The sequence below is a fragment of the Corynebacterium callunae genome (assembly GCF_046592015.1).
Taxonomy (GTDB): domain Bacteria; phylum Actinomycetota; class Actinomycetes; order Mycobacteriales; family Mycobacteriaceae; genus Corynebacterium; species Corynebacterium callunae_A.
In genome coordinates this window covers 171,198-286,540 of sequence record NZ_JAWVOB010000002.1, presented here as the reverse complement: position 1 = coordinate 286,540, position 115,343 = coordinate 171,198, and the positions used below count along the sequence as shown (strand labels likewise).

The 115,343-nt window shown below is 54.4% G+C and carries 106 protein-coding genes (2 of these 106 cut by a window edge); 42 read left to right on the top strand and 64 right to left on the bottom strand.

The window, feature by feature from the left end:
• The 4 genes from SFC07_RS04420 to SFC07_RS04405 form a co-directional block, all read right to left on the bottom strand.
• Positions 1–1,391, bottom strand: partial view of a potassium transporter Kup gene (locus tag SFC07_RS04420; protein ID WP_411207012.1) — the 5' portion only. The gene continues 544 nt to the left of window position 1, outside the view; 1,391 of the gene's 1,935 nt are visible here — the first part of the coding sequence; the start codon lies at positions 1,389–1,391; the stop codon falls past the left edge of the window.
• A gap of 111 nt (positions 1,392–1,502) precedes the next feature.
• Positions 1,503–2,732, bottom strand: a complete 1,230-nt coding sequence (locus SFC07_RS04415; RefSeq protein ID WP_411207011.1) for a 5-(carboxyamino)imidazole ribonucleotide synthase — start codon at positions 2,730–2,732, stop codon at positions 1,503–1,505.
• Between the two features lie 68 nt (positions 2,733–2,800).
• Entirely contained in the window at positions 2,801–3,292 is a 492-nt protein-coding gene (locus SFC07_RS04410; RefSeq protein WP_411207010.1) for a hypothetical protein, read from the bottom strand.
• Positions 3,293–3,302: 10 nt separating this feature from the next.
• Positions 3,303–4,124: a biotin--[acetyl-CoA-carboxylase] ligase gene (locus tag SFC07_RS04405; protein WP_411207009.1), complete on the bottom strand. Its 822-nt coding sequence runs from the start codon at positions 4,122–4,124 to the stop codon at positions 3,303–3,305.
• Between the two features lie 270 nt (positions 4,125–4,394).
• Here SFC07_RS04405 and SFC07_RS04400 point away from each other — a divergent pair, with 270 nt between their 5' ends.
• The 5 genes from SFC07_RS04400 (at position 4,395) to SFC07_RS04380 (ending at position 9,469) form a co-directional block, all read left to right on the top strand.
• Positions 4,395–6,026, top strand: a complete 1,632-nt coding sequence (locus SFC07_RS04400) for an acyl-CoA carboxylase subunit beta (RefSeq protein WP_411207008.1) — start codon at positions 4,395–4,397, stop codon at positions 6,024–6,026.
• 400 nt (positions 6,027–6,426) lie between these two features.
• Positions 6,427–8,040, top strand: coding sequence for an acyl-CoA carboxylase subunit beta (locus SFC07_RS04395; RefSeq protein ID WP_411207007.1), 1,614 nt, complete (start codon positions 6,427–6,429; stop codon positions 8,038–8,040).
• Between the two features lie 57 nt (positions 8,041–8,097).
• Positions 8,098–8,337 carry an acyl-CoA carboxylase subunit epsilon gene (locus tag SFC07_RS04390; RefSeq protein WP_411207006.1) on the top strand — a complete coding sequence of 80 codons (240 nt, stop codon included), beginning with the start codon at positions 8,098–8,100 and terminating at the stop codon, positions 8,335–8,337.
• Between the two features lie 87 nt (positions 8,338–8,424).
• Positions 8,425–9,036 (top strand): Maf family protein, encoded by a 612-nt coding sequence (locus tag SFC07_RS04385; protein ID WP_411207005.1) that lies wholly within the window; start codon positions 8,425–8,427, stop codon positions 9,034–9,036.
• A gap of 16 nt (positions 9,037–9,052) precedes the next feature.
• Entirely contained in the window at positions 9,053–9,469 is a 417-nt protein-coding gene (locus SFC07_RS04380; RefSeq protein ID WP_411207004.1) for a DUF3151 domain-containing protein, read from the top strand.
• 73 nt (positions 9,470–9,542) lie between these two features.
• Here SFC07_RS04380 and SFC07_RS04375 read toward each other — a convergent pair whose 3' ends face one another.
• On the bottom strand, positions 9,543–10,604 hold the full coding sequence (locus SFC07_RS04375) for a Cj0069 family protein (RefSeq protein ID WP_411207040.1): 1,062 nt from the start codon (positions 10,602–10,604) through the stop codon (positions 9,543–9,545).
• Positions 10,605–10,897: 293 nt separating this feature from the next.
• Between SFC07_RS04375 and SFC07_RS04370 the strand changes: the two genes are divergently transcribed.
• From SFC07_RS04370 to SFC07_RS04355, 4 genes are all read left to right on the top strand, one after another.
• On the top strand, positions 10,898–11,794 hold the full coding sequence (locus SFC07_RS04370) for a sulfurtransferase (RefSeq protein WP_411207003.1): 897 nt from the start codon (positions 10,898–10,900) through the stop codon (positions 11,792–11,794).
• 224 nt (positions 11,795–12,018) lie between these two features.
• Positions 12,019–13,794: an acetyl/propionyl/methylcrotonyl-CoA carboxylase subunit alpha gene (locus SFC07_RS04365; RefSeq protein ID WP_411207002.1), complete on the top strand. Its 1,776-nt coding sequence runs from the start codon at positions 12,019–12,021 to the stop codon at positions 13,792–13,794.
• Between the two features lie 65 nt (positions 13,795–13,859).
• Entirely contained in the window at positions 13,860–14,243 is a 384-nt protein-coding gene (locus SFC07_RS04360) for a hypothetical protein (RefSeq protein ID WP_411207001.1), read from the top strand.
• 135 nt (positions 14,244–14,378) lie between these two features.
• Positions 14,379–15,467 carry a GTP-binding protein gene (locus tag SFC07_RS04355; protein WP_411207000.1) on the top strand — a complete coding sequence of 363 codons (1,089 nt, stop codon included), beginning with the start codon at positions 14,379–14,381 and terminating at the stop codon, positions 15,465–15,467.
• Positions 15,468–15,476: 9 nt separating this feature from the next.
• On the opposite strand, the gene SFC07_RS04350 is transcribed toward SFC07_RS04355, so the two are convergent.
• From SFC07_RS04350 to SFC07_RS04335, 4 genes are all read right to left on the bottom strand, one after another.
• The gene (locus tag SFC07_RS04350; RefSeq protein WP_411206999.1) at positions 15,477–16,439 is read right to left on the bottom strand and encodes a thioredoxin; all 963 of its coding nucleotides are present in this window, start codon (positions 16,437–16,439) and stop codon (positions 15,477–15,479) included.
• 83 nt (positions 16,440–16,522) lie between these two features.
• A complete protein-coding gene (locus SFC07_RS04345; protein WP_411206998.1) occupies positions 16,523–19,945 on the bottom strand; it encodes a pyruvate carboxylase in 3,423 nt (1,140 codons plus the stop codon).
• Positions 19,946–20,405: 460 nt separating this feature from the next.
• Complete coding sequence (locus SFC07_RS04340; protein WP_411206997.1) at positions 20,406–21,815, bottom strand: NAD(P)H-quinone dehydrogenase; 1,410 nt, start codon at positions 21,813–21,815, stop codon at positions 20,406–20,408.
• 138 nt (positions 21,816–21,953) lie between these two features.
• Positions 21,954–23,138 carry a M20 family metallopeptidase gene (locus SFC07_RS04335; RefSeq protein WP_411207039.1) on the bottom strand — a complete coding sequence of 395 codons (1,185 nt, stop codon included), beginning with the start codon at positions 23,136–23,138 and terminating at the stop codon, positions 21,954–21,956.
• Positions 23,139–23,245: 107 nt separating this feature from the next.
• Between SFC07_RS04335 and SFC07_RS04330 the strand changes: the two genes are divergently transcribed.
• Positions 23,246–24,838 carry a phospho-sugar mutase gene (locus tag SFC07_RS04330; RefSeq protein WP_411206996.1) on the top strand — a complete coding sequence of 531 codons (1,593 nt, stop codon included), beginning with the start codon at positions 23,246–23,248 and terminating at the stop codon, positions 24,836–24,838.
• On the opposite strand, the gene SFC07_RS04325 is transcribed toward SFC07_RS04330, so the two are convergent.
• Positions 24,835–25,257, bottom strand: a complete 423-nt coding sequence (locus SFC07_RS04325) for a helix-turn-helix domain-containing protein (protein ID WP_411206995.1) — start codon at positions 25,255–25,257, stop codon at positions 24,835–24,837. The genes SFC07_RS04330 and SFC07_RS04325 overlap by 4 nt on opposite strands.
• A gap of 80 nt (positions 25,258–25,337) precedes the next feature.
• Positions 25,338–25,973 carry a uracil phosphoribosyltransferase gene (upp, locus tag SFC07_RS04320; protein WP_411206994.1) on the bottom strand — a complete coding sequence of 212 codons (636 nt, stop codon included), beginning with the start codon at positions 25,971–25,973 and terminating at the stop codon, positions 25,338–25,340.
• A gap of 98 nt (positions 25,974–26,071) precedes the next feature.
• Here upp and SFC07_RS04315 point away from each other — a divergent pair, with 98 nt between their 5' ends.
• The 3 genes from SFC07_RS04315 (at position 26,072) to SFC07_RS04305 (ending at position 28,492) form a co-directional block, all read left to right on the top strand.
• On the top strand, positions 26,072–26,335 hold the full coding sequence (locus tag SFC07_RS04315; protein ID WP_411206993.1) for a hypothetical protein: 264 nt from the start codon (positions 26,072–26,074) through the stop codon (positions 26,333–26,335).
• On the top strand, positions 26,332–27,165 hold the full coding sequence (locus SFC07_RS04310) for a C40 family peptidase (RefSeq protein WP_411206992.1): 834 nt from the start codon (positions 26,332–26,334) through the stop codon (positions 27,163–27,165). Before SFC07_RS04315 ends, SFC07_RS04310 begins: the two co-directional genes overlap by 4 nt.
• A 97-nt stretch (positions 27,166–27,262) precedes the next feature.
• Complete coding sequence (locus SFC07_RS04305; protein ID WP_411206991.1) at positions 27,263–28,492, top strand: hypothetical protein; 1,230 nt, start codon at positions 27,263–27,265, stop codon at positions 28,490–28,492.
• A gap of 94 nt (positions 28,493–28,586) precedes the next feature.
• On the opposite strand, the gene solA is transcribed toward SFC07_RS04305, so the two are convergent.
• Both solA and SFC07_RS04295 read right to left on the bottom strand, forming a co-directional pair.
• On the bottom strand, positions 28,587–29,756 hold the full coding sequence (gene solA, locus SFC07_RS04300; protein WP_411206990.1) for an N-methyl-L-tryptophan oxidase: 1,170 nt from the start codon (positions 29,754–29,756) through the stop codon (positions 28,587–28,589).
• Between the two features lie 33 nt (positions 29,757–29,789).
• Complete coding sequence (locus tag SFC07_RS04295) at positions 29,790–30,971, bottom strand: tyramine oxidase subunit B (protein ID WP_411207038.1); 1,182 nt, start codon at positions 30,969–30,971, stop codon at positions 29,790–29,792.
• 253 nt (positions 30,972–31,224) lie between these two features.
• Here SFC07_RS04295 and SFC07_RS04290 point away from each other — a divergent pair, with 253 nt between their 5' ends.
• Positions 31,225–32,688, top strand: coding sequence for an APC family permease (locus tag SFC07_RS04290; protein ID WP_411206989.1), 1,464 nt, complete (start codon positions 31,225–31,227; stop codon positions 32,686–32,688).
• Positions 32,689–32,941: 253 nt separating this feature from the next.
• Positions 32,942–34,297: a D-alanyl-D-alanine carboxypeptidase family protein gene (locus SFC07_RS04285; protein WP_411206988.1), complete on the top strand. Its 1,356-nt coding sequence runs from the start codon at positions 32,942–32,944 to the stop codon at positions 34,295–34,297.
• On the opposite strand, the gene SFC07_RS04280 is transcribed toward SFC07_RS04285, so the two are convergent.
• The 7 genes from SFC07_RS04280 to SFC07_RS04250 form a co-directional block, all read right to left on the bottom strand.
• On the bottom strand, positions 34,294–35,205 hold the full coding sequence (locus tag SFC07_RS04280) for an RDD family protein (protein ID WP_411206987.1): 912 nt from the start codon (positions 35,203–35,205) through the stop codon (positions 34,294–34,296). The genes SFC07_RS04285 and SFC07_RS04280 overlap by 4 nt on opposite strands.
• A gap of 70 nt (positions 35,206–35,275) precedes the next feature.
• Positions 35,276–36,361, bottom strand: a complete 1,086-nt coding sequence (locus SFC07_RS04275) for a YhjD/YihY/BrkB family envelope integrity protein (protein WP_411206986.1) — start codon at positions 36,359–36,361, stop codon at positions 35,276–35,278.
• A 126-nt stretch (positions 36,362–36,487) separates the two neighbouring features.
• On the bottom strand, positions 36,488–37,528 hold the full coding sequence (trpS, locus tag SFC07_RS04270) for a tryptophan--tRNA ligase (RefSeq protein ID WP_411206985.1): 1,041 nt from the start codon (positions 37,526–37,528) through the stop codon (positions 36,488–36,490).
• A gap of 179 nt (positions 37,529–37,707) precedes the next feature.
• Complete coding sequence (locus SFC07_RS04265; protein WP_411206984.1) at positions 37,708–37,899, bottom strand: hypothetical protein; 192 nt, start codon at positions 37,897–37,899, stop codon at positions 37,708–37,710.
• A gap of 175 nt (positions 37,900–38,074) precedes the next feature.
• Positions 38,075–38,734: a trimeric intracellular cation channel family protein gene (locus SFC07_RS04260; RefSeq protein ID WP_411206983.1), complete on the bottom strand. Its 660-nt coding sequence runs from the start codon at positions 38,732–38,734 to the stop codon at positions 38,075–38,077.
• Positions 38,735–39,652, bottom strand: a complete 918-nt coding sequence (locus SFC07_RS04255) for an exodeoxyribonuclease III (protein ID WP_411206982.1) — start codon at positions 39,650–39,652, stop codon at positions 38,735–38,737.
• 85 nt (positions 39,653–39,737) lie between these two features.
• A complete protein-coding gene (locus SFC07_RS04250; protein WP_411206981.1) occupies positions 39,738–41,000 on the bottom strand; it encodes an MFS transporter in 1,263 nt (420 codons plus the stop codon).
• Positions 41,001–41,183: 183 nt separating this feature from the next.
• On the opposite strand from SFC07_RS04250, the gene SFC07_RS04245 reads away from it, so the two are divergent.
• The 7 genes from SFC07_RS04245 (at position 41,184) to SFC07_RS04215 (ending at position 49,135) form a co-directional block, all read left to right on the top strand.
• On the top strand, positions 41,184–42,233 hold the full coding sequence (locus SFC07_RS04245; protein WP_411206980.1) for an iron-siderophore ABC transporter substrate-binding protein: 1,050 nt from the start codon (positions 41,184–41,186) through the stop codon (positions 42,231–42,233).
• Positions 42,234–42,240: 7 nt separating this feature from the next.
• Positions 42,241–43,284, top strand: a complete 1,044-nt coding sequence (locus tag SFC07_RS04240) for a FecCD family ABC transporter permease (protein ID WP_411206979.1) — start codon at positions 42,241–42,243, stop codon at positions 43,282–43,284.
• Positions 43,281–44,324 carry a FecCD family ABC transporter permease gene (locus SFC07_RS04235; protein ID WP_411206978.1) on the top strand — a complete coding sequence of 348 codons (1,044 nt, stop codon included), beginning with the start codon at positions 43,281–43,283 and terminating at the stop codon, positions 44,322–44,324. Before SFC07_RS04240 ends, SFC07_RS04235 begins: the two co-directional genes overlap by 4 nt.
• The gene (locus SFC07_RS04230; RefSeq protein WP_411206977.1) at positions 44,321–45,133 is read left to right on the top strand and encodes an ABC transporter ATP-binding protein; all 813 of its coding nucleotides are present in this window, start codon (positions 44,321–44,323) and stop codon (positions 45,131–45,133) included. Before SFC07_RS04235 ends, SFC07_RS04230 begins: the two co-directional genes overlap by 4 nt.
• A gap of 2 nt (positions 45,134–45,135) precedes the next feature.
• A complete protein-coding gene (locus SFC07_RS04225; protein WP_411206976.1) occupies positions 45,136–46,047 on the top strand; it encodes a siderophore-interacting protein in 912 nt (303 codons plus the stop codon).
• A gap of 83 nt (positions 46,048–46,130) precedes the next feature.
• Positions 46,131–48,347 carry an NADP-dependent isocitrate dehydrogenase gene (locus SFC07_RS04220; protein WP_411206975.1) on the top strand — a complete coding sequence of 739 codons (2,217 nt, stop codon included), beginning with the start codon at positions 46,131–46,133 and terminating at the stop codon, positions 48,345–48,347.
• Between the two features lie 80 nt (positions 48,348–48,427).
• Positions 48,428–49,135, top strand: coding sequence for a hypothetical protein (locus tag SFC07_RS04215; protein ID WP_411206974.1), 708 nt, complete (start codon positions 48,428–48,430; stop codon positions 49,133–49,135).
• A 43-nt stretch (positions 49,136–49,178) separates the two neighbouring features.
• Here the strand turns inward: SFC07_RS04215 and SFC07_RS04210 are convergent, their stop codons facing one another.
• Both SFC07_RS04210 and SFC07_RS04205 read right to left on the bottom strand, forming a co-directional pair.
• Positions 49,179–49,379 (bottom strand): YbdD/YjiX family protein, encoded by a 201-nt coding sequence (locus SFC07_RS04210; protein ID WP_411206973.1) that lies wholly within the window; start codon positions 49,377–49,379, stop codon positions 49,179–49,181.
• 24 nt (positions 49,380–49,403) lie between these two features.
• Positions 49,404–51,587, bottom strand: coding sequence for a carbon starvation CstA family protein (locus SFC07_RS04205; protein ID WP_411207037.1), 2,184 nt, complete (start codon positions 51,585–51,587; stop codon positions 49,404–49,406).
• A gap of 428 nt (positions 51,588–52,015) precedes the next feature.
• On the opposite strand from SFC07_RS04205, the gene SFC07_RS04200 reads away from it, so the two are divergent.
• The 3 genes from SFC07_RS04200 (at position 52,016) to SFC07_RS04190 (ending at position 55,744) form a co-directional block, all read left to right on the top strand.
• Complete coding sequence (locus SFC07_RS04200; protein WP_411206972.1) at positions 52,016–53,329, top strand: O-acetylhomoserine/O-acetylserine sulfhydrylase; 1,314 nt, start codon at positions 52,016–52,018, stop codon at positions 53,327–53,329.
• 187 nt (positions 53,330–53,516) lie between these two features.
• On the top strand, positions 53,517–54,650 hold the full coding sequence (locus SFC07_RS04195) for a homoserine O-acetyltransferase (RefSeq protein WP_411206971.1): 1,134 nt from the start codon (positions 53,517–53,519) through the stop codon (positions 54,648–54,650).
• A gap of 89 nt (positions 54,651–54,739) precedes the next feature.
• Complete coding sequence (locus SFC07_RS04190) at positions 54,740–55,744, top strand: DUF3500 domain-containing protein (RefSeq protein ID WP_411206970.1); 1,005 nt, start codon at positions 54,740–54,742, stop codon at positions 55,742–55,744.
• A 42-nt stretch (positions 55,745–55,786) separates the two neighbouring features.
• Here SFC07_RS04190 and SFC07_RS04185 read toward each other — a convergent pair whose 3' ends face one another.
• Complete coding sequence (locus SFC07_RS04185) at positions 55,787–56,143, bottom strand: DUF3017 domain-containing protein (protein ID WP_411206969.1); 357 nt, start codon at positions 56,141–56,143, stop codon at positions 55,787–55,789.
• Positions 56,144–56,155: 12 nt separating this feature from the next.
• The gene (locus tag SFC07_RS04180; RefSeq protein WP_411206968.1) at positions 56,156–57,010 is read right to left on the bottom strand and encodes a bifunctional methylenetetrahydrofolate dehydrogenase/methenyltetrahydrofolate cyclohydrolase; all 855 of its coding nucleotides are present in this window, start codon (positions 57,008–57,010) and stop codon (positions 56,156–56,158) included.
• 45 nt (positions 57,011–57,055) lie between these two features.
• Here SFC07_RS04180 and SFC07_RS04175 point away from each other — a divergent pair, with 45 nt between their 5' ends.
• Positions 57,056–57,529, top strand: coding sequence for a tRNA (cytidine(34)-2'-O)-methyltransferase (locus SFC07_RS04175; RefSeq protein WP_411206967.1), 474 nt, complete (start codon positions 57,056–57,058; stop codon positions 57,527–57,529).
• Positions 57,530–57,548: 19 nt separating this feature from the next.
• Here SFC07_RS04175 and SFC07_RS04170 read toward each other — a convergent pair whose 3' ends face one another.
• A complete protein-coding gene (locus SFC07_RS04170) occupies positions 57,549–58,049 on the bottom strand; it encodes a nucleoside deaminase (RefSeq protein ID WP_411206966.1) in 501 nt (166 codons plus the stop codon).
• 13 nt (positions 58,050–58,062) lie between these two features.
• Positions 58,063–58,839, bottom strand: coding sequence for an NAD-dependent deacylase (locus SFC07_RS04165; RefSeq protein ID WP_411206965.1), 777 nt, complete (start codon positions 58,837–58,839; stop codon positions 58,063–58,065).
• Positions 58,840–59,065: 226 nt separating this feature from the next.
• On the opposite strand from SFC07_RS04165, the gene SFC07_RS04160 reads away from it, so the two are divergent.
• Entirely contained in the window at positions 59,066–59,860 is a 795-nt protein-coding gene (locus SFC07_RS04160) for a metal-dependent hydrolase (protein ID WP_411206964.1), read from the top strand.
• A gap of 24 nt (positions 59,861–59,884) precedes the next feature.
• Here SFC07_RS04160 and SFC07_RS04155 read toward each other — a convergent pair whose 3' ends face one another.
• From SFC07_RS04155 to SFC07_RS04140, 4 genes are all read right to left on the bottom strand, one after another.
• Positions 59,885–60,556, bottom strand: a complete 672-nt coding sequence (locus tag SFC07_RS04155) for a metal-dependent transcriptional regulator (protein ID WP_411206963.1) — start codon at positions 60,554–60,556, stop codon at positions 59,885–59,887.
• 10 nt (positions 60,557–60,566) lie between these two features.
• Entirely contained in the window at positions 60,567–61,955 is a 1,389-nt protein-coding gene (locus tag SFC07_RS04150) for a PH domain-containing protein (RefSeq protein ID WP_411206962.1), read from the bottom strand.
• Positions 61,952–62,401 (bottom strand): PH domain-containing protein, encoded by a 450-nt coding sequence (locus tag SFC07_RS04145; RefSeq protein ID WP_411207036.1) that lies wholly within the window; start codon positions 62,399–62,401, stop codon positions 61,952–61,954. The genes SFC07_RS04150 and SFC07_RS04145 overlap by 4 nt, the downstream gene beginning before the upstream one ends.
• 83 nt (positions 62,402–62,484) lie before the next feature.
• Positions 62,485–65,661, bottom strand: coding sequence for an error-prone DNA polymerase (locus SFC07_RS04140; RefSeq protein WP_411206961.1), 3,177 nt, complete (start codon positions 65,659–65,661; stop codon positions 62,485–62,487).
• Positions 65,662–65,824: 163 nt separating this feature from the next.
• On the opposite strand from SFC07_RS04140, the gene SFC07_RS04135 reads away from it, so the two are divergent.
• From SFC07_RS04135 to SFC07_RS04115, 5 genes are all read left to right on the top strand, one after another.
• Positions 65,825–66,724 carry a MetQ/NlpA family ABC transporter substrate-binding protein gene (locus SFC07_RS04135; RefSeq protein WP_411206960.1) on the top strand — a complete coding sequence of 300 codons (900 nt, stop codon included), beginning with the start codon at positions 65,825–65,827 and terminating at the stop codon, positions 66,722–66,724.
• Between the two features lie 189 nt (positions 66,725–66,913).
• Positions 66,914–67,957 carry a methionine ABC transporter ATP-binding protein gene (locus SFC07_RS04130; RefSeq protein ID WP_411207035.1) on the top strand — a complete coding sequence of 348 codons (1,044 nt, stop codon included), beginning with the start codon at positions 66,914–66,916 and terminating at the stop codon, positions 67,955–67,957.
• On the top strand, positions 67,954–68,631 hold the full coding sequence (locus tag SFC07_RS04125) for a methionine ABC transporter permease (protein ID WP_411206959.1): 678 nt from the start codon (positions 67,954–67,956) through the stop codon (positions 68,629–68,631). The genes SFC07_RS04130 and SFC07_RS04125 overlap by 4 nt, the downstream gene beginning before the upstream one ends.
• A 166-nt stretch (positions 68,632–68,797) precedes the next feature.
• Positions 68,798–69,475 (top strand): ABC transporter ATP-binding protein, encoded by a 678-nt coding sequence (locus SFC07_RS04120; RefSeq protein ID WP_411207034.1) that lies wholly within the window; start codon positions 68,798–68,800, stop codon positions 69,473–69,475.
• On the top strand, positions 69,472–71,946 hold the full coding sequence (locus tag SFC07_RS04115; protein WP_411206958.1) for an FtsX-like permease family protein: 2,475 nt from the start codon (positions 69,472–69,474) through the stop codon (positions 71,944–71,946). The genes SFC07_RS04120 and SFC07_RS04115 overlap by 4 nt, the downstream gene beginning before the upstream one ends.
• Here SFC07_RS04115 and SFC07_RS04110 read toward each other — a convergent pair.
• A complete protein-coding gene (locus SFC07_RS04110) occupies positions 71,933–72,796 on the bottom strand; it encodes a sucrase ferredoxin (RefSeq protein ID WP_411206957.1) in 864 nt (287 codons plus the stop codon). The genes SFC07_RS04115 and SFC07_RS04110 overlap by 14 nt on opposite strands.
• Positions 72,797–73,023: 227 nt before the next feature.
• Here SFC07_RS04110 and SFC07_RS04105 point away from each other — a divergent pair, with 227 nt between their 5' ends.
• Complete coding sequence (locus SFC07_RS04105) at positions 73,024–73,662, top strand: hypothetical protein (RefSeq protein WP_411206956.1); 639 nt, start codon at positions 73,024–73,026, stop codon at positions 73,660–73,662.
• A gap of 226 nt (positions 73,663–73,888) precedes the next feature.
• Here the strand turns inward: SFC07_RS04105 and SFC07_RS04100 are convergent, their stop codons facing one another.
• A complete protein-coding gene (locus tag SFC07_RS04100; protein ID WP_411207033.1) occupies positions 73,889–75,490 on the bottom strand; it encodes a Y-family DNA polymerase in 1,602 nt (533 codons plus the stop codon).
• 8 nt (positions 75,491–75,498) lie between these two features.
• Positions 75,499–76,272, bottom strand: coding sequence for a hypothetical protein (locus SFC07_RS04095; protein ID WP_411206955.1), 774 nt, complete (start codon positions 76,270–76,272; stop codon positions 75,499–75,501).
• A gap of 95 nt (positions 76,273–76,367) precedes the next feature.
• On the opposite strand from SFC07_RS04095, the gene SFC07_RS04090 reads away from it, so the two are divergent.
• The gene (locus tag SFC07_RS04090) at positions 76,368–76,799 is read left to right on the top strand and encodes a hypothetical protein (protein WP_411206954.1); all 432 of its coding nucleotides are present in this window, start codon (positions 76,368–76,370) and stop codon (positions 76,797–76,799) included.
• Positions 76,800–76,846: 47 nt separating this feature from the next.
• On the opposite strand, the gene SFC07_RS04085 is transcribed toward SFC07_RS04090, so the two are convergent.
• The 3 genes from SFC07_RS04085 to SFC07_RS04075 are packed head-to-tail and all read right to left on the bottom strand — an operon-like array spanning position 76,847 to position 79,105.
• Complete coding sequence (locus tag SFC07_RS04085) at positions 76,847–77,155, bottom strand: hypothetical protein (RefSeq protein WP_411206953.1); 309 nt, start codon at positions 77,153–77,155, stop codon at positions 76,847–76,849.
• The gene (locus tag SFC07_RS04080) at positions 77,155–77,847 is read right to left on the bottom strand and encodes a response regulator (RefSeq protein ID WP_411206952.1); all 693 of its coding nucleotides are present in this window, start codon (positions 77,845–77,847) and stop codon (positions 77,155–77,157) included. The genes SFC07_RS04085 and SFC07_RS04080 overlap by 1 nt, the downstream gene beginning before the upstream one ends.
• Positions 77,848–77,896: 49 nt before the next feature.
• Positions 77,897–79,105: a PspC domain-containing protein gene (locus SFC07_RS04075; protein ID WP_411206951.1), complete on the bottom strand. Its 1,209-nt coding sequence runs from the start codon at positions 79,103–79,105 to the stop codon at positions 77,897–77,899.
• A 158-nt stretch (positions 79,106–79,263) separates the two neighbouring features.
• Between SFC07_RS04075 and SFC07_RS04070 the strand changes: the two genes are divergently transcribed.
• Positions 79,264–80,451: a PspC domain-containing protein gene (locus tag SFC07_RS04070; protein WP_411206950.1), complete on the top strand. Its 1,188-nt coding sequence runs from the start codon at positions 79,264–79,266 to the stop codon at positions 80,449–80,451.
• 7 nt (positions 80,452–80,458) lie between these two features.
• Here SFC07_RS04070 and SFC07_RS04065 read toward each other — a convergent pair whose 3' ends face one another.
• From SFC07_RS04065 to SFC07_RS04055, 3 genes are all read right to left on the bottom strand, one after another.
• Positions 80,459–80,953: an imm68 putative immunity domain-containing protein gene (locus SFC07_RS04065; protein WP_411206949.1), complete on the bottom strand. Its 495-nt coding sequence runs from the start codon at positions 80,951–80,953 to the stop codon at positions 80,459–80,461.
• Positions 80,954–81,216: 263 nt separating this feature from the next.
• Positions 81,217–82,788, bottom strand: a complete 1,572-nt coding sequence (gene guaA / locus SFC07_RS04060; RefSeq protein WP_411206948.1) for a glutamine-hydrolyzing GMP synthase — start codon at positions 82,786–82,788, stop codon at positions 81,217–81,219.
• Positions 82,789–82,905: 117 nt separating this feature from the next.
• Complete coding sequence (locus tag SFC07_RS04055) at positions 82,906–84,300, bottom strand: GntP family permease (RefSeq protein ID WP_411206947.1); 1,395 nt, start codon at positions 84,298–84,300, stop codon at positions 82,906–82,908.
• Positions 84,301–84,350: 50 nt separating this feature from the next.
• Here SFC07_RS04055 and SFC07_RS04050 point away from each other — a divergent pair, with 50 nt between their 5' ends.
• Positions 84,351–84,494: a hypothetical protein gene (locus SFC07_RS04050; RefSeq protein ID WP_411206946.1), complete on the top strand. Its 144-nt coding sequence runs from the start codon at positions 84,351–84,353 to the stop codon at positions 84,492–84,494.
• Here SFC07_RS04050 and SFC07_RS04045 read toward each other — a convergent pair.
• Positions 84,491–85,660, bottom strand: coding sequence for a GuaB3 family IMP dehydrogenase-related protein (locus SFC07_RS04045; RefSeq protein WP_411206945.1), 1,170 nt, complete (start codon positions 85,658–85,660; stop codon positions 84,491–84,493). The two genes, SFC07_RS04050 and SFC07_RS04045, sit on opposite strands and share 4 nt — an antisense overlap.
• 140 nt (positions 85,661–85,800) lie before the next feature.
• Positions 85,801–87,321: an IMP dehydrogenase gene (gene guaB, locus SFC07_RS04040; RefSeq protein ID WP_411206944.1), complete on the bottom strand. Its 1,521-nt coding sequence runs from the start codon at positions 87,319–87,321 to the stop codon at positions 85,801–85,803.
• A gap of 178 nt (positions 87,322–87,499) precedes the next feature.
• On the opposite strand from guaB, the gene SFC07_RS04035 reads away from it, so the two are divergent.
• Positions 87,500–87,871: a DUF5319 domain-containing protein gene (locus SFC07_RS04035; protein WP_411206943.1), complete on the top strand. Its 372-nt coding sequence runs from the start codon at positions 87,500–87,502 to the stop codon at positions 87,869–87,871.
• Between the two features lie 79 nt (positions 87,872–87,950).
• Here SFC07_RS04035 and SFC07_RS04030 read toward each other — a convergent pair whose 3' ends face one another.
• Complete coding sequence (locus tag SFC07_RS04030) at positions 87,951–88,898, bottom strand: hypothetical protein (protein ID WP_411206942.1); 948 nt, start codon at positions 88,896–88,898, stop codon at positions 87,951–87,953.
• Positions 88,899–88,900: 2 nt separating this feature from the next.
• Positions 88,901–89,464, bottom strand: a complete 564-nt coding sequence (locus SFC07_RS04025; protein ID WP_411206941.1) for a sigma-70 family RNA polymerase sigma factor — start codon at positions 89,462–89,464, stop codon at positions 88,901–88,903.
• A 405-nt stretch (positions 89,465–89,869) separates the two neighbouring features.
• Here SFC07_RS04025 and SFC07_RS04020 point away from each other — a divergent pair, with 405 nt between their 5' ends.
• A complete protein-coding gene (locus SFC07_RS04020) occupies positions 89,870–90,169 on the top strand; it encodes a WhiB family transcriptional regulator (protein WP_411206940.1) in 300 nt (99 codons plus the stop codon).
• 125 nt (positions 90,170–90,294) lie between these two features.
• On the opposite strand, the gene groL is transcribed toward SFC07_RS04020, so the two are convergent.
• The 11 genes from groL to alr form a co-directional block, all read right to left on the bottom strand.
• Complete coding sequence (groL, locus tag SFC07_RS04015; protein ID WP_411206939.1) at positions 90,295–91,905, bottom strand: chaperonin GroEL; 1,611 nt, start codon at positions 91,903–91,905, stop codon at positions 90,295–90,297.
• 10 nt (positions 91,906–91,915) lie between these two features.
• A complete protein-coding gene (groES, locus tag SFC07_RS04010) occupies positions 91,916–92,215 on the bottom strand; it encodes a co-chaperone GroES (protein ID WP_015650462.1) in 300 nt (99 codons plus the stop codon).
• Positions 92,216–92,451: 236 nt separating this feature from the next.
• Positions 92,452–92,877 carry a hypothetical protein gene (locus SFC07_RS04005; protein WP_411206938.1) on the bottom strand — a complete coding sequence of 142 codons (426 nt, stop codon included), beginning with the start codon at positions 92,875–92,877 and terminating at the stop codon, positions 92,452–92,454.
• 53 nt (positions 92,878–92,930) lie between these two features.
• Positions 92,931–94,670, bottom strand: a complete 1,740-nt coding sequence (locus SFC07_RS04000) for a bifunctional ADP-dependent NAD(P)H-hydrate dehydratase/NAD(P)H-hydrate epimerase (RefSeq protein ID WP_411206937.1) — start codon at positions 94,668–94,670, stop codon at positions 92,931–92,933.
• 18 nt (positions 94,671–94,688) lie between these two features.
• Positions 94,689–95,723 (bottom strand): tRNA (adenosine(37)-N6)-threonylcarbamoyltransferase complex transferase subunit TsaD, encoded by a 1,035-nt coding sequence (gene tsaD / locus SFC07_RS03995; RefSeq protein ID WP_411206936.1) that lies wholly within the window; start codon positions 95,721–95,723, stop codon positions 94,689–94,691.
• Positions 95,724–95,726: 3 nt separating this feature from the next.
• Positions 95,727–96,266, bottom strand: a complete 540-nt coding sequence (gene rimI, locus SFC07_RS03990) for a ribosomal protein S18-alanine N-acetyltransferase (protein ID WP_411206935.1) — start codon at positions 96,264–96,266, stop codon at positions 95,727–95,729.
• Positions 96,263–96,940: a tRNA (adenosine(37)-N6)-threonylcarbamoyltransferase complex dimerization subunit type 1 TsaB gene (gene tsaB, locus SFC07_RS03985; protein ID WP_411206934.1), complete on the bottom strand. Its 678-nt coding sequence runs from the start codon at positions 96,938–96,940 to the stop codon at positions 96,263–96,265. Before tsaB ends, rimI begins: the two co-directional genes overlap by 4 nt.
• A 6-nt stretch (positions 96,941–96,946) precedes the next feature.
• A complete protein-coding gene (locus SFC07_RS03980; RefSeq protein WP_411206933.1) occupies positions 96,947–98,191 on the bottom strand; it encodes an alpha/beta fold hydrolase in 1,245 nt (414 codons plus the stop codon).
• Positions 98,192–98,268: 77 nt separating this feature from the next.
• Positions 98,269–99,870 carry an aspartate:alanine exchanger family transporter gene (locus SFC07_RS03975; protein ID WP_411206932.1) on the bottom strand — a complete coding sequence of 534 codons (1,602 nt, stop codon included), beginning with the start codon at positions 99,868–99,870 and terminating at the stop codon, positions 98,269–98,271.
• Positions 99,871–100,018: 148 nt separating this feature from the next.
• A complete protein-coding gene (gene tsaE, locus SFC07_RS03970) occupies positions 100,019–100,522 on the bottom strand; it encodes a tRNA (adenosine(37)-N6)-threonylcarbamoyltransferase complex ATPase subunit type 1 TsaE (RefSeq protein ID WP_411206931.1) in 504 nt (167 codons plus the stop codon).
• Positions 100,512–101,621: an alanine racemase gene (gene alr, locus SFC07_RS03965; RefSeq protein WP_411206930.1), complete on the bottom strand. Its 1,110-nt coding sequence runs from the start codon at positions 101,619–101,621 to the stop codon at positions 100,512–100,514. Before alr ends, tsaE begins: the two co-directional genes overlap by 11 nt.
• Positions 101,622–101,757: 136 nt before the next feature.
• Here alr and SFC07_RS03960 point away from each other — a divergent pair, with 136 nt between their 5' ends.
• Entirely contained in the window at positions 101,758–102,618 is an 861-nt protein-coding gene (locus SFC07_RS03960) for a dienelactone hydrolase family protein (protein WP_411206928.1), read from the top strand.
• A 10-nt stretch (positions 102,619–102,628) separates the two neighbouring features.
• On the opposite strand, the gene SFC07_RS03955 is transcribed toward SFC07_RS03960, so the two are convergent.
• The 10 genes from SFC07_RS03955 to eccCa all read right to left on the bottom strand — a co-directional run bounded on the left by SFC07_RS03955 (position 102,629) and on the right by eccCa (position 112,631).
• Positions 102,629–102,847, bottom strand: coding sequence for a hypothetical protein (locus tag SFC07_RS03955; protein WP_411206927.1), 219 nt, complete (start codon positions 102,845–102,847; stop codon positions 102,629–102,631).
• Between the two features lie 3 nt (positions 102,848–102,850).
• Positions 102,851–104,356: a hypothetical protein gene (locus tag SFC07_RS03950; RefSeq protein WP_411206926.1), complete on the bottom strand. Its 1,506-nt coding sequence runs from the start codon at positions 104,354–104,356 to the stop codon at positions 102,851–102,853.
• Positions 104,353–104,658, bottom strand: coding sequence for a hypothetical protein (locus SFC07_RS03945; protein WP_411206925.1), 306 nt, complete (start codon positions 104,656–104,658; stop codon positions 104,353–104,355). Before SFC07_RS03945 ends, SFC07_RS03950 begins: the two co-directional genes overlap by 4 nt.
• 92 nt (positions 104,659–104,750) lie before the next feature.
• Entirely contained in the window at positions 104,751–106,094 is a 1,344-nt protein-coding gene (gene glmM / locus SFC07_RS03940) for a phosphoglucosamine mutase (RefSeq protein ID WP_411206924.1), read from the bottom strand.
• Positions 106,095–106,241: 147 nt separating this feature from the next.
• Positions 106,242–106,790: a 30S ribosomal protein S9 gene (rpsI, locus tag SFC07_RS03935; protein WP_411206923.1), complete on the bottom strand. Its 549-nt coding sequence runs from the start codon at positions 106,788–106,790 to the stop codon at positions 106,242–106,244.
• Positions 106,790–107,233: a 50S ribosomal protein L13 gene (gene rplM, locus SFC07_RS03930; protein WP_411206922.1), complete on the bottom strand. Its 444-nt coding sequence runs from the start codon at positions 107,231–107,233 to the stop codon at positions 106,790–106,792. The genes rpsI and rplM overlap by 1 nt, the downstream gene beginning before the upstream one ends.
• A 309-nt stretch (positions 107,234–107,542) precedes the next feature.
• Positions 107,543–107,833, bottom strand: coding sequence for a WXG100 family type VII secretion target (locus tag SFC07_RS03925; protein ID WP_411206921.1), 291 nt, complete (start codon positions 107,831–107,833; stop codon positions 107,543–107,545).
• A 24-nt stretch (positions 107,834–107,857) separates the two neighbouring features.
• Positions 107,858–108,184, bottom strand: coding sequence for a WXG100 family type VII secretion target (locus SFC07_RS03920; RefSeq protein WP_411206920.1), 327 nt, complete (start codon positions 108,182–108,184; stop codon positions 107,858–107,860).
• A gap of 143 nt (positions 108,185–108,327) precedes the next feature.
• Positions 108,328–109,257, bottom strand: coding sequence for a type VII secretion-associated protein (locus tag SFC07_RS03915; protein ID WP_411206919.1), 930 nt, complete (start codon positions 109,255–109,257; stop codon positions 108,328–108,330).
• Positions 109,254–112,631, bottom strand: coding sequence for a type VII secretion protein EccCa (gene eccCa, locus SFC07_RS03910; RefSeq protein ID WP_411207032.1), 3,378 nt, complete (start codon positions 112,629–112,631; stop codon positions 109,254–109,256). Before eccCa ends, SFC07_RS03915 begins: the two co-directional genes overlap by 4 nt.
• Positions 112,632–112,965: 334 nt before the next feature.
• On the opposite strand from eccCa, the gene SFC07_RS03905 reads away from it, so the two are divergent.
• From SFC07_RS03905 to mycP, 3 genes are all read left to right on the top strand, one after another.
• Positions 112,966–113,139, top strand: coding sequence for a hypothetical protein (locus SFC07_RS03905; RefSeq protein ID WP_411206918.1), 174 nt, complete (start codon positions 112,966–112,968; stop codon positions 113,137–113,139).
• A gap of 225 nt (positions 113,140–113,364) precedes the next feature.
• A complete protein-coding gene (eccD, locus tag SFC07_RS03900; RefSeq protein WP_411206917.1) occupies positions 113,365–114,753 on the top strand; it encodes a type VII secretion integral membrane protein EccD in 1,389 nt (462 codons plus the stop codon).
• Positions 114,754–114,757: 4 nt separating this feature from the next.
• On the top strand, positions 114,758–115,343 hold the 5' portion of the coding sequence (gene mycP, locus SFC07_RS03895; protein ID WP_411206916.1) for a type VII secretion-associated serine protease mycosin. The gene runs 620 nt beyond the window's last position; only the first 586 of its 1,206 coding nucleotides appear in the window; its start codon is at positions 114,758–114,760; its stop codon lies off the right edge, out of view.

Genomic DNA, 115,343 nt, shown 5'->3' with positions numbered 1-115,343 from the left:
TCCATAGCAATGCGCTTGGTCTTCACCTGAGTGTTGCCCCAACGCCAGGTGCGCATAAGCACGATGAGCACAGCGGCAATAAACAGTGGCAACCAACCACCAGCGAAAATCTTGGTGGTATTGGAGGCAAAGAGCAGCACTTCTGGGATGGAAATAGCCAGGATAAAGAGGGCCAGCTTCCACCAGCTCCACTTCCAGATGGTGTGGGCGTAGATGACAAAAAGCAGGCTGACCAGAACCAAGGTGCCGGTTACGGCAAGGCCATAGGCATTGGCCAGGTTGGCGGAAGATTGGAAGATAAATACCAAGGCCATCACGCTGACAAAGAGAATGCCATTTACTACTGGCATGTAGATCTGGCCCTCTTCACGCGGTGAAGTATGACGCACCAACATGCGAGGCATGATGTTAAGGATCAGTGCCTGGCGGGTCATGGAGTATGCACCGGAAATCACAGCTTGGGAAGCAATGATGGTGGCGATCGTAGCCAAGATAACCAGCGGCATCTGTAGTGCTGGTGGTGCCAGGTAGAACATGGGGTTAGCTACGGCTGCTGGGTTTTCAATCACCAAAGCGCCTTGGCCGAGGTAAGTGATAATCAGCGCGGGCATCACCACAAAGAACCAGGCCATGCGGACGGGACGTGCACCAAAGTGGCCCATATCTGCATACAATGCCTCGGCACCGGTAACAGTCAGCACCACCGCACCGAGCAAAATGAAGGCTTCAAAAGGATCGGTAGCAATCAGACGCAAGGCCCACACTGGGGACAAACTATTAAGAATGTCGGGGTGAGCAATGATTTGGGGAATACCCAAGGCTGCCAAGGTGCCAAACCACAGCAACATGATGGGGCCAAAGGCGCGGCCTACTTTTTCGGTGCCCAAAGGCTGGACTGCGAAGATCAGGAGCAGGACGGCAACAGAGATTGGAAGAACCAGGGGTTCAAAGCTAGGGGAAATAACCGCGAGGCCTTCGGTGGCGCTGAGCACGGAAATTGCTGGGGTGATAACTACGTCGCCATAAAAAAGGGCGGCACCCAGCATGCCAAAAACGGCAATCAAAGCGCCAAGGCGAGTTTTTTCGTCGTATTTTTCTTTGAGGAGGGCAACAAGAGCCAAAATACCGCCCTGGCCCTGGTTGTCGGCACGGGTGACCAAGAGAACGTATTTGATTGTGACGATGAGGGTGATCGTCCACAGCACCATGGAGATAATGCCGTAGACATTGTCCGGGGTAACTTCTACCTCATTGTGTTCCATGCTGAATGCAGTGTGCAAAGCATAGAGCGGGCTGGTTCCGATATCACCAAAAACCACGCCCAAGGCGCCAAGAGCAAGCATAAACTTGCCCGATTTTGGAGCAGCAGAATCGAGCTGCGAATTTTTCATTTGCATAATTTTGCGCCTGTCCGAACTAAAAGTCCACCGAAGCTAGAAAAAACCGCAAATGCCCTGGTCACCGCCCCATACGGGGCGGTCAGGGAGGCGTCGAAAAGCGCCTTAATTCCAGCTAGCGTGCACCAAATAGTGGGCTGCTGCGAGCGCGTCTGCACGTACCTGTGCTACATCCTGGCCGACCATGTTGACGTGGCCAATTTTGCGGCCCGGGCGGTGGCCCTTGCCGTAGAGGTGAATCTTGGCCTCGGGGTAACGGCGCCAGACCTCCTGCATACGCTGTGCCATTGGCTGCTCGGGATCGGTGTCCGCGCCCAGCACATTAGCCATCACGGTTACGGGCGCCAAAGTCTCAGTGGAACCCAGCGGATAATCCAGCACGGCACGCAGGTGCTGCTCAAACTGGCTGGTCACGCAGCCATCCTGGGTCCAGTGGCCGGTGTTGTGCGGGCGCATAGCCAGCTCATTAACGGAAATCTCAGGCTGCCCATTAGCATCTAGGGTCTCAAAAAGCTCCACCGCCAACACGCCGGTTACGCCCAGCTCAGAGGCAATGCGCTCAGCCAGCGCGCGGGTGGCTTCCTGCAGCTCAGCGGAAAGATTTGGGGCCGGCGCCACTGCCTCCGCGCACACGCCATTGCGCTGCACGGACTCCACCACGGGCCACGCCTGCGTCACGCCTGAAGGCGTGCGGGCCACCATGGCGGACAGCTCGCGGACCAGGGCGACCTTCTTCTCCGCCATCAACGCCGTGCCAGCACCAAGGAGCTTTTCGACGAGCTGTGCTAGCTCGTCCTTGGTCGCTGGGAACCACACGCCCTTGCCGTCATATCCACCACGACGGGCTTTGAGGCACACCTGACCATCAACGGCATCAAAAAAGCCCACAGCATCCTCGACATTTCCAATTGCAATAAATGGAGGAACTGGGGCTCCAAGCTCGCGCAGACGCTTGCGCATAACCAGCTTGTCCTGGGCATTTACCAGGGCATCAGGACCTGGCTGCACATTGACACCCTCGGAAATAAGCTGACGCAAATGCTCGGTTGGAACGTGCTCATGATCAAAGGTCATCACATCAGCGCCGGCAATGGCGCGACGCAAATCATCAATATTGGTGTAATCACCAAGCACCACATCGGCTGCTACCTGAGCGGCCGAGGAATCCGGTGCACCTGCCAATACGCGCAGGGACTGGCCCAGCTCAATGGCTGCAGTTTGCATCATGCGGGCGAGCTGGCCATCGCCAATAACAGCAACAACGGGCATGCCCGGCGCGTGGGCTGCGAAGTTTCCCTCAGGGGCGGACGAGTTTCCAGAGTCTTTTTCAGTCACATTGTGCAACTATAGTTTCCCCAACTCAGGATTCCCTAGTCTTGCCCAGTAACACCGCCCCGGGCTGTCTAGTAGTACTGCAGATCCTTTAACACTGCCTCCACCTTTTTGGCGCGGGGCAATTTATTAATCACATAGGGGCGCGGATGCCCACCCACAGCCAGAACCAAATTATTGCGTTTGCGTTGAATGCGATTGATATAGCTCAAAGGAATGGAATCGTATTTAGTGCGCAGGCCTTCGCGACGCACCAATAATTTACGATCCGTCACAATCACCCGAAAGCGGCTTTGACGCAAGAGCGGGAGCCCAAAACGCCAAGCGCTAAGTGCTACCCAAATTCCTAGCAATAGATCGCGGGTGCCGTCAGGAAAACTTGCGGCGGGAGTGGTGCCGTCAATTCCGGGGAGTTGATCCAAAAATCCAATGCCCATCCAGCAGACACCGGTAATGGCAATAAATTCCAAGAGCGGGAAAAACATTCCGGATAATGGTGCAGTGAGATCAACGTGAATGTGATCGCCTGCTCCAATATGTCTTTCCAACGCTTTCCCCTGCATGGAGTTCATGTTACTGCAGGCGCAGGTGGGTGACCTCACCGGCATTGAGGGTGTGCTCGGTGCCTTGATTATCACGCACGATCAACTGCCCACCCGCAGCGATCCCGGTGGCGACACCCAAAAGTTCACGATCACCAGGCAAAATAACGCGAACATCTTGGCCCAGACTGGAGCATACAGCCCTATAATCATCCAGCCAGGCGCTATTTCCCTTGGAATCTCCCGCAGAGTTTCCTCCGGCCCATTCCAGCAAACGCCCATACAAATTGTTGAGCATTCTTATGAGAAATTCATTCCTATCAATATCCTTGCCCTCTAAAGCCAAAGAGGTTGCATGCGGAACTGGGAGTTCCTCCTGCTGCAGGCTGATATTGGTACCGATGCCAATAACCACTGCGGGATCAGTATCTAGGGATGCTGCCTCCACCAAAATTCCGCAGAGTTTTTTGCCGTGGATAAGCACATCATTGGGCCACTTCAAGCCCGCGCCTTCCACTCCAAAAGATTCCAAGGTGTCCATCATGGCCAGCCCAGAGGCCAGCGGAATGGTGCCTAAAGAATCTAGGCTATCTTTACCAGGGCGAAACAGTACCGAGAAAATCACCTGCGCTCCCTGCGGTGCAGTCCATGGCCTACCCAACCGTCCGCGTCCGCTGTCTTGGCGTTCCACGGTGGCAATAGTCCAATCCGGGGCGCCGATTTCCGCTGCTTTAATAAGGTCGGCATTGGTGGAACCAGTTGCTTCCTGATAATTCAACTGGTTATAGGGGCCATTATCCACCAAGGCGGTCTGCAAAATAGCGGGATCAAGTGGTTTCCGGGAAGTGTTCATAACCGATAATCTAGTCGCCCACCACTCGAACGTGTGGTGGATTCCCGCGTTGCTGGGCTTTTCTAGGCATGTCTAGGCACGGAGCAAGGTTTTGAAATCAATCCAGCGCAATTTTTCTTATTTTTTAAGGCTTTTTAGTGATGCTCACGACACGCCCGGAAAGTTTCATTCTCAAAAACTATCCCTTAGCTGCACTAATAACATATGTGAGATAAATCACGAAGAAATGAGTGTAGACGATACCCCCGTCAGACACTAGGATTCCAAAACATGACCATTTCCTCACCTTTGATTGACGTCGCCAATATGCCAGACATCAACACCACTGCCGGCAAAATTGCCGATCTTAAAGCGCGCCGCGCTGAAGCCCAGGTTCCCATGGGCGAGAAGGCAGTGGAGAAGGTCCACGCCGCTGGACGCCTCACCGCCCGCGAGCGTCTTGATTACCTCCTCGACGAAGGCTCCTTCGTTGAATACGATCAGCTAGCCCGCCACCGCACCACCGCTTTTGGCCTCGGCTCCAAGCGCCCCGTCACCGACGGCATCGTCACCGGCTGGGGCACCATTGATGGCCGCGAAGTCTGCATCTTCTCCCAGGACGGCACCGTTTTCGGTGGCGCCCTCGGCGAGGTGTACGGCGAAAAGATGATCAAGATCATGGAAATGGCTATCGACACCGGCCGTCCACTGATCGGTCTCTACGAAGGGGCTGGCGCTCGTATCCAAGATGGTGCAGTATCCCTGGACTACATCTCCCAGACCTTCTACCAAAACATCCAGGCTTCTGGCGTTATCCCACAGATCTCCGTGATCATGGGCGCCTGCGCAGGTGGCAACGCCTACGGCCCAGCCCTGACCGACTTTGTGGTCATGGTGGACAAGACCTCCAAGATGTTCGTTACCGGCCCAGACGTCATCAAGACCGTCACCGGCGAGGAAATTACCCAGGAAGAGCTCGGCGGCGCCACCACCCACATGGTCACCGCAGGTAACTCCCACTACACTGCAGCTACCGATGAGGAAGCTTTGGACTGGGTTCAGGATCTGATCTCCTTCCTGCCTTCCAACAACCGTGGCTTCGCTCCAGAAGAGGACTTCGACGAGGAAGAGGGCAGCATCGAGGACAACCTCACCCCTGATGACCTCAAGCTCGATGAAATCATCCCTGATTCCGCCACCGTTCCTTATGACGTGCGCGATGTTATTCAGTGCATCACCGATGACGGTGAGTACCTGGAAATCCAGGCTGACCGCGCCGAAAACGTAGTTATCGCTTTTGGTCGCATCGAAGGCCAGTCCGTCGGTTTTGTGGCCAACCAGCCCACCCAGTTCGCTGGCTGCTTGGACATCGATTCCTCCGAGAAGGCAGCTCGCTTTGTTCGCACCTGCGATGCCTTCAACATCCCAATCGTCATGCTGGTTGACGTCCCCGGCTTCCTGCCTGGCGCTGGCCAAGAATACGGCGGCATCCTGCGTCGTGGCGCCAAGCTGCTCTACGCCTACGGCGAAGCAACCGTGCCAAAGATTACCGTCACCATGCGTAAGGCTTATGGCGGAGCATACTGCGTGATGGGCTCCAAGGGCCTTGGCTCTGATATATGCCTCGCATGGCCAACCGCGCAGATCGCCGTCATGGGTGCTGCTGGCGCTGTTGGATTCATCTACCGCAAGGAGCTCATGGCAGCTGACGCCAAGGGCCTTGATGTTCAGGCACTGGCTAAGTCCTTCGAGCGCGAGTACGAAGACCACATGCTCAACCCATACCTGGCAGCTGAGCGTGGCCTCATTGACGCTGTTATCTTGCCTAGCGAGACCCGCGGCCAGATTGCCCGCAACCTGCGTCTACTCAAGCACAAGAATGTCACCCGTCCTGCACGCAAGCACGGCAACATGCCTTTGTAAAAAATAATTGTGCCGGAAACTTCCACCAGTGCTTCCTCAGAAGTCCTCACAAAAGTTTCCGGCACTTTTGTTTTGCCCTGAAACTGGGCCAAAAGTATCACCTTGAGTGTGCGCAGTGGATAAAACTAGGCCACGCTGGATTAAAAAATCCCGCTGGAATCCTAAAAAATTGCACTTTAGAACTCATGCTTGCTGGCTTTAATCCAGCAAGCTGGGTTAGCATCCTTCATAGTTAAAGCAGTAACGCTCCACGGGGGACCATCCAACCTAGGCAGCCTATTTTTAAGTTCGCCAGGTTTTCTAAACCAATCTCCCGCGGGCACAGATTTTCCCACTGCTTTTTGTATAGAACATTCGCGTATTACTCAAGAACCCACCCCAGGATTTAGACTAAGAAACTATGACTGCAGCACAAACCACACCTGATCTCACGACCACCGCCGGAAAACTATCGGATCTCCGCGCGCGACTCAGCGAAGCCCACGCACCCCTGGGCCAAGCTGCCGTAGAGCAGGTACATGAGGCAGATAAGAAAACTGCCCGTGAACGCATCGAGTATTTGCTTGATGATGGCTCCTTTGTAGAGGTTGACGCTCTTGCACGCCACCGCTCCAAGAGCTTTGGTTTGGACGCGCACCGTCCCGCAACCGATGGCGTAGTCACCGGCTACGGCACCATCGACGGCCGCAAGGTCTGCATCTACTCCCAGGATGGCACCATCTTTAACGGCGCCTTGGGTGAGGTTTATGGCGAGAAGATCGTCAAGGTTTTGGATCTGGCTATCAAAACCGGTGTGCCTTTGATCGGCATCAGCGAAGGTTCCGGCCCTCGTATCCAAGAAGGCGTGGTTTCCCTCGGCCTCTACTCCCAGATCTTCCACCGCAACACCTTGGCTTCTGGTCTTGTCCCTCAGATTTCTTTGGTCATGGGCACCAGCACCGGTGGCAATGCCTACTCCCCTGCCCTCTCTGACTTTGTGGTCATGGTGGATAAAAAGTCCCAGATGTACCTCACTGATCCTGAGACCATCAAGACTGTCACCGCCAAAGACATCACGGCTGAGGAACTCGGTGGTGCGAGCACTCAAATGGCCACCACCGGCACTTCCCACTTCACTGCTGCACAGGAAACTGATGCCTTGGACTGGGTTCGTGAGCTCACCACTTATCTGCCTTCCAACAACCGCGCTGAGGCTCCTCGCGTGGCTGCGGAAATCATGCTTGGTTCAATCGCTGAGAACATCAACGACACCGATCGTGAACTAGATAGCATCATCCCAGACTCCCCCACCCAGCCATATGACATGAAAGAGATCATCTCTCGCGTGGTTGATGGTGGCGAGTTCTTTGAAATCCAAGGCGATTACGCCTGCAATATCCTCTGTGGTTTTGCTCGCGTAGAAGGTCGCTCCGTGGGTATTATCGCCAACCAGCCCACCGAACTTGCTGGTTGTTTGGATATTAAGGCTGCAGAAAAGGCAGCTCGTTTTATCCGCACCTGCGATGCTTTTAACATTCCTTTCATTGAATTTGTTGACGTCCCTGGTTTCCTGCCCAGCACCGATCAAGAATTTGATGGCGCTATTCGACGCACCGCCAAGCTGCTCTACGCCTACTCTGAGGCCACCGTTGGCAAGATCACCGTGATCACCCGCAAGTCCATTGGCGCTGCCTACTGCGTTATGGGCTCCAAGGATCTCGGCGCTGACCTGGTCTTTGCTTGGCCAACCGCAGAAATCGCCGTCATGGCAGCACCGGGTGCCGTCAACGTGATTTTTGAAAAGGAAATCAAGCAGGCAGAAACCGAGGGCAAGGATATTCCAGCGCTGCTCGAGGGCTTTGCTGAACAATATGAGGAGTCCCACCTCAACCCTTACCTTGCTGCCGAACGCGGTTATGTCGATGCAGTGATCCCACCATCTGAAACCCGTGGTCAGATCATCGAGGGCCTGCGTTTGCTCGACCGCAAGGTTGTTAACACCCCCGCTAAAAAGCACGGAAATATTCCGCTCTAAAGCTTCACCCCTTAAAGCTTTAATCAGCTGCTGAAACTCATTATTTTAAGGAGAACCATGTCTGAGAACAACACCACCGAGGCTGCTCAGAAGCCCTTTTTCACGGTGCTATCTGGCAACCCTGATGATACCCAGGTGGCAGCACTGACCATGGTGATTGCAGGTCTTGCCAAGGCTGCAGCGCAGGCTCAACTCACTCAGCCTGCCACCCGCAACAACTGGGGCAACGTGGCTGAGCGCCTCAACCGCCCAACCACCTTTAACCCCAGCGCCTTCCAGAATGTGAACTTCTTCTAAAAAGCAGCTCCAGCGCCACGGCCTTTAAGGTCGTGGCGCTTTGTCATGCGCAAGGTCAGTGGCGGACAAGGATTAGAATGTGGCAGCATGCAGATTGTTCTTGCTTCCCAGTCCCCCTCGCGCCGCATGATTTTGCGCAGCGCCGGCGTGGAGCCACTCATCCACCCCGCCCACGTTGATGAAGACGCCATCATCCAAAGCCTCAGTGGCGCCGCCCCGCGCGAAATCGTCAGCCAGCTCGCGCTGGCCAAAGCGCGCGCCGTAGCACCCAGCTATCCAGGCCAGGTCATTATTGGCGGTGACTCCATGCTGCTTATCGACGACACCCTGCAGGGGAAACCACACACAGTTGAAGAAACTATTCGACGGTGGAAACAACAACGCGGAAAAACCGCACAGCTTATTACCGGACACTGCGTCATTTGGCAGGACCAAGAGATTATCGAATCCTCGGCCACCACGATTCATTTTGCAGAGGCCAGCGATACCGACATCGCCGCCTATGCAGCCTCTGGAGAGCCCTTAGAGTGCGCGGGAGCCTTTACCCTAGAAGCACTAGGCGGATGGTTTATCGATTCCATTGAGGGCGATCCTTCATCAGTGATCGGACTCTCGCTGCCTGTTGTGCGTCGCGCGCTGTACCAATGCGGTTTTAATGTCAGCGATTTTTGGGGCGCCAACCCACAAGCTGCGTCCTGAAGTTAGGATGAGGAGCATGGTTCAAATGAATGACATGCTAGCTCCCCCACCCGTTCGCCTTCCGCAGGATCCCGCCCAAGGCGCAGATCCAGCTCTTACCACCACTGCCCTCACGCACCCAGATAGCCCACTTGTGTGGGCTGTGCGGGCCGAGGCAGCCTTGGAATCAGCCACCACTGATGAAGAAAAGTTGCAGGCTTATGCTTTTGCCCGCACTGGCTATCACCGCAGCCTCGACCGTCTGCGTGCCAATGGATGGAAGGGCTGGGGGCCAGTTCCTTATTCCCATGAGCCCAACCGCGGTGTGCTCCGTGCAATTGCTTCCCTAGCGCTTGCAGCAAAGCTTATTGGTGAAGATAACGAATATGATCGCTGCCGTCAGATGCTCTCTGATGCAGATCCAGAGTCCGTAGCCATCTTGCTCGATAAGTAGTCAAAAAAATAACCTGGTGGATTGTCCCAAAATTGGGCTAATCCGCCAGGTTTTTTCGTCGAAAAGCGCGCTTTTAAGCTTGTGCGGCGTCTTCGATGCGCTTGATGGCTTCGGTGGCCACCAGCTGCTGGATGCCCATGTCCAGCTCAGAGGTAAAGCCCACGCAGGAGCAGTTGATCTCGCCCAGGACGTAGGTGTCAGAGCCGTCTGGTGCGGTATCGAGCATGAAGTCCGCGGTCCAGATCAGTGGGATGTTGTCGCCACCGAGCTTCTCAGCGATAACCGGACGAGCCTCGGCGAACTCATCGATGAGGTCTTGCCACTGCTCTGGCTTGTCGTAGGTGTACTTCGCGCCAGAGAACAAGGTTGCAGAGAAGTTGTCGCCACCGGCAGCTGGCTTCTTGTGGACCACAAATACTGGGTGTGGGCCAACCAGGAGGATGCGGATTTCGCCCTCGACGATGCGAGGCATGAAGCGCATATCTACCAGCATGCCGTTATCGCCAATGATGTACTGGTCGCAGAAGTCCATGAACTCGCCGAGCTCGCGGATTTCGGTGTGGTTATCCACTGCCTCGGTGCACTTGATCTTGGTGTCTAGGGGCAGCTCGGTGCCTGGCTCGATGCTGGCAGCAAGTTTCTTGTCCACCAGCTGCACGCGCCAAATGCCGGAACCGGTGGAACCACGATTTTGTTTGAGCACGCGCTCGCCATAGGACAAGGAAGATGGGAAGAGCTTGTGTAGGGTCTCCACGTCATAATAAGCGTGGGTGTCAGAAGGAACCAGATCGGTTTCTGCCAGCTTAACCAGCGCGTCCTTAGCGCCATAAGCCATCATTTCCTCTGGGGTGGACATGCCAACCAGGCCAGCTTCGGACAGACGGGTGAGCAAATCAAAGTAGCCACGCTCGCCGCCGGGGATGTTGCCGGGGTTTACGCGGGAAATATAACCATCAAATTTTTCAGAAACATAGTTAAATAGGTCTTCGGTCCACTCAGGGCGGTAGTACACAACCTCAGCGTGCCAGCCGTTCTCCACAATGGAGTTGACGATTGGCATGGTGTCCTTGCGATGTCCATCGAGGAACTTGTCGGAGCCGCCCTCAACCTCGAAAACAACGATGCTCTTATGCATGGTGGTGGATTTCACTTTCTCATCTCCCGGCGGCTCCTTTGTGGGGTGCCAAACCGGACTATTCAGCAGAGTCAAAAATTGCGGACAACATGGGAAACCCTCATATATGTAGGCTCGCAGAGATAACTTAAAAGTAGGGCTTTAACACGTTGACAAGATAGACAATAAAGTACCAAAGATGATCGTGGAGACTTAACTAACTCAGTAGTAATTAAGGACACAGGAACCATAAAGCAATATGCTTGGTTACGTATCAAAAGTATCGACCCCCTTATGGAAGGCAGCGACCTCACATGGCAGCACCGTTTGACCCATTTCCCGCGTTTCAGGAATATGCGCACCCTGAGAGGATCGTCTCCGCGTCCTGGCTTTCCGCACGTTTGGGATCCCCTGGCCTCAAAGTAGTGGAATCCAATGAAGATTCCCTGCTCTACGATATTGGACACCTCCCCGGCGCTGTCCGCATCGACTGGAAGAAGGATCTCAACGATCCCATCACCCGCGACTTCATCGATGGCAAGGCTTTTGCCGAGCTCATGGACCGCAAGGGCATCGCACGCGATGACACCGTTGTGGTTTATGGCGATAAATCCAACTGGTGGGCTGCCTTCACCCTCTGGGTTTTTGAGCTTTTTGGCCACACCGACGTCCGCCTCCTGAACGGCGGCCGCGATGCTTGGATGTCCGAGGAGCGCGATACCTCCTACGTCGTCCCTGAATACCCTGCCACCGGCTACCCCGTTGTCGAGCGCATCGACGAAGGCCAGCGCGTTTTTGTGGCTGAGGTACTCGAATCCCTCAACAAGTCACAGGGCATGAAGCTTATCGACGTGCGCAGCGCCGAGGAGTTCTCCGGCCTCGATGCGCAGGGCAACCCAGTTGCCAGCGAGGGTGTGCTGCGCGGCGGACACATCCCAGGTGCCCAGCACTTGGACTGGTCCGAGACTGTATTGCCCAATGGCAACTTCCGCTCTCGCGCCGCCTTGGACGAACTTTATTCCTCCCTTAACCCCAGCGATGACACCGTGGTGTACTGCCGTGTGGGCGACCGCGCAGCTCACACCTGGTTTGTACTGAAGTACTTGCTGGGATTTGAGAATGTACGCAACTATGACGGCTCCTGGGCTGAGTGGGGAAATATGGTTCGCATGCCGATCGCAGTAGGCACTGACGACGCCGAAAAAGCCTAAAAACTCCGCTTTTTAAGTGTGCTGGGAAATTTCCAGCACACTTTTATATTTTTGTACTACTAGCTTTTACCTGCGAAAACTTTGAAGCGTCCGAAAAAATATGAGGAAACACTCATGTGTGGTTAAGTTCTTCGCGGGTGAGTGTGCAAGAATATTCCTATTGGATGGGCAAGAACTTCGCATGCCCAGTTATGCCATCACATTTTTTAACCAGGAGGGTTTTAGTGTCCGTCGAGACTAGGAAGATCACCAAGGTTCTTGTCGCGAACCGCGGTGAGATCGCAATCCGTGTGTTCCGTGCTGCTCGCGATGAGGGAATCGCCTCCGTCGCTGTTTACGCCGAGCCAGATGCAGACGCACCATTTGTTGCCTACGCAGACGAGGCTTTTGCCCTTGGTGGCAAGAACTCCGCGGAGTCCTACCTGGTGATCGATAAGATCCTTGAAGCCGCCCGCAAGTCCGGTGCCGACGCAATCCACCCTGGTTATGGCTTCCTCTCTGAGAACGCTGATTTCGCTGAAGCTGTTATCAACGCTGGCCTCATCTGGATCGGACCTTCACCTGAGTCCATCCGCTCCCTTGGCGACAAGGTCACCGCGCGCCACATCGCAAACGCTGCTAACGCTCCAATGGCTCCTGGCACCAAGGAACCAGTAAAGGACGCCAGCGAGGTTGTTGCCTTTGCTGAAGAGTTCGGTCTACCAATTGCTATTAAGGCTGCCTTCGGTGGCGGCGGACGGGGCATGAAGGTTGCTTACAAGATGGAAGAGGTTGCTGACCTCTTTGAATCTGCAACCCGTGAAGCTGTGGCAGCTTTCGGCCGCGGCGAGTGCTTTGTGGAGCGCTACCTGGATAAGGCTCGCCACGTCGAGTGCCAGGTTATTGCTGATAAGCACGGCAATGTTGTGGTTGCCGGCACCCGCGACTGCTCCCTGCAGCGTCGTTTCCAGAAGCTTGTTGAAGAGGCTCCAGCCCCATTCCTCACCGATGATCAGCGCGAGCGCCTGCACTCCTCCGCCAAGGCTATCTGTAAAGAAGCTGGCTACTACGGTGCTGGCACCGTGGAGTACTTGGTTGGCTCTGATGGACTTATCTCCTTCCTCGAAGTCAACACCCGTCTCCAGGTGGAGCACCCAGTAACCGAAGAGACCACCGGCATTGACCTGGTCCGCGAGATGTTCCACATCGCTGAGGGCGCAGAGCTTTCCATCAAGGAAGACCCAACCCCACGCGGCCACGCCTTTGAATTCCGCATCAATGGTGAGGATGCTGGCTCCAACTTCATGCCAGCTCCAGGCAAGATCACCGCATACCGCGAGCCATCAGGCCCAGGTGTACGTATGGATTCCGGCGTTGTTGCAGGTTCTGAGATCTCCGGCCAGTTCGACTCCATGCTGGCTAAGCTCATTGTCTGGGGCGCTACCCGTGAGCAGGCTCTTGAGCGCTCCCGCCGTGCACTTGCAGAATATGTTGTTGAGGGCATGCCAACCGTTATCCCATTCCACCGCCACATCGTGGAAAACCCAGCTTTTGTGGGCGATGAGAACGGCTTTGAGGTCTACACCAAGTGGATCGAAGAAGTATGGGAGAACCCAATTGCTTCTTATACCGATGCTGCAGACCTTGAGGATGAAGAAAAGGTCCCAGCTCAAAAGGTTGTTGTTGAGATTGATGGCCGTCGCGTAGAAATCGCCCTTCCAGGCGATCTCGCACTCGGTGGCGGTTCTACCGGCGCTAAGAAGAAGTCCAAGAAGCGTCGTGCAGGTGGCGCCAAGGCTGGAGTTTCCGGCGATGCAGTGGCTGCTCCAATGCAGGGCACCGTAATCAAGGTCAACGTTGAAGAAGGCGCTGAAGTCACCGAGGGCGACACCGTAGTTGTTCTTGAAGCTATGAAGATGGAAAACCCCGTCAAGGCCCATAAGTCCGGTACCGTAACCGGCCTGGCTGTAGCTGCTGGCGAAGGTGTTAACAAGGGTGCTGTTCTGCTTGAGATCAAGTAACTCTTAAAGCTAAATGCGGTGCGTAAAATCCTTTACGCACCGCATTTTTTGATTAAGCTTCCACCATGGAACCGATGGATTTAAATGGCGGCCGTTTTTATGCCCGCACCCTAATTGCGGATGACCGCATCAACGATGTCCCCGCTCTAACCAGAGCACTAGGCACAGAGGTATCGGCAGAGTTCATCTCCGAAGCCAAACGTAAATGGGAAGATGACACCGAATACACCTGGGCCATTTGTGAACAAACCAGCGTAGAGCTACTAGTTTTTGCCCGCCTCAACCCAGCCACCAAAACCTTGGAGCTACTGCCGGCCGGCGACCCAAGCACCGTACTTCCCAATGATCCCGTTCTAGAACCTGTCACCATTGGCGATGCCATGCGGGTGGGCGAAGAAACCATCCGGCGCTGGGCGCAGGGCTTTTTGGGGCTCACCCTCCCCCATTAGCCCAGCTCCGCCTGTGGCGGTGCGGGGAGGGTTCGGCGCAGGGGCGCGTCGAGAAGCGTTATTGGAAATAGTTTTCAAAAACCAGCTAGACTTGGTCGCAGACTTATTGGAACCTATTTTCATCAAGGAGTTTTTATGGCTTCACGCACCCCGGTTACGGTGCTGTCGGGATTTTTGGGATCCGGCAAAACCACCCTGCTTAATCAGCTGCTGCAGCATCGTGGGGAGAAGAAAATTGCGGTGATTGTCAATGATTTTTCCGAGATCAACATTGACGCCGCGCTTATTGCCGCTGAAGGGCATCTGACCCGTGGCGAAGATCGTTTTGTGGAGTTGACCAATGGTTGCATCTGCTGCACGCTGCGCGAAGACCTCGTGGATTCGGTCGGTGAGCTGGCACGCAGTGAAAAATTTGATCATATTGTCATTGAATCAACCGGTATCTCCGAGCCCATGCCGGTAGCTGCAACCTTTGAATGGCAGTGGGAGGACGGCACCCGGCTTGCGGATGTGGCGCCACTGGACACCATGGTCACCCTCGTTGATAGCACCCAGTTTTTGGATCAGATTCGGCGCAATACCCAGCTCAGCGCGGCAGATATGGCCGCAGCCCCCGAGGATGGGCGCCTCATTGCGGATCTCCTCACCGATCAGGTGGAGTTTGCCGATCGCATTTACCTCACTAAAACTGATTTGGCATCCCAGCAGCGCGCCCAGCAAACCGCAACGCTGGTGCGCACGCTTAACCCCCGCGCGCAGGTGTCCGCGCTGGTTGATGGCCTGAGCAATGGCCGGCCAGTGCTTGATGAGATCCTCGGCGCGCAGCTTTATGATGAACACACCGCGCGCACCTATGAGGGTTATGCCGAAGAGCTGGAAAATCCGCACACCCCTGAAACTGAGGAATATGGCATTAGCTCGCTGGTGTTTCGCAGCGACCGCCCCTTTGATAAAAATCGTCTGCTCGAGGCCCTGCGCTCCACGGTGGGGTTGGTGCGTTCCAAGGGTTATTGCTGGCTGAGCGATCACCTTGATATTGCGCAGATCTGGCATCAGGCCGGCCCCAATTTAAGCATCCGCCCGGCTGCCTATTGGGCTGGCAGTGAGCTGCAACCAGGCACAGAGCTCGTGCTCATTGGCATTTCCCTTGACGCCCCGGCCTTGCGCGCCAAACTCGAGGCCGCCACGCTCAGCGACGCCGAGGCAACCGCGCTATTGAGCTAAAAGGGCGAGCTAATTGAAGGTTGCCGCCGCCAGCTGTGCCCGCGCCGACGCTGCCCGCGGATCCTGCGGATCCACCAAAAACAATAAATCACGCAGGCGCGCCCGCAGCTCGGCGTTGTGGGGCTGGGCATTCAGCATTCCAGAGAGCTTTTCGACGCCTTCCAGGGGCTGGTCCAGCATCACAAAAACATCCGCAGCTAGCAAGGCCCATTTCACATCATCTGGATGAGCTTCAGATTGCGCAATGGGATCTACTCCCCGATCAGATTCCTGCACTCTTTTAAGTACCGAGACCGCAGCTTGGGCTTGAAGCAGCGTGCGGTCTTGGGGATTTTCTGCCAGTAGCTGTGCATAAAGCTCAAGGGCCTCTCCAAAGTCGCCCGCGTTCACGGCTTCGGCTGCTTGCCAAAGGCGCGGGTCGGCTGTTTGTTGGCTCTGCTTTTCTGCTGGGCTTTCTGCTGGGCTTTCTGCTGGGCTTTCTGCTGGGCTTAGGCCCGGCAGCTTGGTGGCATGATGGGCCAGCACATCCTCCAGCCAGTCCCCTAGTTCAATTCCCGGCAGGCCGGGTTCAAAACTGGAAACGCTAGTGGCACCCACAACTGCATAAACCACCGGCATTTGGCGGGGCCGAAATTGGGTGGCGATTTCCGGTGCGCGGTCTGGATCAACCAGAGCCAGAGACCATGTCAGCTGTGCTGTGGCAGCAAGCTGCGAGAGTTCATTTTTAAGCTCTGGGTAGCGTGCCTGCAGGGAATTGCCGATGAGCACCAGCACGGGGATTTTATGGGATAAATCGATGAGGTCCCGCTTGATATTCGCAGTGCTCAGCTGTGTGATTTCGGCAGCTGCTGTGGTGGTTCCAAGTTCGCCGAGGTCTGGGATGGTGGTTTCTTGGGCCGGTGGCAATTGGCCTGTAACACGGAGATCGCGCTCAAGGTCGGGGGAACAAGAATCATGCGAATGGGAACTCATGGCCCTCGATCCTAGTCATAAGCAAGCGCCCCGTGGCTTTGAGCATTGCTCAAGTCCACGGGGCGCTATCTAGCTAAAAGGTTTTAGGAGACGACGACGATCAAGTCGCCACCTTCCACCTTGGTAGCTGCTGGTACAACCACGCGGTCAATCACACCAGCGACAGGAGAGGTGATGGTAGCTTCCATCTTCATTGCTTCGATGATGGCTACGGCGTCACCAGGCTTGACCTCTTCACCAACATTGACGGTCACGGTAACAACACCAGCAAATGGTGCCGCAACGTGGCCCTTGTTGGAGGAATCGGCCTTTTCTGCGGTTGCAGTGACAGATTCCACGGAACGGTCACGCACACGCATCGGGCGAATCTGGCCGTTAACGTTGGTCACCACATTGCGCATGCCCTTATCATCTGGCTCAGAGATGGCGTCCAGGCGAACCACCATTGGGGTGCGCACATGAGGCAGGCGGATCAGGGTTTCCTGGCCCTCGACCAAACCGTAGAAGAACTCGCGATCATCCAGCGCAGAGGTATTGCCAAAGCGACGGCGGTGCTCCAGGAATTCCTCGGTTGGCTTCGGGAAGAGCAGTCGGTTGAGGGTGCCGCGACGCTCTTCAGAGTTGTCCGAGTCAAGGTGCTGCTGCTCCTCGGCAGGAACCTCCTTGAATGGTGCCTTACCAGCTGGGCGACCTTCCAATGCGCGGGTACGCAGTGGTTCTGGCCAGCCTCCTGGAGGGTTACCGAGTTCACCGCGCAAGAAGGCGATCACAGAATCTGGGATATCATATTTCTGTGGGTCGGCCGCAAAATCAGCAGGGCTAACGCCAGCGCCGACGAGGTGCAGGGCAAGATCGCCCACTACCTTGGAGGATGGGGTGACCTTGGTTGGGCGGCCGAGCATCTCATTAACAGCTGCGTAGTTGTCTTCGATGAGCTCGAAGCGGTCTGCCAGACCCAATGCGATGGCCTGTGCACGCAGGTTGGAGAGCTGACCACCGGGGATCTCGTGGCGGTAGACACGGCCGGTTGGGCCAGGGGTACCGGACTCGAATGGGAGGTAGAGTCCGCGCACTGCTTCCCAATAAGGCTCAAGGTCAGATACAGCTTCTAGGCTCAGGCCGGTATCGCGACGAGTGTGTGCAAAAGCAGCAACAATCGCAGACAGGGAAGGCTGCGAGGTGGTACCAGAAAGTGGTGCCGAAGCGCCATCAACGGCATCGGCGCCAGCATTAGCAGCAGCCAGGTAGGTAGCCAGCTGACCACCGGCGGTGTCATGGGTGTGCACGTGCACTGGCAGATCAAATTCCTTGCGCAGTGCGGTCACCAGCTTGGTAGCGGCAGCCGGACGCAGCAGACCAGCCATATCCTTAATCGCCAGGATATGTGCGCCACTCTTAACGATCTCCTCAGCCATCTTGAGGTAGTAATCCAGGGTGTAGAGCTTCTCACCAGGGTTGGAGAGGTCGCCGGAGTAAGCCATAGCTACCTCAGCCACCGCGGTGCCGGTTTCCAAGACTGCCTCAATTGCTGGCCGCATCTGGGAGACGTCGTTAAGCGCATCAAAGATGCGGAAGATGTCCACGCCGGACTTGGCTGCTTCCTGCACAAACGCGCGACACACCGAATCAGGGTATGGGGTGTAGCCGACGGTGTTACGGCCGCGCAGCAACATCTGAATGTTGACATTTGGCATTGCCTCGCGCAGCGCATCCAGGCGCGCCCAAGGATCCTCAAAGAGGAAGCGCATTGCCACATCGTAGGTAGCACCGCCCCAGGCCTCTACAGAGAGGAGCTCGGGAGTTAGCTTTGCGACGGCCTCTGCCGCAGGGATCAAGGCATAAGAGCGGACACGGGTCGCCAGCAGGGACTGGTGCGCATCGCGGAAGGTGGTATCGGTGACGGCAAGTGCGTCCTGCTCGCGCAGGTCACGGGCAAAGGCCTCTGGTCCGAGCTGCTTGAGGCGATCGCGGGAGCCACGTGGCAGGGGCAGATCCTTGATTGGAGGCAACTTGTCGATTGGAGTTGCCACGTTCTTTGGCAGGGCGCCGTGTGGCTTGTTCACAGTCACATCAGCTAGGTAGTCCAAGATACGGCCGGGTTCATCATCGGCAGGTGGTGCCTGCAACAGGTGTGGGTGCTCAGCGATGAAGCTGGTGGCGATGCGCTTGGAGGTGAAGTCCTCTTCACGCAGCAAGGCGCGCAGGAAGCCAATGTTGGTGGCCACGCCGGAAACGGTGAATTCTGCCAGGGCGCGCTGGGCGCGGGCTACTGCAGTTTCAAAGTCAGAACCACGGCAGGTCATCTTCACCAGCATGGAGTCAAAGTGTGCGGTGATTTCGCCACCGAGCTGAGCTGCGCCGTCGAGACGCACACCAGCTCCACCTGGGGAACGGTAGGCGGTGATGGTTCCGGTGTCAGGGCGGAAACCGTTGTTTGGATCTTCGGTGGTGATACGGCACTGCAGGGCGGCACCGTGGGTCTTGATCTTGTCCTGGGTGAGGCCAAGATCCTTCAAAGTTGCTCCCGCAGCTAGACGCATCTGCGCCTTCACCAGGTCAACTTCAGTTACTTCCTCAGTAACGGTGTGCTCCACCTGGATACGAGGGTTCATTTCAATAAAGACGTGGTTGCCCTTTTCATCCACTAGGAACTCCACGGTTCCAGCACCCTGGTATCCAATGTGGCGGCAGAACTTCACGGCATCAGCGCAAATACGCTCGCGCAGCTCAGGATCGAGGTGCTGCGCGGGGGCGATTTCTACGACCTTTTGGTGGCGACGCTGCAGGGAGCAGTCGCGCTCAAAGAGGTGCACAATTTCGCCGGTATGATCGCCCAGGATCTGGACTTCAATGTGCTGTGGGTTAATAACTGCGCGTTCAATATAAACTGAGCCATCACCAAAGGCAGCTTCTGCTTCGCGGGAGGCTTCTTTAGCAAGCTGTGGAAGTTCCTCTGGGGTTGCGACAAAACGCATGCCACGTCCGCCACCACCGGCTACTGCCTTGACAAAGATTGGGTAGGTCTGGCCTTCAGCGCTCTTGACGATCTCATCAATGTTCTTGCTTGGCTTTGATTCTGCCAGCACCGGCAGACCAGCTTCTTTTGCTGCGGTCACTGCGCGAGACTTATCACCAGTGAGGTCAAGCACCTCTGGGGTGGGGCCAATAAAAGTAATGCCGTTTTCTGCACATTCACGCGCTAGCTGGGCGTTCTCAGAGAGGAAGCCATAGCCTGGGTAAATTGCATCCGCTTTAACGCGGAGGGCTGCATTAATAATTTCATCGATATCCAGGTAGGCCTTAACTGGCGAACCTTCAGTGCCGATGCGCACTGCCTCGTTGGCGAAAGAGCGGTGGAAGGAGCCACGGTCTTCGCGAGGGTAAATAGCGACGGTGGCCGCTCCGGTTTCAAAGGCGGCGCGGAAGGCGCGAACTGCAATCTCTCCACGGTTAGCAACCAAGATCTTTTTGAATGCTGGAAGCGTGGAGGTCGTGTGAGTTGACACTATGTTTGTTCCTTTCAACAAGAGTCCGCCTAGGGTGATGGCAGTCACTCTGTCTAAACATCGTAACGCCGGGAACCATCAATCAAACATCGATTTCCGAATTCTCTCCGCAACTTCTCAGACACACTTTGCTGACCTGCGAAAGTTATAAAACATTAAGTGAAATTAACCCCCCATTCACTAGCCCCGTCCCCCCTGCAAAATCTTGGCTGGGGGCTGATTTGGTTGCCATTTTTAGCCAAGTTAAAAAATCAGGTGGCAACTACCTGCACACATTCAAAATTGCAGAAGTTTGCAAAGTTAACAAAAGGGGGGTGTGCAACTTCACAGCCTTCGGGAGTCCGGCTTCGCTCCCCTTTTGTTGCCTTGCACCTATGCGCATAAACAAATCCCCGCCGCGACTCAGCTTTTGAAGCTAAGGCGCGGCGGGGATTTAAGAGTTAGCAGGATGAGGGATTAATTAACCCAGATCATCATGCTGCATCAGCTGACGTGCTGCCTCGGTGATGGAACCTGACAGGGAAGGATATACCGCAAAGGTATCAGCCAGGTCAGATACGGTGAGCTGGTTGGTCACAGCAACTGCAATTGGCAAAATAAGCTCAGATGCAGTTGGAGCCACAATAACGCCACCGATAATCAGGCCAGAGTTGCGGCGGCAGAAGAGCTTCACAAAGCCGTGGCGCAAAGAACGCATCTTGGCACGTGGGTTGGTTGCCAAAGGCAAGACGATCACACGAGCAGAAACCTCTCCGGATTCCACCTGGGCGTGGGTAACGCCAACAGCTGCAATCTCAGGGCGAGTGAACACCGCAGTAGCCACGGTCTTCAGGCGGATGGGAGAAACACCTTCACCCAGTGCGTGGTACATCGCCACACGGCCCTGCATTGCTGCCACAGAAGCCAGTGGGAAGAGGTCGGTGCAGTCGCCGGCTGCATAAACGCCGGAGATGTTGGTGCGGGAAACGCGGTCCACCTTGATGTGGCCTGAAGGTGCCAGCTCAACACCAATGTTTTCTAGGCCCAGATCGCGGGTATTAGGAATGGAACCAACAGTCATCAATGCGTGGGATCCAAAAATTTCGCGACCATCAGCGGTACGTACGCAAACGCCACCGTCCTCGGTGCGGGTAACGGAATCAACGCGGGCATGCTTTTCTAGGGAGACACCGCGTTCTGCAAGAACAGTTTCCAACACATCCGCAGCATCCGCATCATCGTGTGGCAGGATGCGGTCACGGGAAGCCACCATGGTGACCTTGACACCCAGCTCAGCAAAAGCTGAAACAAACTCTGCACCGGTTACACCAGAACCGACCACAATCAAGTGGGTTGGAAGATCTTCAATGTCATAAACCTGACGCCAGGTAAGAATGCGCTCGCCGTCTGGTTCTGCACCTTTGAGGATGCGAGGGGTGGCGCCGGTTGCTACCAACACCAGATCGCACTCCACAGTCTCTTCACTACCGTCGACATGGGTGACCTTGATGTAGTGAGTGGTCTGCTTGGTGTTGTAGTCATCAAAGCGGCCAAAGCCGTCGATCAAACGCACACCTGCGCGCTGTAGCTGTCCGCGGATATCTTCGGACTGCGCCATGGCAAGTGCCTTAACACGGATGTTGAGAGCATCGATCTCGAGATGAGCCTTACCCAATCCGCGGTTAAGGCCCATGTCATCGGCGCGACGAAGGTCAGTTTTAATGCCGGTACCGGCAATAAAAGACTTGGATGGCACGCAGTCCATGGTGACTGCTGATCCACCCGCTCCCTCATCTTCGATAATGGTGACTTCTGCGCCGTACTTTGCGCCGACTAGGGCAGCTTCGTAGCCTGCTGGGCCACCGCCGATGATTACGATTCTCTTTGCCATTAAGGCACCTCCACACGTGTGAGCTGGGTGAATGCTAGTTGGATTGCACCTATGCGTGATCCAAGTCTAAATGAAACATGCTGATACGCCCTGGGTGACGTCTCAGCTTTTTAGAGCCAGCCCTACACACTACCCCCATTAATGGTTTAGAAAAGCCTCAGATCTGCTGCTGTACTGCTGTACCAGCGATCCAAAGAGCCTGACCCCGACTCCAATGGCCCTTTCATCAACCACCAAATCACTTTGATGCAGATCCTGTTTGGTGCCGTGTCCGGACCAACAACCCAGGCGAGCCATGGATCCGGGGACGTGTTCGAGGTACCAGGAGAAGTCCTCGCCACCCGAAGATTGGGGTGCCTGAACTACCGATTGCTGATCAACATCGCGGGCAGCACTGGCCAAGAGGGCGGTAGCAACATCATCATTTAATACCGGCGGAACGCCCGGATTATAAATCAGTTCATGCTTCACTCCAGTGGGTGCGAGCACCTGTTCCACCAGCTCAGCGACCAAAGGACGCATATCGCGCCAAGTTGTAATGTCTGCGGTACGCAAGGTTCCGGACACCACTCCAGAATCTGGAATGGCATTGGGGGCATACCCCGCATTGATGGTTCCAAACACCAACACAGTTCCGGTTCGCGGATCCACGCGGCGTGAGAGCAAACCAGGTAGGTCTACCACCAATTTGCTCAATGCATAGACCACATCGGCAGAAAGGTGTGGGCGTGCGCTATGTCCCCCTTCGCCCTTAACTCTGATTTCAATCACATCTGAGGCAGAAGTGATAGCCCCGGCGCGAATTCCGACTTTTCCAACCTTCAATTTTGGCTCCACGTGGATGGCATAAATGGCGTCCACACCTTGCAAGGCACCAAAGGAAATAAGGTCGGTGGCGCCGCCGGTCATTACTTCTTCGGCGGGTTGAAAGATTACGCGGATTCCCATATCAAGATCCACGGTGCTCAGCGCGCAGGCCAATGCCAAGGCAATGACAGTGTGCACATCGTGGCCACAGGAGTGTGCCACCCCGGTGGTTTCAGAACTAAAGTCCAAACCAGTGCTTTCAACAAGCGGCAAGGCGTCCATGTCGGCGCGGAAGGCCAAGCGGGACTCACTTGCTGGCCCAATATCGACCATGAGGCCGGTACCTGGGAAGAGGTGTGGTTTAAGACCGTGGTCTTTTAAGACGGAGGCCAAAAATTCAGTTGTCCGATATTCCATATGGGAAAGCTCGGGGTGGCTGTGTAGATGCCTTCTCCAGCTGATGACCTCGTCATGGTGGCGGTCCAACCATGAGGCAACCTGCGCACCAATATTCATCACACGTAGTCCCTTCCTTTGAGTTCCACTGACATATCGGGATTACCCGCATAGCGGTAGAGTCGATTCTAATAGTGATTGCACAAAAACCTAGGATCGGGGTGTTAATGGACGAGTCCCGTCAGCTCACATTCGGCACTGCAGGTATGCGTGCACCAGTGGGTCCAGCTCAGCATCAGATGAACGTACTTCAGGTAACTCGCACAACTGCAGGTTTGGCAAGTTGGCTCGCGGAGCGTTCCGCCCTTGACCAAATTCCACATCCTGTCCCTGAGGATGAAACCGGAATTGGGCGCGCTTTGTATCCCGAGGATGGCCCGCTGCGGGTGGTGGTGGGTTATGACGCCCGTTATGGCTCCCATACTTTTGCTGCCACCACTGCTGAGGTTTTTGCTGGTGCTGGCTTTGAGGTAATTTTGCTGCCCACTCCCAGCCCCACTCCAGTAGTTCCCTGGCTGGTAAAAAGGCGTCATCTTGATGCTGGTGTGCAGATTACGGCTTCCCATAATGGCGCTGCAGATAATGGTTATAAGGTATTTTTGGCCAATGGTCGCCAGCTTTATTCCGAGTTGGAACAAGAACTTGAAGCGCATATTCAGGCCATTGAGGATCCAGTTTTGGTGCCGCGCGTGACGGTGCGCCCCACCGCCGATCAGCTGCGTCGATATATTGATGAGCTGGTAGAACTGGTCACCCCAAAGCAGGCTGATTTGCTGCGGGTTAATTCTGAGCGCGCGAGCCTAAAAATTGTCTATACCGCGCTGCATGGCGTGGGCGGACGTGCAATGTCAAGCGCTTTGCAATTTGCCGGTTTTGCCGAGGCCTACCCCGTTAAGGCCCAGCACTTCCCTGATCCCACTTTCCCCACTGTCTCCTTCCCCAATCCGGAGGAGCCTTCAGCGATTGCCATGTTGTTGGACTACGCCGCACAAAAGGATGCTGATTTATTGTTGGCGCTTGATCCAGATGCCGATCGTTGTGCTGTGGGCATTCGCACAGAAGATGGCAGCCATCGCATGCTTTCTGGCGATGAGGCAGGCACGCTGCTGGCCACGCGCTTAGTGCCGGATTTTAATGGGGAGGGCACTCCCCCAGTTGTGGCGACATCTATTGTCAGTTCCCATTTGCTTAGCATTATTGCCGCCGATAAAGGCTGGGATTATGGCGAGACACTCACCGGCTTTAAAAATCTCTCCCGCGCCGCCGATAATTTCCCTGGCGAGCTGGCCTTTGCCTATGAAGAGGCCGTTGGTACCTGCCCCGCCCCGGATCTGGTTCCAGACAAAGATGGCATTGCCACCGGGCTGTTTATGGCAGCGTGGGTCGCCGAGCTCAAGGCGCAGGGCCTAAACCTGCAACAAAAACTTGATGAGCTCTACCGCCGCTATGGGTATTTCGCCTCCACGCAGGTTGCGGTGCGTACCACCAACCCCAGAGAGCTTGTCGACGCCTGGGCCACCCATCCCCCACAGGAGCTCATAGGAGTACCACTGAGTGCAGTGGCACTGCCGGAAAACCAAGGCATTACCTTGCATGGCCAGGTGGGAGCAATCCATATCCGCGCTATTGCGCGTGTTTCTGGAACAGAGGCCAAGGCCAAACTTTATTTGGAGGTCGGCCAAGCAGCATCTCATGATGAGGCGCAGCAACTACTGCAACAACTTCAAAATGAAGTTGAGCAGTGGCTACACCAGCTTTAGCCGTCTTGTTCCTCGTCGTCAGCCTCGTCTTCGGAGTCATCTTCTTCGGAGCGAGGCTCATTGAGCTGGGAATCGGCCTCAAAAATAAGGCCGTCTTTCTCGGTGGGCCAGCGCACATCAATGCCTAGCTGTTCATCCACGCAGATATTGGCCACTAACTCTCCCGCCGCTGGCATCAGTGCCATCGGTGGCACTTGCAGTGCAAAGGCGAGGTCATAGAGGGTAGAAAGTCGGGGATCTACTTCCGTGCCCCGATTATTTTCATTTCTTTCGAAGTTGGAGATGGTGTTTCTGCTGATTCCAGACAGTTCTGCCAATTCCTCTTGGCTTAATCCGCGAAGGGTGCGGATTTTACGGAGACGGGTTGCCAAGGCGTGGCCATAACTCGGCCACCGCCTTCCACCCATCTCTGTCGACATAAAAACAACTGTGCCGACCAAACTCCCACTGAACCGCCCACTAAAGTGGGCAAAGGGTTGTGGGTGTGCGCTAAAGACCTTTATAGGTCAATATTTCGGGGACCGTATAGACGGTCGCCAGCGTCTCCAAGACCAGGGACGATGTAGGCATCCTCGTTGAGTTCGGGGTCGATGGTTGCAGTAACCAATCGCACTGGCAAGCCGGACTTCTCCAAAGCATCAACACCAGGCTGTGCAGAAACCATGCAGATTGCGGTGATATCGGTAGCGCCACGATCAGCCAAAAGGCGAATCGCATGCAGCAAGGAACCGCCAGTTGCCAACATTGGATCAACCAAGAAAACAGGCTGTCCACTGAGGTCCTCTGGCAGAGCTTCCAGGTATGGAACTGGCTCATGGGTTACTTCATTGCGGGCCAGGCCGATAAATCCAACCTGTGCATCAGGGATCATGGATAGAGCTGGGTCGATCATGCCAAGACCAGCACGGATGATGGGCACGATAATTGGGGGCTGCTTCAGGCGGGTGCCTTCGGCAATAGCGACGGGGGTTTTGGTGTCGAAGTGTTCAACTTCAAGGTCACGGGAAGCTTCATAAATAAGCATGGCACCCAGATCACTGGCAGCAGCGCGGAAGGCTGCGTTGTCACTGCGCTCATCGCGCATAATGGTTAGCCGACTGGCTACGAGTGGGTGGTTGACGATGGTGATGTCCATAGTTCCTCATGTTAAATGATGAACGCTAAAAATCGTTTGTGGCATTGTTTTTTCTTAAGTGCGGGAACCTTTGGAAGCTGTACACAGACCAACAGAGTATGAGGATAAATATCGACCGCGCCCGCGCTTTGGCCCAGGATCTACTTCACCTTCCCACCCTGACTGTGCCAACGCCTGATTTTGGGGCACAGACCACCTATGAAATCCATGAAGCTTTAAGAAACTCGCTGCTCACCTATGCCCGCAATATTGACACCTTTAATGTCACCGCCACCGATATGGCTCATGTCGCACTAGATGTACTCTCACAGATTGAGACAGTTGATACTGAATTAGCTCACCAGCTGGAGCAGCTCACATGATTGATTTAGTGTCCACCATTAAGTTTTTGGCTGCACAGGAGCCCGCAGAGATTCTAGATCTTCAGATTCCAAAGGTGCCGGAAATCACCTCCGCGCTGGAGCTGGGAGCCGAGTTGCAGGCCAAGCCACAACGCCTTAGCAACTTAAAAGAAACAATAAATTCACAAAGAGATCTGCTAATTAAAACGGTGGCTGAGATAGCGCCGATCATTAATGCCACTCGCCTCGAGTTAAGCACTTTGGCTCAAGATTTTATCCGCCAGGGTATGGGGCTTTTTATACAAGCACTTAATCCAAATCCCGCCTTATCCACTGCCGCGCGGGCGCAGTTGCTGCAGTTGCCGGGGCTTTTTATCAACCAGGCTACGGTGCGCTTGCTTGAGATGGCCGAATCCCTGCAACCTTACGTCGACAAGCTAAATACGGTTACCCCAGTGGAGCCGGAGCCTTTAATGGCTGTGGCACCGGCACCTACCCCGGTGGCGTCAAGCGCCGGTGAAAAGGCGGTGGCAGCTGCAAAAAGTGCATTGGGTACCCCCTATGTTTGGGGTGGCACCACCTTAAGTGGCTTTGATTGCAGTGGGCTTACACAGTGGGCGTGGCGGGCTGCGGGCGTGGAATTGCCGCGCACGGCCGAGCAACAGGCGGTGGGGGTGCAGGTATCGGCAGATAGCCTGCAACCTGGTGATTTAGCGGTGTGGGATGGGCATGTGGCCATGTATGCCGGCAATGGGGAGCTTATTGAGGCCGGTGATCCGGTGCAGTTAAATCCACTGCGCACCTCCAATATGGGGATGACTTTTCAGGGTTTTTATCGGCCTACGGGCTAGCTAAAACTGCATTGTGACTGCCTGCTTCCTGAAAATTAGCTTTAAAGCTGAGTGCACAGGTGACGTGGCAATTCACAAACGGCTAGGATTTACCACCATGGCTGAAAAAGGTATCGTTCCGATCAAACTCTCGCTCACCGAAGGTGACTTTTATACTCTCTGGGCACCAAGTTGGCGCGAGGGTGGCAATGAATGGCAAGCATTCCTCGGTGATGGCGATGACCTTTATGTTTTTAGTTCCCCTGCGGAGCTGCTGACCTATATTGAGTCAGCCCCCAAGCATGACCTCAGCTCCCACCCTGAGTGGAAGAACTTTAATGCCGGCGATGCCGCGCGCGTTGTTCCTGCTGAGAACAATGAGCTAGATATTGTCGGCGCTCCAGCATTGCTTGCTGATCGCCCTTCCTATGCCAATGTCAAGACACTCTCCCGCATTTTTGCTGTTATGCGCAGCCTCGGCACTGTCACTGCCTCCGCACCTGTAAGTGTGTTCTTCTCTTCCCACTCCGTGCTGCACAATGTTGATCGCGGTGCCGACCACTACGCTGGCCCCAATGGACTGGGCGAATGGACTGCTATTGGCCGTGCCGTTGTTGCCAACTGGGACAAGGTTGTTGACGCCCTTGATGAGGCCATCACCATCAAGGAAGTGGACAAGGTATTTGTCGAAGATGCCCAAACCCGCATCCAAGAAGCAGAAGCTGCTGCCATCGCTGCCCGCGAAGCTGAAGAGCAGGTGGCTAAGGAAGAAGCGGAAAAGATCGATCCTTATGACACCTCTGCCTGGGCTGCAGCGGGTATTGACCCCATTAAGATCACCATCGATGGTCGCACCGTTTATACCCTGCGTACCTACCTCGGTGGACAGCCAGTGTTCCTGGGCAAGTTCGGTGAAATCTACACCTTCAACAGCCAAAAGTCCTTGCTGCGCTGGTTGGTGGAACATGATGACCACGATCTAGCTCGCGCCTCCACCTGGAGCGACCTCATGCTGGGCATTAATGCTGGTGAAACCGAAGTGCAGGTCCACCCAGACAATGTCTATACCTTCACTGGTCTGGTTCAAGACATCAATACCTCCGTGGATGCTGTTGATACCAAGCAAATGGGTCGCGCTTATGAGCTCATGGCCGATACCGCCGACTGGGCAGACGATGACTCCATGAACTCCTACTTCCTGGCTAACCCTCGCATGCAGGACTACATCTCTTATATGCTCGGCGGCAGCGATACCTCCGGCTATGTCCCTCACGCTCCATTTAATGACCACTCCGAATCCTGGCGTGAACTGGAAGAAATGCTGATGAAGCGTTTTAGCAAGATCTAAAACAAGACAGTTTTCAACCAGTCTGGCGCATTAAAAACTGGGTTTGATCGGTAATTGCCGATCAAACCCAGTTTTTTCTCAATCTTCTCGAAATTTAGTCTCTTATTGATGTAAAAGAATCTGGTCTTTTCGAAGAGTGCCCGGTCGTGGCAAGCTCTGCAGCTATTTGCCCATATACAGGTGCAAACTTCATGCCCGTTCCACTCATTCCTACAGCGACGGTAATAGGTTTTCCTTTAAGCGTATCGATAATGGGTCTGCCATTTGCGGTGAAGCCATCGTGATGCACTGAATATCGTGGACATGATTCATAAAAGTCAGGCACAACATTGCTTGCCTTATTTGAAAACTCGTCCAAGTCTGATTCAGGAACTTTTCTTACTAATTCCTCAACCGAAGCCACGGGAATGAAATCATGGCCTTCGGAAAACTTTACAGTGTATCCATCTAGGCTCGGCGCTCCATAGATGTGAAAATGAGAGCCATCTTCAAGGTCTGAGTCATAGAGAAATACCGGCATTTGATCAGGCAAGAACTGCTTAATGTCTCTCGGCATCATCCACGTTAAGGTTATGGGAGTAACCTCAATTTTCTCGCCTACCTCCGGCAATAAATCCTTTGCCCAAGAGCCTGTGGTGACGATGACATGTTTGGCCATTATGTCACCATCTTTTGTACTAATTCGAACTCGCTCAGACCCATCTAATGTAGTTTCAAGATTGATCGATTTCACCGGCATATGAGTTCGTATCTCTGCTCCCAACCTGCGAGCCTCCTCAGTCGCTGAGGCAACGGCGAGTTCAGGTCGGATTCCTCCTCCCTGTGTGTCGAGGATTCCGACCATCTGATCTTCTACCTCAAACTGAGGAAAGCGTTCTTTGAGTAGGTCCCTATCCAGGAATTCATGTTCAAGATTCCACTCGCGAATAGAAGCCATTGTTGCTTCAATGGGCGCCGATCCCTGAACACCAATTGAAAGTGCCCCAATGGGAAGGAAAACATCTCGAGCAGAGATCTCGTTGAGCTCCATCCATAGGTCTCTGGCTTGCTGTACTAGTGGAACAAGTTCCCCTCCTTCTTTCACAGCGACTCGGAAAAGGCGTGATTCACCGGCGTAACTTCCATGCGGGTGAACTATTCCAAACTGTTCGATTCCGAGGATTTTCGTATCCGGCGAAACCATGGCGCTCAACTGCCAAAGTGTCATCGAACCAATTGATCCAAGACCAATGACGACATAATCATACGTTTCTTCATTTGGCACAATATCCACTCTCCTTGTCTTGGTCTCGGAACTTTAGGCAAGTACTGGGGTTTCCCAGATATTGAGGGGAGTTCCTATTCCCTTGGCTCGAGCATTTTCATAAATGTCAGACGCCCAAGCCACATCCTCTACTGGCATGCCGCCAACAGAGTAAACAATGATGTCATCCTCGGAGGTCCTGCCAAGTTGAGCTCCAGAAATAACATCAGCAATTTCTACAACCGATCCTTTTTCTAGCAACCCACGATTTTCCAGCTCAATGAACTTAGTGCCGATAATGCCAACTGTCTGATAAGCATCTGGACCATATTCCTCGTGCCATGCCTCGTAAAGTTCACGATTGTCGACAACGAGCTTCACGTGAGAGGAGGTCAAAAATTCATCTGGCAGGCTGGCTGCAGCAGGAAGAGTAAGAAATGCACCAGGCTTTAGCCATGACGGGTCAATATGTGGATATCCATTGGCACCTTCAGTAGATGTAGTCGTCGTAACCGTAATGACGTCTGCGTCCTTAAGCGCATCTTCCTCAGTTTCAAAGGAGCGAATTGTTGTAATTTGAGGAAAATTACCTTTTACCCACTCAGTGAAACTGTCAATGCTGCGGGCACTTCGACCCTTAATGTTGAGGGTGTGAAGAGTTGGAACACTAACGATCAATGCTTCCAACGCAGTTTTCCCCATAACTCCAGGACCAACTACCGCTGCCACTTCGGCCCCTTCGCGTGCAAGATAACGACCACCCACACCAGAAATAGCGCCAGTTCGAACTGCAGAAATTAGATTGGCACTCATAATTGCCAGCGGGGCACCTGTAATTGCGTCATTAAGTACGAACATGTGGATCGAACGAGGAAGCCCAATCTCTCGATTGGAAACATTAGATCCATACCACTTCACCCCAGCTCGATTAAATCGTCCGCCAAGATATGCAGGCATAGCCATGAACCGGCGGTCTGGGGAATCCAGCGGCATATTTGGATGAGGTGATGCCTTGGGGAAGGAAACCATAGCGCCATGTGAGTTGCCATTCATTCCCGCCATACGGAAATCTTCAACTGAAAGGCAGGTCAATACCTCTTCCATCGTCGCAACACAACGAGCCATATCGGTAACGCCAGCTGCTAACATATCTGGCTCGCTCAGGAACAAGGTATCGATTCGAGGATATTCTCCCTGCTCACCATAGACCGAAGAAGCTTCTCGAGATTGTGTCATAGACATTTTCAATCCTCCTTTTAAACCAAGAAAACATATTCAGGTAAGCAATAACTATAGATGGACAGAAATTAAAAATGCAAAACCTGTCGTGCGATAGATTTTAAGCACTACGGCCCGGGGGTCTCCCTGGAAACAAAAAATAGTGACACTAATTACACACCTATTGCCATAACTGTCGGTTGATAGGTAGAAATGTGGCATACGCTCTCGCGTCAACCTTCTTTCAGTCCCGCTTTAGAAAGGCCACAAGATGACGACTAAATTGCCTCCGGAGACTGTTCGCACACAGACAATTCCCCAGTTGGGAAAGTCGACCAATGCCGCCACCTCCGTAATACGTGCCAAATTGGGAACAACCTCTATTGTTTTCATGGTTATCGCCGCTGCAGCTCCACTAACTGTGATTGCCGGCGCATTACCTGTAGGAATCGCAGCCGGAAATGGCGCTGGATATCCCGCTATGTATTCACTATGCGCAGTCATCCTCGGAGTTTTTTCGGTTGGTTTGACCACCATGGCTCGAAGAATTAAGAGACCAGGTGCTTTCTATTCTTATGTCGAGGCTGCAACCAACAAGCACTTCGGAATGGGAACTGCGTGGCTCGCTCTCTTGACGTATACCGCTGTGCAGTTCGCCGTCTATGCCTATCTCGGGGTAAGTCTTGCTTCGCTCTCATCTCAAGCCGGAATCCCAATTCCATGGTGGGCTTGGATGTTGGTCAACGTCGGAATTATTGGATGGCTTGGATACCGAAATATTGAGTTGAGCTCAAAGGCCCTAGGCATCGTTTTGATCGGCGAAATCGGCATTACCATGCTGATGGTTGCAATGATTATCGCGAAGGGCGGAAGTGATGGGCTGGATGTAGATTCCTTCACTCCTACCGCATTTTCTTCAGGTTCCCCCGTCGTCGGCCTCATGCTAGCTTTTGCAGGTTTTATCGGCTTCGAAGCAACAACAGTCTTTAGGGATGAGGCAAAGGATCCTGAGCGCACTATCCCACGGGCAACGTACATCTCACTAGCGGTTATCGGAATCTTCTATACACTTTCAGGCTGGGCAATCGTTGAGGCTTGGGGAGCAGATAATATCGTTGCAATTGCAGCAGAGGACCCTGAAGGCATGGTAGTCACCACTGCCACGAATTATGTTGGCCCCTGGGCTGGAATTATTGTTCAGATTCTTCTTCTAACCAGTTTGTTCGCAGCTTCACTTTCCTTCCACAACGTCCTGGCCCGCTATATTAAATCCATCGCCCAGGACGATTGCCTTCCGCAGAAAATTGGAGCGACCCACCCAAAGCACGGTTCCCCGCACACTGCTTCAGTGGTTCAAACTATTAGCATCATTGTTTTGCTCGCCGTGGCGGTAATTGTCGGTGCAGATCCAATTACCCAAATCTTCACCTGGTTCTCCGGTCTTTCCACTTACACAATTGTCATCATGATGGTGATGGTCTCGTATTCGGTAATGCGATACTTCGCAATGAATCCTTCAACTCAGGATTCCACCTGGTCAAAGTTTATCGCTCCCCTAATCTCCATTTTTGCACTGGGATTTGTACTTCTCTTCATCGTCTTCAATCTTCCAATGCTGGTAGGCGGATCTCAAACAATTGCCATCGCAATGGGCCTTTTGGCACCGATCTTCTTCGGAATCGGATATGTCTCCTCAGTCTTAATTCGCAACAAAAAAATTAAGACTGGTCTCTAAAACCCCAAAGACCTAAAACTCGAAACCCCAAAAATTAGAGTGGTGCCAGCTGAGAATAAGAATCCTCAGCTGGCACCACTTTTGGTTTTCTGGGAACTTCCCGAAGGGACATTTCCTACTAACCCAATCCAGCAAGATTAACTTTTGCACTGTTTTAGCGACCTCGTTAAAACACCGTGGTGGCCTTTTCATAGCTGCTACTCGTGAGTCGATGTCTGCGCCCCTAGTTAGTGATTAGTACTATGAGCAATTCATGAGGACTTCTGCCATTGCGGCACTAACCGCAGCTGCCCTATTCATGCCGCTACCACTTGTTGCCACCGAGGCGACTGCACAGGTAGCCGTGGCTCAGGAACCAGCTGCTCAAGTACCAGCTGCCAGCATCGCAGACCCCACCGGCGCTCAGGATTCCACCGGCGTCACCGCCGACAACGCCGCTTCCCTCGAAGACGTCATCAACCAAGACGCAACACCAACCTCCAGGGAGCAAGCCCCCAACACCGATACTTGCCCCAATCAAATAAGCCCCACACCTGCGCGCACCACCTCTGAAGCCCTCGCACCAGGTACCACAACCCCCACTCCCCTCCCCGTTGCTGCGGTTCCCGCCGGCGGTGCTGCCCTTGCCAGTTGTGGCGTGGTAGCTCCTGCCGAATTCCAATTGCCAGAAAACCTCACTGCCTCTGCGTGGATGGTTTTTGATATTGATTCCGGCGAGATTCTTTCCACCAAGGACCCGCACGGCCGTTACCGCCCCGCCTCAATCATTAAGGCGCTGCTGGGATTGGTCGCCATTGAAGAGCTCGACCCCACCAAAATAGTCACCGGCACCTATGAAGCAGCCAATATTGAAGGCTCCCGCGTAGGCGTGGGTGAAGGCGGCCAATATACCGTTGATCAATTACTCCACGGTCTACTCCTGGCCAGCGGAAATGACGCAGCTTATCTTTTGGCGCAGGATCTCGGCGGCGATGAAATCACCCTGCAAAAGGTCAATGCCCTGGCCCAGGAGCTGGGAACTCAAGACACCTACGCCGCCACCTATTCCGGGTTGGACGCAGCAGGTATGTCCACCTCCGCCTATGACATGTCTTTGATCTATCAGCACGCTTGGCAAAACTCTAAGTTCGCCGAGATCATCGGCACCGAATACATTGATTTCCCTGGTTGGGGCGAGAACGAAGGCTTCCAGGTCTGGAATGACAATAGCCTCTTCATGAACGATCCCGACGGCATCGGTGGCAAAACCGGCTACACCGACGACGCCAACCACACCTTCGTCGGCGGCCTCGACCGCAATGGTCGCCGCCTCGCCGCAGTCATTTTGGATACCACCATCGATAAGGGACGTGCGTGGGAGCAGGCCAGAACGCTTATCGACGCCTCCCTGATCATCCCTCAAGGTGGTGGCGTGGGCCAGCTGGGCACCCAACAACAAGAGCAGGCAACTACGTTGCCTGCTCCCACCACAACTGCCACCGCAGCTGCTGAAACACCCGATTCCCAGTCCTCCACCTCCATCAATATCGCGAAGGTGGCAATCCCACTAGCTGCTATTGCACTGCTCGTTATTGCAGCTGTGTTGTGGACTTTTAGGAAGCGCCGTTAGCGCTTTTTCACCACCTCGGCATTAGCCATACGATCGTGAATTCCGCGCATATCGTCTTCTGGCTTGATGGAGTTTCCATAAATAATTGCCATCACAAAACTAACCAGGCTGCCGATACCAGGCACGATACTAATGAGTTTCCACCAGTTACGCTTTGCTGCTGCTCCAGCAGATAGTCGGGAATGGGTGGTCACATCGCGCACCTCATAACCCATGATTTTCTTTGCAGGTGTTGCTCCCCATACGGATTCCGCACCAACGACATAAACAATGACAAAAAGGAATCCGATAATGGCCATTAGATTATCGTTGCCAAAACCAAAAATTCCCGCAACGATTGAGCCCGCGATGGTAGCAATAAATAAATCAAGAATCGCCATCCACAAACGAGTGGATGCTGCTGGGCGTTCCTGGCTCAGCTCCATCCCAAAGTTGTGGGTGGCAAAAGGCGCAGGTGTAGCTGAGAAGGCGGATTGCCCATACATGGATGATTGCGCCTGAGTTTCAAAAGGATTGTAACTGGGGCTTGCAGTATTCACCGTGGGATCACCATACACATAGCCACTATTTGGCGGCTGCCATGCTGATTCCTGGGGCTGTGCAAAAGGCTGCGAGCTGCTAGCAGATGGATTATCTGCAGGGAGGGTGCCAAAGTTACCCAAGTGCTGGATTTGTCCCCAGGTTAGTGGGATACCGGCATCAAGCTTTGCATCATAGGTGGCACGCTTTTGTGGATCCGCCAGCACTGCGAATGCTTGAACTGTTTGGGTACGGCGCGGATCATTTTGGGCAATACCCATTTGTTCAAGGCGCAAGTCACGAGCCGAAAGTGACAGCCCCAGCGCTTCAGAATCGTCTTTTCGGTCCAGACCAAAGGCGGTGTAGAGGTTAGGAATGTTGGTGTTCATAACTTCTACCTTAAACATAAAGGGCATCCCCCGTAATCGGGGAATGCCCTGAATTGGTGCAGCTTTAGGCTTATTTCCTGGTCAATAGCGAAAGTGCTCCAGCAGCCACAGCTCCAACTGCTACACCAATTCCTACCTTGCGGGCAGAACCAGAAATCTCCTCGGTGGGGTTGATCTCATGGCGAACCCTGATAACTGCTGGCTCCGGTGCTGGAACCTCAGCCATACGTAGTGATTCCTCACTGGTGGCAGCCCAGGCAGAGCAGTACATCAAAATGCGCCAGATCAAATAAAGCACCACCATGATGCCGATGATGGGACCAAAGGTTGCACCAGCTGGGTTGCTCAATGCATTGGAAGCCAGCAGCGATCCCACCTGCTTCACAATCTCAAATCCAATTGCGCCGATGAGGGATGCCTGCAGGCCAGAACGCACTGGAACTTTGGTGCGGGGCAGGGAAAAAATCAACCAGCTAAACACCAAGAAGTTGGCAAGTACACCAACAAGCAGGGCAACAGTCCAGGTAATCGCGCTAATTCCCGGAATTCCACCGAGTCCCAGCATTTCCAACAGGCTTTGGGTCAACCCGGAGGCTCCAACGGCAGTAACACCAAAGGCCAAGAAGAGTGCCAAAATCAAGACGATAAGTGCAAGTAAATCGGTGAGCTTGTTCTTAAGGAAGTTGCCCTCGGTGGGGTCAATGCTCCACATGCGGCTAACACCAAAGCGCAGGTTAGACATCCAGCCCAAGCCTGACCACAGAGCGGTCAAACCACCAATACCCAGCACAGCGCCACGTTGGGAGATTGCTGTTTCCACTACTTGGTTCACGGTTTTGCCTACTTCCCCATCCAGGGAGGAACTAATTTGCTCCTGCAGACGGGAAAGTAAATCTGGGTTGCCAGCAAGAATGACACCGGCGATACCAAAAATAAGCATGGCAAGTGGGAACACGGATAAGACGGAGAAATAGGTAATGCCGGCGGAAAGTTGGTTGCCGCCTTTGGCTCCGAATCTTTCGTTCATGCGCATGAGGTGGTCAAACCACTCATACTTTTCGCGCTGCTTATCAATAAATCCTGGCTCGTCGTGGTTGACGCGCTCGATGCCATATTCATCTGTTTTGCGATCATCAGGCTTGGTTCTTGTTGCCATGGGGATTTCCTTCCGATACTCATAGAACTACGCTTGGCGATCCAGTACTACCTACAACAATAGGAAAATCCGGCCCCAACTGCTTGTTGTGGCCAGATTGTAATAATAGCGCGTGGATTTATTTGCTTATCGACGACGCGGTGCTAGGAAGCCAATCTTGTCATAAACATCAGCAAGAGTTTCATTAGCAATCTCACTCGCACGCTCAGCACCAATGGCCAAAACACGCTCGAGTTCTGCACGATCGCTCATGTACTCATCAAACTTTGCCTTCAAAGGAGTGGTGAATGCTTCAAGTGCTTCGGCGGTGTCACCCTTCAGCGCACCGTAACCCGCGCCCTGGTAGGCGTCGACAAGCGCTTCAACGCTCTTGCCCGTTAGGGCGGACTGGATGACCAGCAGGTTGGATACGCCGGGCTTGTTTTCAGGGTCGAAGGCGATAACGCCATCGTTGTCGGTGACGGCGGACTTGATGCGCTTGGCGGATACCTTGGGATCGTCCAGGAGGTTGATTAGGCCCTTAGGGTTTTCACCGGACTTGGACATCTTGGAGGTGGGGTTTTGCAGATCGTAAATCTTGGAAGCGCCCTTGGGGATCAGGCCTTCTGGGACCTCAAAGGCAACGCCATAGCGGTTGTTGAAGCGCTCGGCCAGGGTGCGGGTGAGCTCGAGGTGCTGGCGCTGATCTTCACCAACGGGCACCAAATGTGGGCGGTAGAGCAAAATATCGGCGGCCATGAGCATGGGGTAAGTAAAAAGACCAGCCGAGGTACGATCAGCGCCGCGCTTGGCGGACTTGTCCTTGAACTGGGTCATGCGGGAGGCCTCGCCAAAACCGGTGAGGCAGGTGAGCACCCAGGAAAGCTCAGCATGGGCAGGCACGTGGGACTGCACAAACAAGGTGGAGCGATCGGGATCAATGCCCAAAGCCAGCAGCTGGGCGGCGCCAGAAATGGTGCGCTGCCTTAGTTCCTCTGGATCCTGCTCCACGGTGATGGCGTGGAGGTCTGGGATGAAGTAGAAGGCATCATAGGAATCCTGCAGGTCAATCCACTGTTTGACGGCTCCGAGGTAATTGCCCAAGTGGTAGGAATCGGCCGTGGGCTGAATTCCGGAGAGGACTCTAGAAGCGGTTTGTGCGGTGGGATCTTTTTCCTGCGTTGTCATGGTGTACCAGTCTAGTCATTCCTCCGGCGGAGTTTGTGGCTAGGCAAGAGTTAATTGCGGGCTTGCGCGAAAAAAGTTTTTAGATAAAACAAAACTGCGGGGCACAAGGTGGTTGTCACCTTGTGCCCCGCAGTGTGAAATTAGCTTTTAGCTTTTAAAGCTTTTAGCGCCCAGCAGAATTAGATCTTGCGGGAGGTTGGGGAATGAACATCCGCTGCAACAGCAAGACCAGCGGTAACAATTCCGCCGCCGAGAGCCACGATCAGTGCAGCAACAATGGCCATAACAGAGTGGCCAACTTCATTGGTGTACCAAACACCCGCAGCCAAGATGATGGCGCCGAGAACAATAAGGGCGAATGCCTTACCCATGTGCAATCCTTACGTTGTGTCCAACTTGGTAATACCCATTCCCAAGGGCGCGGGATGTTAGGCAACCCAAGCTGATACTTCCTCATTTAAGTTTCTGGAATGACAATACCCCGATTCCAAAGTAAAGCTAAAATATCAGCCCACATTCATTGCCTTAACCGGGGTAATAAGCCAACTATTTCCTAAACAATCGCCAAAGCCGCTGGCTCGGATCGCGCTTATATTCTTGTTCTTGGTAGTCAAAGACAGGCAGCCGCCAGCCTCGCCAAATTGAGAATAAGCGCACTACAAAGGCCACAAGCACGGAGACAATCACGGTGACATTTTCACTGGCGCCCAGATACATCATGGCAAAGTACACACAGGTTGCGAGCAGCGCGATAGAGGCATAGAGCTCTTTTTGGAAGACCAGGGGAATTCGGTCACAGAGGAGATCGCGCAACACTCCGCCAAACACACCGGTCAGCACAGAAGCAACCACGGCGATAATAAAGCCATAGCCCATTTCCAGTGCCACCTGAGTGCCGATCACCGCAAAAGCTGAAAGTCCCACCGCGTCCAGCACCAAAAACAGCACCTTAAAGTGCTGCATGAGGAAGGAAATAGAGACAGTCAAAATTGCAGCGCCAATAATCAGCAGCAAAAAGTGTGGCTTTGCCACCCATACCAAGGGATAGTGCCCCAAGAGGAGATCACGAATCGAGCCACCACCAATTGCGGTGACGCAGGCGATCACGGACACTCCAAAAAGGTCCATTTTTTGCCTGCCAGCAGCAAGGGCACCTGTCATGCCTTCGGCAGTGATACCGATTGCCCACAAAATTGTCAATAGCATTTAGGAGTACACCACGTTCAAAGGTGCGTGGTCTGACCAGCGCAGATCATAGACTGCTGCCTTGTCCACCCAGCTGCGCTCGGCGCGTTCCAGCATTTGTGCGGTGGCAGCTTGGTAGTCAATGCGCCAGCCGGCGTTGGTGTCAAAGGCCTGGCCACGGTAGGTCCACCAGGTGTACGGTCCCTCCCCTTCCGGCTGCAGACGCCGTGCAACATCAAACCACGCAGGGTTGTCCGTTGCTTCTCGACGTCCCGCTGTTCCCGGGTATTCCACCGCGCCTTGGAAGTCGCCGGCGCCTGCCACCTGGGTGGTGGTATCGGGGAAGGCACCAAAAACAGCATCCATAAAGGCGCGTTCATCAGGCAGGAAGCCGGACTTCTTTTGGTTGGTTTTCCAATTCTTCAGATCTTCGCGGCGGTGGCAAATATTCCAGTCACCACCAATAACCATGTGTGAGTGGTTGAGTGCGCGCTCGGCCAGGATTTCTTGGAATTCATCAAGGAAGTGGAATTTCTCATCCTGCTTCTCAGTTCCCGCCGAACCAGAAGGCAAATAAAGCGAAGCCACCGTAACAGGATTGCCCAGGGAAGTTTCTTTAATAGTGGCCTCAATATAACGACCAGAATCCAGGAAGGATCCAAACCCGACTGAGACATCTGTTAATTCATGGCGCGATAGGATACCCACCCCGGCGCGACCTTTGGCGGCAGCTGGTGCACCGACATAGTGCCAGCCAGCATCAAGTGCAGGTTGCAGGGCTTTTTCCGTGTCTTTTTCACTAGCCCGCACCTCCTGTAAGAGCACAATATCGGAAGCGGATTGCTCCAACCACGGCAAAAATCCGCGGTTGTCTTCACTTCTTTCTTTTACAGCAGCACGAATACCGTTGACGTTGACGGTGGTGATCTGAAAACTCATGAATGTCAGAGTAGTGCCTAGGGTGGACATTGCCCTTACAGCCCGCGTTTTTGCACCCTTTTTATGGGGCTGAACTGCGCGAATATTATTTCTTTTTACGCAGTCCAACCATCGGGAACCACACGCAAATTGCAACAATTGCCAGGCCTGCTCCAGCCAGTGCCGGGGTGCTATAGGAATAACCCGCACTAATTACTACGCCGCCAATGGCTGCTCCCAAAGCATTGCCAATATTTAGTGCAGATTGGTTAAGCGATGCTGCCAAGGTCTGAGCACGGCCTGCTACATCCATCAAACGAATCTGCAGCGATGGGATCAAGGTGGAGCCAAAGAAGCCCACTACACCAAAGTTGATGGTGCCGGCGATGGCGTTATTGGAGGTGAAGTAGAAGCCTAGGAGGGCAAGCACAATGCAGATTAGCGCCAGCAAAATTCCGCGATCCACATTCCAGTCGGCGAGGCGTCCGCCCACATAGTTGCCAGCAATCATGCCCAGACCATAGGCCATGAGCACAATCCAGATGAGGGAACTAGACATTCCGGCCTGCTCAGTCATGGTCCAGGAAATGTAGGTGTACACCGCAAACATGCCACCAAATCCTATGGAACCAATGGCGAGGGTGAGCCATACTTGACCGTTTTTAAGTGCTCCGAGTTCCGTGAGCGGGCTGGTTGGTTTCATCTCTGTCATATGTGGCATGAGGAACCACAGCCCCAGGAGAGTCAGTGCACCGAGCACTGCCACTAGTACATAGGAGGTATTCCAACCATAGGCATCGCCTAGCGCTTGAGCTGCAGGAACACCGGCAACGGTACCAATGGAAAGACCCATGCCAACATAGGCAATCGCACGTCCTCGCTGTCCTTCCGGCGCCATGGACGCAGCCGCTAGGCCTGCCACGGAGAAATAGGCGCCATGTGGCAAACCTGCGATAAAGCGCGCGATTAAGAGCACCTCATAGGAGCTTGCCAATGCGGATAGTCCATTGCCCACTACAAAGAAAGCCACCAGAATCAGCAGCAGGCGTCGGCGCGGAATGCTGCCAGTAAAAGCAGTAATCAGTGGCGCGCCCACCACCACGCCGAGGGCATAGATGGTGATGATCAGACCAGCTTTTTCCTCGGAAATAGCAAAGTCTTGAGCAATCGCACTCAGCAGACCCATGGAGACAAACTCGGTGACACCAATGGCAAAGCCACCAAGTGCCATCGCGGTCATGACGATATAACGACGAACCTCGGAAATCTCGGTTTGGCGCGGCAGGGGGCGCCTATGGAGATGTGGTTTGCGAGCTTCAGGCGCTGAATTCTCGACAATTTTTAGGGGGCTTTTTCCGGAGTCGTGCATAATTGCTCACCCTATCGGACAGCTGCGCCGTCGCCGTATTTTACAGGTTCAAATGTGCTTACTTAGCCAGCTATAAAACCTATGTGACCTAGGACATTTTTCCGATTTAACTCATAGTGCTAGCCTAATGGAAAGCCTATCCTTACTAAGCTTAAGCTAAGTTAACGAAAGTGGTATCTTCCTATGCGCTCTACGCGTCTTTTGGCTGGCATCCTCGCCGCCACCCTGACTGTTTCTCTGGCAGCTTGTTCCTCAGATTCTGCATCCACCTCCAGCTCCACCACCGCGCAGTCTGATTCACCCAGCTCTGCAGAGGCTAGCGATGCAGCGTTCCCTGTCACCATCAAGCACGCTTTTGGTGAAACTGTCATTGAAAAGAAACCTGAGCGTGTAGCTACCGTTGCCTGGTCTAACCATGAAGTTCCCCTGGCATTGGGCATTACCCCAGTAGGTATGGATAAGGCCACCTGGGGCGATGACGATGACAATGGCATTTTGCCTTGGGTTGAAGAAGTCCTTGGCGATGAGCAGCCAGTTCTTTTTGATTCCACCGATTCCCTCCCCTTCGAGGAAATCGCCAACACCCAGCCAGACGTAATCTTGGCTTCCTACTCCGGAATCACTCAGGAAGATTATGATCAGCTCTCCCAGATCGCTCCTGTGGTTGCCTACCCAGATATAGCCTGGGGCACCTCACTCGATGAGATGATCACTATGAACTCCACCGCACTTGGACTTGAAGCTGAAGGCCAGGAGCTAATCACCAAGCTTGATGGTGAAGTCACTGCAGCAATGGATGCTAATCCAGAGCTCAAGGAAGCTAAGCCAATTTTCGCCTTCTTTGATGAAAGCGATCTCTCCCAGATCGGCGTGTACACCGCAGCTGATCCACGCATGGGCTTCCTGCTTGATGCCGGTGTCCAAGAGGCTGAGGTGCTCAAGCAATTTGCTGATTCCGATAGCTTCTATGAGCAGGTTTCTGCGGAATCCCCCGAAGATTTCGCCGATGTTAACTTGATCATCACCTACGGCACTGACGATAATGCTGCCAACGCAGCACTCTTGGAAAAGATGCAGGCAGATCCGCTGCTGTCTCGTATCCCCGCAATTGCTGAAGGCAAAGTTGTCTTCCTCGGTGACGGCCCATTGGCTGCCTCCGCAAATGTTTCCCCACTATCTATTTCTTGGGGTATTGATGAATACCTAGCCAAGATCTCCGAGCCACTGAAGTAATTTTCTTATGTCTCTTGCCACTAATCCGCCGGTTTTGTCACAGAAGCCGGCGGATGTGCGTTTTTCCCGCACAGCTCTTTTCCTAATAGGTTCCCTGCTTTTACTCGCGGTAGCCACCGTCTGCTCCCTCAAATTTGGCGTGCGCTCCATCAGCACCGCTGATGTGCTCCAAGCACTCCAAGGGCATGCAGATACCACCGATCAAGCTGCCGCCCTCAAGAGAATTCCGCGCACTGTACTGGGATTCCTCATCGGCGCAGCACTTTCAGTCGCAGGCACCACCATGCAGGCAGTAACCCGCAATCCGCTGGCAGATCCAGGAATTTTTGGTGTGCTCTCCGGAGCTTCCTTGGCGGTTGTCATTGGCATTACCTACTTTTCACTGTCTAATGCCACCCTCACCATGGCGGTTGCCGTGCTAGGTTCCGCACTTGCAGCAGCCTTTGTTTATTCCGTGGGATCCTTGGGCAGAGGTGGTGCAACGCCTCTGAAATTAGCACTGGCAGGAGCTGCCACCACCGCGGCCTTAAGTTCTTTGGTCAGTGCGGTGTTATTGCCCCGAATCGATGTGATGGATAAATTCCGCTTTTGGCAGATCGGCGGCATTGGTGGCGCTGAATGGGATCGCATGACGCTAGCCCTCCCCTTCCTCCTCATCGGTTTTGGGCTGTGTTTATTTTTAGCCCCCGGACTTAATGCCCTGGCCTTAGGCGATGATGTGGCAACCAGCCTGGGTGAGAATGTCTTGCGTACCCGTATCCTTTCCTCCCTCGGCGCGGTTATTCTTTGCGGAGTTGCTACGGCACTTGCTGGCCCCATTGCTTTTGTGGGCTTGGTTGTTCCCCACATCACCCGCCTCATCGTGGGTACGGACCACCGCGTTCTCATTCCTTGTTCCGCTTTGGCCGGTGCGATCCTCATTGTTTTTGCCGATACCTTCGGCCGTGTCATTACCCGCCCCAGTGAAATTGCAGTGGGAATTATCATGCCGCTACTCGGCGCCCCACTATTTATTTGGATTATCCATCGCCAGAAAACGAGGGAGCTATGACCACCTCGCACAGCGTTTTAGCGCGTGAAATTCGCCGCCAGCGCAGCAAGCGCAGCTCCCGCAGGGCGCTAATTACCCTGGCGGTGGGCGTCGTCACGCTTGGTGTTTTTGTTTTTTCCCTGATGTGGGGTGAAGTGGTGTACTCACCGATGCAGGTCATTCAAGTGCTCAGTGGGCAGCAGGTTCCGGGCGCGAGTTATTCCGTGGGCGTGCTGCGTTTGCCACGCGCCACCATGGGTTTGGCTGCTGGCATGGCTTTTGGGGCAGCTGGCATTATTTTCCAAACGCTGCTGCGTAATCAGTTGGCCTCGCCAGATATTATTGGCATTTCTTCCGGAGCTTCGGCCGCGGGTGTTATTGGAATTGTGTTTTTTGGATTGAGCCAAACCCTGGTTTCGGTCTTTGCGCTGGTGGCAGCGCTGGCGGTGGCGATCATTATTTACCTGGTGTCCTATCGCGGCGGGTTTTCGCCCACGCGTCTGATTCTCACCGGTATTGGCATCGCAGCGATGTTAAATTCGCTGGTCAGCTACGCTTTATCCAAGGCTGATACCTGGGATTTGCCCACTGCTACGCGCTGGCTCACCGGTTCCCTCAACGGCGCAACCTGGGCGCGCACCCTGCCGTTGCTGCTCACCTGCGTGGTGCTCATTCCGCTGCTGCTAATTTTTTCCCGCAACCTCAATGTGCTGCGTTTGGGTGCAGATACTGCCCAGAGCTTGGGCATTAATACCAACCGCACTCGAGTGGTATCCATTATCGCAGCCGTTGCACTCATTGCGGTGGCTACCGCGGCATGCGGCCCCATTGCCTTTGTGGCTTTTGTGGCAGGTCCCATTGCCGCGCGCTTGCTCGGTTCCAGCGCTTCCCTCATACTGCCCTCCGCGCTGGTCGGCGGATTCATTGTGTTACTGGCAGACCTCATCGGCCAATACTTCCTGGGCACCCGCTATCCGGTGGGTGTGATCACCGGCGCGCTCGGTGCGCCTTTCCTTATATATCTGCTTATTCGATCCAACCGCGCGGGAGTTTCCCTATGACCCACCACCAATTAAGTACCCGCAACGTGGCACTGTCCTATGGCGAACGCAGTGTCATCAGCGATCTCACCCTCGAGATCCCGAGCGGCAAAATCACCTCCATCGTCGGCCCCAATGGGTGCGGCAAATCCACCCTCCTGCGCGCCTTAGCGCGCCTTTTAAAACCCACCTCCGGTGAGGTGCTTCTCGACGACGCCCCGCTGGCAACGTTTCAGGGCAAGGAACTAGCCCGCTTGTTGGGACTGTTACCCCAATCGCCCACCGCACCCGAGGGCATTGTGGTGGCTGACCTGGTGGGACGCGGCCGACACCCACATCAAGGACTAATGGGCCGCTGGAGTACCCGCGATTATGAGGTGATAGCCCGCGCATTGGAAACCACCAACACCACAGATTTGGCAGAGCGCAGCATCGATGAGCTTTCCGGCGGCCAGCGCCAACGCGTGTGGATTGCTATGGCACTTGCCCAAGAAACTGATATTTTGCTGCTCGACGAGCCCACCACCTACCTAGACATCGCCAATCAATTAGAGGTCTTGGATTTGCTCACGGATCTTAATCGCGAGCACGGCACCACCATTGTGATGGTGCTGCATGAGCTGGGACTTGCTGCCCGCTATTCCGATCACCTCATCGCCATGAATGCTGGCCGCGTTTATGCCGAGGGCACCCCACTTGAGGTGGTCAGCGAAAAGATGATGGAAGAGGTTTTCCACACCACTGCCCGCGTTATTCCCGATCCCGTATCTGGTGCGCCTTTGGTTATGCCCATGGGCCGCCACCACATTATCTCCCCTACGGAGGCTTAAAAATGGCATATGCTCCGGTGACGGCCATCGTTGAATCCGTTGAAAAGATCAGTCCAAATTTTATGCGCGTGGTGTTTTCTGGCCCCGAGATGAAAATTGTGGGCAGCACCTCCCCGGTCTTTGATCAACGCATCAAGCTGATTTTCCCCAACCCTGGCAAAGATCTACCCACCTTCCCCACCACCGGTGATTGGTATCCCAATTGGTTAGCCATGCCGGAGGATTCCCGTGGCGTGATGCGTACCTATTCCATCCGTTCCTTAAATATGGGGCCTACTTTTACCTCCTTGACGGTGGACTTTGTACTACACACCGAACCAGGCCTTACCGGCCCTGCTGCCACCTGGGCAATGCATGCTCAAGAAGGCGATAAATTGCTTATCCTCGCCCCACGTTTAGATGCAGAAGCTCAAGGTGGCATTGAATTTGATCATGGAGCAGCGCAGTGCATTGTTTTAGCTGGTGATGAAACCGCAGCTCCAGCCATAGCCCGCATTTTGGAGGATTTAGCAGCGAGTGATAATTCTCATATCACCGGCACCGCACTTATAGAAGTTCCTGAAAAAGACGATATTTTACCCATCGCAGGTCCTGCTGGCATCAGCATAAAATGGCTGCCCAGGCAGGGACGAGCCCATGGCGAGCGATTGCTTGAAAGTTTGGATCTACAAGCAAAACTAACCGCGTCCACCCCCGCAGATGGGGATACTTTATTGTGGGAAACCCCCGCTTATTCAGCTTTGGGGGAACCTGTTGCTGCTGCCAGCACGGCACATGGCGAATACTATTGGATCGCAGGTGAAAGCGGTGTGGTGACCACCATTCGGCGCGCCCTCATTAAAGAAAAAGGGCTGGACCGCTCCCAAGTAGCTTTTATGGGCTATTGGAAACGTGGCATTGCCATGCGTGGTTAAAACCCCACCATAAGCACCCATACTTCACTTAACGCTGTATTCTGGTTAATTGAACAAAAAGAGCCCAACAACCAAGGAGACTCATGGCTAAGATCATCTGGACCCGCACCGACGAAGCACCATTGCTTGCGACTTACTCATTCAAGCCAGTCGTAGAAGCATTTGCCGCCACCGCGGGTATCGAGGTTGAAACCCGCGATATTTCTCTCGCAGGCCGAATCCTCGCCCAGTTCCCGGAACGACTCACCGAGGAGCAGAAGGTTTCTGACGCTCTCACCGAACTCGGCGAGCTCGCTAAGACCCCTGAAGCTAACATCATCAAGCTTCCAAACATCTCCGCTTCCGTGCCACAGCTCAAGGCTGCTATCAAGGAACTGCAGGAGCAGGGTTATGACATTCCGGACCTTCCCGATGCAGCCGAGACCGAGGAAGATAAAGAAATCCTCGCTCGTTACAACACCGTCAAGGGTTCCGCAGTAAACCCAGTGCTGCGTGAGGGTAACTCCGACCGCCGCGCTCCAATCGCTGTCAAGAACTTTGTTAAGAAGTTCCCTCACCGCATGGGCGCTTGGTCTGCAGATTCCAAGACCAACGTTGCCACCATGTCTGACAACGACTTCCGCCACAATGAGAAGTCCGTCATCCTCGAGGCAGCTGACACCGTTAGCATCAAACACATCGCTGCCGATGGCACCGAGACCGTTCTGAAGGACGGCCTGAAGCTGCAGCAGGGCGAAGTTCTGGACGCAACCGTCATGTCCGCAAAGGCACTTGACGCTTTCTTGCTCGAGCAGGTTGCTCGCGCTAAGGAAGAGGGCGTTCTCTTCTCCACCCACCTCAAGGCCACCATGATGAAGGTCTCCGACCCAATTCTCTTCGGCCACGTTGTTCGTGCATTCTTCAAGGATGTCTACGACGAGTTCGGCGCACAGCTTATTGAGGCTGGCCTCGACGGCGAAAACGGCTTGGCTGCAATCTACTCCGGCCTCGAGTCCCTAGACAACGGCGCAGAGATCAAGGCTGCTTTTGAGAAGGCACTTGCTGAAGGCCCAGCACTGGCAATGGTGAACTCCGCAAAGGGCATCACCAACCTGCACGTTCCTTCCGACGTTATTGTCGACGCTTCCATGCCTGCCATGATCCGTACCTCCGGCCACATGTGGAACAAGGATGACCAGGAGCAGGACACCCTGGCTGTTATCCCAGACTCCTCCTACGCTGGCGTCTACCAGACCGTTATCGATGACTGCCGCAAGAATGGCGCCTTCGATCCAACCACCATGGGTACCGTTCCTAACGTTGGTCTGATGGCTCAGAAGGCTGAAGAGTACGGCTCCCACGATAAGACCTTCCGCATCGCTGCTGATGGCAAGGTGCAGATCGTTGCTTCCAATGGTGACGTCATTATCGAGCACGACGTTGAAAAGGGCGACATTTGGCGCGCTTGCCAGGCCAAGGATGCCCCAATCCAGGACTGGGTAAAGCTTGCTGTCATCCGCTCCCGCCTCTCCGGCATGCCTGCAGTGTTCTGGCTTGACCCAGAGCGCGCACACGACCGCAACCTCATCACCCTGGTTGAGAAGTACCTCAAGGATCACGACACCGAGGGCCTGGATATCCGTATCCTTTCCCCAGTTGAGGCAACTCAGCTGTCCATCGATCGTATCCGTCGCGGCGAGGACACCATCTCCGTTACCGGTAACGTCCTGCGTGACTACAACACCGACCTCTTCCCAATCCTGGAACTGGGCACCTCCGCAAAGATGCTCTCCGTTGTTCCTTTGATGGCTGGCGGCGGACTCTTCGAGACCGGTGCTGGTGGATCTGCTCCAAAGCACGTCCAGCAGGTTCAGGAAGAAAACCACCTGCGTTGGGATTCCCTCGGTGAGTTCCTCGCATTGGCTGAGTCCTTCCGCCACGAGCTCAACAACCACGGCAACACCAAGGCTGGCGTTTTGGCTGACGCTCTTGATCGCGCAACCGAAAAGGTGCTCAACGAAGAGAAGTCCCCATCCCGCAAGGTTGGCGAGATCGACAACCGTGGATCCCACTTCTGGCTGACCAAGTTCTGGGCTGATGAGCTTGCTGCTCAGACCGAGGACGCAGAATTGGCTGCTACCTTCGCACCTGTTGCTGAGGCACTTGATGCCAAGACTGCAGACATCGACGCTGCATTCCTGGCTAACCAGGGTGCTCCTGCTGATCTGGGCGGCTACTACGCTCCAGATGAGGACAAGACCACCGCTGTTATGCGCCCAGTTGCAGAGTTCAACGAGATCGTTGACGCACTGAAGAAGTAAAACTTCTTAAAAGTTCAACGCTCCGTGCCCGCTTCGGGTGCGGAGCGTTTTTCTCTGCCTGCAGCTGACATAATGGCTGTATGCATCTTCGAAAGATTCTCCCCGCCCTGGTCATTGCTGGGGCTTTAAACACCCCGTTGGCACAGGCAGCCACCCTCCAAGCCGATGTTGAGTCGGAAACCTGTGTGGCCACCAACACCGATTCGGCGCCGGTGGTGCAGTTTTGGAGTGAACTTGAAGAAGATGTGCGCGCCACGCGCCTGGCTGAGCTAGAGGCAACTGATCCAGGGATCACTGTCGCCATTGCCAGTTATGTGGCTAAGGAGCCCGGCGCGCCGACGGCCGCTGAGCTGCAGACCCGCCTGGATGCAGATCAATCTGGTGAAGGTTTAGCGATGTTGATCCCAGAGGATGCTTCTGATTCTTCACTACCTGGCAATACCGAAGACTTTAAAACCACTTATACCTACGATGAGGCGAAGTCTGCGATTGCTGGTATTTCCGATGATCCCGCTGCACATGTGTTGACGCAGTTGCAGGACGCAGCAGCCACCAGTACCCGCATCGCAGAGATCCGCGCGGAGAAATTTGCGGAGAAAACCCAGGATTATAACGAGACCCAGCAGTCCTTGAAGTCTGATTTTCAGGCCTGCGTGGATGCCATTGACGCCGCACGCCCCTTCCCTGTGCAGTACCTGATCGTGGGCGCAGTCGTGGCCATTGCGCTGGTGGCGCTCGCCCTGCGAGCGTTTAGCAACGCACGCAAAACTGCCCGGCACACCAGTTAGGTGTGCCGGGCAGGGGGACGTCGACAAGCATGCTTTTCGGCGTTTAACAGCAGCGAGCTCCTGGATTTGCGTCTTGTTCGGCGTATCGCGCTCGCCAATATTCACGCTCGCTGGGAATCGGCGCATCGGGGTGATGGGCTTTAAGGTGCGTGACGTATTTGGCGTAGGCGGTATCCCCCATCAGCTCGGTGAGATACCACCACACTGCTTTGGGAACTTTGGTCCAGGTTGCTAACTGAGTCATGATGTTTTTCCTGAAAGTGGGCTTTTAGTGAGATGAGCTAATTGGCGCACCGTGCGGATAACGCTCATCCCATTGTTGCTGAACTTCCTTTTCGCGTGGGGTAGCCAAGAAGCCAGCCGGTGCGAAGAGTTGAGAATCCACATCTGCTTCCTCAGTAGTTGGCAGCGGGGTACCTGCAGCACGGGCGCGCACAGCCTTAATGCAGACCACGATGGCAGCGCCGACGACGATCAGAACCAGGACTGCAAAGATAATGGACAGCACACCCTGGATGGCGGTGTTGCGGATAACGGCATCGATAGCCTCTGGGGTTTTGGCAGCGCCGAACTCGGTGAGTCCACTTTCCTTGGCTTCTTTGAACTTATTGTGCTGAGCCCAGTAGCCGATGGATGGATTGGAGTGGAAAATCTTCTGCCAAGAAGCGGTCATGGTGACAATAAGATCCCAAGCCAGTGGAATAGCTGGAATCCAAGCCCATTTGTAGAGACCCTTCTTGACCACTACAACCAGTACCAAGGACAGTGCAATTGCGGCGAGCAGCTGGTTCGCGATACCGAAGAGTGGGAACAGTACGTTAATGCCACCTAATGGATCGGTGACACCCATGAGCAAAATTGCGCCCCAGAGTGCACATACGAAGACGGTGGAGATCCAGTTGCCAACGGTCCATGAAGGATCCTTAAAGCGACGCAGACCTGGGACATTGCCGAGGGTATCGGTCATCATGAAGCGGGCCACGCGGGTACCGGCGTCAACGGTGGTGAGAATAAACAGTGCCTCAAACATGATGGCGAAGTGGTACCAGAAAGCCTTCATGGAAGCGCCGCCGATAAGTCCGGACAAAATCTCAGACATGCCAAAGGCCAAGGTTGGGGCGCCACCAGTGCGGGAAATGATGGAGGACTCCCCCACGCCTTCTGCTGCTGCAGCCAACTGTTCAGGGGTGACATCTGCGCCGGGAATGCCAGCAGAGTTAATCCAGGTTGCTGCGGTATCAGGGGCGCCACCGGTCAAAGCCAATGGTGCATTCATGACGAAATAGAGGTGACGATCCAGAATAACTGCGGTGATCAGAGCCATGATGGCCACGAAGGATTCCATCAACATGCCGCCATAACCGAGCATCTTCATCTGGTTTTCTTTTTCCACCAGCTTAGGAGTGGTGCCCGAAGAAATCAGCGCGTGGAAACCAGAGAGTGCACCACAGGCGATGGTAATAAAGAGGAAGGGGAAGAGATTTCCAGAGAATACTGGACCATTGCCATCCAAGGCGAAGCTGGTGACAGCTGGCATATGAACCTCGGGGCGAGCAATCAAAATGCCCACTGCCAGCAGTCCAATAACGCCGATCTTCATGAACGTGGAGAGGTAATCGCGCGGTGCGAGGAGCAACCACACTGGCAAAATAGCTGCCAAGATGCCATAGGCAATCAGTGCAAAGGCAAGAGTGGTCTTGGAAAGGGTGAACCATTCCTGACCCCAAGAGGTTTCAGCAACCCAGCCGCCGGAGGCAATAGCCAGCAGCAACAGGGTGACACCGATGATGGAGACCTCAGTAACGCGGCCTGGGCGCAAATAACGCAGGTACACACCCATGAGCAAAGCGATTGGGATGGTCATGGAGATGGAGAACACGCCCCACGGGGAATCTGCAAGAGCGTTGACCACAATCAAGGCGAGCACCGCAATGATGATGATCATGATGGTGATGGTGGCAATGATGCCGGCAACACCACCGACGGTGCCCATCTCATCGCGGACCATCTGGCCGAGGGAACGGCCTCGACGGCGGGTGGATACCCACAGCACCAGGTAGTCCTGCACTGCTCCTGCGAAAATCACACCGAGCACAATCCACAGGGTGCCAGGCAGATAGCCCATCTGTGCTGCCATAACGGGACCAACCAAGGGGCCAGCACCGGCAATGGCTGCGAAGTGGTGGCCAAAGAGTACGCGACGATCAGTTGGCACAAAGTCTTTACCATCATTGACGTATTCAGCCGGAGTGGCACGTTCTGCCTTGGGCTTAACCACCTTGTACTCGATCAGGCGGGCATAAAAACTAAAAGCGATGATGTAGGAACCAACAGCTGCGAGAACCAACCACACGGAGTTGATAGTTTCACCGCGGGCAAAGGCAATTGCGCCCCAGCCCACTGCTGCCAACACACCAAAAACCAATAAAGCCACCCTGGCGGTGGGTGACATCTTTTTATTTTTATTCACACCGACTGGCAGGTCTGTCGCGGTGCTGTGTATGAGATCGCCCTCTGAGGCCGCGGGGCGTTGTTGAATACTCACGCAGTTTTGGTCTTTCTACTCATAGCTCGTTGTCACATTAAAAAATCCCTGCATAATGCCTTGTTATCGGCATTTTTGGGGATTTAGAAGTTGTTTTCACGGCAATTTTTGAAACTTTTTACAGATGAAAGATAACACTTGCAAATGATGCAAACCACTGGATTGACTAAATTAGACACTAGTCACACCCCCGCCTTTCACCCCAATTGAAGCTTGAACCGCTTAGTCTATTGCAATAGACCAAGCGGTTCACTATGGTCGAAATACAGAGCCCCGACACACGTTAAAACTCTCTAGGGTCAGGGAAAACAACCACATCAAAGGACGGTAAAACCATGCCAAAGTACGATAATTCCAATGCAGATCAGTGGAGCTTTGAAACTCGTTCCATCCACGCTGGCCAGCCAGTTGATGGTCAGACCAGTGCCCGCAACCTGCCGATTTATCAGTCCACTGCCTTCGTTTTTGATTCCGCCGAGCACGCTAAGCAGCGCTTCGCCCTTGAGGACCTGGGTCCTGTTTACTCCCGCCTGACCAACCCCACCGTGGAGGCTTTAGAAAACCGCATCGCATCCCTTGAAGGTGGTGTCCACGCCGTAGCTTTCTCCTCCGGACAGGCTGCCACCACCAATGCGATTCTTAACCTCGCTGGCGCTGGCGATCACATCGTTACCTCCCCTCGCCTTTATGGTGGCACCGAGACTTTGTTCCTGATCACCCTTAACCGCCTCGGCATCGATGTGAGCTTTGTAGAAAACCCCGATGATCCAGAATCTTGGCAGGCTGCAGTTCAGTCCAATACCAAGGCATTCTTCGGCGAGACCTTCGCCAACCCACAGGCTGACGTCCTCGACATCCCTGCAGTTGCAGAGGTAGCGCACCGCAACAACGTGCCACTTATTATCGACAACACCATCGCCACCGCAGCTGTGGTGCGCCCACTTGAGCTGGGTGCGGACATCGTGGTTGCTTCTTTGACCAAGTTCTACACCGGCAATGGCTCAGGTCTGGGCGGTGTGCTCGTTGATGGTGGCAAGTTCGACTGGACCGTTGAGCGCGATGGCAAGCCAGTATTCCCCTACTTTGTCACCCCAGATGCTGCTTATCACGGTCTGAAGTATGCCGATCTCGGCCCTGCTGCCTTTGGTCTTAAGGCTCGTGTTGGTCTGCTGCGCGATACCGGATCCACCCTCTCTGCCTTCAATGCTTGGGTATCCATCCAAGGTATCGACACCCTGCCATTGCGCGTTGAGCGCCACAATGAAAACGCCATCGAGGTAGCAGAATTCTTGAACAACCACGAGAAGGTCACCAAGGTGAACTTCGCCGGTCTGCCAGATTCCCCTTGGTACGCCACCAAGGAAAAGCTCGGCCTCAAGTACACCGGCTCCGTGCTCACTTTCGAGATCGACGGTGGCCGCGAAACCGCATGGGCCTTTATCGACGCCCTGAAGCTGCACTCCAACCTGGCCAACATTGGCGATGTGCGTTCTCTCGTGGTTCACCCTGCAACCACCACCCACTCCCAGTCTGATGCTGAGGGTCTCAAGCGTGCTGGTATCACCGAGTCCACCGTTCGTCTCTCTGTTGGCATTGAAAATGTCAATGACATTATTGCTGACCTAGAAGCTGGCTTCGCCGCTATTTAAGGAGACAGTCCCTCCGTCCCCAGCCATCACTGCAGGTTTAGGCAGTGATGGCTGGGGTTTTATTTATTGCGCCGCGAATATAACCGCCATCACAATTAGACTAGACAGAGCGGTACAGCTAAGCTTTCCCCATTGTTTTAGAACGGATTTTTTAGTCCTGCCCACCCAGAACAGGCGGTTCACGTTTATGCCACAATTTGCACCAGTCGGTCAGCTTGGAACACAAGCCATTGGTGATCTGCGCACCGAAGCCGGAGCAGTTATTATCGAGGCCCAGCTCGCATACCACCGCTGGGGCGAATATCGCGTTGATGACGAAGGCATAAGCAATGTAGTGCTCATTGAGCACGCCCTTACCGGCGATTCCAATGCTGCCGAATGGTGGGATGGACTCATTGGCCCTGGTAAGGCCATTGATACCGATACTTATTGTGTCATCTGCACCAATGTTATTGGTGGTTGCAATGGCTCCACCGGTCCCGGTTCCCTACACCCAGATGGAAATTTTTGGGGTAACCGCTTTCCCGCTACCTCGATCCGTGATCAGGTAACTGCGGAAAAACTATTCCTTGATTCCTTTGGCATCACCACAGTGACTGCCGTACTGGGTGGTTCCATGGGTGGAGCTCGCACCCTAGAGTGGGCTGCCATGTACCCTTCTGTCGTTCAAGCAGCCGCAGTGCTAGCCGTTTCTGCCCGTGCCAGCGCCTGGCAAATTGGCATTCAATCTGCCCAAATTAAGTCCATTGAAAATGATCATCATTGGCATGAAGGCAACTACTATGAGTCCGGCTGCAATCCAGCAGTGGGCTTAGCTGCCGCACGCCGCATTGCGCACCTGACCTACCGCGGTGAATTAGAAATTGATGAGCGTTTTGGCACCAAACCTCAACAGGGTGAAAACCCACTGGGTGCCTACCGCAGCCATGACCAGCGCTTTGCGGTGGAATCCTACCTTGACTACCAGGCAGATAAACTGGTTAAGCGTTTCGACGCTGGCTCTTATGTGGTGTTAACCGATGCGCTTAATCGTCACGATATTGGGCGCGGACGCGGGGGCCTCAATAAGGCACTTGAAGCTATTAAGGTTCCTGTGCTGGTTGCTGGTGTGGATACCGATATTTTGTACCCCTACCACCAGCAGGAACACCTCTCCCGCAACTTGGGCAACTTGCTCGCGATGGCCAAGATTGTATCGCCCGTTGGCCACGATGCTTTCCTTACGGAAACCCGTCAAATGGACCGAATTCTGCGCAATTTCTTTAGCCTTATCACGCCTCAAGACGGCGGCCCTGAGAGTTATATCGAGTTTTATATTTAGTGGAAATTAAGTTGTATCGATGTGTATCACTACATAACTCACAGCTAATCTACTGGTTAATTCATAATTTCCCACCTAAGTTTAGTCATGTGACTTTGTTGAATTCCCGCCGTCGGTACACCGCAGGTGCATTGGCAACCACCCTCGCAGCTAGCAGCATGGGTTTTAGTGGATGCGCCTCTCAACAAGCCGAATCCGCCACGGCGTCTGAACAACCTTCCAAAGTTGCCTCTGTTATGCAGACCGCAACCCAGGAGGCGTCGACAAGCACCTTTTTTGAGGCCACCCCCGGACAAGAAACCTCGCTAACTGCCCGCGGTTTTTTGGGCTATCTCGATGAAGAGCAACGCGCAGCGTTGCTCGGGCCGGGGCTTGACCTTAACGAACTCAGTCAGGCGCAGCTAGTAACGTCACTGCGGGTGCTGGAATCGGTTTTTAACGAAGACGTTTATAAGATTTTGTCTGCCATCATCATTCATCTTTCCCATGAACCCACTGAAGATGGCACGCAGCATCATTTCCTTAATTTTTCCCAGGAACCTTCCGTTGATCGAACGTGGAACTTAAGTTTTAATGGTCCGGTTGCCGGCGTTGAAGCCACCTTCTACCCCGATGGGCAGATTACTTTCCAATCCGGTCACATCGATATTAGTGCTGATGATGTTGCCGAGGCTGCAGAAGATATTGATGCGCCTTTTAAGACTTCTCGCCTGCATGAATCTGCGCTTAGTTTTTATCAAAGCCTCACAGATGCTCAGCGCACTGAACTCCAGAATGCTGACCAATCTGATACTGCTGGCTTAAAAGGCTCTGAGTTGAGCCCGGAGCAGCAGGAAATGCTTGTTTCCATTGCTAGTAATTGGGTGGAATTGGCAGATCCCAAGGTGAAATCTCAGCAACATGAGGAGATTGTCAACACCATTAGCAATACCTACTTCTCCTGGATCCCCCATGAAGATAATGGCCTGCAATTCCTTATTAGTGGCCCTGAGGTCTTCATCCAATACAAGGAAAGCAAGCCGGTAGATCCCAATCAAGCGGGCCTGAGCACGCCTGATATTCATTCCGAGTTCTACGACCCCAACCCGGAATAAAAACCCGCGCCCCTCCAATGCCCCCAGGCGCTAACCCTAAAGCTAGCTGCCCAGGGAGTCCACGGAAGCAGCTAAAAATGCCATCGCTGCACCCAAGGCAGCGGTAAAAAAGGCATCAAAACGCCGGGAGCGTACTGCCAAAATACCCATCACCTGGGAATCACAAACCAGCCGCAAAAGCGCCAGGTAGATTAATGAAAATCCAAGGGTGAAGGTGGCGCGACGCCAGTGCTCGGTCAGGGCGAAACCTGTTGCCAGCACAATGACGACCACAAAGAAAACAACCCCCAACTTTTGTACCGTTTTAGGCAGCTTGGACGGGGCAAGTCCCACATCGTGTGGGTTTGCCAACATCGCTTCCTGAGCTGCTAAGGCGGAGTCAGTGTGGGGGTTGTTCATGAAAATAACTTCTTAGATTCCGGAGAGCTTTTCTGCGCGCTCCACCACATTGTGGACCAAGAAAGCACGGGTGAGAGGTCCAACGCCACCTGGGTTAGGGGAAACCGCACCGGCTACCTCCCACACATCTGGGTGGACATCGCCGAGCAGCTTGCCGTCCTTGCGGGATACTCCGACGTCGAGCACAGCAGCGCCTGGCTTCACCATATCGGCAGTGAGCATATGTGGCTGGCCGGCAGCGGCGATGATGACATCAGCGTTGCGGGTTTCAGCAGCCAGATCCTTGGTGCCGGTGTGGCACAGGGTCACGGTGGAGTTCTCGGAACGGCGGGTCAGCATCAAGCCGATGGGACGACCAACGGTCACACCGCGGCCGATAACAACCACCTTGGCACCATTGAGTTCCACGCCAAAACGACGCAGCAGGCTGATAGAGCCATTAGGAGTACAAGGAAGTGGAGCTGGCTCATTAAGAACAAGCTTGCCCAGGTTCACCGGGTGCAGGCCATCGGCATCCTTATTGGGATCGATGCGCTCGAGGACAGCATTTTCATCCAGGTGCTTTGGCAGTGGCAGCTGGACAATGTAGCCGGTGCAGGCGGGGTCATTGTTGAGCTCATCAATAACCGCAAAAAGTTCTTCTTGGGTGACGTCTGCTGGCAGATCCTTGCGGATAGAGTTCACGCCGATCTGCTCGCAGTCGCGGTGCTTCATCTTCACATAGGAATGGCTGGCAGGATCATCGCCCACCAGGACTGTCGCCAGGCCTGGGGTGATTCCCTTTTCTTTGAGCGCAGCAACACGCTGTTCCAAATCGGCGAAGATTTCGTCGCGGTATAGGTTTCCATCAAGTTTAAGTGCAGTCACCTCCGCCATTATTCCACCCTTTGTTCAGGCCTTACAATCATTGACATGTCCGAACATCCTTTACATGTCATCTTTGACAATCCTGTCATCCCTCCCAACACCGGAAATGCCATTCGCATGTGTGCAGGATCGGGCGCTCACCTGCATCTTGTCGAGCCTTTGGGCTTTGATTTGAGCGAAAAGCATTTGCGCCGCGCGGGTTTGGATTATCACGACTTGGCGGAAGTCACAGTTCATCCTGACTTTGATAGCGCGATGGCGGCGGTCCCCCGTCGCGTTTTTGCTTTCACAACTCGGGCCACCACGTGGTACACCGACATCACTTTTGAGCCCGGCGATGCGCTGCTTTTTGGTACCGAGCCCACCGGTTTGCCGCCGGAGCACCTCGCGCATGCATCCATCACCCAGGAGCTGCGGATTCCTATGCTGCCGGGACGACGTTCCATGAACTTGTCCAACTCGGCGGCCGTTGCCACCTACGAAGCGTGGCGCCAGCTCGGTTTTCCAGGCGGGGTGTAGGTGGGCGTCGAAAAGCGTTTTAAAAACGCTTTTCGACGTTTCCCAGGTGGAACCAGTGGTGGAGATTAAAAAGAGCTTCACTAAAAATGGGCGCCGGACCAATAATCTTAAGGTTCGGCGAAATTTCGGTGGCTGGAATGGTGCGTACCGGCGGGTTTGCAGCACCCCAGAGGCGATACCACTGCGAAACCTCGGCGGCGATACTTGCACAGTAAATGGTGCCCAGTCCCACCAAGGCATGCGCAGCCGCACACATGGGGCAATGCTCAGTAGAGGTATAAACCCTGGCCAACGCACGTTCCTCAGGGCTCATGGTGGCCGCTGCAAAACGCGCAATGGCCAATTCAGGATGCTGGGTGTGATCGCCGGTGCCATCAAGATTATGGCCCTCAAAAACCACCGCGCCGTGGCGATCCACCAGCAGCGCCCCATAGGGGCTATTGCCCTGTTTGAGACCTGCTGCAGCAAGTTCCACACAACGCTGCAGCAGGTCTAGATCATCCTCGCTTAAATCCTGCACGTCGAAGATGGACCTAGGCGCTGATTTCACGCATGAGCGCAGGCAGCGCTTGGGCGGCGGTGGCCGTCCAGCTCAGAGTTGCCCAGCGTGTGAGCTCCGTGGTGGCAGGGGAAATTTCCACAATGGGAATGCCACGCTGATAGGCCATCTCCGGCAGCGTTGCTGCAGGCTGCACAATGCCGGAAGTTCCTACGATGACCATGAGGTCGGCTTCGCCGATGCGCTGTTCTGCCAGATCCCATTCCGCCACAGGCAGCTGCTCACCAAACCACACCACTCCGGGGCGAATAAGACCACCGCAAACCTCGCACTGCGGTGGAGTCAGGCGCTCGACGGGCTGCTGTAGATAATTGCGATCATCCACCCACGGCGTTTCGCAGTCGGTACAGCGATAGCTAAAGAGGCTGCCGTGTAGGTGGGTAACATCGCTGGCTCCGCCACGTTCGTGGAGATCATCGATGTTCTGGGTGGTCACATGCACATTTTCCACCAGGTGACTGCCCTGCCAATAAGCGATCGCGCGGTGGCCAGCATTGGGCTCGGCGCGGGCTGCAACACCGGCACGCCAGCGGTACCACGCCCACATGGGTTCGGGATCTTTAAGCCAGGCATCGATGCTCGCCATGGCTTGAGGATCAACCTTGGACCACACCCCGGTTTTATCATCTCTGTAGGTTTCTAGTCCGGACTCTGCGCTCATGCCAGCTCCGGTAAAGACCTCTACATTGCGTGCTGCGCGGGCAATTTCAATAACCTGCTCAATGGACTTTTCCAGCTGACGTTCGCTCATGATTTAAAAATAGACCTTTTTGCTACATCACGGTGCTAAAAAAGTCATCACTTTTTCCGCGGTGCTTTTCGGGAGCCTCAGGGGAATGCTCTCGCTGTGCGATGCCGACTTGACATTAAAGATATCTCTTCGAGCACCCGTTTGAATAAGCTGCAGGGTGATCGTTTAGTGTAGTTGGAAAGTATTGTCATTTTTTAATGTGAAGTGAGCTGATGTAGAAGTGGTCATGGGTCCGACCCACGCAATGAGTGGTGCTGCTGTAGGCCTTGCAGTGGCCCAAATTTTGCCACCGGAATGGGGTGGCGTTAGCACCGCTACTGAAACCTTTATTTATGCAGGTCTTACAGCAGGTGCTGCACTGCTTCCCGATCTTGACTCCCCTTCTGCCACGGTATCTCGCTCTTTTGGTCCCATCACCCAGGTGCTCTCTCGTTTTACCGAAAACACAGCCCAGGCCTTTGTTAATGTCACCCGCGGTAGAAAAGATAAGCACTGCAATAATGGCCACCGCACCTTAACCCACACTATTTGGAGTGCTTTGGCAACAGGTGCGGGTGCTTCGGCGCTGATCAGTGCCTATGGCAAACCTGCTGTAATTGGCTTGCTCTTTTTCTTCCTCGGTTTAGCCATCCGAGGCCTATTGCCAGAATGGTCCAAGAGTGCGGATTGGCTATTAGTTACTGCAGCCTCGGCGGCCTTGGCAATTGGTGTGTGGAACTATGCTCCCGAAAGTTCATTCGGGGTTGTTTTGGGTTCTGCCATCACCGTTGGCTGTATCACGCACATGCTGGGCGATATGGCTACCAAAGCTGGTATTCCGGCGTTTGCCCCGTTGATTCCCCTGGGTGGCAGGCGTTGGTGGAATCTTAAATTGCCCAAGTTCATCAGCATCCGCGCCAATGGCCCGGCCGATAAATTCTTGTTATTTGCCTTTTCCGTGGCAGTGATTGTGCAAATCGGCTTGGTGTCCTCGGGCAATATGCGCACCATTATGGTGAATCTGCTCCACCTTCCGGCCTAAAACTACTGGCCCGAAACTGCCGGCCTAAGCCTCAACGCTAATGAGCGCCAACTGGGTTTGGGCCAGCGGGAAACGCTCGCCGCTTTCTTCCACCACCAGGTGCACCATGCCAGCAAAAGGTCCGGCATCCAGGGTAATGCGAGAGCCCGGCGCCACATTAAATTGCGCCAAATAACGCAGCAGGTCAGGATCGGAATCCTGGACTCGCGAAATAACTACAGTTGCTCCCGGCACCACCGCCTCAAGGGTGGTGTGCGGGAGATTATCTATATCGCCTTCCGCAGTGGGAATAGGATCACCGTGGGGATCGCGGCGTGGGTGGCCTAAATGTGCATCAATGCGGGTGATAAAACGGTCCGAGGCAGCATGTTCCAAAAGGTCAGCATCGGTGTGCACCTCGTCCCAGGTGTAGCCCAAAACATCATGTAAAAAGGTTTCCAGCAGCCGGTGTCGGCGCACCATTTCAATTGCTAATTCTTGGCCAGCTTCGGTGAGTGTGATGCCCGCATATTTTTCATGGTTCACCAGTCCCCGCCCCACCAGCCTTTTAATGGCTTCAGAGGCCGTGGAGGTTTTTTGATTAAGTTTTTCTGCAATTTCACCGAGGGCTGCAGGCTGCCCGGCGCTCAGTTCGGTGATATCCCAGATGGTCTTCAGGTAGTCCTGGGACTTGTCGGGAAGATCTGAGATATGCATAAAAGACATTCTAATCTAGGCCTTCTTCCAACCCAGGGAGTGCCTGCAGGGCAGGTAACTTCCGCTGCCGCAAGACCTGTAGCAATTCCATGCCTTGGTCATACTCTAGATCTTTAGCTGCCATGGAAACAGGGCCGGGAACCAGGTTAAACTCCACCGTTGAGAGCCCCAGTTGGCGTTGAATAAGGCCGCGCTTGAGGGTGAGCTCCTGAATATGCGTGGTTTCAATAACGGCCATGCGTGGCACCATACGTCCCAGGTGCACCACCGCAACCTCGGCATGCGGGCCGATGAGGGTGACACCTTGACGGCTACGGTCCACCGGAGAAATCCATTTTGCAGCGGCGGGCGAGGTGTAATTTGGGGTACTTAAATGCTCTGGCTGAGCGCTGCGCGAAATCTCTTCAGCATTAAGCGGACCCACAGCTTCCAGGACTTTTAAGGCCAATTCCTTAGAGCCCACCGGCAAAATTTTAGATGTTCCACCGCGTTTAGTATCAGCGCCATAACCCACCACCGTCACCGAAACCGTCCACCAGCCAAGCAATCTCCACAGCAGCGGTTGACTTAAAGAAATCGCATGGATTCGCTCCAGCGGAATAGCTTGACGGCGCCGGTCCGCCAGCCCATAACTAACATGCAGCACACCTTCGCCCAGCTGCGCCTGATATTTCCACGATTTATCCACCAGATTCCACACCGACGGCAACATACCCGCCAAAAACGGCACACCACCAGCAATTCCGATGGGCGTGAGCCACATAATCCCCACACCAACCACCGTGAGCAGCGTCGATACGGACAACACTGCACTTAAAACACTTCGCATAATGGGGATTTCAGGTACTAAAGCCTGCTTTTCGACGCCGCCTTCCACCTGCCTCTCCCCCGCCGCGGCGGGGGTTGCACTGGGGTGCTGGGCGGCGTCGAGAAGCGCCTGTTTGAGTTTTTCCGCCTCTAGGCGGGTGAGGTAGGAAATTTCAATGCTGGAATTTTCACCGCCGGCGGTTTCCACGCGCACAATGGCGACGCGGAAAAGGCGCGCGATGATGGATTCCACAATGTCGACTGCTTGGATGCGGTCAAAACGGGCGCTGCGCAATTGGGTATTGAGCACGCCTCTTTTCATCTGTAATTCTTCCTCTGTGATGCGGTAGCCGGTGGCGTTCCACCAGATTTGTGAAAGGCCCCAAATAAGTGCGCAGACCACTACTGCCACGGCGATCGATCCCAGTAAAGGCCACAGGGCAACCTCATGGGCGCCGCTAACCAATCCCCAAAGTGCAGCCCAGGTGGAGGCGTTGACATTAAAGGCAACACCAGCCATGATCGCGAGGATGAGTGTCCAGACGCGCAGCAGCGGGGTGAGGCGATGGACCTTGTGGAATTCCTGGCTCATAGTCCGCTCATCCGTTCACGGGCTTTGTCGGCCAGACGTTCACGCAATTGATTGGCAACCTCTGCGGGCAGCCCCTGGATGGTGGAATCAGAGGTGGCCGATGCCGTATGTAAATTGAGGGTTTTCATGCCAAATGCACGTTCAATGGGGCCGGCGGTGACATCAACAAATTGAATGCGGCCATAGGGCACCACCGTGAAGCTATGCCAAATTTTTCCCTTGGTGATCAGCAGCTCATCCTCAGTTTCCAACCAGCCCAGGCGTTTAACCTGCTGCGGAATCAACCATATTTGCCATACCAATAGCGCTGCGGCGATACCGGTTCCGAGATAAAACCACGGACTAAACATAAAGCCCAATACCCCAAAAACAATTCCGATGATAAGCAACCAGGGCAAACGTGCAATATAACGAGCTTTGGTCAGCGCTGGTAGCACCGGATTCATATGTTCATATGGTTCGGGGGTCCGAGGGGAGGTGTTATCAAGGTTTGTGGCCATGCCTTCCACTATCTCAAAATTTTGCTGGCTCATCTGAAATCTCGCGATCCGCGGCTCAGCAGCTCGCCTAGTTCCAGGGGTTCTAAACGATCCGCCACGATATTGACCACACCCCTGGCGTTTTGCACAATCCCCCGAATAATTAAGGCTTTTGCCGTGCGTGCCAGCACCCGCTGCCGTTTCCACAAGCCCACCGAGACCATGACATTCATCAGCCCGGTCTCATCCTCCAGCCCGAGGAAGGTAAGCCCCGAAGCTGTTTGGGGACGTTGGCGATGGGTCACAATCCCTGCAATTTTCACCCGTGTTCCATCTTCTACCTGCAAGAGCTGATCCGCTGGCACAATTCCTAAGCGGTTGAGGTGTTGGCGCACCATAGCCATGGGCTGTTGATCCGCAGACACCCCGGTGGTACTAATGCTCGCGGCCATTAATTCAAAGGCCGTCATCCCAGGCAAAGCTGGTGCGCTAATGGCTGATAGCCCCGGCAGCATCCCGGGTTTTTCCGTGGCCGCGACGCCTGCTTGCCATAGTGCTTCGCGTAGTTGCACGCCCAAACATTCCAAGGCGCCTGCGCGTGCGAGTGCTTCAATCTGGGACACATTTAATTCTGCCCGGCGCGAAAGGTCTGGGATTGACTCATAGGGAGCGCGATTGGCAATGCGCTGCGCTGCGTCTTTAGATAAACCTTTGACCAAATTAAGGCCTAGGCGGATGGCGCCCTGCGGGGCGTCTGCTTCCACCCCGGAATCATTCACCGTGATCGGCAAAATGCGCACGCCATGGCGTCTGGCATCACTAATTAGCGACTGCGGAGAATAAAAGCCCATGGGTTGGGCTCGTAATAGACCCACGCAGAATTCCGCCGGGTAGTGATATTTAAACCAGGCAGAAAAGTACACCAGGGAGGCAAAAGATTGGGAATGTGACTCGGGGAAGCCATAGGCGGCAAAAGCCACCACCTTATTCCAGAGTTTGTCGGCAGTATCGCCCACAATTCCATTGGTATCGGCAAGCCCTTGGAAAAACCGCGCGCGCAACGCTGTCATTTTTTCTGGGGAGCGTTTAGAACCCATGGCGCGGCGCAGGGAGTCTGCTTCCCCACCACTAAAACCGGCAGCGTCTACCGCCATTTGCATCAGCTGCTCTTGGAATAGCGGAATGCCTAGGGTTTTGCCTAAGGACTTCTCCAGCACTGGGTGGTCATAGGTGATTTTTTCTTCCCCCGCCCGGCGACGCAGATAGGGATGCACAGATCCGCCTTGGATGGGACCGGGGCGAATCAAAGCGACCTCCACCACCAAATCAAAAAAGGTGCGGGGTTTGAGTCGCGGCAAAGTAGATAGCTGTGCACGGGATTCCACCTGGAATACGCCCACGGCATCGGCCTGGCACAACATCTCATAAACTTCCGGCTCGGCTAGATCAAGCTCCCATAGCTTCACCTCGATGTCGCGGTGTTCCAGGACTAGATCGAGCATATGGTGGATTGCTTCCAGCATTCCCAGGCCGAGGAGATCAAATTTAACTAATCCGGCAGCAGCACAATCATCTTTATCCCATTGCACCACTGAGCGATTGTCCATACGTGCCCATTCCACTGGCACCACATCGGCAATGGGGCGATCACAAATCACCATGCCACCGGAGTGAATGCCAAGGTGGCGGGGTTGTCCTTTAAATTGTGCTGCTAAATCCATCACCTCCTGGGGTGGTTCCTCGGTGCCTTTGGACCAGGCATCGGCAGCACCTTGGGAAAATCCCAGGGCACGGGCGGCATCTCTAATGGCACCTTTAGTCCGGTAGGTAATTACATTGGCCACTTGAGCTGCATTATCGCGCCCATACTTGTTGTAGACATATTGAATAACCTCCTCGCGGCGGCCGGATTCAATATCAATATCAATATCGGGTGGGCCATCTCGATCTGGGGATAAAAAGCGCTCAAATAATAGGTCTGCAGAAATCGGCTCAGCGTTAGTAATGCCCAGGACAAAACACACAGCGGAGTTGGCTGCGGAGCCTCGCCCCTGGCACAGAATATTTTCTGCTCGGCAAAATTCCACCAGGTCATTAACGATGAGGAAGTATCCCGGAAAGCCCAGCTCTTTAATAACTCCTAGTTCATAGGCAATTTGGGTGGTGGCTTTTTCTTTAATCGCTTGATCTCGGCCGTGATATCGCTCCTCAAAACGCTCGTTGACCAGGTGGCTAAGCCAGCTCATTTCCGTGTGCTCGGCGGGTGTATCCCAGGAGGGCAAATTTGGGGCCACCAAATTCAGTTCAAAGGCGCAGCGTTGCGCTATTTCCACAGCTCCAGCCAGCAGGTCCGCGCAGCCTGGATGTGCTCGCAAGAGTGCTTGACCACTGCGCATCCAGGAGGCGCCCATGGGGTGGAGTTCACTTTCGGCATCGCTTAGAGCCTGGCGCTTGCCCAAGGCATGTTTAGCTCCAGCCAATCTCACAGCATTTTTTGAGGCTGCTTCTGGATGGGAACTTATGATGCCCGGCAGCTGAAATTCCGCTTGTGCGCGCCTTAAATATTCATTGTGATCGGCTTCTTCTGGCAGCATGGTGGCACTAAATTCCAGCACAATATTGTTCTTCCCAAAAAATTCGATCACATAATCGATTTTGTCAATCCAGTGGTAGTCCAGCAAAACTATCCATTCACCTCCAGCCTGTTGCGCCACCATAGGCAAAGGCGGGTAAGCAACCTGCCCCTTCTCTCCAGTTGCCATTTTTGCTTCAGTAATCAGATGGCTAAGCCGCCGATACCCCTCCACCCCTTTACAGAGCACACTTAACACTCCCTCTTGCAGGCTTAACTCAGCCCCAAAAACAGTTTTTAGCCCGGCTTCCGCAGCAGCTTGGGCAAAGCGCACCGCTCCATAAAACCCATCCCTATCCAAGATGGAAAGTGCACGTAAACCTAGTTTTTTAGCCTCTAACACCAAGGCTTCTGGATCAGAAGCCCCTTTAAGAAAGTTATAACTTCCAGTGGCATGCAATTCCGCAAAAGCCACATGCTCATAACCTGCCCCAAGCTCATCCTTATCCTCCGGCGCAACAATCAACCCAGGCGCCACAGTCGGCTCGTGCAGTACCTGCCTTAAAGGCTGTGCCTTTTTACCTGAGAGGATTTTTTCCATTGCACCCCAAGACAATGGGCGCCCATTAAAACTTCCCCCACCATTCCATTCCATAGGCACTAGAATACATTTTTAGAACAAGTTTTCCAATAAATTTTTCCCACTTTTTCCACACTTTAACGCTCCTCAAATAGACCGAGCTGTACAGATCACGGTCTATGGTGCTAACCTCCTAAACAACTAAGTGACCACCACGAAAAATAAGGGGACGCCGAATATGAAGCTTCGTCGCATTACCACCACGGCCATCGCTGGCCTGTTCGCCGCAACTGCACTTGTAGCCTGCGGTTCCGATTCCGATGGCAGCAGCACCGCTGTTTCCGAGGGCACCGATGGAGTAACCATCCGCATCGGCACCACCGATGCAGCTAAGGAAGCATGGACTGTTTTTGAGGAGAAGGCAGCAGCAGAGGGCATCGAGCTTGAGGTTGTTCCATTCTCTGACTACTCCACTCCGAATGAGGCATTGGCCCAGGACCAGATTGACGTCAACCTCTTCCAGCACCTGAAGTTCCTGGCTGAGTACAACGTGGGATCCGGCGAGGACCTCACCCCAGTTGGCGCCACTGAAATTGTTCCTTTGGCGCTGTTCTGGAAGGACCACGATTCCCTCGACGGCATCGACGGCCAGTCTGTAGCTATCCCTAACGATCCTTCCAACCAGGGCCGCGCCATCAACGTGCTCGTCCAGGCAGGTCTGGTTACCTTGAAGACCCCAGGTCTGATCACCCCTGCTCCAGTTGATATTGATGAGGCAGCATCCAAGGTCTCCGTCACCCCTGTTGATGCAGCTCAGTCCCCTACCGCATACCAGGAGGGCACCCCAGCTATCATCAACAACTCTTTCCTTGACCGCGCAGGCATTGATCCTAAGCTCGCTGTCTTCCAGGATGATCCAAACTCCCAGGAAGCAGAGCCATATATCAACGCTTTTGTGACCAAGGCTGAGGATAAGGACGATGCCAACATCGCTCGCCTCGTTGAGCTCTGGCACGATCCTGAGGTCCTCGCAGCTGTTGACCGCGATTCCAAGGGCACCTCTGTTCCAGTTGAGCGCACCGCCGCTGAACTGCAGGCTATCCTTGATCGTCTCGAAGAAGCACAGGCGGCTTCCTAAACCCGCCACATAGCTTCCATACCGAAGCTATGACTTTAACGCCCCGTTGGAAAATTTTTGACGAACACCACGTCGCAAATGCTCCCCCGGGGCGTTAAACTGTTCCCCTGCAACTTTTGTCCCCAGACCATCTGAATCGAGGACACCGCCGTGTCACAAACCGCGTCAACACCGACGCCTGAAGAAAGCCTGCACCAGCGCCCCACCACCAAGGGCACGCGTGTGGAATTTCGCGGAGTAACCAAAGTTTTTAGCAATAATAAAAACGCTAAAACCGTTGCTCTCGATAATGTCACCCTCACCGTTGAACCCGGTGAAGTTATTGGCATCATCGGCTATTCAGGAGCCGGCAAATCCACCTTGGTCCGCATGATTAACGGCCTCGACTCCCCCACCTCAGGTGAGCTGCTTCTCGACGGCACCAACATCGTAGGCATGCCGGAATCCCAGCTGCGTAAACTCCGTAGCAATATTGGCATGATCTTCCAGCAGTTCAACCTCTTCCAGTCCCGCACCGCAGCCGGAAATATTGAATACCCACTGCAGCTGGCCAAAATGGGCAAGGCTGCGCGCAAAGCGCGCGTCAAAGAAATGCTGGACTTCGTCGGCCTTTCCGAGAAGGGCAACAATTACCCGGAGCAGCTTTCAGGTGGTCAGAAACAGCGCGTAGGCATTGCCCGTGCGCTTTCCACCAACCCCACCCTTTTGCTTGCCGACGAGGCGACCTCCGCTTTGGACCCCGAAACAACTCAAGAAGTTTTGGAAGTTTTGCGCAAGGTCAACCGCGAGCTCGGCATCACCATCGTGGTTATTACCCACGAAATGGAAGTTGTCCGTTCCATCGCTGACAAGGTCGCCGTCATGGAACAAGGCAAGGTTGTTGAATACGGCAGCGTTTATGAGGTCTTTTCCAATCCTCAAACCAACGTGGCCCAGCGCTTTGTGGCAACCGCACTGCGCAACACTCCCGATAATGTCGAGGCTGAAGATCTGCTCAGCCACGAAGGCCGCCTCTTCACCATTGATCTCACCGAGGATTCCGGATTCTTCAAGGCTTCTGCCATCGCTGCAGAAAACGGCGCCACCATCAATATCGTGCACGGCGGTGTCACCACCTTGCAGCGCCATTCCTTTGGCAAGATGACCGTTCGCCTGGGCGGTAATCCTCAAGCCATTGAAGAGTTTTATCAAAGCCTGCAGCACACCACGACCATCAAGGAGATCACCCGATGAATGAGATGATTCTCGCAGCTGACTGGGATCGCCTGGGGCCAACTTTTAGCACCGCCATCCTCGATACCTTGCTCATGGTCAGCGTCACCATGGTGGTGTCTGGATTCCTCGGACTCATCGTTGGTTTGTTGCTGTACACCACCCGCAATGGTGGCATCCTGCAAAACAAGGCTATTTATACCGTCTTGAACCTCTTGGTGAACTTTGTTCGCCCCATTCCGTTTATTATTCTCATCGCTGCCATGAAGCCTTTGACCGTGGCAGTAATGGGAACCTCTATCGGCCGTGACGCCGGTATCTTTGTCATGATTGTGGCTGCTACGTTCTCTGTGGCCCGCATCGTGGAACAAAACCTGGTGGCGATTGACCCCGGTGTAATTGAGGCAGCACGTTCCATGGGTGCTGGCCCTTTGACCATCATCCGCACCGTGATCATCCCCGAAGCTTTGGGACCACTGGTTCTGGGCTACACCTTCCTCTTTATTGCCATTGTTGATATGTCGGCTATGGTCGGCTACATCGGTGGCGGTGGCCTCGGTGACTTTGCCATTGTTTATGGTTACCGTGCCTTTGATAATGAGGTTATGTACGTCGCAGTCCTGGTTATTGTCATCATCGTGCAGGCAGCTCAGCTGCTGGGCAACTGGCTTTCCAAGAAGATCATGCGTCGATAAGAAGCGCCACTCGCACCCGCGGTTTTTACCGCGGGTGTTTTTTATTTCCCCTATAGTTGTGGCGGATTAAAAACAATGAAACCTCAAGGAGTAATCTCGCGTGACTTCCACTTCCGAAGCCTTCATCAGTACCCCACCGCCAGTGTTATCGGCGCAAGGTCTGAGCATGACCTTCGGACAAGGTTCCACCGAGGTACACGCCCTTAAAAACATCACGGTGGATATTCCGCGTGGCCAATGGACCTCTATTATGGGCCAATCAGGATCTGGAAAAACTACACTTTTGCATTGCCTTTCCGGCCTAATGCAACCCACCGCAGGGCAGGTAATTCTGCATTCCAGTGATGGCAGCAGCCAGAGCATTAGTGAGCTCTCAGAAAATAAGCGTGCCAAATTAAGGCGCACTCATATCAGTGTGATTTTCCAGGATTTTAACCTTGTTCCCATTTTGTCGGTTCAGGATAATATCTCCCTGCCCATGCGCCTGGCCCACAGCAAAGTAGATAAAGCCTGGCTGGAGAAAATCACTGAAATCCTCGGCATCGATCACCGCCTCAAGCATCTTCCCCATGAGCTTTCCGGCGGACAGCAGCAGCGTGCTGCAATTGCGCGGGCGTTGATTAGCCGCCCCGAAATCCTCATTGCCGATGAACCAACCGGCAGCCTCGATTCCCAAACCAGTGATGCTGTTTTGGATCTTTTTCGCACTGTCGTCAATGAGCTGGGGCAGACCCTAGTTTTTGTTACCCACGATAAGGATGCAGCCTTGCGTGGCGATCGTTTAATCAGCATGCGTGATGGCCAGATTCTCGAAAACACCGAAATCACTGGTGCGCGCCGATGATCAAACTTGCCTTTGCCCAGTTACGACGTCGCGGTTTTCGATATATCTCGCTCTTTTTTGCCATTTTTGCAGCAGTCGCTTTAAGCGTCGGCGCCACCGCACTCACCAATTCTTTGGTCGGCAGCGTTAATGATCTTTTTGCCAAGCCTTATGCCAACGCCAATCTGGTAGTAACCACCAGCGCCCAAAACTCAGAAGATTTCTTGGCGCTGCAGGATACAATCGCCAGTGATCCCAACACCCACACCTGGGCTTTTGACCAAAACATGTCGGCGTCTTTACAACAACCAGACGGCATTTACGCCAGCACCATGGTGCAATCAATCACCCCGGGTGAACTTCAATGGCGCCCACTTCTAGCCGGACGGCTACCAGAAAACCCAGGAGAAATCGCTGTAAGCGCCGCAGCCGATGCACCTGAAATTGGGTCCACACTTGCCCTGAGTTTGTCCTCCAGCAGTAAAGATATACCCGTGACAGTTGTGGGCACTATGGAGGCTGCCGCCCAAGAAACCCTTAGCGGGTCATACATTGCACTGGCTACACCCCAGGCCGTACAGCAATGGAATAAGTCCAGTGTACGTGGTGAGTTCCGTATTAGTTCCACCGACTCTGCTGCCACGACCGCAGCAATAAAAGCGGCTGCCACCGCAACGGACACGACTGCCCAGATTGCTTCGGTGCAGGGGTTCGTCGAGAAGCTTTCTGATACGTATTTAGGTCAACGCGATCGCTATTTCCTCCTGCTCTCAGCATTTGTGGTGGTTGCGGCAGCGGTGGCGTTTTTGGTGGTGTTTTCGGCGTTTATGGTGCTTACCGGCGAGCGGATGCGGGAGTTCGGTCTCATCCGCGCGATCGGCGCCTCCACCCCACAACTGGTGGGATCAGCGCTGGTAGAAGCTGGAGTTTTAGGCCTCCTAGCAGCTGGTTTGGGCGCCCCCGCAGGAGTTTTTGGGGCTCGGTTTTTAGCCACCCAAGCCCATCTTTTTGGGGTGCGCATCCCGCTGGATAATGTGCAAGCTCCACCAACAACAATGGCACTTATTGCCGGGACGGGCGTGGTGCTCACAATTGTGGCGGCTTTGCCTGCTGTTCTCAGTGCCTGCCGGAAATCAACTGTGGATTCTTTGACTGCTGCTGCGGTTTCTCGATGCTCCCCGCTGCTTATGGGTTTGTGGCTGTTTTTGGCGCTTGCAGCTGGAGCAGCAGGCTGGTGGGCTTTGGGTCAGGTTGAAAATTATGCCGGTACCCGCGCGGTGGCACTCGTTATTGCAGCAGCTGCCGCCATCATTTTTGGGCTACTGGTGGGCACTGCGGTTGCGTTACCGCCAGCACTTTATGGGCTCTCACGGCTATTGGGCAAAGGTGCTCCGAGCGTGCAATTAGGTCTGGCTTTTGCCTCCAAGCAGAAATCGCGTTCTGCAGCACTAATCGGTGTTATTTTGGCTGGCGTGGCGCTGAGTTCTGCGGTGTTGCATGGTCAGGCCCAGATCGGCGGACACTTGGTAAATGCTGCCAAGGGAATGGGTGGCACCGATATTTTGGTCACCGCCTTGGATTCAGAAATGCCGGCGGGATTAGTAGATTCTTTGTCAGCTCTCGACGGGGTTTCCATGGCGGTTGCCCCAGCAGCAGCTACCGTGGATTTCCCACAGTCAGGCTCAACCGCTGTCTTGGCTTTAGGTGAAGAAGAGGGCGCACAGGTGATGCGTGGCAATGATACCGGTGCTCCCCCACAAACGGTGGTGCTCGGCCGCAGTTCTGGTGAACAGGCAAACTTCCCCGTGGGTACTGCTACTGAGGCGTCCATCAATGAGGTTTCACTGCCGGTAACTATTGAGCACACGGACAATTACTTTTCCATTGTTGACCCCGGCCTCATCGCACGGGCGCGTGAGCAAAAGGCAGCTGAGCTGGGCGTAAGTGTGGATAAGCTACCTGCGCAGCCAGTACGCAACATATTGATCTTATTAGATGGCGATTCTGACCAAGATCCCCAAAACCCTACGGTGCAGGCAATTCGTGAAGTTATCGGACAACAAGATGGTCGCTTTGCTGTCTCCGAAGGTTTTTCTGCGCGTCTTAATACCTTTGCGCTGGTCTTACGCGTAACCACGATGTCTACGTTGCTGGCTGTGGTGGCCTTGGCGATCGCCGCTGTTGGCCTGGCCAATACTGTGGCGCTTACCGTCGCCGAGCGCGCCCGCGACCGCGCCTTGCTGCGCACCATTGGTCTTACTTCCGGTGGTCAGCGTGTGGTGATGGGCACTGAACTTTTTGCCCTCGCGTTGCCAGCTGCGGTGATCGGCACCGTGGCAGGTGGCTGGTTAGGCAATATTGTTGCCGCCACCGCCACCGGGTCCCAGGCTGGTGCGCTGGATCCGCAGCTCATCTTGTACATTCCGGCCATCATGGTCGCCGGTGCGGTGCTATGTGGCTTGTTGGTACTCGGCCGGTCTAAAGCTCAGTAATTGAGCTAACCACCCAGGCCTTGCCGGTTTTGGGGGCATCCCCGCAAGAGGAAATCACACCCTCAACCTCTTGGCGTTCCAGCTGCACTGACCAGCTGCGGCCATCCGGGTGGGTCACCCGCACATCCTCAGCGCCCTCGGTGACCTCAAGGTACGCCGGAGGGAGGGCGTCGAGAAGCGTTGCGACGCCTAGCTCGGCGACCTGGCCACGTGCGTCGAGGGTGCCACGTCCGCGGTTTCCGGGGAGGAATAGCTTATTGTCTACAGCCTGCTCAAAGAGGGTGGTGGTGGCTTCTTCATTGAGGCGGCCGAAGGAATAATTCCACGGCATAAGCATCATTGAAGGCGCAAAACGGTGGCCCTTGGTATGGGAAGATTCCCAGACCTGCAACTCCCCAAATTTGGGTTCGATGGCAGCAGCCAGCGGGCGGCCTTTGATAGCGCAGCACACATCGCGTTTGGAATGGGTGCAGATCAGCAGCATGGGATCTGTGATGCGGGTGGCGTTGTTGCGGCCGGGGCCAGAAAGATCAAGCTCGAGGATCTCGGCTGCGGAATCCACAATGAGGTGTTCGATGATAGCTGCCTCGGAAAAGACCAGGAAGAGGTGGCATTTTTCCACGCGCCTGCCCTCGCGGCCGGGTTTTCTAATCAGCTGCAGGCCCATATTGGCGGACTTGGTAAATGCCTTGAGCTGCGCGGTGAGCTCGGGATCAAAAGTGTGGCCGTCTAAAATATCGTGGCTCCAAGAACCCGGGTGCTCAAAAAGAATAAAACCTTTTCCGGCTTTGGCCGTTCCAGCCAAGGGCTCCACCATGACGTCGGAGCAGCGAGGTAGCGCTTGATTCATGGGTTTAACCCTAGTCTGATAACGATTTAGGCCAAGAAAATAGGCCTAAGCAATCGTTTTCACCCCTTAAAAGGTGTTCGCTTTGGAGTTTCTTGTGAAGTTCTCTTGAGAGTTTTCCTGGGAGCTTTCCTGGGGTTTTAGAAAGTTTTACAACAATTCGTTCACGATTGTGTCACTTTGGCCTTCTTACTTAGGGTTCCTTTGTCTTTCGGGGTTACGGTAAGAGGATGATTGTGCAGCGTTCTTCTACTTCCCAGCATCGCGTCCGCCGTGGCGCGCTTACCCTTCTCAGCGTAAGTGCCCTGACCCTTGTCGGCTGTGGAACCAATGGGACTTCCACCGATAATGCCACGGGAGCAACTCAAACGATGTCCGCCACCGCAGGCAGCGCTTCCCTTTCCAATGATGCTTCAGCTGGCCCCACCCCACTGGGCACTGCCGACACCGCCATGAAAACCCTCCGTGCCGAAGCCCCTGCACAGCTTTTGGTGACCGGCGTTCGCACTGGCTCCCACAATGGCTTTAACCGCGTGGTTTTTGATCTCACCGGCGAAGGCCAACCCGGCTGGTTTGTGGATTACACCACCAACCCCACCCAGCAAGGCAGCGGCAATCCCGTGAAATACACTGGCGACACCGCTCTCAATGTCAATATTGATGGCACTGTCTACCCCTTTGACCTGGGCATGGAAGATCCTCAAATCGGCACCGTGGAAGGCTCCGGCAGCATCGTCACTCAGGTTGTCAGCGCTGGCACCTTTGAGGGCCGCTCCCAATTTGTCATCGGACTCAATGGCAAGCACCCTTATTCCGTGAGCGTGCTCCAAGATCCGCTGCGCCTCGTTGTGGATGTCATGGCGCAGTAGGCTCTTGTTGGGCTTGTGCCAGAGCTCGAAAGGACACCCTCGAAAGGACGTTCCATTCCTCGAATTCACTAGTCTTTTCGAGCCCGTCCTTTCGAGACCTTTAGCACCAGCTCACCCCTCCCAAAGACCCCGGATTCACACGGTCGGAAGGAGTCTAAAAACCCCGGATTCACTAGTCCTTTCGACTTCCTGAATCCGGGGTTTTGCCAGCCCTACCCAAGCCCGCCTAGTAACTAGCCTCCACCCGCCACTTCTCCTCCATCCAGATCAATAACCAGGCACTCACCTGCCCCTGCCCATCCCCAGATACAGCAGATACCGCCTGCCCCACCACCTGCAGGCGGGCATAGCGTTTACCAGTGCTTTCCCACCAGCGATCATCCACCGGCCATGGCCCCGCCCAAGCTGTGATCACATAGCGCTTTGGGCCCCAGGACAAGGCATAAGGAACTGAACTGAGTAAGGCTTCGGCGGTGACCTGAATCCGCGTGCCGGTGGCGTCGATAAGCACTACTCGCGAGGCCGGATGATTGATGCCAGCAGTCAAACGCGCAGGTAGCGGCCCTGGAATTCGCCCTGGCCACGTGCCATGCGGAAAGCGCACCGGATCTGGCGCCTCGCCAAAGGCCACAAAGCGAATCCGCTCCTCCACACCCCTGCCACCAGTGGGAATAGGTTGCAGCACCGCGTCAATACCCAAGGTGGATTGCACGCGCTGAATCACCTGTCGCGCCACATGTTTGTGGCTGCGCCCGGTATCCCATAAACCACCACTGGCCATCTCCGGTGGCACACATTCCAAAGGCCGCAAGGTCAGGGTAATAATGCCGGCTTCCTCGGTACCCTCATCCACACTGCCGTGGGTGCTCAGCCATCCATCCAATTGCCAGCGTACACGGTCAGCAGTGGCGGCCTCAGTTAGCGGTTCGCCGGTACGCCACACACGCGCAACCTGCGTACCATCACTAAAATCGGCCTCCACCTTGAGCAACTGACACACCACCCCAGCCTCAGACAGCTGCTGATGCAGGCGCGCAGCCAAAGCCCTGGCCACAAAGGCCGCAGCATCCACGCGCCTAATCGGATCCTCCGGCACATGAGTAACTTCCCACTGCGCACCTTCCAGCGCCGGCGCCACTTTGCGGCCAAAACGCGCACTAGCAATGTCAAAACAGTGCACACCTGCCTTGCCAAAGCGCGTGGACATCGACTCCACCGGCAGCACCGCCAGCTCGCCTAATGTGGAAATCCCCAGGTCCACCAGGGTGTTCACCACAGCGTGATCACATCCCAGCGACTCCTCCGCCACCAGCACCGATAGGGGTTGGCCGGCTAAAAAGCTTGTCGACGCGCCCCTGCCCTGCCCCACCACCGCCCCGCGCGGAGCGCGGGCAGCAATAATCGCCGTGGTGAGCTCATCGGCAACCCCGACTTCAACGTCAATACCGCGGCGCGCGGCGGCGTCGATAAGCATCTGGGCGGCAATTTCTTCACCTCCGTGATAGCGCGCAGCGGCGGCTGCATCAATCGCGACCAGGCCCGGGCGCAGCACCTCGACGCTGGAGGCGACCTCGCCAAGGGATGACACAATGCCCTCGAACATGCGACCATCGCGGTCGAGATCTTGGTCAATGACCTCCAGCTCCGGGCACACGGCCTGGGCTTGGCGAACCTTCATCCCACGGCGCACCCCGCGTTTGCGTGCGGCCACCCCACACACTTTGATGCGGTAATTAGTGGCAATGGCCAGCGGTTTTTCCAGGTTTGGGGGATCGTCGCGGTCCAATCGGATGGCCTGGACTGGCCAATCCGGAAACCACAGCACCATAATCCGCGTCATGGAACCACCCGCAATGTTGGAGGAGTGTGCAACAAGGCAGCATCTTCAGCGCGACTGATGGTGATCATGCCACTGCGTGGAGGCTGACCTTTGGCAGTTGCCCGGAATTTGAGTTCCACGCCCCGAATCCGGCCCCTACCTTGGCCAATACCGAGGTAGTTGCTGGTTTCTGCCTCCATTACTAGCGCTGGCGAGGCTACTTGCGTGCCCACCATAAGCAGTGCTGCACTGCCTTTGCGGAGTTTGGCCAAAAGCGGACGGGCGCGCGTGGGCGATAGTTGAATCTCGGGGCCTTTGTACACCACCAGATCCAAACCTTCACACAGCACCGCAGCCACATTTAAAGGCTCAGTACCCGGTTCCGGGATGGCGATAATGTTCTCGCACACACCCCCTAAATCAATTACCCCAGCATAAGCTAGATCCTTCCAACCGATCACCGCAGCGTGTCCACCCTGCGCCGTAACATGAGCCAGGAAAGCCACAATAAGTAGTGGCACTTCAGTGATGTGACTCAGTGCCCGCCGGGGCAGGCCACCACCTGGAAGAAATTGTGAAACACTATCAGGAGCTGCAAGAATGTTCTCTTTATCAAAGTACTCAACAGCCTCAGGGGCTGAAGAATCTGCAATTTGCGGCACCGCCACACCCATGGCGGACATGCGTGAGCGCAGTGCGGTAATTCGCTCCGCCCTGCTCATTCCCGAGAGATTGGGCAGGGCAAAAGCATTGCCCTCTCCCCCAATTTCTCGAACACCTGTTCCACTCACGACTTTAAGTAAACACCCGTTTTTCCAAACACGCAACAGTGCTGATCATGAGGGGTGTTGGGTGAGTCGAAAAAACTTCATTATCCTTAAACCCTATGGATCCCTTGAATAGCTATGCCAACATGAAGTCCCACGTAACGCCGATCCCTACTCCCCTGATTATTCGGGCGAGCTCGGCAGTGTTGGTTGGTGCAGCTATTGCAGTATTGACCACGGATTTAACCCCAGGCATTAAGTTTGGGGTAACTGCTGCAGGGCTGATTATCACGCTATTGTTGGCATATTTACATCCCTATCGTGCGAAAATCCGGAGTTTCCGGGAACAGCACAATATCAGCAGAGTGCCCACCACCGGCCAGGTCATGCCACTTTTTGTCACTTGGCTCATGCTCATGGTGGCGCCGTTTTTCTCCACCGCAGCGCTGTGGGTGACCATCTTGGTATTTGTGGTGGTGGCAGGTTGGACTTTCCTGACCTTCCCCCACATTGATGGCAGCCGCCAGCTCGCCTTCGCCAAAACAGCTTAAAGTGCCTCAAGCATCAGGGGTGCGTCGACAAGCACGCTTTTAATCTTTTAACGCCGTCCGCGGCGTTTTTCTTTTTCCCGCTCTTGTTCGTCGAGGATTTCTTTATTGCGTTTGCCCAGTTCAATGAGTTTTAGGTTAGCCCAGTTGTAGAAGCTGTGGCCAAGGATAAACAGCGCCCAGACGAAGGACCAGATGGGAATAGCCCACCAGAGGGAAAATCCGGATTGCCACATCACCAGCACGGTGAAAATAACGCTAAAGAAGAAGGTACGGGTGGGTTGGAAAGTGAATTTGATTTTATCTTGATCAATTTCGCCCTTGTCCGCGGCAAAGTTTTTCTGTGGTTTTTGAGCCATTAATCGAGATCCCTTGAATGTGCCCAGCGGGTTAGTGCGTGGCGGTTGGACTGCTGTGTTTTGCGCAGAATATTGGAGGCGTGGGTTTCCACAGTTTTGACTGAAATGAACAGCTCTTTGCCGATTTCCTTGTAGGTATAACCGCGGGCCAGCAATCGCAAAACTTCCAGCTCACGGCGGGTAAGTGCGTCGACGATGGGATCGTCAATAATGCGGCCAGATTCTACGGCGGCATCCTTTTCCGGAGCGTCCACAATGCCGGCACCGGCGGTGGAATCAGGGGCAGCAAAGGCGTCGAGCACAAAGCCAGCCAGCCGTGGCGAGAAGAAAGCATCGCCGGAATTAACGCGAGTAATCGCTTCCACCAGCTCAGGGCCGGAAATAGATTTGGTTACATATCCCCTGGCCCCGGCACGAATAATGGCAATAACATCCTCGGCTGCATCGGAGACGCTCAAAGCCAAAAAGATGGTGTCTACCTGTGCAGCATTAATTTGTTTGAGTACTTCCACGCCGCCGCCGTCGGGCATGTGGACGTCGAGAAGCACCACCTCGGGGTGTGTCTGTTTGATCCCGGCTACGGCCTCAGCCACGGTACCGGCCTCGCCGACGATATTAACCGCGTTGCCGAGCTCTGCTTTTACGCCCGAGCGGAATACCGAGTGGTCATCAACCAAAAACACATCTACCATGACTCACAGGTTACCGCCCCCGCCCGCGATCTGTGGCTTTAAGGCAAACCTACAGTGCCATCGTGATTGCTACCTCAGTGCCCGCGCCCACCTCAGACTTGATTTTTACCTTGCCCCCGGCGCGCTCCACGCGGCCGATGACCGATTCCGCCAAGCCGTGATGGCCTTCAGGAATATTGTCTGGGTCAAAGCCGCGGCCACGATCGCGCACAAAAATACTAAGCTCGCCCAGCATCACTTCCGCATAAACATCGGCAGTTTCCACCCCTGCATGTTTGGCCACATTGACCAAAGCCTCACGCGCTGCCATCACCGCAGCCTGGGTATTTTCCCCCAAGGTTTCATCAGTTCCCACCGTCACGGGCACAATACGCAGCCCAAAAAGGTCTTCTACCTCGGCACATGCACGCTCCAGGGCGGTAAACACAGTGCCGGTGGTCTGCGGGGTTTTATCCTGGGAATCAAAAAGCCATTGTCTGAGCTCCCTTTCCTGGCCGCGCGCCAAACGGGTGACCTCCGCGGAATCATCGGCCCGTTTTTGAATTAGCGCCAGGGTTTGCAGCACCGAATCATGCAGCCGCGAGGCAATATCGGCGCGCTCTGCGGCTGCAGCTTTTTCCGCGCGTTCTTGGCCCAGCTGATCCCACATCCGCACCCACAGCGGCACGCCCAATGCTGCCACACCCAGCAGCGTCAACACCACCGCCACCAGCGCCATGAGGAAGCCGTCTTGGGTGCTCCAATTCATCACCACCAGCACAATTGCCGCCAGCATTAATACGCCACCCGCTGCAATAATGAGCACGCTCGGCCCCGAATCCACGCCGCGGTCATAGGCCAGCCACACCATCAGCATGCCAGCGCCGACCACGCCGATCGGAATCAGCGTGCTCAGCCCAAAACCGGTGGTCAGCGTCAGCGACACCGTAGCGCCCACCAGCGACAACACCACCAGCGCCCAGGACACCCACTTGCTACTTCTCGACGAACCCCCCAGTGCTTGCGGATGCTGCGCATCTTTGCGCTCCATGCGGGTAAAAATCCACACCAAGGCATACGCGGCAAGGCCCGCACCATTTGCCAGGGCCGAAATAATAAAAATGGCACGCACCCAAAAGACTGAGACATTAAGGTGATATGCCAAGCCCGACGCCACACCTGCCACCACGCGACCATCGCGGGCGCGCCGAAAAGCGGGATAAAGCGGTTGTTGCTGCCCTACTGGTGGTGGGGTGTACGGTGCCGGGGTTTTACTCATGTACTTGATCTTGTCATGAGCACCGGACACGCTTCCATCGGGGAAGACCCTGAAGCCTATTGCCTGTGGCTTTTAGGGGGTGGGTGCCGGTGAATGCCCGGTGAATGTCAGGGCTATCCCCGATTCACATTCGCATATAAGCACGCCACAATTAGTTTATGAGCACTTTCGAAGAGAACCCACAGCACCAGTACGTGCCCTTCGCCCAACCGGGTACCACCTCTTCCCCCACTGTTTCAGCAGCACCTACCGGAATCCTGCAGCAGATGTGGCAGACCCGCCCAGTGCGTCTGCCCTCTAAACAAGGCGGCAATGCCAAGGTGGCAGGTGTCTGCGAAGGCATCGGAGTGCGTTATCAAATCGATCCTGTGCTCATTCGACTCTTTTTTGTAGTTTCCGGCATCTTTGGCGCAGGTATCTCCGCCTATTTACTCGCCTGGTTGGTCATGCCCCGTTATTCCGTCCCAGTGTCCCCGCTGGAAGCGATCTGGAAGCCAGGGCATTCCCAAGACCGCACCCATGGTTGGTGGCTGCTGATTGCCTTTGTGGCCTTTTCCGGAATGCTGGGCTCTACTACCGATACCTTTAGCCCCGCTGCCTTTCTTACTTATGCCTTAGTAGTCGCCATGTGGTGGGGCTTGCATAAAAAACAATCTATTCCACCACGTGGTTTGCTCACCTCTACCGGATCTTTACCCCAGGAAGACACGATGACTAATCCCGCTGATACTTATCCCCAACCGCAGCCTGATCTCAGCTCAATCACCCCAGTTGAAGGCTATTACGCACCTTTTGCCCAGCACACCACAACTACTCCAAACTGGGATCCACTGGCTCAGAATCAGCACAATACCTGGGATCTCTCCCTCCAGCAGCCAGGTCCTCCCAAACGACGCCGTCTCTGGCCGTGGATTCTCGGCGGTGTAGGTGGAACCGGACTTATTGCGGTACTAGGCATCGGAGCAATAATCTTCGCGCTGGCTCCCCTTCATCTCGAGGAGAATTCTTCTACCGATTCTGGAATTGGCGATGTCTCCCTCGCGCCCTCCAACGCTGACCTCCAGGATTCCTACTCCTCCGGCATCGGCGAATTGAATCTTGACCTCAGCAATATAGACACCTTGGATCAAGCTCAAGATGTTCAGATCAGCTCTGGTATTGGTGAGGTAAAAATTACCCTGCCTGATGATGTGCCTATTAGCCTCAACTGCACCGCAGGTGTGGGAACGGCCCATTGTGATGTGGGAGACCTCGCCGCTCATAATGCTGGTTTAGATGGTGAGATGCTTAATCTCTCTATTAGCTCTGGAATCGGCGATGTTGATGTGGAGTTCGCCCAGAACTAGCACGGGGCTAGTCCAGTTGGCCGCGGAGTTGTTCGCTCAGATCTGCAAATTCACTGAGCTCATCTTCATCAAAGCGATCAGCCACTGCGTGATCCTCAGGTGAGAGCGCAAAGTACTTCAGTGCAGTGTTGATCTGTGTATTTTCCTTCGACTCAGTGTGGAGGCGGATTTCCTGGGCACCATCCGACGCACCATCCGACGCACCGCCCGCTACGCCGAGTGAAGCAAACTGCACTGCACCCTGAGCTTTATTTTCTGCCATTAAAACCGCCAGGGCTGCCACGACCAAGTACGCATCCCCAAAACCTTCAAGCTCGGTATCGGTGTAATTTCCGGAGAGCTCATCTAGTCCAAGATCAGCAAAAATCTTATGGACTTCAATCACGCCATCAGCGCTTTTAAGATCGCCTGAAGCATCTGCTGCTAAATACTGCACTAATGCTTGAGCTTCCTCGGATTTGCCAAAGTAGGTGTTCCAATAGGTTTCAATAATTGCGCTCATGGGGGTGGGATCTCCTGTTTTTAAAGGTTTTTGGCAAGGGCGGCGGCCTAAGATCCGCGGCCAGTTTTAAATCTGAAATAAGGATACGCCTTTGGGCACCTAGAAAATTTCACTGCGAACATCCATTGCAACCAAAAACAAAAACAGCCACCCTCCCCCAAGATCATTAAAACCTAAAGAGAAAAGGTGGCTGCTAGCAGCGCTAAATTCCACAAACTATGAGCTCAGCGCCGATGCTTAGCACTATTCTGCCAAGCAGAGATTTACTCCCACTCGATGGTTCCTGGTGGCTTGGAGGTTACGTCCAGCACCACGCGGTTTACATCGGGAACCTCATTGGTAATGCGGGTAGAAATCTTTTCCAGCACCTCATAAGGCAAACGGGTCCAGTCGGCGGTCATGGCATCTTCAGAGGACACCGGACGCAACACAATTGGGTGGCCATAGGTACGGCCATCGCCTTGAACGCCCACGGAGCGAACGTCGGCAAGCAAAACCACTGGGCACTGCCAGATCACGCCGTCGAGGCCAGCTGCGGTGAGCTCGGTACGGGCAATGAGGTCGGCGTGGCGCAGAGTTTCTAGGCGCTCTTCGGTGACTTCACCGATGATGCGGATGCCCAGACCTGGGCCTGGGAAAGGCTGACGGGCAACGATTTCCTCTGGGAGACCAAGTTCGCGGCCAACGGCGCGAACCTCATCCTTGAAGAGGGAACGCAGTGGCTCAACCAGCTTGAACTCCACGTCATCAGGCAATCCGCCCACATTGTGGTGGCTCTTGATGTTGGCGGTGCCGGTGCCACCACCAGACTCAACAACGTCTGGGTAGAGGGTGCCCTGAACCAGGAAGTCCACGGTGGATCCCTCTGGTGCGTCATCCAAAACGCCAGCAACGGCGCGCTCGAAGGAGCGGATGAACTCAGCGCCAATAGCCTTGCGCTTTGCCTCTGGTTCGGTAACGCCAGCAAGCTTGGCCAAGAAGGCAGCGCGCTCATCAACGGTGACCAGCTTGGCGCCGGTGGCAGCTACAAAGTCCTGCTCAACCTGCTCGCGCTCGCCGGCGCGCAGCAGACCGTGGTCAACAAAGACGCAGGTCAGGCGGTCACCAATAGCGCGCTGCACGAGGGCTGCGGCCACTGCGGAGTCAACGCCGCCGGAAAGGCCACAAATTGCACGGCCGGTTTCACCGATTTGCTCGCGAACTTTTTCCACGAGTTCTTCAGCGATGTTGGCTGCGGTCCAGTTTTGCTCCAGACCAGCAATTTCAGTGAGGAAGCGGGTAAGAACCTGCTGGCCATGTGGAGAGTGCAGAACCTCTGGGTGGTACTGCACACCAGCCATTTTGCGCTCAACATTTTCGAAGGCTGCAACAGGTGCGCCCTCAGAGGTGGCGGTAACGCTAAAGCCTTCAGGGGCAACGGAAACGGCGTCGCCGTGGCTCATCCATACCTTGTGGGTTGCTTCCAGGCCTTCATGGAGCACGCCACCGGTGACGGTCATATCGGTGCGTCCGTATTCACGCTTGCCGGTGTTGGCAACGGTGCCACCCAGCGCGTGGGTCATGGTCTGGAAACCATAACAAATACCAAAAACTGGCAGATCAAGCTGCAGAATTTCAGGATCCAAGGATGGAGCGCCCTCTTCATAAACAGAGGAAGGTCCACCGGAAAGAATTAGCGCTGCTGCATCCTTTTCACGGATTTCAGCAGCGGTAGCGGTGTGCGGAATAACTTCGGAGTAGATGCCGGCTTCACGCACACGACGTGCGATCAGCTGCGCGTACTGTGCGCCGAAGTCAACGACGAGTACTGGGCGATGATTTGTCTGAAGGCTCACAACTGATCACTCTACTAGACCAGCGCCCAAATCCGATTTTCACCCTCAAAGCAGACGCTTTTCGACGTCGCCCCGCCCGGCTGCGTCCCCCACGCGGCCACGCGACTAACTAGTTTTTTAAGCGATGGCGGTGCCGATACCGAAAAGCACACAGGCGAAAGCAAAGCCCACAATGGCAATACCTGTCTGGTTCACAGTCCAGGTCTTCAAAGTGGTGGCAACATCCATGCCCATCAGGCGACCAACCAGCCAGAAGCCGGAGTCATTTACGTGGCTGGCGATAACAGAACCAGCAGCGGTTGCAATAACGATGGTGGCCAGCTGGAAGTCGTTGTATCCAGCAGCAGCCACAGCAGGTGCCATCAGCGCAGCAGCGGTGGTCAGTGCCACAGTTGCAGAACCCTGGGCCACACGCAGTACAGCAGCCACAATAAAGCAGGCTGCGATAACAGGAAGACCAAGATCAGCCATGGAATCTGCCAGTGCGTCACCAATTCCAGATGCACGCAGCACGCCACCAAACATGCCGCCGGCGCCGGTGATCAGCACAACGGAACAAATTGGTCCAAGGGCACCTTCAACGGTCTTATCCAATGCGGTTCCGCTCACACCGCGACGAGTTCCCAGTGCCCAGAGAGCTACGAGGGTGGAAATAAGCAAAGCAATTGGAGTTGCGCCGAGGAATCCAAGCAGTGAAACCACGAAGGAGTCTGCGTCGAGAAGCCCGGCAGCAGCTGCCATATCGGTTCCGGTATTGCCGAAGATGAGGATCATCGGGATCAACAAAATTGCGATAACCACACCAGCGCTGGCTGGATTATCAGGCTGCTCTTCAGAGGTTTTTCCGCCTGCCAGCAGATCAGGAACACTCAGTGGGAATTTCACGCCGAGGTACTTGCCCAGCAGATAACCGGTTATATACCAGGTAGGGATTGCCACGATGAGGCCGGCAAGCAGCACAAATCCAACCTGTGCACCATAAAACTCAGAAGCAGCGATTGGGCCTGGGTGTGGTGGGACGAAGACGTGCATAACCGAAAAAGCACCGGCAGCAGGGATGCCATAGGCCAACACTGGGCCATTCATGCGACGTGCCACAGCAAAAATCACAGGCAGCATGACCACAAGGCCAGCGTCAAAGAACACTGGGAAGCCCATGATCAAGGATGCAACACCGAGCGCAAAAGGAGCTCGTTTTTCACCGAAAACGCGGATCATCAAATTGGCCAGCGAGGCTGCACCGCCAGAGGTTTCCACCAGCCGGCCCAACATGGCTCCGAGGCCAACCAGCAGGGCGACTGAGGCAAGCGTGCCACCAAAACCATCAAGCAGCGTTTCGACGATGTACTCAACAGGAATACCTGCGACAAGTGCCGTTAGTACCGACACCAACACCAAGGTAAGGAAGGCATGAAGTTTGAAGAAAATAACCAGAACTAGAATCAGAGCGATTGCGCCGGCGGCAATGCCGAGCAAGGGCCCTGCTCCTAGTGTTTGTTCCCAGGTGTCCACAGATTGATCTCCTTTAAGATAAGTGACCCACAAAAGATTTTTTTAATAGTATGACCTATATCTCCATAAAGTGGAAATCTTCAGATATAAACCCAGATAGTCCTGCGGTTTTGTCACTTATTCAAAAAGAAAAACAACAAGGGCTGAGCAGTAAAATCACCTGCCCAACCCTTGGCTTAAAACCTAGCTTTTAGCCATTAAAGTGCAAAGGCACCTTTTGGAAGCTCTTCAAATCGGTGAAGCCACACTTTGCCATGGCACGCTTCAGGCCACCTTCAAAGTTTTCAATGCCCCATGGCATGGTGGATGGTCCACGCAGAATCTGCTCCAAAGATGGCGCAGTCTCATCAATGCCAGATTCAGACACGATGCCACGAGGGAAACGTGGGTGGGCTGCTACTGCAGGCCAGAAGTAGCCCTTGCCAGCAGCTTCCTTGGCACGAGCCAAAGGAGAGCCCAAAACCACAGCATCTGCACCGCAGGCGATGGACTTCACCACATCGCCGGAGTTGTAGATATCTCCATCGGCGATGATGTGTACATAACGTCCACCGGTTTCATCCAGGTATTCCCGGCGCGCTGCAGCAACATCGGCAATTGCGGTGGCCAAGGAAACTTCCATGCCCAGTGCCAGGCTGTTGGTGTTTTCGCCGCCGCCAACGATGATGCCTACAGCGCCAGTGCGCATCATGTGCAGTGCAGTGGTGTAATCGTTCACGCCACCAGCGATAACGGGGATTTCCAGGGAACCAATGAACTCTTTGAGGTTGAGTGGCTCTCCCCCAGTGTTCACGTGCTCTGCGGAAATCAAGGTTCCCTGAATGACCAGCAGATCAGCACCGGCCTTGATAACGGTTGGAGCTAGCTCGCGGGCATTTTGTGGGGATACACGCACAGCTACAATCTGACCGGAATCACGAACCTGCGCGATGCGCTCGCTTAGCAGTTCCTTATCCAGTGGTGCTGCGTGCAGTTCCTGCAATACACGGGTGGCTGCAGCTTGATCGCCGCCGCCGATGTATTCAATGGTGCCAGCAGCGCCGGTGTCTTCCTGGGCGCCATAAGCCTTGATGACCTTAGCGATGGCTGCATCTAGGTCAGCGTGACGGCCCCAGAGGCCTTCGGCATTGATAACACCCATGCCACCCTGCTTGCCCATTTCGATAACAAATTCAGGGCTGGCAAGAGCGTCAGTTGGGTGATTGAGGAATGGCAGCTCGAACTTATAAGCGTCGATATGCCAGGTAGTGTCAACGTCCTTGGAAGAACGGGTGCGGCGGCTGGAAACGACAGAGATATCATCCAGGCTGTAGGTGCGTCGTGCCTCGCGGCCGATACCAATTTCAACATGGTCACGCATTAGTGACGGGCCTCCCTTTGTGTTCGTATACCCCGAAGACTCTACCCGAGTCATCGGTGACAACTTGCTATTAACTCCTGAACACACCAAAAACAGCCCAATTTCCATAGTGAAATCGGGCTGTTTCCAAGTGTTAGATCCTAGTGGTAGTTAGGAGCTGCAACGGTTTGCTGGATGTGGTGAGGGTGGGATTCCTTCAAACCAGCGCTGGTGATCTGGACAAAGCGAGCCTTGTGCAGGTCCTGAACGGTGGCGGAACCGGTGTAACCCATAGCTGCACGAAGGCCACCCACCTGCTGGTGAATGATGTTTTCGATGCTGCCACGGAAAGGTACGCGACCTTCAATTCCTTCCGGAACGAGCTTCTCTTCGCTCTTAACATCAGCCTGGAAATAACGGTCCTTGGAGTAGGAACGCTTTTCGCCGCTGAGGCCACGGCCCTGCATAGCTCCCATGGAACCCATGCCACGGTAACGCTTGTACTGCTTGCCGTTGATGGTGATGGTCTCGCCTGGAGCTTCTGCGGTACCAGCCAGCATGGAGCCGAGCATAACGGAGTTGGCGCCAGCTGCAAGAGCCTTAGCGATATCGCCGGAGAACTGCATACCACCATCAGCGATGATTGGGATGCCAGCCTTGTGAGCTGGAACAGCAGCTTCCATAATGGCGGTGATCTGAGGAGCACCAACACCTGCAACAACACGAGTGGTGCAGATGGAACCAGGTCCGATACCAACCTTGATGGCGTCAGCGCCAGCGTCGATCATAGCCTGTGCAGCTTCACGGGTAGCCAGGTTGCCACCGACGATGTCAACGCCTGGGAAAGCCTTCTTAACGCGGGAAACCATGTCCAATACGCCACGGGAGTGAGCATGTGCGGAGTCAACAACGAGGATATCTACGCCTGCATCAACAAGGGCGCCAGCACGCTGGAAGGACTCTTCGCCGGTGCCGATACCTGCGGCAACGAGGAGACGGCCGGACGCATCCTTGGATGCATTTGGGTGCTGCTCGGTCTTAACAAAGTCTTTAACGGTGATCAGGCCAACAAGCTTGCCGTCCTTGGAAACGATTGGAAGCTTTTCTACCTTGTTGGCAGACAGCAATTCCAAAGCCTTTTCCTTGGATACGCCTTCTTCAGCAACAACCAGTGGCATAGGGGTCATAACCTCAGCCACGCGGCGGTTCATATCGGATTCAAAGCGCATATCGCGGTTGGTGCAGATACCAACGAGCATTCCATTGTTATCAACAACAGGCAGGCCGGAGATACGGAAGCGAGCGCAGAGATCATCAACTTCTTGGATGCTCATGTCGGGGCTACAGGTTACTGGGTCAGTAACCATGCCGGACTCGGAGCGCTTTACCAATTCAACGTTTTCAGCCTGCTCCTGAATGGAGAGGTTGCGGTGCAGAACACCAATACCACCCTGGCGTGCCATGCCGATAGCCATACGGGCTTCGGTAACGGTGTCCATCGCGGCGGAAAGGATCGGGGTGTTGAGACGAATGTTGCGGGTCAACTGCGTTGAGGTATCAACGTCGGAGGGAACGACATCCGAAGCGTTTGGCAGTAGTAGTACATCGTCAAAAGTTAGTCCAACGAGGGCAACCTTGTTGGGATCGTCTCCTCCGGTGGAAACTCGGCTCTGGGTGGTCATATGCGACAGTTCCTCCTCATTTTGTGTCCACAATTAATTAAACCTTAGTAGTTTGTTCTTAATTCGGATAACCATAAAAGTAGCAACTACATTCCGCAGGAGAAATAAGGTTGCCCTAAAACACATTCAAGGCGTGCTGTGTTGGTCATTTTCCATCTGGGGCAATAGGGTTAGTCTCGTGAACTTTGATGCGATGATGCCCCGCGACCCGTTTGCCGACGATCCCAATGACCCGGCATCCTTTTTGACAGAGGATGAGCCTTTTGAGCCAATCTCTGATCAAGAGCGCATTCATGTGCAGCAGGATCTCAAATTAGTCATTGAGTTTAAGAAGATTTTGAAGCCCCGTGGTATTGAGGGAATCTTCTTTATGTGCGAGGACTGTGATGAGTTCCACTACTATGACTGGGATATTATGGCTGCCAATATGCGCGCTACCCTAGCCGGCGAACTCAGCCCTGTTCATGAACCGAGTGCACAGCCCAATGTTGATGCCTATGTCCCATGGGATTATTGCTTGGGTTATTTGGATGGCATGGAAGCTCGCTAACAACTGCATAAACACATAAAAAGACTGTTCCCTCCTTCGCTCCATGAGCGCGAAAGGGGGAACAGTCTTTTTTTAAATCCTAGTTTCCAGGGGTCTGTGGATCTACAAGTCCACCACCGGTTTGGGTACCGTTTCCTGCTCCCGTAGTGGGAGTTGCAACGGTTGGTACCGCAGTGGGCTCTGGACTTGGAGTCCAGACTGGTGGAGCTACCACCGTGGAGACAGTGGTTTGAACCTGCGTCTGTGTTTGAGTTTGAGTCACAGTAGCAGTTTCAGTTACTGGCTCTTGGGTTGGAGCGCTCTCTGTCACCGTAGAAGTCTGTGTCTCCGGGGTTGGAGCAACGGTCACGGTAGTGACGTGCTCTGGAGCTGGAGGACGCTGACCGTGCATTTCTTCAACCATGCCACGAGCTTGCTCCAGCAATTGGCGAGCACCTTCGACATCACCATTAGCGGTTCGGCTGTCTACTTCTTCCAAAGTAGAAGCCAGCTCCACTGTGTTGACAGTATCTTGGTTTCCGAAAATCTGCTGGTTAAGGCCATATAGCGGAGAATCTGCATCTGCGTTGTACACGGCAGAACCGCCACCGGCAAGCACGAGGGTTGCCGCTGCTGCACCAATGAGCCCATGCATAAATGGATGAGACTTGCGCTTTTTATCGCGACGTTCATCCAAAGCAATGACAGAGGTTGTTGAGTTGTCAGAGTTTGTGGAAATGTCGGAAGTGGAAATCGGGGCGAATTCAGTGGTTCCGGGGTCGGAATCCCTCTGCTGGTCCTCGAATGAGTCCTGTGCCAGATCTTCAAATCCAGGAAGCAGCTTTGACAAATCCGGCGCAGCCGGCATCGGAGCCTGTGCTTCCTTATTTAAATCCAGAAGGAGCCCAGCGAGGACATCACCACCCGCAGAGGGGTCAACGCCGCGGGACAGGTCAGTCAGAAAATCATCGTCATCAAACAGCTGCTTTAGCTGTGTCTTGACGATATCCTGTCCGTCCTGGTCACCTTGGTTGTGACGTCGAGTCATTACTAGTTCTCCTGCTGCTCAAGTGCGCTTCGAAGTGTTGCGAGTGCTCTATGTTGAGCTACTCGGACAGCACCCGGGGTGCTGCCCACCATCTCTGCAGTTTCTTCTGCGGAAAGACCTACAATCACCCTCAAAATGAGAATGTCGCGTGCCTTTTCACTGAGTAGATCGAGAAGTTCCCTCACTCTGTTACTTCCATCGATAACCAGCACCGATTCTTCGGGGGTAAAGGTATCGGGAGTGGAATCGGGAACCTCTTCGGTGGGCGTTGATTTGTCCCGCGACATAGCGCGGTGCGCATCGGCGACCTTGTTGGATGCCACACCATAAACAAAGGCCATAAAGGGGCGACCTTGGTCAACAAATTTTCCAATGGAGGTTGCTACTGCTAGACACACTTCTTGAGCAACATCTTCGGCGGTGGGCTGTCGGCCGCCACCAATACGAGCACGGGCATAACGCAGCACGATTGGATGAATAATCTCCATAATCCGCTGCAGTGCCCGATGATCACCCGCCGTTGCTTGAGGTACCAGTTCAGCGAGCTCATGCTCGGTATTAGCCACAGCTTCGCACCTTCCTACCTCGAATTTAAGTGAACAGTCGTTCCTGCTATTCAATAATGCAGGAACGACAACCGCAAGCTGGAGAACACATGCGTTTCGTCTCATCTTAACAAGAAGCAGGGGCTTCCTCGCGGTTTAACCCTGCAAACTCCGCACTTCTTCTCCCTCACTGGAAACCCACAGGATAGCCAGGATGTTCTAAGAATTCACCGGACATTCACCTCGGGAAATAAGCGCAGTTCAGGACACCCGTACTGATGCGAGTTCGCCTGATCATGGCCAATAGGACAGATTAACGTCACCAATTCGCCACTATTTGTTCATTAACGCCCATGACACTGTCTTTTCGGGCGAACACCCAACATTAGTGAACGCGTACGTAGCTCAAATAGGGAGTATTTGAAGATGACATTGCCTCACCAGCTTCCCGGACCAAACGCTGACTTCTGGGACTGGCAGCTGCACGGATCGTGCCGCGGCGAGACCTCGGATGTGTTCTACCATCCAGACGGAGAGCGCGGTCGTGCTCGCCAACGTCGCGAACTGCGCGCCAAGGCTATTTGTGCTTCTTGCCCAGTATTGGAATCTTGCCGCCAACACGCGCTTTCCGTGGGCGAACCCTACGGAATATGGGGTGGACTTTCCGAGTCCGAGCGCTTGGCTATTTTGCGCAAGATTGAGCGCAAGCAGCCAGTAGCTGTTTAAGCACCACAGACCCTGCCCCTGACGCAGGGTCTTTTTTGCACGGCGTGGGCGCGTCGAAAAGCTGCTTTTCGACGAAAAAACCCTCAGAAGAATCATCTTCCGAGGGAATTTTTCGATGTTGCTAATTAGTGCTGGTGATTATGGTGATCATCAGAGCTATTAGCTGGCTTTTCCACAACTGAAGCCTCGGTGGTCAGAACCATACGAGCAACAGAAGTAGCGTTAACCACTGCAGAGTGGGTGACCTTAACTGGGTCAATGACACCGTCTGCAATCAGGTCGCCATACTCCAAGGTTGCAGCGTTGAAGCCGGAACCATTAGGCAGTTCAGCGATCTGAGAAACCACAACGGCACCGTCGAGGCCAGCGTTGGAAGCAATCCAGAATGCTGGCTTGCTCAGCGCGGTGGCCAGCGCACGGACGCCGATCTTCTGATCGCCTTCGAACTCCTCGGCATATGCCTTGAGGGTGTCAGCGATCTGCACCAATGCAGAGCCACCGCCGGCGATAACGCCTTCCTGGGCAGCTGCACGAGCAGCGTTAATAGCATCTTCTACGCGGAGCTTGCGGTCATTGACCTCAGTCTCGGTAGCAGCGCCAACGCGGATAACAGCAACACCGCCGGAGAGCTTAGCCAAACGCTCTTCCGCCTTTTCGCGATCCCAGCTGGAATCGGTGTTTTCAATTTCGCGACGGATCTGGCCGCGGCGGGACTCAACAGCCTCTGCGGTACCAGCACCATCAACGATGACGGTCTCATCCTTGGTGACAGAAACACGACGTGCAGAGCCGAAAACTTCAGCGCCTGCCTCGTTGAGGTTAATGCCGACCTCAGGGTCAACCACGGTGGCAGCAGTAACGACAGCCAGGTCATCCATGAATGCCTTGCGACGATCGCCGAAGTATGGGGACTTCACTGCAACAACCTTGATGGTCTTGCGGATGGAGTTCACCACGAGGGTCTGCAAAGGCTCACCCTCAACATCCTCAGCCACGATCAGCAGCGGACGGTTGAGTTCAACAACCTTTTCCAGCAGCGGAAGGAAATCTGGCAGGGAGGAAATCTTATTACGAACTAGCAGCACAGCAGGGTTGTCGAGGACAGCCTGCTGGGTGTCAGCATCGTTAATGAAGTATGGGGAGAGGTAGCCCTTATCGAAGGAAATACCCTCGGTGACGTCCAAAGAGGTCTCAACAGACTGAGATTCCTCAACGGTGACAACACCGTCCTTGCCGACCTTCTCCATGGCAGCAGCAACAATTTCGCCCACAATTTCATCACGGGAGGAAACGGTTGCAACGTTTGCGATTTCCTTGGTGTCGGAAACAGCAGTTGCGCGTGCCTTGAGCTCAGTGATGGTCTTTTCTGCAGCTGCAGCAATACCCTTGTTAAGCTCAATTGGGTTAGCGCCAGCAGCAACGTTGCGCAGGCCTTCAGTAATCAAAGCCTGAGCCAGCAGGGTTGCGGTGGTGGTGCCGTCGCCAGCGATATCGTTGGTCTTAACAGCAACAGACTTCACCAGCTGTGCGCCGAGGTTCTCAAAAGGATCTTCGACATCAATTTCACGGGCGATGGTAACACCGTCGTTGGTGACCAGCGGTCCGCCGAATGCCTTATCAAGAACCACATTGCGACCACGAGGGCCGAGGGTGACCTTGACAGTGTTGGCTAGGGCGTCGACGCCCCGGAGAATGCCTTCGCGGGCGTCCTGGTCAAAAGCAATGAGCTTTGCCATGAACTATCGCCTACTTCTCGACGATTGCGAGGATGTCGCGTGCGGAGAGCAGCAAGTACTCAACGCCACCGAACTTAATCTCGGTTCCGCCGTAACGGGAGAAGATAACTACGTCATCTTCCTTCACGTCTAGTGGAATACGGTTGCCCTTGTCATCAAAACGGCCAGGTCCAACAGCGATAACGGTAGCCTCTTGTGGCTTTTCCTTAGCGGAATCTGGAATAACCAGGCCGGAAGCGGTGGTGGTCTCTGCCTCGTTGATCTGAACTAGGATCTTGTCCTCGAGCGGCTTGATGTTGACGTTTGCCACGATGAATCCCTCCATGAGAAAAATATTTGTTGTGCCGGTTGTGGATTTCCAGCACAGCCGTCGTCGCGGGTGAACAACTGTGTGTCAAACAACCTATTTGGCACTCTACCCTCGCGAGTGCCAGCACTCAACTAATAAGGGTGCTAATTTTTAAGCTCACAGCGAACACTAATCTCCCGCCATAACTACCCCAAAAAGAAAAAATGGGGCCTCAAGCCCCATTAATCCACGCGGCATTAGTCCATATTGCGCAAGTTATAAACTGCGCGACGCCACAGCTGGAACTCTTCTGGGAAATCATCGCGGTAGTTTTTAGCAGCGCGAATACCGTCATTAATGCGCTCAATTTCGGCTTCGTCGACGTCTTGGCCTTCAGCACCAACAAAGATCACGGGGCCACATACAGCTGCAGCTGGGTCTGAGAAGAATGCAGCATTGCCGGTTGCAGCTGCGTTGCGTCCAAGGGAAGCAACAGGGTTCGCAGCTGCGCCCTCTTCCTTAGCCTGAGCGTTATAAAGTGCGGCATAAACGCTGCCGTCCTCTTGGAAAGCAACAGCCACACGGGCATCATCTGCGCCACCGAGGAACATTGCGACATGCTCTAATTCAAACTCAACAAGGCGGCTGGTGAGGTCTGGGTTTACAAGAAATCCTTTAGTCATAGCTTTCAATTAACCTGCACCTCCCCCACTCTGCTACTTGGGCAGATAAAAATTCATGAGAAATTCATGAGCCCCTGGTTATTTGCCAAGGCCGTGGCGGGAGAAATTGCTGCTGCAATTCTGGAAGCTGAAGTAGGTGCGGATCCAAATTCAGTTTGTGCAGAAAGTGCTGCAGCCATGGCGTGAATGGTCACTGCCGGTGCCACTTGGACGTACATAGCAGTTTTGGGGATCTCCAATTCAGGCAGGTATTCCGCTGCCCGCTTAAGTTCCACAATGCTATGTGCCAAATGTGCGCCAATCAGACCAGAAAGCACATCTCCTGAGCCTGGAGTAGCCGACCAAGAATGCCCGGCATTAACCAGATAGGCATAATCGCTGGTGGCAATGACCGTGAACCTTCCTTTAAGCAGCACACAACACTGCAAATTTTCACTTAGGGCAAAGGCAGCAGCGATGGGATCTTTTTCCGAGTCAGGGATGTCCACGCCCTCCGCCCGCAGCTCCTGCGCGATGCGGTCAAATTCGCCACGATGTGGGGTCAACACCGTCGCGCCTTGGCGCGTGCGCAGCGCCTGCCGTAACTCCGCTGAGCCACTGAGCAAAGTGAGGCCGTCGGCGTCGATAAGCAGCGGTTCTTCGCTGTGAAGCAGTTGTTGTAATTCTTGGGAGGTGTGTTCGTTGATGCCACGACCAGGGCCAAATACCCAGGCTTGGACGCGACCGGTGGCTTCCAAAGTTGGTGCGGCGACAACCTCGGGCAATGCAGCGATAACCTGCGCGGACGCCGGGCCGGTATAACGCACCATGGAGCTAGTCGCACGCACAGCGGCAGCGGTGGCCAAAACAGCAGCCCCTGGATATTGCTCACTACCTGCAACAATGCCAACGATGCCGCCGGAATATTTATCGTGCTCGGGGCTCGGTTCGATATCTAGAGAAATAAAATGCGGGCCGATGGTCTGAATAGTTGAGGAGGCTTCGGCAAGCTCCTCCACCAGTGAGTCGATCAACTCAGGGGGATCATTCCACGCTTTGGAGGCATAACACTGCGGTCCCCCATCGGCATATTGCACCTCGGTTAGAGCCTGGGCGAGAGAATATCCGCCGGCTCCGGCAACACTAATATCTGCGATAAGAACCTCACCGCAAGCGGCAGTTACAGCATGGGCACGCCTTAAACCACCAAAGGTAATGGTGACATCGGCGTTGATATGAGTGGGGATTTTTTGGCGGGCGATGGGGGCACCCACTTCAAAACCGTCCACTGTCACCAACACTGGTTCGGGGACGGCACCAGTATCGGCATTAACTCCAGAGGGAATGTCGACCGCTAAAACGGGCACCCCGGAGGAGTTGAAATTCTCCACAAAGCGCGCGGTATCAGGTGACAAACCATCGCGGCCACCGATGCCTAAGATGCCATCAATGAGCAGCCGGTATTCCATGGCTTGAGGTTCTTCGCGCAGCACAATGCCGCCCAAGGACTCAAAATAAGCCAGGGCAGATTGGTGGTAGCGCTCATTATCAAGCAGCAGTGCGTCTACTCTAAAGCCCTCTTCTGCTAGAAAAGCACCTGCGTAGAGGGCATCGCCACCATTTCCGCCGGTGCCCACAAGGATGAGGACTTTATCATCGCTCACCAGGGGCGGAAGCGGTCCTTTAAGCATGGCAAATGCCACATCAGCCACCGCCGATGCGGCTGAAATCATCAGCTCATCGGGGTCGCTTTGTAATGCCATCAATTTGTTTTCTGCGCGTCGGATCTGATCGACGGAGAATACAGGTTTCATGAACCTAATACTAAAGGTTTAAAACACCTGAGGAGTCTCAACGGACAAAGAAGGATCAGTTCCCACCGAAATTGGTGATGCTGGCGCTCCCTCATGGATTCTTTGGGCCGCCAGTGCTGCAATCATCACGCCATTATCGGTGCAGAGTTTAAAGCGGGGCACGCGCAATTCAATACCTGCTTTATCGCAGCGTTCTTGAGCAAGTTCACGCAGACGCGAGTTCGCTGCCACGCCGCCACCCAGGAGCAACACGGATGCTCCGACGTCTCGGCAGGCGCGCACCGCTTTAAAGGTCAGCACATCACACACTGCTTCTTGGAAGCTGGCGCACACATCTTCCACGGAGATAACCTCGCCGTTTCGCTCCGCTGCTTCCACATAACGCGCAACGGCAGTTTTTAAGCCCGAGAAGCTGAAATCATGGCGGGAATCGGACTTCTTCATCAAACCGCGGGGGAATTTAATGGCTTCCGGATTACCCCGGCGCGCCAATTTATCAATAATGGGGCCGCCTGGGTAGCCTAATCCGAGCAAACGGGAAACCTTGTCATAGGCCTCGCCGGCAGCATCATCAAGGGTGGAGCCGAGCTCCTTCATGGGCAGGCCCACTGCATCAACTTCCAACAATTGGGTGTGCCCACCAGAAACCAACAAAGCCACTGAATGTGGCAGGGTCTCGCCCTCCAAGTTGGCTACAGCGACGTGCCCACCAAGGTGGTTCACTGCAAAGAAAGGCACGCCCCAGGCCGCGGCATAAGCCTTTGCCGCACTCGCCCCAACCAACAGGGCACCGGCCAAGCCCGGGCCGACGGTGGCTGCGACCGCATCGGGCTTGTCGACGCCTGCTTGCTTCAGGGCTTCGCGCATAACTGGAACCATGGACTCAAGGTGTGCGCGGGAGGCGATTTCTGGAACGACGCCGCCAAAGCGTGCATGTTGTTCCATGGATGAGGCGACGGAGTCTGCGAGGATTTCCAAGTTTCCTTGCTCATCCAATTTGACTACGCCCACTCCTGTTTCATCGCAGGAGCTTTCAATTCCCAAAACAATCATGGTTTAAACGTCTGTCCCGTCTGCATCGGTTGGTGAATCTCCAGTATTTTCTGGAGCTTTTTGGCCATTTTCTCTATCGCTGAGGCGTGGGCGCTGCATGGTATAGGCATCTGCGCCAGAAGGCCGGTAGTAGTTTTTGCGCACTGCCAGTGTCTGGAACCCAAAGGATTCATACATGGCGATCGCCGGCACATTATCGGTGCGGACCTCCAAAAACACTGGCCCATCGTGGCTATCTGCCACATGCATCATTTGATCCATAAGCACACGGCCCAGGCCTTTGCGTTGGTGTTCGGGATCAACGCCGATGGTATGGATTTCAAATTCTGGATCTTCGGCAGGACCCATCATGGCAAGGCCAGCGTAGGCAATGAGGTAGTCATCATCAAAAACACCAATATAGAAGGTGTTGGGATGTGAAAACTCCACTGCAAAAACATCGCGTGGCCAAGGGTTATCACCTGGGAACAAGATTTGTTCTAGTTCTGCGCAGCGTGCTGCGTCCTCGCGGCGTAGTTCTTTAAGCTCAAAGGTTTCGCTCATGATAAATCCACTTCTGGGATTGCTGCTGATTTGGGCTTTGGCTTGGGTTCTTTAGCATCTGGCCGGCGCAGGTAGAGCGGCACCAAAGGACCTGGGGTGGCGGTGAAATCAGCTACTGCTACCAAATTCGCGGGCAGTGGCTGGAGGGAAACCTGGGTTACCTCTTGGAGCGCTGCTGGGAGTTTTTCCACCAGGTGCTCAGGGATGGAAACCACATCCACGTCTTCTGCTAATTCCAGGGAGCTCGGGGCAATAACATCAGGACCTGCTACTTTGTGGCCGTCGGTGTAGGCAGCCCAATAGATCTCGCGGCGGCGAGCATCGGTGGCAACTAGCGCACGGGGATGTTCTTCAAAGTTGATGCCGTGGGCAATGGCGTCCAAAGAACTCACACCATAAACCGGGATGCCCAGGGCGTCGCCAAAGGCAGCTGCAGACACCATGCCAACACGCAGGCCGGTGAAGGGGCCTGGTCCACAACCAACCACGATTGCTTCCACGTCAGCAAAGGTGCGCCCAGCCTGGCTTAAGGTTTCTTGCACAGTTGGGGTGAGCTGCTCGTTGTGAGCGCGAGTGTCTTCAATAATGCGGGAGGAAATTGTTTCTCCGCTGGTGGAATCAACAAGGCCCACAATGAGGTCGGGAGTTGAGGTATCAAGAGCAAGTACTAGCACGAGGAATCAGCGTACCTTTCTACCGTCGGCAAGATCGAAAAGGTGCTGGAGTACCTCTCCTGAGCTGGCACGCAGGCCATTGTGTTCATGTTCGCTGGTGATATACACATTCACCCCAGGGATATGGGCTGCGGTTTCAAGGGAGAAGTCAATGGGCACAAATACGTCATTGGCATAAACTGCTGCTGCGCCTGTTGCATTGGAGGCTTCCAGTGCCTGGGCATCATAGAGCTTTGGCCACTGCATCTGAGCAACTTCCAGCGCCACTTCTTTCCACGGGCGCAGGGCCGGCACAGTGTCAGTCCATTCCTTGAACACATGCTCACCGGTAAGCAGTGAGGTGTCTTGCTTAAAGGCTTCTGGATAAACGCGTTCTGCAGCCCAGTTGGTGATCACTCCATCGGCATAAGAGGATTCATGCAGCACATAGTAGAGCGGGTTGCGGTTGCCAAAGGGCAAGAGGTTTGCCAGATCATGGCGGAATGCATTAGAGCTGGGATCCAGCTCAAGCAGGTGATAAAGATCCAGCCAGCCGTCATTGCTGCCTAAAAGGTGGCCAAGCGATCGAAGGCGAGATTCCGAAACTACCTCCCCAGTAGGCAGCACGATGTCACCAGCCTTGGCTTTTTCCACCAGGCTGCGCACAATTTCGCGGTGCTCAGGGAAGCGGCGGTAATACCACTCGGAGTTACGCTGCATGCGGTTATAGCAGTTGCTATACACATCTTCTGCAGGGCGATCAATAGCGCTGAGACCACCAGTTAAAAAGACTTGATCCAGGGAATCTGCATGGGTGGATAGATAATGCAGGGTGGTAAAACCACCGAAGGATTGTCCCAAGAGGTTCCACTTTTCCACGCCAAGGTGGGTGCGGATAGCTTCGGCATCGCGCACAATGCCATCGGCGCGCAAATGGCTAAGGTATTCCACCACCTCTGCGGTGGGGTTGTTAAGGATGTCGTCACCTACTGGGGTGGATTTTCCCGTACCACGCTGATCAAGCATGATGACCCGATAACGCTCTAATGCCACAGCCAACCAGCTGGGGTTAAGCGGACTCAGGCTGGGCCGAGGTGCTTCATTGCCTGGACCTCCCTGCAAAAAGACCAGGTAGGGCAGGTCTTCCCCACCGTTTCGGGTGGCAATGCGAGCAAAAACCTCAATGGTGCGAGTATCTGCAGGATCGGCGGTTAAAGGAACCTCAAGGGTAAGTTCCTCCAACCGCAATTGACCAAGCTGGGTTGTTGTCATTTCATTCATGCTTTTAAGGGTACGCCCGGGGGCGGACACCCCTTTACCCCCGGTGTGCCTAGGCCCTCATTTAAACCCTAGAGCAGCAGGAAGAGAATCTGAGCAGCAATGATTTTGCCCACCATAGCCGTGGGATAAACGGTGGCATAGCCCCTATTAGGAAGGTCAGTTCCGGTTTGTCCATTGAGGTAGGAAATAATCGCAGGGTTTGTGGTCACGCCAGCTGCCACACCCATAGCCTCATCCCATTTGAGTTTCAGCACGTACATGCAGAACACAGCACAGACCAGAGCGGAAATCACAGTGATAAGGAAGCCAGTGCCCATATAAACAAGGGAGGAAGGATCGGTCAAGGCACTGCGGAATCCAGCACCTGCCGAGGTACCAACACCTGCCAAAAAGAGTGAAAGACCAAGCGTGGAAATTGTCCTATTGGCATGGAAAGGCAGCTGCCAGGTTATCGGACCGGTGCGCTTGAGAGCCCCCAGGATCAGACCAACAATGATAGGCCCGCCACCAAAGCCCAAGGACATGGTGGTTCCGCCTGGCAGTGGAATCGGAATAGCGCCCAAGAGCAGGCCGAGGGAGAGACCAATAGCGAAAGGCAGCAGGTTTACATCAGCCAGGGATTTTTCGGAATCGCCCAGAAATTTCCTAACCTCAGCCACACGGCCAGGCGCTGCCACCACGCGGATTCGGTCGGAAAGGTTGATGACGGTATTACGGTCTGGAACAACCTCGGTATCGCCCTGCCTAATACGCGCGATCATAAAGCCGTGGGCAACAGTATCCAGGTCACCCACTGTACGGCCGGCAACCTCAGGATTAGAAACGGTAAGGCGGGTGTAGATCAGCTCGGTTCCTTCAATTTTGGTTTCGCGCTCTTCACCAAGTACAGCAATTGCTTTGTCCACTGCTTCTTCGGTGCCATTGATCAGCAATTGCATACCTGGGGTGATGGGCAATTGTGGATCGGCAAGGCGGTGGGAGTGCGGATCATCCACAATGCGGGTGGCAATAATGCTTTGGCCAGAAAGTCGTGGCAGATCCCCCACTTTGCCGGTGATTTCTGGGTTCAGCTGCACACCTTTCCACACCAATGGCGCGGTGATTAGGCCTTCTTCTTCGGCAGCTTTGCGGTGATCAACTTTAAGAATCTGCGCGCCGATAGCTGCGACCAAGATGGTGCCCAGCACTGCGCCAGGATAAGCCAGGGAATATCCAATAACAGGTTCGCCGGCTAGGGAAGGGTCTTGGCCATTTACAATTTGCACAATGGCTGCCATACCTGGGGTCGAGCTGAGCGAGCCGGCAAACATTCCGGCGCCGATCATGTTATCAAGACCTAGGGTTTTAATAATCGCCCAGGCCAGCGCTACCAGGCCAATAAGCAAGGCGATGATAAAAAGCGTGAGCTTCCAACCGCGGCTGCGGAACTCTTTAAAAAAGGCGGGGCCAGCGGAAAGGCCAATGACATAAACAAACATCGCCAAGCCCAGTTGGTATACAAAGGGTGGGATCTGGATGGCGGGGTTAGCGGTGGCAAGTCCCAGGGCTACAAATAGGACGGCGGCTGCGCCGAGGGAAATCCCCAAAAATCGGATTTGGCCAATTGCGAGGCCCATCGCCAAGATGACGGCGAGCGCAACAATAGGGTTGCTGGCAAAAAAATCGAGCACGCGGGATCACATTCCTTTTAGGTCAATCTGGCCCAACTTGTGATCCCATTTTTTAATATCTAGCAGGTTCACTCGGGGCTAGAAAGTACTTTTCACTACTTTTCATAATCCCGCAGTTTCAGAAGTAAAACAACAGATACGGACAGAATCACACAATTTTGCCGTTTCGCCATTCCCAGCTAAAAATTCGTGCTTCAGAATCCGGGTCCTCCGCAACCGCAGTTTCGCGGTCAATGGAGATAAAAAGATAGGACTCTGAAATCTGCTCCACTAGTCCCCCGCCCCATTCGGCAACCACCACAGCGGAATCCAAATCGGTATCCAGGTCCAAGGAATCCAAAGCACCGATGGGGTCGGCAGAGTCATCATCTTCGCCGAGCAAACGGTATGCATCCATATGGATCAAATCTGGACCACCCACCTCGGAGCGATGTTCACGGGCAATTACAAAGGTTGGCGAGGTCACTCGCCCCTTAACCTGCATGCCACGCGCTAGCCCTTGAGTAAAGGTGGTTTTGCCAGCACCTAAAGGACCATCCAGAATAACCACATCGCCTGCCTCCAGTGCACGGCCTACCTCCTCACCAAAGGCTTGGGTATCTGCTGCTTCCTCAAAACGGCGGGTTCCAGAAGTGGGAAAATCAGGCTTCATTAGCTTCTCCTTCAGACACATAGGTGGCCACAGTGCGACCAGTAGGACGGCACACAACCTCATAGTTAATGGTGCCAATATTGTCGGCAAATTCCGTGGCACTGTGCCCTTGAGCACCAAAAATAACCGCACTATCGCCAGCGCGCACGCTGTGCGGATTTTCCCCCAAAGAAATCACAAACTGATCCATGCACACCCGTCCCACCTGCGGATAATCCACGCCGTTGATGGTGACGGCAAATTTCTCTTGGGCCGACCGTGGCATGCCATCGGCATACCCCGCTGGCACCACCGCCAAAAAACCGCTGTCCTCAGCCGTCCAGGTAAGGCCATAGGAGGTGCCCTGACCGGCCTCAATAGGCTTTACGACGGTCACTTGGCCCACCCAACTCATGGCTGGTTTTAAGCCGTGATCCAGTCCTGCAATGGGTTCTAATCCATAAAGGGCAAGACCGGGACGAATCATCTGGAAATGTAAATCCGGACGCGTTAGTGTTGCTGGCGAATTGCACATGTGATTAACCGGTACCTTAAGACCCACGCTGTGAGCTACGGCGAGGGCGCGTCGAAAAGCATCTTTTTGGGCATCGGTTTCGGGATTGTCTGGCTCATCAGCGCAGGACAGGTGGGTAAAAAGCCCGGTGACCTCAATGTGTGGGGCGGCGTGCAGCTGGCTGAAAACCTCCTCCCAATCTTGTTCGTCAATGCCGGATCGGTGCAGGCCCGTGTCGATTTTTACACTCACTCGAATATGCTCGGCGTCGGTGTTAATCAGTGCCTCAGCGTGGCGCGGGGAAATCACAGCCAGGTCAATGTTTTGGGCGATGGCGGCGCGGAAATCCTGCTCCGGGGACCAAATCCAGCACAGAATTTCCTGAGTAATGCCGATTTCTCGCAGCTGCAGCGCCTCGGCTAGGGTGGCGACACCAAAAGCATCCGCACCATTTTGAGCAATGACCGGAGCGACCTGCTCAACGCCGTGATTATAGGCATTTGCTTTGACCACGGCCATGAGTTTCGCCGGGCCTGCCAGGTTTTTGAGCAGCCGGGTGTTATGGGCGATCGCATCCAAATCGATGCGTGTGGTCAAAAGATTCATGGTTTCCAATTGTGCCACTCTGGGCTTGCACCGTGGCGATTGACTCCCTGCCAATCTGCCCTGTTTCAGGTTTGCTTGTGGTTTTGGTGGTGACAGGTGGACGAACTCTGCGGTGCTTTCCACTATCCTAGACAACGTGGCTGAGAATCTGAATAAACAACTATCCAAATTGTCCAAGCGCGGTCCCCATCGCGTCCTGGTGGGCGATCTCAATTATGCAGGTCTACCTGGCAAAATCTATACCCCGGCCGAGGGAAATGGCATTCCGGGTGTAGCTTTTGGCCACGACTGGCTCAAACCAATTAAGCATTATCACCAAACCTTGCGACACCTCGCTAGCTGGGGAATTGCCGTTGCGGCCCCAGATACGGAAACCGGATTCATGCCAGACCATAAAGGTTTTGCCTCTGATTTGGATACCGCAATGCAGATTCTTGGTGGCGTAAAGCTGGGATCTGGCAATGTCACCGTCAATCCGGCACGCCTTGGTGTTGCTGGCCATGGCATGGGTGCGAGTGCTGCCGTACTTGCTGCTGCTAATCGCGATATTGTCCACGCTGTTGGTGCACTTTATCCTGTCAAGACCTCCCCATCTGCGCTCGATGCAGCTTTTAGTGTATCTGCCCCAGGCCTCGTAATCGGCTCTGCCCAGCTGGGACTTTTTGAATCTGCTGAGGCCAGCAAACTTGCCGCCAACTGGGCTGGCGATGTGGTTTACCGCGAAATGCAAAAGGGCACCCAGCAGGGCTTTTCTGAGGATATTGCGTTCCAGCTCTTGGTTGGCATTGGTCGCCCTCAAACTGCTGCTCAGGAAACCGTACGTGGTCTGCTCACCGGCTTCCTCTTGCACAAGCTGGGTGAAGATAAGAAGTTTAAGGCTTTCTCTGACCCTACTGCTGAGGCGAAGAAAGTTACCTCTTTTTATGGCCATGAGCTGCAAGAACATGCCTTCCCCAAAGATAACTCTCCCCTGGCATTCGTCAATGAGAAGAACTAGCTTTTAGGTTTTAAGCTTTTCTCAAAATTGATTGCACAGGGCCCCGGCCACGGGTTGATCTTTTCACCGGCTGCACCTTCCTTTCCACAGGTGTAGCCGGTTTTTTGGGCGCTGTTTCTGCAGCTGATTGCACAGCTTGAGCCTGAGCAGCAGCCACTGCTTTTTCAAATTCCTCCATTCGACTTGCCGCTTTTAACCTGAATTGACGGATAAATTCTGCATATTCCATGGATTACCAGCCTCCAGCCTTGCGCACATTTACCTTAGGTGCGGGAGTAGATGCAGTGCTGGCACCAACTAATTGCTCACTTTGTGGGTTCGCCACAAATGCTGCAGCAGGCGCAGCAGGCGTCGCCGGTGCAGCAGGAGCTGGGGTTGTTACTGGTGCAGGTGCTGGAATGGCGGTGGCACTTGCGGTGGGAATTGGTTTGGGTGCCGGTTCAGGAACCGAAGCCAATTGTTCTTCGGTAATCTTTGCAGGCTCCGGTGGGGCTGCCTGTGCAGGCGGTGCTGCAGGCTCCGTTTCTACTGCCGGGAGTGGAACTTCAGCTGCAGCCACGACCGCCTGCTCAATGAAGGTCACCAAGGCTCCGATTCCCAAAACGAGCGCTCCGATTCCAATCACTCCCAAGAAGGTTTTCATTCCGCCACCAGACTCCTTTTCCGGTTCTGCTGAAGTTTCTGGTTCTTTGGGCACCTCCGGTTCTTCAGGTGCTTCTGGTTCATCCGCTGGTACCTTCGCCGGCTCTTCCACGCAAGGTTCTTCCTTGGTGGGTGGTGCTTCATCGCACACCTCCGCGCAATCTTCTTTGGCTGCGGGTTCCGGCTTTTCTTCTAACTTCTTCGGCTGCTCTTCACAAGACTTCTCAACTTTTTCCGTCTTGGATTCCGCAGTCTCCTGTACCTCGGTGTTTTTCTCGGCAGTAGCTGGCGTGGTCTTTTCATTGCCGGGGTTGCTCACCTCAGCTTTGCTTTCACTGCCTGAATTGCTCAGGGGGCTAGCAGCCTCGCCGCCACCGGAGACGCCAGCGCCACCTCCCCCACTCGAGCCAGAACCAGCAGAACTACCACCACTAGCCGCAGAAGTCTCCGTATGAGCACCGCTCACAGCATCCTTTAAAGGCGCAATCGGAGACTCACATACCTTCTTTGCATGATTGGTCAATGCATTAAGACACTGTGAAATCGCCTCATCGCGATCCGCACACAAATCACAGACCATCGCCCCGGCTTGGTCAATAAGATCTGCTCCCGCAGCCACACAATCGGCAAAAGCTTGCGGATGTTCGTTTGAATCAATTGTCGATAAAGTGGCAGTGAGCTGCTCAATAATGCCAATAAGCTGCGCAATTATCTCCTGCATGCCCTGATCAGATTCATCAACGGCCGTATCAATCGCATCGGCAGCCTTGCCCGAAGCCTCACCTACCTCCTCTGCGCCACCACGATTGCTCAACCAATCAGTCGCCCGATCAAAAAGTTCGGTGGCGATAATTCCACCAGCAATACCACCCAAATATTTCAAAATCTCGCCAACCCAGCTCTGCACTCCCCCAGTGTCAGTGCCACCACTAGCGCGTTGACCAGCACTTCTAATCGCCGAGGTATCCAAACCATCAATGGTGTCGTAGGCTTCAAGCAAATTACTGCTGCTAATCGCCGGCTGCGTAAAAAGCCCGCGACTCGCCGAACTTAGTAAATCAACGGCCTTTTTATATCCTTCAACAACCTCATTCATTGCCGATCAACACCTTCCACACCGGCAGAAAAGTGCGTGTCTGCGTCGAAAAGCTCTTGTACCTGCACCGCTGCAGCCTCCGAGCTCAGGGCAAGCGCATTAAGGCGCTTTTCGACGCCCAGATGCAGGGCGTTAAGCGTGTCACTAAGGTTGCGGCCTTGCGAGGCAAAGCCGCGGCCGGTGGCGCTTGGATCTAGCCGCGGTTGGGTATCGCGGTGGGTGCTGTGCTGTTGTGTCGTCTCCCCGATGAGATTGCGCAGCACCTCCAGTGCGGCATCCACCTCTAATTCAATTCCGTCCATAAAAATCCCCCCTGAGCTATCCAACAAAAAGGCTTACATTTATGTTGGACTGCTCAGAGGGGCTATGGGTTCCCTAGTTTTTAAGAAAACTTTTAGACTTCAGCAACCACGGCAGCCAAACGGCCAGCAATGCGACGAGCCTGCTCCTGTTCTGGGGCCTCAACCATCACGCGGAAGAGTTCCTCAGTGCCAGAAGCACGCAGCAGTACGCGGCCGTAATCGCCAAGTTCTGCTTCGGCTTCCTTAATTGCTGACACAACCATTGGATCAGCAACAATGGTGGACTTATCCGCCACTGGAACGTTGATAAGAACCTGTGGCAAAACCTTCATGGCCTGGGCAAGTTCAGCCAAGGACTTTCCGGTTTCTGCCATGCGAGCCATGATGGACAGACCCGTCAAAGTGCCGTCACCGGTGGTTCCATAATCCGGAAGCACAATATGTCCGGACTGCTCGCCGCCGAGGCTAAAGCCACCAGCTTTGAGATCTTCCAGCACATAGCGGTCGCCCACCTTGGTAGCGCGCATGGTAATGCCTGCTTCATCCATGGCGATCTTCAAACCCAAGTTACTCATGACGGTTGCTACCAGGGTGTTCTTGCGCAGCTCGCCGTTTTCCTTCATCGCAATTGCCAGGATGGCCATGATCTGGTCACCATCAACAACCTTGCCGTCTTTATCTACGGCGAGGCAACGGTCAGCATCACCATCGTGAGCAAGGCCGAGGTCTGCACCATATTTAACAACAGCAGCCTGCACCTTATCGATGTGGGTGGAACCGCAGTCTTCGTTGATGTTGTAGGAGTCTGGCTTGTTGTGGATAGCAATTACCTTTGCACCGGCTGCTTCATAGGCTTTTGGTGCAACATCGCTGGCTGCGCCATTTGCGGCGTCTACAACAACGGTAATGCCAGCAAGTGGAGTGGAGACAGCTTCTTTAAGGTGCTCGAGATAGCGTTCCTGTGCACCAGGAGCTTCTTCAATAACACGTCCAATGCCGTGGCCAGTTGGACCCTCAGCTGGGAGGCTATCCATAACCTTTTCGATTTCATCTTCCACACTATCTGGAAGTTTGTGGCCACCAGCAGAGAAGAACTTGATGCCGTTGTCTGGCATGGGGTTGTGAGATGCAGAGATCATCACACCCATATCTGCACCATAATCATCGGTGAGGAAGGCAACAGCTGGGGTAGGAAGTACGCCTACACGAAGAACATCAACGCCCTGGCTAGCCATGCCGGCGGCGAGTGCTGCTGCCAGCATTTCGCCTGATACACGAGGGTCACGGCCAATGATGGCTACTGGACGACGTCCGTCGCTGCGCTTTTCTGCGGTAAGTACATGCGCTGCGGCTGCGCCTAGTTTTAGTGCGAGCGGTGCGGTTAGTGCCTGGTTGGCAAGTCCGCGGACGCCATCGGTTCCAAAAAGTCGAGTCATACTGTTAATTATGCATGCATCTCGCAGTTTCGCTGAGTTCTAAAACCCGCTAATAGGAAAACTCTGTGAAAAAGCACACTTAAATACGGGAAAACCCGTCCCACTGGAGTTCCAGCGAAACGGGTTTTGCCAAAAGCGAAGAAAATATCAACGCTTGGAATACTGAGGTGCACGACGTGCCTTGTGCAGACCAGCCTTCTTGCGCTCGACTGCACGAGCGTCACGAGTAAGGAAGCCTGCCTTCTTCAAGACGCCACGCTCTGCTGGGTTGTAAGCATTAAGCGCACGTGCGATAGCCAGACGGAAAGCGCCAGCCTGACCGGTAGGGCCGCCACCGGTGAGGTTTGCAACGATATCGAACTGGTTCTCGCGGCCCAGAAGGACCAAAGGAGCCTTAATCAGCTGCTGGTGCAGCTTGTTTGGGAAGTACTCTTCCAGGGTGCGACCGTTGCACTTGAACTGGCCGGAGCCAGCAACAACGCGGACGCGAACGATGGCGCGCTTACGGCGACCAACGGTCTGGATTGGGCCGTCAAGAACTGCTGGTGCAGCCTCGATGGTCTCTTCCTCGGTGGAGGTAGCAATTGCATCGCCGATGGTGTTGGTGAACTCCTCGGTTGCAGCGGTAGCTGCAGCGATGTCAGCAGCGTCAGCGACGTTGCTCTCTACGTTCTCGTTCTGGATAGGCTCGGACATTACTGGGCCACCTTCTTGAACTCGTAGGTCTCAGGCTTCTGAGCTGCGTAAGGGTGCTCAGGACCTGCGAAAACATGCAGCTTCTTTGCGGAAGCAGCGGTGAGCTTGTTGTGTGGCATCATGCCAACAATGGACTCTTCAACAACACGCTCTGGGTGCAGCTCCAGGGAACGACCCAGGGTCATGGACTTAAGTCCACCAGGATAACCGGAGTGGCGGTAGCGCATTTCGCGGTCACGCTTGTTAGAGGTGACAGCGATCTTGTCAGCGTTGATGACGATAACGTGATCGCCGCAGTCAACGTTAGGTGCGAACAAAGGCTTGCCCTTGCCGCGAAGAAGGTCGGCGGCGTGGGTAGCCAGGCGACCCAGCACCACGTCAGTGGCGTCGATGACGTACCACTTACGGGTAATGTCACCGCTCTTTGGGTGGTAAGTAGACAAAATGACTCCTTAATAAGTCTGTCTAGAACTGCCAGCCAGAAAAGTGATTGGAAGGGTTCATGACGGCGGCCGGTGGTGACCCGCACATGTCCTGCTGTCTGCGCTTACCCCAAAAGGCAGATCAGACTCCACACACAAAGAATAAACTGTACTATGGCATGGTCTAAAAACCAAAAACCGCTGCGTCTGCCTTCTCAAAGAAGAAAGATCGCAGCGGTCTTAAAGCGCACTTTTAGACGGGGTGGGTCTTTTGCCTGGTGGCTATGGAATTAAGAAAAGTGCGCAGGGTCAGGGCTTTTATTTCAGCAGTTAGGCTCCCCAGCTCGCCGCAGCACGGCGGTTAACATCGGACATTCTTTCTGCACCTTGAGCAACGGTGTTGGAAATTGTTGCCAAGATGGTGTTGAGTTCTGCTGCTGCGCGGTCCCACTTCTGTTGCGCTTCGTTATAAGCGGAGGCTGAATCGCCCTCCCAAGAGCTGACCATGGGCTGCAATTGGGATTTCAGTCCATCAAGTAGGGAGTTGATACGGCCAGAGGTGGCATTGATATCAGTGGCGGCACCTTGGATGGCACCAAATTCATAGCGGATCATATCCATTGTTTTCTCTCCTTTTCTTTGTGTTTAGAGTGCTAGTCCAGCGCCGCCGCCAGCTCCCACTGCATTAAAGCTTTGGGAGTTATCAGCTTCGGTGTTTTCAAAGCTATGGGCATTGTGGCGGATGTTTTCGGAAATGGATTGCAGTGCTTCCTGCAGCTGACGTGCAGAGTCATTCCAGCGGTTCATTAAGGCATCAAAACTCACCTGTGCTTGACCAGCCCAGCTGCCGCGTACGGAATCAACCACTCCGCGTAGTCGATTAAGTTCTGCCTGGACTTCATCATTGGTGCCGTCCACCTGACCTGCGGTGGCCAGCATGACATCGGCTTCAGTCCTAAAAAGTTGTGACATTTAACTTCGCCCCTCCTCGAAATAAACTTTGATGTGCAGTAACCCAGCAAGCGTGGCTTCCTGGTGTTCCCCCGAAAAGATTTTTATCTTTTCTACTTATGTTGGACTGCGCGAAACCGCTAAAGGTTCCCGGTCCGCCCAAACTATTTGAGAGCTAATTTTTCAATCACGCTGCGACACGTCGCCCTATGCACGAGCGTCTCCTCTTGCCTGCTGTGACAACCCACGCTGAGCTGGCGATCTGCCTCAAACCAGGTCACCCACAACACCTTCGAACCATCGCCGGGTTCCTCCACATAATCAATGGTCTCAGGCTTGCCCCACTCCCCTACCAGCACTTCCTCCAGCGCTGGATCATTCGCAATTAAACGCCGCAATTCCGCAGCCACCAGCTGCGTATCGGCCCCATGCAAAGGATCCACACCCAGATGAATTCTCAAATTGGGATCAGGCCCCACCAGCTGATGGGTGTCGTCGACAAGCTTTAACTGGAACCCGCGTGGCGCCTCAACCAGCAAGTCCTGGGTGACCAGTACGGTGGGTTGCACGCTTGTCGACGCCGCCTTGGTGGCACTCTCCCGGGCCGCCGTGGCGGCCGGCGAAGTGGTCGGCGGTGCTGGGGAGGCACTCATTTCTGCGGGTTTGAGAAGGACAAACCAGCACACCACCACAACTCCAACTAGTGCGCTGACCAGCATCACATGCAGTGGTCTGATGCCATAAAAATGTCGAACTGTGCGCCCGGAGGTGGGTCGTTTTACCGGTTCCAATGCTGGTTGTGGAGTTTCTTCCAGCGCTGGCAAGGGATATTCGCGCAGGGTTTCAATGGGATAGGAGCTCACTCCTTTGGCGATGAAGATTTTGGTGAGCATTTCCACCACGTCATCTTCGGCGTCGATAATCACGTCTGGCTCTGGCCAATTAACTGAGGCCAATTGTTTTACTTGATCCACCACTGCCGGTACCGCCCAGCCTTCAATGATGCCGGCGGCCATAATGTCATAACGGTAAACGGTGTCTGGTCCCTCAAAGATGGTGGCGGTTTCGAGCACGGTGACGGTGATATTGTTCATGATTCACCACCCAGGCGCGCGATCTGAACAACGCCGACACTGTGACCACGCAGCTGCATTTTGGCACGTCCCGGTGGCAAAACTTCTGGTTTTATACCCATGATGGGGCCTTCTTCACGATCAGCACTAAAAAGCAGCACCTGTGGGGCTTGGTCCTTAATTTCCGCAAGCACTGGATCATAAAGGGCGCGAGCCACACCACCAGCTTTACGAGCCATCACAATATGTAGGCCAACATCGCGGGCATGGGGAATGATATCGCGCAGCGGGTGCAATAAACCTGCAGGTAGAAGGTCATAATCATCGATAACAAGGTAAATGTCCGGCCCGTGCCACCAGGATCTCTCCTTTAGTTGCTGGACTGTGATCTCAGGGCCCGGCAGCCTGGTGCTCAAAGTGGTCACCATGTCATTAATATTTGTCTGTGCAGAGGCACTATTGGCGCAATAGGCAGCCACCATATGATCAGGGAAGGCGCCCAAATGGCTGCGCCGAAAATCTAAGACCACCAGGCGGGCGTTATCGCGGCCGAGGGTTTCCAGGCCGGTAGCAATAGTTTTGATCAATGTTGATTTGCCACAGCCTTGGGCACCAAAAGCCAATAGGTGTCTACTGGATTCCGGATCCCAGCTAATCGTATTAAGCTGCGCGCCACCGCGGGCAAAAGGAATGCCCGGCGCGCTGGTGATCGCCAACTCATGTATTGCAATATCAGGTGGCAGCACCTGCAGCTGCGGAACGGGAGCAAAACCTGCAGTTTCTGCCGTGGTACTGACATGGGCAATATCTTGGGTGGAGGTCAGAGCAATAAGAATCTGTTCTGCCTGCTGGTTTAGTCCGCGCCCTGGCTTTGCTGGCACTCGTAATTGTGCTTTGCGATCAATTAGTGAATCCATGGCCTCACCTAATTTCAGCTCGAGGCGGCCACCAATAAGATCACGAATTGCTGGCCTGATTGAACTCCAACGCTGAGTGCTCAGCAGGAGGTGTACTCGTGCTGCCAGACCATGGGAGGCGATGTGGACAAAATCATCAAAAAGCTCTTCAAAATCCTGGGTGATGGTCTGCCAGCCATCAACAATCAAAAAGGTGTGGCGAGCTTCTGGGTTTTTGACCAACCCCAAGACCTCATCAACTAGGCGCCTGACTCGCTCAGGGTCATGGTGCTGCGCCACTCCTGCTACGTGCGGTAAGCGTTCCAAATGTTTTAGAGCGCCTGCGGAAAAGTCCAGTACATAGAAGCGAATGCTCTCGGTGCTACGTGTTGCTGCCAATGACACCACAATGCTGCGCAGGGCAGTGGATTTTCCGGATTGGGGGCTACCACAAATTGCCCAGTGTCCACTGCCGCCAGTGGAGGTGAAATCAAGAAGCAAAGGATCTTGGCGTTGTTGGTATGGGCGATCGATCATGCCGATGATTGCTGCAAGCCCTGCGGCTTCCTCGGCAACCGCACCAATGGATACCTCGGCCGGAAGTGGTGGCAGCCAAATCCGATGAGCGCTGAGCCCCCGGGTTTCACCGGCGCTTTTGGCGCGCGCAACCACTGCGTCGAAAAGCGTCTCGGTTCCCTCTTCAATGAGGACCTCAGTGTCCTCTTCCTCCCAGCCGTTGAAAAGACGAACCTGAGCTGGGGCGCTAGTTTGTTCCACGCGGTGTTGGATGGGGCCGGAGACATAACTTGCTTGGAAGCGGGTGATGGACTCAACATCGGATTTAAGAAATCCGGCGCCGGGCTGTGCTGGCAGCTGATAGGCATCATTAATGCCTAAGACCTGGCGTGATTCCATAGCCGAGAAGGTTTTAAGACCAATGCGATAGTAAAGGTGGGAGTCTAATCCGCGCAATCTGCCCTCTTCGAGGCGCTGGCTGGCAAGCAACAGATGAATATGCAAAGACCTGCCCAGACGACCGACGGCAACAAAAAGATCGGCGAAATCTGGGTGCTGGCCCAACAACTCTGAAAACTCATCGATGACTATGAGTAGCGCGGGCATGGGTTTGAGATCATGGCGGGTGCGGGCGGCATTGTTGTAGTCATCCACATTGGCAAAGCTGCCGGCCTTGCGCAGTTGTTCCTGACGCCTATTCATTTCACCCGCGATGGCATCGTGCATGCGCTCGACCAGCACGGATTCTTCCTCCAAGTTGGTGATCACCGCTGAGGTGTGCGGCAAATCCTCACAGCCGAGGAAGGTAGCGCCGCCCTTAAAATCCACCAGTACTAGGTTGAGCTCAGCTGGTGAATGGGTAATGCTTAAGCCCACTACCAGGGTTTTTAACAATTCGGATTTTCCGCTGCCAGTTGCCCCAATGCATAAACCATGTGGACCCATGCCACCGCGGGCTGATTCCTTTAAGTCCAAAATCATGGGAGTCCCAGCAGCGCTAAGCCCCAAAGGCACGGTGAGGCGGGAATTGGGATGTGGGCTGCGCTGCGTCCACATGGTGACATCATCTAGTTCTGCGATATCGGTGATACCCAGCAGGGAGAGCAACTCCCCTGATACCTGGCTATCTGCGGTGGTGGGGCGTCGAAAAGCGGTTAAATGGCGGGCAAAGGTGAGCGCAATATCTACGCTCACGCCGTCCGGGGTGCCTAAGGTCTCCAAGCCCTGCGCGGTGGCCACGACCAGCTGCTCGTCCACGTATAACAGCAGGCCTTCTTCTTCGGCGCGCTGGCCAAGGGCGGTGCTGGTCTGCGCGCCGACGTTAATGATGGTGGTCCAATAGGGATCGTCAATAAAATCCTCGGTGCCATTGGTCAGCACGGAATCCACAATCAAAATGCGGTGGCGGGCGTCATCGGGGTGACGGGTATGCGGCACCCACTTCAGCCATTGCCAATCCGCGTGGTTGTCGGCGGTGGTTTCGGTTTTAATGGTCACCGTTTCCGGGCCGTGGTGATAAAGCAGCTGCATAACGATGGCTCGGGCCAGGTCATGGGAGTATGGACCATTAAGCGCAATAAAGCGAAAGGCTTGGAGCTGCACCGCAACCGGCATGCTTTGCACCGAGCCCACCGCGCGAATGGTGTGACGCAGAGAAACCGCGCATACCGGATCAAGATCCTCAGGGGCACCAGAATCCTTGACAATAATTGCTGGATCAAGGCGCGTGGTGCCCAGGCCAAAGCGGATTTCTAAACAGTCGTGATCTGCTGATGCGCGCTCCCACATCCTTGAGGTACCCAGCTGGGACCACAAAGTAGTGGGATCTGGATGGCGATGCCACTGGTGATTACGCTGCGCCGTGGCATGTTTTAAAGCCTTGGTCCGCAGCGCATCAAGGTGACGCAAATAAGTACGCCTGGTCTCATCAGTGTCATCGCCTTCGGCTGGCGCAAACATCATCATGAGGCTCATGGCCATCATCAAAGGAAAAATTAACACCATGGGATTGAGCTGCCCATTGCTCATCACCATCAACCCCACCATAGCCAGCACCAAGGCCACCATTATGACCGGCATCAAAACCTTGACCAGTGGTTTTGGTGCTGGCCTGACGGCAGCGGGCACCGGTTCTGCACTCAAAGGCTCCGTGGGCAGTGGAGGTGCAGGATCGCGTTCAGCCCAACTTAAAAATTCCACCACATAACCGCTAATCCGCTGCGGATCGCCCTGGTTAAAGGGTTGTACTTCTGTGCTTGCTTGCTCACCTGTTTGCGAGCTTGCATGCGGGCTTGCGTGAGGGTTGGTCACCTTAAGGGTGGCTGCCCGCGCAGGTGTATTTGCCGGACCAGGTTTTGGCCCTGGTTTTGGCCCTGTTTTTGGCGCGGCTACTTGCTTGGTAGTTGCTTCGGTAGTTGGTTCTATGACTGTGGACATGGCTCGCCCTCCCCCTGTGCGTGTCTCCGGTGTCTCCCGGTGCGTCACCGGTTAGTCCCGGTGTCTCCCGGTGAATCCCCCGGTGTGCGTCCCCCGACATCTGAGACAAATACTTGTCATTTAAGGTTTGACTGCCAAAAGAGCCCAAAGGTTCCCTCAAATTTAAAACTGGGGTTTTTCTCACCACCGCAGCTTTTTCCATGAATTTTTTGGCACAATTGCTGCCAGAAGCAGTGCAGAAGTTTTGGGGAAAACACAAACTGTAGCGGGGGTTTAAAAATTGGCCATTGATAATTTGCTGCGCCTCAGTGTGCGCATTGATCTCACCGTGGGAGATATGCCGGTAGCCATGGCAGATATGGCGCTACCTGCAGCTTCCAGCCTGGCTGAGATCCTCGATGAGATTTTAGAGCTCACCCATGCGCCACAAATTTCACGGCCGTGGGTGGCGCGCACCGCGGCCGGAACCCCCATTGACGCCGGCATTCCGCTCTCCCATACCCAGCTTGAACAGGGCGGAGTACTGGTTCTTTCACCCGAGCGCGACCTGCCAGCGCCCATCATCCGCGATGCCGCCGAAGCATTGGTAGAGCTCTCCTCAGAAAACCGCGCCAAAGGTTTGGTGGAATTAATTACCCTCTGTGGCTTTGCTGCGCTAGCGCTCATGCTTGCCAGCCCACTGGCCCAAGCCTTCGATCCGGCTTGGCGAACCCTAATATTTATGCTGCTCAGCATGGTTATTTTAGTGTGGTTACCAAGCCGGGAAGCAGCACTTACGCACCATCTTCTAGCGCTGAGCATTCCCCTGCTGGCAGCAAGCACCGCCGCACTATTGGTAGCAGGCCCGCAACGCAGCCAGATTCTTAGCGAACCGCGTCTGCTGACCTGGGTTTTACTCAGCTTTGCCCTCACCTTGGCCGTCGCAAGCGCAGTGGTTCAGCTGGTTTTTCAGCCCCATATTTTATCCACCGCCACACTCATTACCATCAGTCTCAGCCTGCTGATCTGTACCTTTGCCAGCATCTGGTGGGATCACCCGGCGCGCCATGACTTCAGCGGACCGGCCGCTTTCACCGTCGCCGCCGCGTTAATTTTTATCAGCCTGGCACCATATTTTTCCGCGCACCTGGCAGGCCTGCGCGTCCCAACGCTGCCCACCGCCGGCCAAGATTTATCGGTCAGCGACACCGAATTAAAGGATCCGGTTGCGCGCACCCAGCGCGCCACGGCGCTTTTCGACGCCCAACTACTGGGGTTGGTCATCGTTAGTGCTCCGCTCATACTTTTGGTGGCTGCGCCTGGAACCTGGTTTGCAACGGCCTTTGCCCTTTGCATCATGATTGCCTCTGCATTACATGCTTTTAGGCATCACGCACCCGTCCCCACCTGGTCCTTGATGGTCTTGGCCTGCGCTAGCTTTTTAAGCGCCGTTTATTCCCTTGTTTTTGCCGATTCTCCCTCCTGGTTTAGCTTTGTGGGCTGCGCCATTGTGGTGCTGTGTGTGATGACAGTCCTGGTGTGGTTTAGCAAAATTCCCCCTTTGGAGCCCACCACCGTGGTGTGGTTGGAAAGGTTGGAATCTTTGGCCATTGCTGCAGCTTTACCTTTGGCACTGCACTTATTGGACGTTTTTGAGCTGCTCCGAGCTATGGATATTGGTTGGGGCTAACACCATGAAACTCCTGCCTGCTCTATTGGTTGCAGTGTCTGTGCTCCACGTTGTTGTGTTGCCCGAGGTAGCTGCCCAAGAGGTGGAAGCGCTACCTTGTCCTACGGCGCAAGAAGTTTCTCCCACCGCATTTGTCATGGATTCGCACCTTAAAAAATCAATAACGGCAGCCCACACCCTTGCCACCGGAGCTGGGATTAAAGTGGCGGTTATCGATACCGGGGTGGCGCAGCATCCCAGGCTTCCACCTTTAATTGCTGGTGGTGATCTCATTAGAGCGCACCAACAATCGGGAGTACCGGGCGAATTTGTGGATTGTGATGGCCACGGCACCATTGTTGCGGGCATTATTGCCGCTCGGCCAAACCCTGGATCCGGCTGGCCTTATGATGAATCGGCAGATGACATCATGGGCATTGCGCCCGAGGCAGACATCATTGCGATTAAACAAACCAGTGCTTATGTTCGCACCACCGAGGATTCCTTGGTGGGAACCTTAAGTACCTTGGCAGACTCCATTCACCGTGCCATTGACGCAGGCGCGCACATTATCAATATTTCTGTGGTGTCCTGTTTACCGGGAGAAACAT

Excerpts from the sequence above, each read along its gene's own strand:
- SFC07_RS04410 (WP_411207010.1), bottom strand. The coding sequence starts at position 3,292 with ATGCAGGGGAAAGCGTTGGAAAGACATATTGGAGCAGGCGATCACATT.
- SFC07_RS04405 (WP_411207009.1), bottom strand. The coding sequence starts at position 4,124 with ATGAACACTTCCCGGAAACCACTTGATCCCGCTATTTTGCAGACCGCC.
- SFC07_RS04400 (WP_411207008.1), top strand. The coding sequence starts at position 4,395 with ATGACCATTTCCTCACCTTTGATTGACGTCGCCAATATGCCAGACATC.
- SFC07_RS04395 (WP_411207007.1), top strand. The coding sequence starts at position 6,427 with ATGACTGCAGCACAAACCACACCTGATCTCACGACCACCGCCGGAAAA.
- SFC07_RS04390 (WP_411207006.1), top strand. The coding sequence starts at position 8,098 with ATGTCTGAGAACAACACCACCGAGGCTGCTCAGAAGCCCTTTTTCACG.
- SFC07_RS04385 (WP_411207005.1), top strand. The coding sequence starts at position 8,425 with ATGCAGATTGTTCTTGCTTCCCAGTCCCCCTCGCGCCGCATGATTTTG.
- SFC07_RS04380 (WP_411207004.1), top strand. The coding sequence starts at position 9,053 with ATGGTTCAAATGAATGACATGCTAGCTCCCCCACCCGTTCGCCTTCCG.
- SFC07_RS04375 (WP_411207040.1), bottom strand. The coding sequence starts at position 10,604 with ATGCATAAGAGCATCGTTGTTTTCGAGGTTGAGGGCGGCTCCGACAAG.
- SFC07_RS04370 (WP_411207003.1), top strand. The coding sequence starts at position 10,898 with ATGGCAGCACCGTTTGACCCATTTCCCGCGTTTCAGGAATATGCGCAC.
- SFC07_RS04360 (WP_411207001.1), top strand. The coding sequence starts at position 13,860 with ATGGAACCGATGGATTTAAATGGCGGCCGTTTTTATGCCCGCACCCTA.
- SFC07_RS04355 (WP_411207000.1), top strand. The coding sequence starts at position 14,379 with ATGGCTTCACGCACCCCGGTTACGGTGCTGTCGGGATTTTTGGGATCC.
- SFC07_RS04350 (WP_411206999.1), bottom strand. The coding sequence starts at position 16,439 with ATGAGTTCCCATTCGCATGATTCTTGTTCCCCCGACCTTGAGCGCGAT.
- SFC07_RS04340 (WP_411206997.1), bottom strand. The coding sequence starts at position 21,815 with ATGGCAAAGAGAATCGTAATCATCGGCGGTGGCCCAGCAGGCTACGAA.
- SFC07_RS04335 (WP_411207039.1), bottom strand. The coding sequence starts at position 23,138 with ATGAATATTGGTGCGCAGGTTGCCTCATGGTTGGACCGCCACCATGAC.
- SFC07_RS04330 (WP_411206996.1), top strand. The coding sequence starts at position 23,246 with ATGGACGAGTCCCGTCAGCTCACATTCGGCACTGCAGGTATGCGTGCA.
- SFC07_RS04325 (WP_411206995.1), bottom strand. The coding sequence starts at position 25,257 with ATGTCGACAGAGATGGGTGGAAGGCGGTGGCCGAGTTATGGCCACGCC.
- upp (WP_411206994.1), bottom strand. The coding sequence starts at position 25,973 with ATGGACATCACCATCGTCAACCACCCACTCGTAGCCAGTCGGCTAACC.
- SFC07_RS04315 (WP_411206993.1), top strand. The coding sequence starts at position 26,072 with ATGAGGATAAATATCGACCGCGCCCGCGCTTTGGCCCAGGATCTACTT.
- SFC07_RS04310 (WP_411206992.1), top strand. The coding sequence starts at position 26,332 with ATGATTGATTTAGTGTCCACCATTAAGTTTTTGGCTGCACAGGAGCCC.
- SFC07_RS04305 (WP_411206991.1), top strand. The coding sequence starts at position 27,263 with ATGGCTGAAAAAGGTATCGTTCCGATCAAACTCTCGCTCACCGAAGGT.
- SFC07_RS04295 (WP_411207038.1), bottom strand. The coding sequence starts at position 30,971 with ATGACACAATCTCGAGAAGCTTCTTCGGTCTATGGTGAGCAGGGAGAA.
- SFC07_RS04290 (WP_411206989.1), top strand. The coding sequence starts at position 31,225 with ATGACGACTAAATTGCCTCCGGAGACTGTTCGCACACAGACAATTCCC.
- SFC07_RS04285 (WP_411206988.1), top strand. The coding sequence starts at position 32,942 with ATGAGGACTTCTGCCATTGCGGCACTAACCGCAGCTGCCCTATTCATG.
- SFC07_RS04280 (WP_411206987.1), bottom strand. The coding sequence starts at position 35,205 with ATGAACACCAACATTCCTAACCTCTACACCGCCTTTGGTCTGGACCGA.
- SFC07_RS04275 (WP_411206986.1), bottom strand. The coding sequence starts at position 36,361 with ATGGCAACAAGAACCAAGCCTGATGATCGCAAAACAGATGAATATGGC.
- trpS (WP_411206985.1), bottom strand. The coding sequence starts at position 37,528 with ATGACAACGCAGGAAAAAGATCCCACCGCACAAACCGCTTCTAGAGTC.
- SFC07_RS04265 (WP_411206984.1), bottom strand. The coding sequence starts at position 37,899 with ATGGGTAAGGCATTCGCCCTTATTGTTCTCGGCGCCATCATCTTGGCT.
- SFC07_RS04260 (WP_411206983.1), bottom strand. The coding sequence starts at position 38,734 with ATGCTATTGACAATTTTGTGGGCAATCGGTATCACTGCCGAAGGCATG.
- SFC07_RS04255 (WP_411206982.1), bottom strand. The coding sequence starts at position 39,652 with ATGAGTTTTCAGATCACCACCGTCAACGTCAACGGTATTCGTGCTGCT.
- SFC07_RS04250 (WP_411206981.1), bottom strand. The coding sequence starts at position 41,000 with ATGCACGACTCCGGAAAAAGCCCCCTAAAAATTGTCGAGAATTCAGCG.
- SFC07_RS04245 (WP_411206980.1), top strand. The coding sequence starts at position 41,184 with ATGCGCTCTACGCGTCTTTTGGCTGGCATCCTCGCCGCCACCCTGACT.
- SFC07_RS04240 (WP_411206979.1), top strand. The coding sequence starts at position 42,241 with ATGTCTCTTGCCACTAATCCGCCGGTTTTGTCACAGAAGCCGGCGGAT.
- SFC07_RS04235 (WP_411206978.1), top strand. The coding sequence starts at position 43,281 with ATGACCACCTCGCACAGCGTTTTAGCGCGTGAAATTCGCCGCCAGCGC.
- SFC07_RS04230 (WP_411206977.1), top strand. The coding sequence starts at position 44,321 with ATGACCCACCACCAATTAAGTACCCGCAACGTGGCACTGTCCTATGGC.
- SFC07_RS04225 (WP_411206976.1), top strand. The coding sequence starts at position 45,136 with ATGGCATATGCTCCGGTGACGGCCATCGTTGAATCCGTTGAAAAGATC.
- SFC07_RS04220 (WP_411206975.1), top strand. The coding sequence starts at position 46,131 with ATGGCTAAGATCATCTGGACCCGCACCGACGAAGCACCATTGCTTGCG.
- SFC07_RS04215 (WP_411206974.1), top strand. The coding sequence starts at position 48,428 with ATGCATCTTCGAAAGATTCTCCCCGCCCTGGTCATTGCTGGGGCTTTA.
- SFC07_RS04210 (WP_411206973.1), bottom strand. The coding sequence starts at position 49,379 with ATGACTCAGTTAGCAACCTGGACCAAAGTTCCCAAAGCAGTGTGGTGG.
- SFC07_RS04205 (WP_411207037.1), bottom strand. The coding sequence starts at position 51,587 with ATGTCACCCACCGCCAGGGTGGCTTTATTGGTTTTTGGTGTGTTGGCA.
- SFC07_RS04200 (WP_411206972.1), top strand. The coding sequence starts at position 52,016 with ATGCCAAAGTACGATAATTCCAATGCAGATCAGTGGAGCTTTGAAACT.
- SFC07_RS04195 (WP_411206971.1), top strand. The coding sequence starts at position 53,517 with ATGCCACAATTTGCACCAGTCGGTCAGCTTGGAACACAAGCCATTGGT.
- SFC07_RS04185 (WP_411206969.1), bottom strand. The coding sequence starts at position 56,143 with ATGAACAACCCCCACACTGACTCCGCCTTAGCAGCTCAGGAAGCGATG.
- SFC07_RS04175 (WP_411206967.1), top strand. The coding sequence starts at position 57,056 with ATGTCCGAACATCCTTTACATGTCATCTTTGACAATCCTGTCATCCCT.
- SFC07_RS04165 (WP_411206965.1), bottom strand. The coding sequence starts at position 58,839 with ATGAGCGAACGTCAGCTGGAAAAGTCCATTGAGCAGGTTATTGAAATT.
- SFC07_RS04160 (WP_411206964.1), top strand. The coding sequence starts at position 59,066 with ATGGGTCCGACCCACGCAATGAGTGGTGCTGCTGTAGGCCTTGCAGTG.
- SFC07_RS04155 (WP_411206963.1), bottom strand. The coding sequence starts at position 60,556 with ATGCATATCTCAGATCTTCCCGACAAGTCCCAGGACTACCTGAAGACC.
- SFC07_RS04150 (WP_411206962.1), bottom strand. The coding sequence starts at position 61,955 with ATGAGCCAGGAATTCCACAAGGTCCATCGCCTCACCCCGCTGCTGCGC.
- SFC07_RS04145 (WP_411207036.1), bottom strand. The coding sequence starts at position 62,401 with ATGAATCCGGTGCTACCAGCGCTGACCAAAGCTCGTTATATTGCACGT.
- SFC07_RS04140 (WP_411206961.1), bottom strand. The coding sequence starts at position 65,661 with ATGGAATGGAATGGTGGGGGAAGTTTTAATGGGCGCCCATTGTCTTGG.
- SFC07_RS04135 (WP_411206960.1), top strand. The coding sequence starts at position 65,825 with ATGAAGCTTCGTCGCATTACCACCACGGCCATCGCTGGCCTGTTCGCC.
- SFC07_RS04125 (WP_411206959.1), top strand. The coding sequence starts at position 67,954 with ATGAATGAGATGATTCTCGCAGCTGACTGGGATCGCCTGGGGCCAACT.
- SFC07_RS04120 (WP_411207034.1), top strand. The coding sequence starts at position 68,798 with ATGACCTTCGGACAAGGTTCCACCGAGGTACACGCCCTTAAAAACATC.
- SFC07_RS04115 (WP_411206958.1), top strand. The coding sequence starts at position 69,472 with ATGATCAAACTTGCCTTTGCCCAGTTACGACGTCGCGGTTTTCGATAT.
- SFC07_RS04110 (WP_411206957.1), bottom strand. The coding sequence starts at position 72,796 with ATGAATCAAGCGCTACCTCGCTGCTCCGACGTCATGGTGGAGCCCTTG.
- SFC07_RS04105 (WP_411206956.1), top strand. The coding sequence starts at position 73,024 with ATGATTGTGCAGCGTTCTTCTACTTCCCAGCATCGCGTCCGCCGTGGC.
- SFC07_RS04100 (WP_411207033.1), bottom strand. The coding sequence starts at position 75,490 with ATGGTGCTGTGGTTTCCGGATTGGCCAGTCCAGGCCATCCGATTGGAC.
- SFC07_RS04090 (WP_411206954.1), top strand. The coding sequence starts at position 76,368 with ATGGATCCCTTGAATAGCTATGCCAACATGAAGTCCCACGTAACGCCG.
- SFC07_RS04085 (WP_411206953.1), bottom strand. The coding sequence starts at position 77,155 with ATGGCTCAAAAACCACAGAAAAACTTTGCCGCGGACAAGGGCGAAATT.
- SFC07_RS04080 (WP_411206952.1), bottom strand. The coding sequence starts at position 77,847 with ATGGTAGATGTGTTTTTGGTTGATGACCACTCGGTATTCCGCTCGGGC.
- SFC07_RS04075 (WP_411206951.1), bottom strand. The coding sequence starts at position 79,105 with ATGAGTAAAACCCCGGCACCGTACACCCCACCACCAGTAGGGCAGCAA.
- SFC07_RS04070 (WP_411206950.1), top strand. The coding sequence starts at position 79,264 with ATGAGCACTTTCGAAGAGAACCCACAGCACCAGTACGTGCCCTTCGCC.
- SFC07_RS04065 (WP_411206949.1), bottom strand. The coding sequence starts at position 80,953 with ATGAGCGCAATTATTGAAACCTATTGGAACACCTACTTTGGCAAATCC.
- SFC07_RS04050 (WP_411206946.1), top strand. The coding sequence starts at position 84,351 with ATGACCTATATCTCCATAAAGTGGAAATCTTCAGATATAAACCCAGAT.
- SFC07_RS04045 (WP_411206945.1), bottom strand. The coding sequence starts at position 85,660 with ATGCGTGACCATGTTGAAATTGGTATCGGCCGCGAGGCACGACGCACC.
- guaB (WP_411206944.1), bottom strand. The coding sequence starts at position 87,321 with ATGACCACCCAGAGCCGAGTTTCCACCGGAGGAGACGATCCCAACAAG.
- SFC07_RS04030 (WP_411206942.1), bottom strand. The coding sequence starts at position 88,898 with ATGACTCGACGTCACAACCAAGGTGACCAGGACGGACAGGATATCGTC.
- SFC07_RS04020 (WP_411206940.1), top strand. The coding sequence starts at position 89,870 with ATGACATTGCCTCACCAGCTTCCCGGACCAAACGCTGACTTCTGGGAC.
- groL (WP_411206939.1), bottom strand. The coding sequence starts at position 91,905 with ATGGCAAAGCTCATTGCTTTTGACCAGGACGCCCGCGAAGGCATTCTC.
- SFC07_RS04005 (WP_411206938.1), bottom strand. The coding sequence starts at position 92,877 with ATGACTAAAGGATTTCTTGTAAACCCAGACCTCACCAGCCGCCTTGTT.
- SFC07_RS04000 (WP_411206937.1), bottom strand. The coding sequence starts at position 94,670 with ATGAAACCTGTATTCTCCGTCGATCAGATCCGACGCGCAGAAAACAAA.
- tsaD (WP_411206936.1), bottom strand. The coding sequence starts at position 95,723 with ATGATTGTTTTGGGAATTGAAAGCTCCTGCGATGAAACAGGAGTGGGC.
- rimI (WP_411206935.1), bottom strand. The coding sequence starts at position 96,266 with ATGAGCGAAACCTTTGAGCTTAAAGAACTACGCCGCGAGGACGCAGCA.
- SFC07_RS03980 (WP_411206933.1), bottom strand. The coding sequence starts at position 98,191 with ATGACAACAACCCAGCTTGGTCAATTGCGGTTGGAGGAACTTACCCTT.
- tsaE (WP_411206931.1), bottom strand. The coding sequence starts at position 100,522 with ATGAAGCCTGATTTTCCCACTTCTGGAACCCGCCGTTTTGAGGAAGCA.
- alr (WP_411206930.1), bottom strand. The coding sequence starts at position 101,621 with ATGAATCTTTTGACCACACGCATCGATTTGGATGCGATCGCCCATAAC.
- SFC07_RS03955 (WP_411206927.1), bottom strand. The coding sequence starts at position 102,847 with ATGGAATATGCAGAATTTATCCGTCAATTCAGGTTAAAAGCGGCAAGT.
- SFC07_RS03950 (WP_411206926.1), bottom strand. The coding sequence starts at position 104,356 with ATGAATGAGGTTGTTGAAGGATATAAAAAGGCCGTTGATTTACTAAGT.
- SFC07_RS03945 (WP_411206925.1), bottom strand. The coding sequence starts at position 104,658 with ATGGACGGAATTGAATTAGAGGTGGATGCCGCACTGGAGGTGCTGCGC.
- glmM (WP_411206924.1), bottom strand. The coding sequence starts at position 106,094 with ATGACTCGACTTTTTGGAACCGATGGCGTCCGCGGACTTGCCAACCAG.
- rpsI (WP_411206923.1), bottom strand. The coding sequence starts at position 106,790 with ATGTCCGAGCCTATCCAGAACGAGAACGTAGAGAGCAACGTCGCTGAC.
- SFC07_RS03925 (WP_411206921.1), bottom strand. The coding sequence starts at position 107,833 with ATGGATATGATCCGCTATGAATTTGGTGCCATCCAAGGTGCCGCCACT.
- SFC07_RS03920 (WP_411206920.1), bottom strand. The coding sequence starts at position 108,184 with ATGTCACAACTTTTTAGGACTGAAGCCGATGTCATGCTGGCCACCGCA.
- SFC07_RS03915 (WP_411206919.1), bottom strand. The coding sequence starts at position 109,257 with ATGAACAATATCACCGTCACCGTGCTCGAAACCGCCACCATCTTTGAG.
- eccCa (WP_411207032.1), bottom strand. The coding sequence starts at position 112,631 with ATGATGGCCATGAGCCTCATGATGATGTTTGCGCCAGCCGAAGGCGAT.